The sequence below is a fragment of the Brachybacterium paraconglomeratum genome (assembly GCF_039541415.1).
GTDB lineage: Bacteria > Actinomycetota > Actinomycetes > Actinomycetales > Dermabacteraceae > Brachybacterium > Brachybacterium paraconglomeratum_A.
In genome coordinates this window covers 682,093-797,435 of the sequence record NZ_BAABGE010000007.1, presented here as the reverse complement: position 1 = coordinate 797,435, position 115,343 = coordinate 682,093, and the positions used below count along the sequence as shown (strand labels likewise).

General features: G+C 68.3%; 95 protein-coding genes, 6 tRNA genes and 1 pseudogene (2 of these 102 only partly in view). 71 read left to right on the top strand and 31 right to left on the bottom strand.

Annotated elements, in window-relative coordinates:
- The 3 genes in view from ABD893_RS12865 to ABD893_RS12855 are tightly spaced (at most 44 nt apart) and all read left to right on the top strand, a layout consistent with a single transcriptional unit that may run on beyond the window.
- Nucleotides 1-423, top strand: the 3' end of a protein-coding gene (locus ABD893_RS12865; protein WP_345080741.1) for an extracellular solute-binding protein. It extends 1,227 nt beyond the left edge of the window; only the last 423 of its 1,650 coding nucleotides appear in the window; its start codon lies off the left edge, out of view; its stop codon occupies nt 421-423.
- A gap of 44 nt (nt 424-467) precedes the next feature.
- Nucleotides 468-1,466 carry an ABC transporter permease gene (locus ABD893_RS12860; protein ID WP_345080739.1) on the top strand — a complete coding sequence of 333 codons (999 nt, stop codon included), beginning with the start codon at nt 468-470 and terminating at the stop codon, nt 1,464-1,466.
- Nucleotides 1,463-2,455: a carbohydrate ABC transporter permease gene (locus ABD893_RS12855; RefSeq protein WP_345080736.1), complete on the top strand. Its 993-nt coding sequence runs from the start codon at nt 1,463-1,465 to the stop codon at nt 2,453-2,455. Before ABD893_RS12860 ends, ABD893_RS12855 begins: the two co-directional genes overlap by 4 nt.
- A gap of 113 nt (nt 2,456-2,568) precedes the next feature.
- Here ABD893_RS12855 and ABD893_RS12850 read toward each other — a convergent pair whose 3' ends face one another.
- On the bottom strand, nt 2,569-3,570 hold the full coding sequence (locus ABD893_RS12850) for a LacI family DNA-binding transcriptional regulator (protein WP_345080733.1): 1,002 nt from the start codon (nt 3,568-3,570) through the stop codon (nt 2,569-2,571).
- A 48-nt stretch (nt 3,571-3,618) separates the two neighbouring features.
- On the opposite strand from ABD893_RS12850, the gene ABD893_RS12845 reads away from it, so the two are divergent.
- From ABD893_RS12845 to ABD893_RS12785, 13 genes are all read left to right on the top strand, one after another.
- Nucleotides 3,619-5,649, top strand: coding sequence for a beta-galactosidase (locus ABD893_RS12845; protein WP_345080730.1), 2,031 nt, complete (start codon nt 3,619-3,621; stop codon nt 5,647-5,649).
- 908 nt (nt 5,650-6,557) lie between these two features.
- A complete protein-coding gene (locus tag ABD893_RS12840) occupies nt 6,558-7,850 on the top strand; it encodes a tetratricopeptide repeat protein (protein WP_345080727.1) in 1,293 nt (430 codons plus the stop codon).
- Nucleotides 7,847-8,863, top strand: coding sequence for an HAD-IIA family hydrolase (locus tag ABD893_RS12835; RefSeq protein ID WP_345080724.1), 1,017 nt, complete (start codon nt 7,847-7,849; stop codon nt 8,861-8,863). Before ABD893_RS12840 ends, ABD893_RS12835 begins: the two co-directional genes overlap by 4 nt.
- Complete coding sequence (locus ABD893_RS12830) at nt 8,860-9,705, top strand: TlyA family RNA methyltransferase (protein ID WP_345080721.1); 846 nt, start codon at nt 8,860-8,862, stop codon at nt 9,703-9,705. The genes ABD893_RS12835 and ABD893_RS12830 overlap by 4 nt, the downstream gene beginning before the upstream one ends.
- Before the next feature lie 5 nt (nt 9,706-9,710).
- A complete protein-coding gene (locus ABD893_RS12825; protein ID WP_345080718.1) occupies nt 9,711-10,655 on the top strand; it encodes an NAD kinase in 945 nt (314 codons plus the stop codon).
- A gap of 17 nt (nt 10,656-10,672) precedes the next feature.
- Nucleotides 10,673-12,421, top strand: a complete 1,749-nt coding sequence (recN, locus tag ABD893_RS12820) for a DNA repair protein RecN (RefSeq protein ID WP_345080715.1) — start codon at nt 10,673-10,675, stop codon at nt 12,419-12,421.
- Entirely contained in the window at nt 12,418-13,593 is a 1,176-nt protein-coding gene (gene steA, locus ABD893_RS12815; RefSeq protein WP_345080712.1) for a putative cytokinetic ring protein SteA, read from the top strand. The genes recN and steA overlap by 4 nt, the downstream gene beginning before the upstream one ends.
- A 15-nt stretch (nt 13,594-13,608) precedes the next feature.
- Nucleotides 13,609-14,682, top strand: coding sequence for a copper transporter (locus ABD893_RS12810; protein ID WP_345080709.1), 1,074 nt, complete (start codon nt 13,609-13,611; stop codon nt 14,680-14,682).
- Nucleotides 14,679-15,521 carry a hypothetical protein gene (locus ABD893_RS12805; RefSeq protein ID WP_345080706.1) on the top strand — a complete coding sequence of 281 codons (843 nt, stop codon included), beginning with the start codon at nt 14,679-14,681 and terminating at the stop codon, nt 15,519-15,521. The genes ABD893_RS12810 and ABD893_RS12805 overlap by 4 nt, the downstream gene beginning before the upstream one ends.
- On the top strand, nt 15,518-17,317 hold the full coding sequence (gene murJ, locus ABD893_RS12800; RefSeq protein WP_345080703.1) for a murein biosynthesis integral membrane protein MurJ: 1,800 nt from the start codon (nt 15,518-15,520) through the stop codon (nt 17,315-17,317). The genes ABD893_RS12805 and murJ overlap by 4 nt, the downstream gene beginning before the upstream one ends.
- Entirely contained in the window at nt 17,314-18,408 is a 1,095-nt protein-coding gene (locus ABD893_RS12795) for a glycosyltransferase (protein WP_345080700.1), read from the top strand. Before murJ ends, ABD893_RS12795 begins: the two co-directional genes overlap by 4 nt.
- An 11-nt stretch (nt 18,409-18,419) precedes the next feature.
- A complete protein-coding gene (gene pyrG / locus ABD893_RS12790) occupies nt 18,420-20,219 on the top strand; it encodes a CTP synthase (RefSeq protein ID WP_345080697.1) in 1,800 nt (599 codons plus the stop codon).
- Nucleotides 20,220-20,223: 4 nt separating this feature from the next.
- The gene (locus ABD893_RS12785) at nt 20,224-20,928 is read left to right on the top strand and encodes an NUDIX domain-containing protein (protein WP_345080694.1); all 705 of its coding nucleotides are present in this window, start codon (nt 20,224-20,226) and stop codon (nt 20,926-20,928) included.
- 18 nt (nt 20,929-20,946) lie between these two features.
- On the opposite strand, the gene ABD893_RS12780 is transcribed toward ABD893_RS12785, so the two are convergent.
- The 3 genes from ABD893_RS12780 to msrB all read right to left on the bottom strand — a co-directional run bounded on the left by ABD893_RS12780 (nt 20,947) and on the right by msrB (nt 23,353).
- The gene (locus tag ABD893_RS12780; RefSeq protein ID WP_345080691.1) at nt 20,947-22,164 is read right to left on the bottom strand and encodes a ribonuclease D; all 1,218 of its coding nucleotides are present in this window, start codon (nt 22,162-22,164) and stop codon (nt 20,947-20,949) included.
- Nucleotides 22,161-22,832, bottom strand: coding sequence for a DUF3000 domain-containing protein (locus ABD893_RS12775; RefSeq protein ID WP_345080688.1), 672 nt, complete (start codon nt 22,830-22,832; stop codon nt 22,161-22,163). Before ABD893_RS12775 ends, ABD893_RS12780 begins: the two co-directional genes overlap by 4 nt.
- Before the next feature lie 68 nt (nt 22,833-22,900).
- The gene (gene msrB / locus ABD893_RS12770) at nt 22,901-23,353 is read right to left on the bottom strand and encodes a peptide-methionine (R)-S-oxide reductase MsrB (RefSeq protein ID WP_345080685.1); all 453 of its coding nucleotides are present in this window, start codon (nt 23,351-23,353) and stop codon (nt 22,901-22,903) included.
- A 122-nt stretch (nt 23,354-23,475) separates the two neighbouring features.
- Between msrB and ABD893_RS12765 the strand changes: the two genes are divergently transcribed.
- Nucleotides 23,476-24,831 carry an alpha/beta hydrolase family protein gene (locus ABD893_RS12765; RefSeq protein ID WP_345080682.1) on the top strand — a complete coding sequence of 452 codons (1,356 nt, stop codon included), beginning with the start codon at nt 23,476-23,478 and terminating at the stop codon, nt 24,829-24,831.
- Nucleotides 24,832-24,861: 30 nt separating this feature from the next.
- Entirely contained in the window at nt 24,862-25,941 is a 1,080-nt protein-coding gene (gene zapE, locus ABD893_RS12760; RefSeq protein ID WP_345080679.1) for a cell division protein ZapE, read from the top strand.
- Nucleotides 25,942-26,018: 77 nt separating this feature from the next.
- On the opposite strand, the gene treZ is transcribed toward zapE, so the two are convergent.
- From treZ to ABD893_RS12735, 5 genes are all read right to left on the bottom strand, one after another.
- Entirely contained in the window at nt 26,019-27,812 is a 1,794-nt protein-coding gene (gene treZ, locus ABD893_RS12755) for a malto-oligosyltrehalose trehalohydrolase (protein ID WP_345080676.1), read from the bottom strand.
- Entirely contained in the window at nt 27,809-30,391 is a 2,583-nt protein-coding gene (treY, locus tag ABD893_RS12750; RefSeq protein ID WP_345080673.1) for a malto-oligosyltrehalose synthase, read from the bottom strand. The genes treZ and treY overlap by 4 nt, the downstream gene beginning before the upstream one ends.
- Before the next feature lie 67 nt (nt 30,392-30,458).
- Nucleotides 30,459-32,648, bottom strand: a complete 2,190-nt coding sequence (gene glgX / locus ABD893_RS12745) for a glycogen debranching protein GlgX (RefSeq protein ID WP_345080670.1) — start codon at nt 32,646-32,648, stop codon at nt 30,459-30,461.
- Nucleotides 32,649-32,853: 205 nt separating this feature from the next.
- A tRNA-Val gene (locus ABD893_RS12740) sits at nt 32,854-32,928 on the bottom strand.
- Nucleotides 32,929-32,955: 27 nt separating this feature from the next.
- Nucleotides 32,956-33,031, bottom strand: a tRNA-Gly gene (locus ABD893_RS12735).
- A gap of 315 nt (nt 33,032-33,346) precedes the next feature.
- On the opposite strand from ABD893_RS12735, the gene ABD893_RS12730 reads away from it, so the two are divergent.
- The 16 genes from ABD893_RS12730 to ABD893_RS12655 all read left to right on the top strand — a co-directional run bounded on the left by ABD893_RS12730 (nt 33,347) and on the right by ABD893_RS12655 (nt 47,863).
- Nucleotides 33,347-33,418 (top strand) — tRNA-Val (locus ABD893_RS12730).
- Nucleotides 33,419-33,444: 26 nt separating this feature from the next.
- Nucleotides 33,445-33,517, top strand: a tRNA-Gly gene (locus tag ABD893_RS12725).
- A gap of 59 nt (nt 33,518-33,576) precedes the next feature.
- Nucleotides 33,577-33,647, top strand: a tRNA-Cys gene (locus ABD893_RS12720).
- A 27-nt stretch (nt 33,648-33,674) separates the two neighbouring features.
- A tRNA-Val gene (locus tag ABD893_RS12715) sits at nt 33,675-33,749 on the top strand.
- Nucleotides 33,750-33,912: 163 nt separating this feature from the next.
- A complete protein-coding gene (gene thrS / locus ABD893_RS12710) occupies nt 33,913-35,913 on the top strand; it encodes a threonine--tRNA ligase (RefSeq protein WP_345080667.1) in 2,001 nt (666 codons plus the stop codon).
- Nucleotides 35,910-36,479, top strand: coding sequence for an HIT family protein (locus ABD893_RS12705; protein WP_345080664.1), 570 nt, complete (start codon nt 35,910-35,912; stop codon nt 36,477-36,479). Before thrS ends, ABD893_RS12705 begins: the two co-directional genes overlap by 4 nt.
- A gap of 104 nt (nt 36,480-36,583) precedes the next feature.
- Nucleotides 36,584-37,861 carry a PrsW family intramembrane metalloprotease gene (locus tag ABD893_RS12700; protein ID WP_345080661.1) on the top strand — a complete coding sequence of 426 codons (1,278 nt, stop codon included), beginning with the start codon at nt 36,584-36,586 and terminating at the stop codon, nt 37,859-37,861.
- A gap of 131 nt (nt 37,862-37,992) precedes the next feature.
- Nucleotides 37,993-38,751 (top strand): YebC/PmpR family DNA-binding transcriptional regulator, encoded by a 759-nt coding sequence (locus ABD893_RS12695; RefSeq protein WP_345080658.1) that lies wholly within the window; start codon nt 37,993-37,995, stop codon nt 38,749-38,751.
- A 61-nt stretch (nt 38,752-38,812) separates the two neighbouring features.
- Nucleotides 38,813-39,406: a crossover junction endodeoxyribonuclease RuvC gene (ruvC, locus tag ABD893_RS12690; protein ID WP_345080655.1), complete on the top strand. Its 594-nt coding sequence runs from the start codon at nt 38,813-38,815 to the stop codon at nt 39,404-39,406.
- A gap of 26 nt (nt 39,407-39,432) precedes the next feature.
- Entirely contained in the window at nt 39,433-40,038 is a 606-nt protein-coding gene (gene ruvA, locus ABD893_RS12685) for a Holliday junction branch migration protein RuvA (protein ID WP_345080651.1), read from the top strand.
- Nucleotides 40,035-41,081 carry a Holliday junction branch migration DNA helicase RuvB gene (gene ruvB / locus ABD893_RS12680; RefSeq protein WP_345080648.1) on the top strand — a complete coding sequence of 349 codons (1,047 nt, stop codon included), beginning with the start codon at nt 40,035-40,037 and terminating at the stop codon, nt 41,079-41,081. Before ruvA ends, ruvB begins: the two co-directional genes overlap by 4 nt.
- 133 nt (nt 41,082-41,214) lie before the next feature.
- On the top strand, nt 41,215-41,598 hold the full coding sequence (gene yajC, locus ABD893_RS12675) for a preprotein translocase subunit YajC (protein ID WP_345080645.1): 384 nt from the start codon (nt 41,215-41,217) through the stop codon (nt 41,596-41,598).
- Nucleotides 41,599-41,684: 86 nt separating this feature from the next.
- Nucleotides 41,685-43,592 carry a protein translocase subunit SecD gene (gene secD, locus ABD893_RS12670; protein ID WP_345080642.1) on the top strand — a complete coding sequence of 636 codons (1,908 nt, stop codon included), beginning with the start codon at nt 41,685-41,687 and terminating at the stop codon, nt 43,590-43,592.
- Nucleotides 43,589-44,776: a protein translocase subunit SecF gene (gene secF / locus ABD893_RS12665; protein ID WP_345080639.1), complete on the top strand. Its 1,188-nt coding sequence runs from the start codon at nt 43,589-43,591 to the stop codon at nt 44,774-44,776. The genes secD and secF overlap by 4 nt, the downstream gene beginning before the upstream one ends.
- The gene (locus tag ABD893_RS12660) at nt 44,773-45,324 is read left to right on the top strand and encodes an adenine phosphoribosyltransferase (protein WP_345080636.1); all 552 of its coding nucleotides are present in this window, start codon (nt 44,773-44,775) and stop codon (nt 45,322-45,324) included. Before secF ends, ABD893_RS12660 begins: the two co-directional genes overlap by 4 nt.
- A gap of 124 nt (nt 45,325-45,448) precedes the next feature.
- Nucleotides 45,449-47,863, top strand: a complete 2,415-nt coding sequence (locus ABD893_RS12655; protein ID WP_345080633.1) for a RelA/SpoT family protein — start codon at nt 45,449-45,451, stop codon at nt 47,861-47,863.
- Here the strand turns inward: ABD893_RS12655 and ABD893_RS12650 are convergent.
- Nucleotides 47,794-48,555, bottom strand: a complete 762-nt coding sequence (locus ABD893_RS12650; RefSeq protein ID WP_345080630.1) for a hypothetical protein — start codon at nt 48,553-48,555, stop codon at nt 47,794-47,796. The genes ABD893_RS12655 and ABD893_RS12650 overlap by 70 nt on opposite strands.
- A 136-nt stretch (nt 48,556-48,691) precedes the next feature.
- A complete protein-coding gene (locus tag ABD893_RS12645) occupies nt 48,692-50,341 on the bottom strand; it encodes a DUF349 domain-containing protein (RefSeq protein ID WP_345080627.1) in 1,650 nt (549 codons plus the stop codon).
- Between the two features lie 245 nt (nt 50,342-50,586).
- On the opposite strand from ABD893_RS12645, the gene hisS reads away from it, so the two are divergent.
- Complete coding sequence (gene hisS / locus ABD893_RS12640; protein ID WP_345080624.1) at nt 50,587-51,954, top strand: histidine--tRNA ligase; 1,368 nt, start codon at nt 50,587-50,589, stop codon at nt 51,952-51,954.
- Between the two features lie 71 nt (nt 51,955-52,025).
- A complete protein-coding gene (trxA, locus tag ABD893_RS12635) occupies nt 52,026-52,394 on the top strand; it encodes a thioredoxin (RefSeq protein ID WP_345080621.1) in 369 nt (122 codons plus the stop codon).
- Nucleotides 52,395-52,523: 129 nt separating this feature from the next.
- On the opposite strand, the gene ABD893_RS12630 is transcribed toward trxA, so the two are convergent.
- On the bottom strand, nt 52,524-54,521 hold the full coding sequence (locus tag ABD893_RS12630) for a DEAD/DEAH box helicase (RefSeq protein WP_345080618.1): 1,998 nt from the start codon (nt 54,519-54,521) through the stop codon (nt 52,524-52,526).
- A gap of 335 nt (nt 54,522-54,856) precedes the next feature.
- Here ABD893_RS12630 and aspS point away from each other — a divergent pair, with 335 nt between their 5' ends.
- Nucleotides 54,857-56,662, top strand: coding sequence for an aspartate--tRNA ligase (gene aspS / locus ABD893_RS12625; RefSeq protein ID WP_345080615.1), 1,806 nt, complete (start codon nt 54,857-54,859; stop codon nt 56,660-56,662).
- Between the two features lie 148 nt (nt 56,663-56,810).
- Here aspS and ABD893_RS12620 read toward each other — a convergent pair whose 3' ends face one another.
- Nucleotides 56,811-57,404, bottom strand: coding sequence for a DUF3043 domain-containing protein (locus ABD893_RS12620; protein WP_345080612.1), 594 nt, complete (start codon nt 57,402-57,404; stop codon nt 56,811-56,813).
- A 114-nt stretch (nt 57,405-57,518) separates the two neighbouring features.
- Between ABD893_RS12620 and ABD893_RS12615 the strand changes: the two genes are divergently transcribed.
- From ABD893_RS12615 to ABD893_RS12575, 9 genes and pseudogenes are all read left to right on the top strand, one after another.
- Nucleotides 57,519-58,934, top strand: a complete 1,416-nt coding sequence (locus ABD893_RS12615; RefSeq protein ID WP_345080609.1) for a dipeptidase — start codon at nt 57,519-57,521, stop codon at nt 58,932-58,934.
- Entirely contained in the window at nt 58,931-59,200 is a 270-nt protein-coding gene (locus tag ABD893_RS12610) for a hypothetical protein (protein WP_345080606.1), read from the top strand. The genes ABD893_RS12615 and ABD893_RS12610 overlap by 4 nt, the downstream gene beginning before the upstream one ends.
- A gap of 133 nt (nt 59,201-59,333) precedes the next feature.
- Nucleotides 59,334-59,693, top strand: a complete 360-nt coding sequence (erpA, locus tag ABD893_RS12605; protein ID WP_345080603.1) for an iron-sulfur cluster insertion protein ErpA — start codon at nt 59,334-59,336, stop codon at nt 59,691-59,693.
- A gap of 380 nt (nt 59,694-60,073) precedes the next feature.
- Nucleotides 60,074-61,030: an aa3-type cytochrome oxidase subunit II gene (gene ctaC / locus ABD893_RS12600; RefSeq protein WP_345080600.1), complete on the top strand. Its 957-nt coding sequence runs from the start codon at nt 60,074-60,076 to the stop codon at nt 61,028-61,030.
- Nucleotides 61,027-62,739, top strand: coding sequence for an aa3-type cytochrome oxidase subunit I (gene ctaD, locus ABD893_RS12595; protein WP_425548374.1), 1,713 nt, complete (start codon nt 61,027-61,029; stop codon nt 62,737-62,739). Before ctaC ends, ctaD begins: the two co-directional genes overlap by 4 nt.
- 1 nt (nt 62,740) lies before the next feature.
- Nucleotides 62,741-63,157 carry an aa3-type cytochrome oxidase subunit IV gene (gene ctaF, locus ABD893_RS12590; RefSeq protein ID WP_345080597.1) on the top strand — a complete coding sequence of 139 codons (417 nt, stop codon included), beginning with the start codon at nt 62,741-62,743 and terminating at the stop codon, nt 63,155-63,157.
- A gap of 124 nt (nt 63,158-63,281) precedes the next feature.
- Nucleotides 63,282-63,671, top strand: a pseudogene (locus ABD893_RS12585) (transposase); the annotation flags it as partial.
- Between the two features lie 114 nt (nt 63,672-63,785).
- The gene (locus tag ABD893_RS12580) at nt 63,786-64,325 is read left to right on the top strand and encodes a lactococcin 972 family bacteriocin (protein ID WP_345080594.1); all 540 of its coding nucleotides are present in this window, start codon (nt 63,786-63,788) and stop codon (nt 64,323-64,325) included.
- A 65-nt stretch (nt 64,326-64,390) separates the two neighbouring features.
- Nucleotides 64,391-64,984, top strand: a complete 594-nt coding sequence (locus tag ABD893_RS12575; protein ID WP_345080591.1) for a hypothetical protein — start codon at nt 64,391-64,393, stop codon at nt 64,982-64,984.
- Between the two features lie 1,229 nt (nt 64,985-66,213).
- On the opposite strand, the gene qcrB is transcribed toward ABD893_RS12575, so the two are convergent.
- The 4 genes from qcrB to ctaE form a co-directional block, all read right to left on the bottom strand.
- Nucleotides 66,214-67,893, bottom strand: a complete 1,680-nt coding sequence (gene qcrB, locus ABD893_RS12570) for a cytochrome bc1 complex cytochrome b subunit (RefSeq protein ID WP_345080588.1) — start codon at nt 67,891-67,893, stop codon at nt 66,214-66,216.
- 4 nt (nt 67,894-67,897) lie between these two features.
- Complete coding sequence (gene qcrA, locus ABD893_RS12565) at nt 67,898-68,962, bottom strand: cytochrome bc1 complex Rieske iron-sulfur subunit (protein WP_345080585.1); 1,065 nt, start codon at nt 68,960-68,962, stop codon at nt 67,898-67,900.
- Nucleotides 68,963-68,970: 8 nt separating this feature from the next.
- On the bottom strand, nt 68,971-69,771 hold the full coding sequence (gene qcrC / locus ABD893_RS12560) for a cytochrome bc1 complex diheme cytochrome c subunit (protein WP_345080582.1): 801 nt from the start codon (nt 69,769-69,771) through the stop codon (nt 68,971-68,973).
- A 94-nt stretch (nt 69,772-69,865) separates the two neighbouring features.
- Complete coding sequence (gene ctaE, locus ABD893_RS12555) at nt 69,866-70,600, bottom strand: aa3-type cytochrome oxidase subunit III (protein ID WP_345080579.1); 735 nt, start codon at nt 70,598-70,600, stop codon at nt 69,866-69,868.
- 236 nt (nt 70,601-70,836) lie between these two features.
- Between ctaE and trpD the strand changes: the two genes are divergently transcribed.
- Nucleotides 70,837-71,919 (top strand): anthranilate phosphoribosyltransferase, encoded by a 1,083-nt coding sequence (trpD, locus tag ABD893_RS12550; protein WP_345080576.1) that lies wholly within the window; start codon nt 70,837-70,839, stop codon nt 71,917-71,919.
- A 97-nt stretch (nt 71,920-72,016) separates the two neighbouring features.
- Here trpD and ABD893_RS12545 read toward each other — a convergent pair whose 3' ends face one another.
- The 3 genes from ABD893_RS12545 to ABD893_RS12535 form a co-directional block, all read right to left on the bottom strand.
- Complete coding sequence (locus ABD893_RS12545) at nt 72,017-72,298, bottom strand: Lrp/AsnC family transcriptional regulator (protein WP_345080573.1); 282 nt, start codon at nt 72,296-72,298, stop codon at nt 72,017-72,019.
- A gap of 50 nt (nt 72,299-72,348) precedes the next feature.
- A complete protein-coding gene (locus ABD893_RS12540; RefSeq protein WP_345080570.1) occupies nt 72,349-74,007 on the bottom strand; it encodes a DEDD exonuclease domain-containing protein in 1,659 nt (552 codons plus the stop codon).
- 100 nt (nt 74,008-74,107) lie between these two features.
- Complete coding sequence (locus ABD893_RS12535; protein WP_345080567.1) at nt 74,108-75,916, bottom strand: AMP-dependent synthetase/ligase; 1,809 nt, start codon at nt 75,914-75,916, stop codon at nt 74,108-74,110.
- A gap of 191 nt (nt 75,917-76,107) precedes the next feature.
- Between ABD893_RS12535 and ABD893_RS12530 the strand changes: the two genes are divergently transcribed.
- Nucleotides 76,108-77,046: an ROK family glucokinase gene (locus ABD893_RS12530; RefSeq protein ID WP_345080564.1), complete on the top strand. Its 939-nt coding sequence runs from the start codon at nt 76,108-76,110 to the stop codon at nt 77,044-77,046.
- A 14-nt stretch (nt 77,047-77,060) separates the two neighbouring features.
- Here ABD893_RS12530 and ABD893_RS12525 read toward each other — a convergent pair whose 3' ends face one another.
- A complete protein-coding gene (locus ABD893_RS12525) occupies nt 77,061-77,630 on the bottom strand; it encodes a hypothetical protein (RefSeq protein ID WP_345080561.1) in 570 nt (189 codons plus the stop codon).
- The gene (locus ABD893_RS12520) at nt 77,627-78,400 is read right to left on the bottom strand and encodes an alpha/beta hydrolase (RefSeq protein ID WP_345080558.1); all 774 of its coding nucleotides are present in this window, start codon (nt 78,398-78,400) and stop codon (nt 77,627-77,629) included. Before ABD893_RS12520 ends, ABD893_RS12525 begins: the two co-directional genes overlap by 4 nt.
- Before the next feature lie 77 nt (nt 78,401-78,477).
- On the opposite strand from ABD893_RS12520, the gene ABD893_RS12515 reads away from it, so the two are divergent.
- Together ABD893_RS12515 and ABD893_RS12510 are read left to right on the top strand one after the other, a co-directional pair.
- Complete coding sequence (locus tag ABD893_RS12515; protein ID WP_345080555.1) at nt 78,478-79,212, top strand: lysophospholipid acyltransferase family protein; 735 nt, start codon at nt 78,478-78,480, stop codon at nt 79,210-79,212.
- A gap of 57 nt (nt 79,213-79,269) precedes the next feature.
- Nucleotides 79,270-80,664 (top strand): class II 3-deoxy-7-phosphoheptulonate synthase, encoded by a 1,395-nt coding sequence (locus ABD893_RS12510; protein ID WP_345080552.1) that lies wholly within the window; start codon nt 79,270-79,272, stop codon nt 80,662-80,664.
- A 153-nt stretch (nt 80,665-80,817) separates the two neighbouring features.
- Here the strand turns inward: ABD893_RS12510 and pknB are convergent, their stop codons facing one another.
- Complete coding sequence (pknB, locus tag ABD893_RS12505; RefSeq protein ID WP_345080549.1) at nt 80,818-82,911, bottom strand: Stk1 family PASTA domain-containing Ser/Thr kinase; 2,094 nt, start codon at nt 82,909-82,911, stop codon at nt 80,818-80,820.
- A 136-nt stretch (nt 82,912-83,047) separates the two neighbouring features.
- Here pknB and ABD893_RS12500 point away from each other — a divergent pair, with 136 nt between their 5' ends.
- Nucleotides 83,048-83,401: an Rv2175c family DNA-binding protein gene (locus ABD893_RS12500; RefSeq protein ID WP_345080804.1), complete on the top strand. Its 354-nt coding sequence runs from the start codon at nt 83,048-83,050 to the stop codon at nt 83,399-83,401.
- Nucleotides 83,402-83,497: 96 nt separating this feature from the next.
- Here ABD893_RS12500 and ABD893_RS12495 read toward each other — a convergent pair whose 3' ends face one another.
- Entirely contained in the window at nt 83,498-84,631 is a 1,134-nt protein-coding gene (locus tag ABD893_RS12495) for a polyprenyl synthetase family protein (protein ID WP_345080546.1), read from the bottom strand.
- 147 nt (nt 84,632-84,778) lie between these two features.
- On the opposite strand from ABD893_RS12495, the gene ABD893_RS12490 reads away from it, so the two are divergent.
- The 5 genes from ABD893_RS12490 (at nt 84,779) to ABD893_RS12470 (ending at nt 89,862) form a co-directional block, all read left to right on the top strand.
- On the top strand, nt 84,779-85,954 hold the full coding sequence (locus tag ABD893_RS12490; protein ID WP_345080543.1) for a hypothetical protein: 1,176 nt from the start codon (nt 84,779-84,781) through the stop codon (nt 85,952-85,954).
- 53 nt (nt 85,955-86,007) lie between these two features.
- Nucleotides 86,008-87,210, top strand: coding sequence for a homoserine O-acetyltransferase MetX (metX, locus tag ABD893_RS12485; protein ID WP_345080540.1), 1,203 nt, complete (start codon nt 86,008-86,010; stop codon nt 87,208-87,210).
- 55 nt (nt 87,211-87,265) lie between these two features.
- Nucleotides 87,266-87,691 (top strand): universal stress protein, encoded by a 426-nt coding sequence (locus ABD893_RS12480; RefSeq protein ID WP_345080537.1) that lies wholly within the window; start codon nt 87,266-87,268, stop codon nt 87,689-87,691.
- Between the two features lie 75 nt (nt 87,692-87,766).
- Nucleotides 87,767-89,161: an RNA polymerase sigma factor gene (locus ABD893_RS12475; protein ID WP_345080802.1), complete on the top strand. Its 1,395-nt coding sequence runs from the start codon at nt 87,767-87,769 to the stop codon at nt 89,159-89,161.
- Nucleotides 89,162-89,313: 152 nt separating this feature from the next.
- Nucleotides 89,314-89,862, top strand: a complete 549-nt coding sequence (locus ABD893_RS12470) for a GNAT family N-acetyltransferase (protein WP_345080534.1) — start codon at nt 89,314-89,316, stop codon at nt 89,860-89,862.
- A 164-nt stretch (nt 89,863-90,026) separates the two neighbouring features.
- Here ABD893_RS12470 and ABD893_RS12465 read toward each other — a convergent pair whose 3' ends face one another.
- Nucleotides 90,027-90,245, bottom strand: a complete 219-nt coding sequence (locus tag ABD893_RS12465; RefSeq protein WP_345080531.1) for a DUF7455 domain-containing protein — start codon at nt 90,243-90,245, stop codon at nt 90,027-90,029.
- 178 nt (nt 90,246-90,423) lie between these two features.
- Between ABD893_RS12465 and ABD893_RS12460 the strand changes: the two genes are divergently transcribed.
- The 6 genes from ABD893_RS12460 to ABD893_RS12435 are packed head-to-tail and all read left to right on the top strand — an operon-like array spanning nt 90,424 to nt 97,474.
- A complete protein-coding gene (locus ABD893_RS12460) occupies nt 90,424-92,541 on the top strand; it encodes a DNA gyrase/topoisomerase IV subunit B (protein ID WP_345080527.1) in 2,118 nt (705 codons plus the stop codon).
- Nucleotides 92,538-93,323: an imidazole glycerol phosphate synthase subunit HisF gene (gene hisF / locus ABD893_RS12455; protein WP_345080524.1), complete on the top strand. Its 786-nt coding sequence runs from the start codon at nt 92,538-92,540 to the stop codon at nt 93,321-93,323. Before ABD893_RS12460 ends, hisF begins: the two co-directional genes overlap by 4 nt.
- On the top strand, nt 93,320-94,219 hold the full coding sequence (locus ABD893_RS12450) for a metallophosphoesterase (RefSeq protein WP_345080521.1): 900 nt from the start codon (nt 93,320-93,322) through the stop codon (nt 94,217-94,219). Before hisF ends, ABD893_RS12450 begins: the two co-directional genes overlap by 4 nt.
- Before the next feature lie 54 nt (nt 94,220-94,273).
- Nucleotides 94,274-94,837, top strand: coding sequence for a PadR family transcriptional regulator (locus ABD893_RS12445; protein ID WP_345080518.1), 564 nt, complete (start codon nt 94,274-94,276; stop codon nt 94,835-94,837).
- Nucleotides 94,834-95,544, top strand: coding sequence for an ABC transporter ATP-binding protein (locus ABD893_RS12440; RefSeq protein ID WP_345080515.1), 711 nt, complete (start codon nt 94,834-94,836; stop codon nt 95,542-95,544). The genes ABD893_RS12445 and ABD893_RS12440 overlap by 4 nt, the downstream gene beginning before the upstream one ends.
- Nucleotide 95,545: 1 nt before the next feature.
- On the top strand, nt 95,546-97,474 hold the full coding sequence (locus ABD893_RS12435) for an ABC transporter permease family protein (RefSeq protein WP_345080512.1): 1,929 nt from the start codon (nt 95,546-95,548) through the stop codon (nt 97,472-97,474).
- A gap of 111 nt (nt 97,475-97,585) precedes the next feature.
- On the opposite strand, the gene ABD893_RS12430 is transcribed toward ABD893_RS12435, so the two are convergent.
- The 4 genes from ABD893_RS12430 to ABD893_RS12415 form a co-directional block, all read right to left on the bottom strand.
- Nucleotides 97,586-97,894 carry a hypothetical protein gene (locus ABD893_RS12430; RefSeq protein WP_345080509.1) on the bottom strand — a complete coding sequence of 103 codons (309 nt, stop codon included), beginning with the start codon at nt 97,892-97,894 and terminating at the stop codon, nt 97,586-97,588.
- A gap of 458 nt (nt 97,895-98,352) precedes the next feature.
- Nucleotides 98,353-99,231, bottom strand: coding sequence for a D-hexose-6-phosphate mutarotase (locus ABD893_RS12425; protein WP_345080507.1), 879 nt, complete (start codon nt 99,229-99,231; stop codon nt 98,353-98,355).
- Nucleotides 99,232-99,235: 4 nt separating this feature from the next.
- Entirely contained in the window at nt 99,236-100,381 is a 1,146-nt protein-coding gene (locus tag ABD893_RS12420; RefSeq protein ID WP_345080504.1) for a hypothetical protein, read from the bottom strand.
- The gene (locus ABD893_RS12415; protein ID WP_345080501.1) at nt 100,381-102,837 is read right to left on the bottom strand and encodes a DNA gyrase/topoisomerase IV subunit A; all 2,457 of its coding nucleotides are present in this window, start codon (nt 102,835-102,837) and stop codon (nt 100,381-100,383) included. Before ABD893_RS12415 ends, ABD893_RS12420 begins: the two co-directional genes overlap by 1 nt.
- A 102-nt stretch (nt 102,838-102,939) precedes the next feature.
- Here ABD893_RS12415 and ABD893_RS12410 point away from each other — a divergent pair, with 102 nt between their 5' ends.
- From ABD893_RS12410 to ABD893_RS12400, 3 genes are read left to right on the top strand one after another with little or no spacing between them, the layout of a single operon-like run.
- Nucleotides 102,940-105,654 carry a bifunctional acetate--CoA ligase family protein/GNAT family N-acetyltransferase gene (locus ABD893_RS12410; RefSeq protein ID WP_345080498.1) on the top strand — a complete coding sequence of 905 codons (2,715 nt, stop codon included), beginning with the start codon at nt 102,940-102,942 and terminating at the stop codon, nt 105,652-105,654.
- A gap of 41 nt (nt 105,655-105,695) precedes the next feature.
- Nucleotides 105,696-106,280: a DUF5998 family protein gene (locus tag ABD893_RS12405; RefSeq protein WP_345080496.1), complete on the top strand. Its 585-nt coding sequence runs from the start codon at nt 105,696-105,698 to the stop codon at nt 106,278-106,280.
- Between the two features lie 6 nt (nt 106,281-106,286).
- On the top strand, nt 106,287-107,453 hold the full coding sequence (locus ABD893_RS12400; protein ID WP_345080493.1) for an alkaline phosphatase family protein: 1,167 nt from the start codon (nt 106,287-106,289) through the stop codon (nt 107,451-107,453).
- Nucleotides 107,454-107,479: 26 nt separating this feature from the next.
- On the opposite strand, the gene sepH is transcribed toward ABD893_RS12400, so the two are convergent.
- Nucleotides 107,480-108,775, bottom strand: a complete 1,296-nt coding sequence (gene sepH, locus ABD893_RS12395; RefSeq protein ID WP_345080490.1) for a septation protein SepH — start codon at nt 108,773-108,775, stop codon at nt 107,480-107,482.
- 287 nt (nt 108,776-109,062) lie between these two features.
- On the opposite strand from sepH, the gene ABD893_RS12390 reads away from it, so the two are divergent.
- Nucleotides 109,063-109,365, top strand: a complete 303-nt coding sequence (locus tag ABD893_RS12390; RefSeq protein ID WP_345080488.1) for a DUF4193 domain-containing protein — start codon at nt 109,063-109,065, stop codon at nt 109,363-109,365.
- 86 nt (nt 109,366-109,451) lie between these two features.
- On the opposite strand, the gene ABD893_RS12385 is transcribed toward ABD893_RS12390, so the two are convergent.
- Complete coding sequence (locus tag ABD893_RS12385; RefSeq protein ID WP_345080485.1) at nt 109,452-109,994, bottom strand: DUF3093 domain-containing protein; 543 nt, start codon at nt 109,992-109,994, stop codon at nt 109,452-109,454.
- Between the two features lie 99 nt (nt 109,995-110,093).
- On the opposite strand from ABD893_RS12385, the gene dut reads away from it, so the two are divergent.
- The 5 genes from dut to acnA form a co-directional block, all read left to right on the top strand.
- Nucleotides 110,094-110,666: a dUTP diphosphatase gene (gene dut / locus ABD893_RS12380; RefSeq protein WP_345080482.1), complete on the top strand. Its 573-nt coding sequence runs from the start codon at nt 110,094-110,096 to the stop codon at nt 110,664-110,666.
- Nucleotides 110,663-111,481 (top strand): DUF3710 domain-containing protein, encoded by an 819-nt coding sequence (locus ABD893_RS12375; protein ID WP_345080479.1) that lies wholly within the window; start codon nt 110,663-110,665, stop codon nt 111,479-111,481. Before dut ends, ABD893_RS12375 begins: the two co-directional genes overlap by 4 nt.
- Nucleotides 111,478-112,245 carry a DUF3159 domain-containing protein gene (locus ABD893_RS12370; RefSeq protein WP_345080476.1) on the top strand — a complete coding sequence of 256 codons (768 nt, stop codon included), beginning with the start codon at nt 111,478-111,480 and terminating at the stop codon, nt 112,243-112,245. Before ABD893_RS12375 ends, ABD893_RS12370 begins: the two co-directional genes overlap by 4 nt.
- Before the next feature lie 185 nt (nt 112,246-112,430).
- Nucleotides 112,431-113,753 carry a class I SAM-dependent RNA methyltransferase gene (locus ABD893_RS12365; protein ID WP_345080473.1) on the top strand — a complete coding sequence of 441 codons (1,323 nt, stop codon included), beginning with the start codon at nt 112,431-112,433 and terminating at the stop codon, nt 113,751-113,753.
- 246 nt (nt 113,754-113,999) lie between these two features.
- A protein-coding gene (gene acnA / locus ABD893_RS12360; RefSeq protein ID WP_345080470.1) for an aconitate hydratase AcnA crosses the window boundary here: on the top strand, nt 114,000-115,343 show its 5' end (the start). The gene runs 1,434 nt beyond the window's last position; only the first 1,344 of its 2,778 coding nucleotides appear in the window; it begins with the start codon at nt 114,000-114,002; its stop codon lies off the right edge, out of view.

The following is a 115,343-nucleotide window of genomic DNA, read 5'->3' as shown; positions in this document are numbered from 1 at the left end:
GCCTCCCAGTTCGGAACCCAGGAGTTCGATCTGCTGACCTACGGAGTGGAGGGCACCCACTTCGAGCGGGATGAGCACGGCGTCCCCGAGATGAGCGACCAGGGCCGGCGCGAGGTGACCTCCACGTACCAGTTCCTCGCCCAGCCCGGGATCGTCAACGCCAAAGTGCAGTTCCCGGAGTACGTCGAGGCCTCGACTCAGTGGATGGCCCGCCAGTCCGAGCACGTGGTCGATCCGCTGTTCTACGGCATCCAGATCCAGGAACCCTCGGAGTTCGGCTCCCTCGGCCAGCCCTTCGACGATCTGGTCGTCGATATCAGCCGTGGGCGCAAGGACCTCAGCGAGCTCGATGGGGCGGTGGAGCACTGGCGCACCTCCGGGGGAGACAAGCTGCGCGACTTCTATGCGGAGTTCATGTCCTGAAATCGCTGCCCTCCACCCGTCGCGTCTCCAGAACCGAGGTGTCCATGTCCATAGATGCTGCAACGCCGTTACGGCCCCGCAGGTCCTTCCGCCCGTCGTCGGCCGGTAGAGCTGCAAAGCCGGACCGCCGCTCCGTCAGCGTCGCGAACCGGTTCCGCCGTGACCGTTCGCTGATTCTCATGACCATGCCGATGGTCGTGCTGCTGCTGGTGTTCGCGTACATCCCGATCTTCGGGAACGTGATCGCCTTCCAGGACTATTCACCGTTCATCGGCATCAGGAACAGCGCCTGGGTGGGGGTGCACCAGTTCGAGCGGGTGCTGCTGGATCCCCTGTTCTGGAACGCGGTGAAGAACACGCTCGTGATCACCGCGTTCCAGCTGGTGTTCTACTTCCCGATCCCGATCATCCTGGCGATCCTGCTGAACTCGATCCTCAATGAAAGAGTCCGCACGGTCATCCAATCGATCGTGTATCTGCCGCACTTCTTCTCCTGGGTGGTGGTGGTGTCGATCTTCCACCAGATCCTGGGTGGTGCGGGTCTGCTCAACCAGTTCACCCGCGAATTCGGTCTCGGCACGGTGAATGTCATGACCGATCCGGACACGTTCCTGTTCCTCATCACCTCCCAGGTGGTGTGGAAGGACGCCGGCTGGGGGATCATCGTCTTCCTCGCGGCACTGAACGCCATCGATCCAGCCCTGTACGAGTCGGCCGCCATGGACGGTGCGGGGAAGTGGCGCCGTATCTGGCACATCACCCTTCCCGGAATGCGTGCGGTGATCGTGCTGCTGCTGATCCTCAACCTCGGCAACGCCCTGACCGTCGGCTTCGAACAGCTGATCCTGCAACGGGATGCCGTAGGCGCCGGTCGTGCCGAGGTCCTGGACACCTTCGTCTACTACACGGGCGTGCAGAACGGCGACTGGAGCTACGCCGCTGCCGCCGGACTCCTGAAGGGAGTGGTCAGCATGATCCTCGTGCTGGGAGCCAACAAGATCGCGCATCTGTTCGGTGAGGCGGGGGTGTATCAGAAGGCATGAGCACCTCCATCGGCCCCGGGCCCAGTCATGTCAACGACCCTGTCCGCCAAGGAGTGGCCACCGGCGTGCTCGCCGACGCCGCCCGCCCTGCTCGCAGACGCCGCACCTCCTCTCGACCGGTCTGGGACGAGGAGCCCTCGCTCCCCGCCCAGGGCGCGAAGGGCATCGTGCTGGTGCTGATCTGTCTGGCGGTGCTGGTGCCGCTCTACACGATCATCCTCACCAGCCTCTCCCCGCAGGGCGCGATCACCCGGGCGGGCGGCCTGGTGCTCCTGCCCGACGGCATCACCCTGGATGCCTATCGCCAGGTGCTCTCAGGCGGCATCGTCACCCGCGCCGTGATCGTCAGCCTCGGCGTCACTGCCGTGGGCACGGCACTGTCGCTGACGGTGTCGGTGCTGGCCGCCTATGGCCTCTCTCGGCCGGGGAGCTTCCTGCACACCCCGATCCTGTTCCTGATGCTGGGGACGATGTTCTTCGGTGCCGGCATGATTCCGATGTACCTGCTGGTCTCCGGTCTGGGACTGATCGACAGCTACTGGGCGCTGATCCTGCCCAGCGCCATCTCCGCATTCAACATCGTGATCATGCGCGGCTTCTTCCAGGGCATCGACCAGGGGATCCTCGAGTCGGCACGGATCGATGGCGCCTCGGATTGGCGGATCCTGTTCCAGATGGTGCTCCCGATGTCGAAGGCCGTGGTCGCCGTCGTCGCGCTGTTCTATGCCGTCGGCTACTGGAACGCCTTCTTCAACGCGATCCTCTACATCAACGACTCTGCCAAGCAGCCCTTGCAGGTGGTGCTGCGCAGCTTCGTGCTGCAGGGGGTGTCGGTCCCGGGCCAGGTCGATGTGGGCTCGGGCGAGGTGGCCACGCTCGCCGTGCAGATGGCGGTGATGGTGATCGCGCTGGTGCCGGTGGTGATCGTGTATCCGTTCATCCAGCGGCACTTCAAAACCGGCGTCATGATCGGCGCGGTCAAGGGCTGACCGACGTGCTGCGAGGGACGAGCGGTAGGAGGGCGGCGGGAGTGCGGCGCCTGACCGACGTGCTGCGAGGGACGAGCGGTAGGAGGGCGGCGGGAGTGCGGTGCCTGACCCGGTCAGACCTGCGGCGGATGGGTGGTGTCACCTTCGATGAGGGTGGGCTCGATCAGCTGGTCACCCGGACTCACACGCCCTTCGATCAGATCGGTCGCCGTGGTCACCGCTATCCGGCCGATCTCCTCGACGGGGATCTCGACTGCCGTGTACTCCACGGCACCGAGCAGGGTCGTCTCCCGGGGCGCGATGACGATGACCTGCAGGTCGGATGGCATCGAGACCCCTTCGGCGGAGAGCGCTCGATGGATCGCGGGCAGTGCGCTCTCATTGTGGATGACCAGCGCATCCGGACGGTCCTCCGCGAGGATCGTGCGGATCAGCTGCCCTGTCGAGTCCACCTCGTGGTCGTGGACGAGGTGACGAGCTGGCAGCTGGAGGCGGGCGCAGGTGTCCGTGAATCCGCGGGTGGCGCGATCGGCATAGGTGGCGTGACGCGTCTGGGTCGCAGCGGGGGAGCCGATCATCACCAGCCGCCGGGCGCCGCGACGCTGCAGTTCCGCCACGGCCAGCGTCGAGGCCTGTTCAAAGTCGAAATCGACCCGGGGGATGCCCAGCGACTGACTCGGGTAGCCCAGCAGCACGACGGGCCGAGCGGCATCGGCCAGGACCGGGATCCGTGGATCGTCTTCGACCACATCCATCACCACCAGCGCGTCGACCTTGCCCTCGGCGAGCACTCGCACTGTCGCCTCATGGTCTTCCGCTGCGATCAGGAGGATCTCGCTGGAGGCGGCATGGGCCGCACGCATCAGGGAGCGGACGAACATCATCACCACGTGGGCATCGACATCCGCGCCCAGCGGGACTGCGAGCCCGATCGTTCCGGCGCGCTGCGAGGCGAGAGCGCGAGCACCCGCATGGGGGTGGTAGCTCAATCGCGTGATCGCTGCGTTGATCCGTTCTCGAGTTGCTGCGGAGATCGCTCGTTTGCCGCTGAGCGCGTAGGAGACGGTGCTCAGGGAGACGCCGGCCTCGCGCGCAATATCCGACATGGTGGCCATGGCGCCGCCTCTCTGCCAGGAAGAATGTGAATGACGATGAGAAGAGCGATGTCCCGATCGTGTGACGTAGTGTCCCACCTCCGCGACCAGCACGGAGTCCGAGGAGCGCTCTTCGGCGCAGATTACAACCCCGAGCAATGGCCCCGTGAAGTGCATGCGGAGGATCTGGAGCTGATGGCTCGCGCTCGGGTCGATTTCGTGACTGTCGGGGTGTTCTCCTGGGCGCGGCTGGAGCCTGAGCCGGGATGCTTCGATGTGGCGTGGCTGGACCAGGTGCTCGATGATCTCCATGCGCGAGGCATCGCCGTGGACCTTGCGATCCCGGTCGCGTCGCCACCTCCGTGGCTCGGCGTGCTGGACCCTGAATCCCTGCCGCAGACGCGCTCGGGAAATACCCTCTGGTGGGGTTCACGCAACCAGTTCAATCCGTCCTCTCCCGCCTACCGCGAGGCCGCCAGACGCATCACAGGCATGCTCGTGGAACGGTACGCGGAGCACCCGGCGGTGGTGATGTGGCACGTCGGCAACGAGTACGGCCAGCTGTCCCACGATGAGAGCACGGCTCGCGCCTTCCGCACCTGGCTGCGGGAGCGCTATGGCGACATCGATGCTCTGAACCAGGCGTGGGGGACCACGGTGTGGTCCATGGGGCTGCGCGAATTCGACGACGTGATTCCGCCTCGGGAGACTCCCTATCTCCTGAATCCTGCGCTCGCGCTGGATTTCGCCCGCTTCGCCTCGGATCAGCTGCTGGACTGCTATCTCGATCTGGCAGGGATCATCCGGGAGACGGTGCCGGATGCCTGCGTGACGACCAACTTCATGGGTTTCTTCCCGTTGGTCGACTACGGGCGCTGGAGCGAGCATGTCGACGTGCTCGCGGATGACCATTACACCGATCCCGCGGATCCGGGTTCCGGGCTGACGGCCTCGCTGACCCATTCCTATCTGCGCACCCTGGGACGAGGTCGGCCGTGGGTGCTGATGGAGCAGGCCGCGGGAGCAGTGAACTGGCGTGCGCACAACGTCCCGAAGACCTCCGCACAGAACCGTCTGGAGACGTGGCGTGCTCATGCCCACGGCGCCGATGTCATTTCCTATTTCCAGTTCCGGCAGGCGGCAAGCGGGCCTGAGACCTTCCATTCGGCGCTGGTCCCTCATGCAGGGGCGGAGACTACCCGGTTCGAAGCGGTCGCCGAACTGGGACGCGAACTCGACGACAGCCCATTGGCGGACATCGACCCGGGGATCTCTCGGGTGTTCTTCGTCCACGACTGGGAGTCCTGGCGTGCCACCGACGGCGGAGGCCACGTCACGTCGGCCCTCGACCCGATCGCACAGAACGAGGCGTACTACAGACCGTTCTTCCGGGCCGGCGAACGGGTAGACATCGGACCATCGACGCTGCTCGACGCCGGGGAGGAAGCTGGAGCAGCTGAGGCCGACGGGGAAGAACGCGCAACGGGCACCCTGTGCAGTCGCTATGATCTGGTCGTGCTGCCCTCGCAGTTCCTGACCAGGGCCGAGCTGACCCCGGCGCTGGAGCAGTTCGTGCACGATGGCGGGCAGCTGCTCATCGGCCCGCACAGCGGGGTCGTGGATCAGGACGTCCGGGCCCATCTCGGCGGTTCAGGGGGTGGACTGCTCGAGCTCGCCGGAGTCTTCCGCGAGGAGCCGTGGCCGCTCGCAGCACCGATCATCGTTCGTGACGAGACAGGGGAAGAAGCCGAGGTCTCACGCTTCGTCGAAGTGCTGCGTACGACGACCGCACGCCCCCTCTGGTCCGTCGCAGAGGGATCGCTACGGGGACGCCCGGTGATCACCCATCGCAAGCTCGGAGCGGGCGCGGTCTGGTATGTGGGCTGTCTGCTGGAGCCGGAGACGCTCCAGTCGGTGATCGGACGGGCCGCGGCTGCGGCAGGCCTGGAGCTGATCAACCTTCCGGAGCAGGTAGAGGTGATCCGCCGCGGAGAGGCGGTGGTGGTGCTCAACCATGGGTATTCGCCCGCACGGCTCACCATGGCGGGTGAGGACCTCGACGTTCCGGGGGAGGACATGATGATCTGGCGATCAGCATGAGGACGCACCGTGGAGCGGAGCGCCAGGAGCCGGATCCCGGCCGAGGCACAACCCGCTCCCAGCCCCTGGTGAAAGCTGTCACGGATCGGGGCGTTACCCGAGCGTCAATTGCAGGGGGTCGCATAGGCTCCTGGGAGAAAACGACATAGGGCGAGACGAAGAGACGGACGGTCGAAGTGGCTGAGGACAGCAACAACAGGGGCGACCGCGGCCACGGCGACAAGAGTCGGTATGGCCAGCGGCGTGACGGACAATCCACAACCTCGAACTCTCGCCCGTCGAACGGCGACGGGCGCGGGCGTCCCAGGACTCAGGGGTCCTGGGAGAAGGATGGGCCTCGCAGCGCCCGCCAGGACCGTCCGCGCTCCGTCGGCGATGCGCCCGGGACCGCACGACAGCGGCCCTACCGTCCCAATGATGAGGCAGGCCGCGCCGGTGCCGGTCCGCGTCGTGATGACCGGAGCTCGTCTTGGTCGCAGCGCCCGCAACGCTCCGAAGACTCCAGCGGCTCCCGAGGCGGCCGAGACTCTCGCGGCAACCGGGACGACAAGCCGTGGGAGAAGCGGGATCGTCAGGATTTCCGACCGCGCGATGAGCGCAGCGGAGGCCGTCCCGAACACCAGCGGAGCGACTCGAACGGACGCCGCGAGGACAAGCCGTGGGAGAACCGGGATCGCAAGGATTTCCGGCCGCGTGAGGATCGTGGTGGCCGTCCTGCGGGTGCTCGTCCGGATTCTCGTGGTGGCCGCGAGGACAAGCCGTGGGAGAACCGGGACCGTAAGGATTTCCGGCCGCGTGAGGATCGTGGTGGCCGTCCTGCGGGTGCTCGTCCGGATTCTCGTGGTGGCCGCGAGGACAAGCCGTGGGAGAACCGGGATCGTAAGGATTTCCGGCCCCGTGAGGATCGCGTGCAGCGTGAGGACCGCCCGAGGCGTGATGAACGCCCACGTCGGGATGATCGCGACTCCCGCCCCTCCCGTGGGCGCAGCGACCACGGAAGCGCACGCACCCATAGCGGGGCACGGGACCACGGCAGGGACCGACCTGCACAGGAACCCCGTGACGACTCGCGCAACACCCGTCCGGGACAGGAAGCTCGCGCCGACCGGCCGATCGAACCTCGTCTCCCGGAGAGCATCACGGGCAAGGAGCTGGGCAAGGACATCCAGGCGGAGCTGCGCGGGCTGAGCAAGGAGACCGCAGAGCGGGTCTCCCGCCACATGGTCGCGGCTTACCTCCTCGAGGAGTCCGACACGGAGACCGCCCAGGCGCATGCCCGCTTCGCCGCCCGCCTCGGCGGCCGCGTCGGTGCAGTGCGCGAGGCACATGGCATCATCGCCTACCGCGCCGGCGATTTCCGGACGGCGTCCCGCGAGCTGCGCACGTCGCTGCGCATCACTGGACGCACCGATGTGCTGCCGATGATCGCGGACTCGGAGCGTGGACTGGGCAGGCCCGAGCGCGCCCTGGACATCGCCTCCTCGGAGGACGCCTCCGACCTCGGCGTCAATGCATCGATCGAGCTGATCATCGTGGTCGCGGGTGCCTATGCGGATACGGGTGATATCGAGACCGCTCTGCGCACGCTCGAGATCCCCGCACTGCGTCACAAGGTCGAGGGACGCTGGCAGGTGCGCCTGTGGGTCGCCTACGCCGATCTCCTCGAGCGCGCAGGCCGTCCCGACGAGGCGAAGCGCTGGCTCACGTTGGCCGCTGACGCCGACTCCGAAGGCGTGACCGACGCCGCCGAGCGCCTCGGCCGTCCTGCTCCGCAGCCAGCGGAGGAGCCCACCTGGGCTGACGACGAGCAGATCTCGGTCCTTGACGCCTACGACCCTGATGCTGATGCTGATGATTCCGTCGAGGCGGGGGAGTCCGCTGATGAGGATGATTCCGTCGAGGCGGGGGAGTCCGCTGATGAGGATGATTCCGTCGAGGCGGGGGAGTCCGCTGATGAGGATGATTCCGTCGAGGCGGGGGAGTCCGCTGACGAGGATGATTCCGTCGAGGCGGCTGAGCCCGCTGCCGAGGATGACTCCCTCGAGCCTGAGGAGCCCGCTGTCGAGGTTGACTCCGTCGACAGCGACGACACCACAGTCGAGGGTGCGGCCGAGCCCGCGCTGCCCGATGAGCTGCCCGAGGCGCCTCACGCCGCCGAGGACGAGATCGAGGAGAGCGAGCGATCGGAGGAGTCGGCATGATTCGTCGGCCCGATCCTTCGCTGCTCGATCTGTACGACGCGCTGCTGCTGGACCTGGACGGGACGCTGATGCACGGCTCCCAGCCGATCCCGCATGCCGCTGAGGCGGTGGAGATCGCACGCGCCGCAGGCAATACCGTCGTCTTCGCGACGAACAACGCCTCCCGCACTCCGCAGCAGGCCGCGGATCACCTCGCAGTAGTCGGTGTCGTTGCCCAGCCGGAGGAGTTCGTGACCTCCCCGCAGGTGGCGTCACGCCTGCTCGCTGACCGCCTCGAGGCAGGGTCCAAGGTGCTGATCGTCGGCGGTCCCAGTCTCGCCGCCCAGATCCGAGAGGTCGGCCTCGAACCGGTGGAGACGGACAGCGAGGACGTCGTCGCCGTGGTGCAGGGATGGTCCCCGGATCTGGACTGGCCGCTGCTGGCCGAGGGTGCCTACGCGATCCGGCACGGCGCCTTCTGGATGGCCACCAACATCGACGCGACTCTGCCCACCGAGCGCGGGCTCGCGCCCGGCAACGGTTCCATGGTGGCGGCGCTGCAGCACGCCACCGGGGTCGAGCCCGCGGTCGCCGGTAAGCCTGAACCCGGAATGTTCGAGGTCGCTGCCCGGGATCACGGCGCGCGACGCCCTCTGATCATCGGCGACCGGCTGGACACCGACATCGAGGGTGCCGTGCGGGCAGGGATGGACTCCCTGTTGGTGCTCACCGGGGTGGACGGGATCGACTCCGCGCTGCGCGCTGAACCGGTGCGCCGCCCCACCTTCATCCTGCCCGACCTCGAGGAGCTCTCCGCTCCTTTCCCGCTGCCCGTCGTCGACGGTGAGACCGCCCGCTGCGGCGCCGTCCGCACGATCTGGCGCGACGGCGACATCGAGGTGCACGGAGAGATCGAGGACCCGCGGGTCCTGCGGTCAGTGCTGGCACTGCTGGCGACCCACAGCGCCGCACAGGCATGGAGCGGCGAGCTCCGCGACCACCACGGCGCCGCAGTGCAGCACACGGACCGGTGAGCGGCGAGCGCCTCGACGTCGCGCTGCTCACTGCGGGCCTCGCGCGGTCCCGCACCCATGCCCGGCGCATCATCGAGGAGGGACGTGCGAGGCTCGACGGCCGCATCGTGCTCCGTCCCGCCACCGCGGTTCCGGCCGGCGCCGAGCTGAGCGTCGTCGATGTCCCAGACGGCGTCGAGTACGCCTCGCGAGCAGCGCACAAGCTCGCCGGCGCCCTCGATGCCCTCGGCCTGGACCCCGCAGGACTGAGCTGTCTGGACGCGGGGGCCTCCACTGGCGGGTTCACCGATGTGCTGCTGCGTCGTGGCGCAGCGTCGGTGATCGCCGTCGACATCGGTCACGATCAACTCGCCGGGCATGTTCGTGAGGACTCTCGCGTCACCGTCCTCGATGGCACCAGCGTGCGTGATCTCGATCCCGCGCTGCTGGGCACCAGCGTCGACCTCGTCGTCGCAGATCTCTCCTTCATCTCGCTGCGCACAGTCCTCGCGGCCCTCGGCTCCGTGGTCCGGCCGGGAGGGCAGCTGCTGCTAATGGTGAAGCCGCAGTTCGAGGTGGGACGGGCGTCCCTGCCGAAGTCCGGAGTCGTCAGCGATCAGGCGGAGCGGATGCGGGCCGTGCGCGAAGTGGCAGAATCGGCCGCCGGATCCGGGCTCGCCCTAGCAGCCGTCGGCCCCAGCACGCTGCCGGGACAGGACGGCAACCGGGAGTACTTCCTGCATCTGCTTCCTCACGGCACGGCGTTCACGCTGGACGCCGAGGCCTGTGACATGATCGAGTCTGCCGTGCGCGGGAACCGTCCGCGGCAACGCCACGACCAGCACCCCAGCAAGGAGGACTGACCCTGATGCGACGGTTCCTCCTCTACGTCCACACGGGCCGCCGAGCTGCGTTGCGCGCGATGCTCTCCGTGCTCGAGGAGCTTCGGGTGCGCGGCGTGCGCGCGATCGTGGTCGAGCAGCAGGTTGAAGAGATCCTTGCGCTGCCGGACGACATGGCACCTCCGCGGCTGCTGACCTTCCTCACCAACGGTGCGGTCGACGTGCTCGATGCCGTCTCGGCCGAGGACCTCGTCGAGCTCGGGATCGTGCTCGGCGGCGACGGGACCATCCTGCGCGCGCTCGAGACCGTGCGCGAAGCGGACATCCCAGTCCATGGCGTGAACCTCGGCCATGTCGGCTTCCTCGCCGAGAGCGAGGTCGAGGACCTCTCGATCACGGTCGCCCGGCTGCTGGACGGTGACTACGACATCGAGAAGCGTTCGACGCTCGACATCTCCGTGCTGGATGCCGAGGACGAGCCGCTCGCCCACCACTGGGCACTGAACGAAGCCTCCCTGGAGAAGGCCGACCGGCAGAAGATGATCAACGTCGCCATCGAGATCGACGGGCGCCCGGTCTCCTCCTTCGGCGCCGACGGTGTGCTGCTGTCCACCTCCACCGGCTCGACCGCCTATGCCTTCAGCGCCGGCGGGCCCGTGATCTGGCCGGAAGTCGACGCGATGATGCTGATTCCGCTGGCCGCGCACGCGCTGTTCGCCCGTCCGCTGGTGCTGGGACGCTCCTCCGAGGCGGCGATCGAGATGACCCTCGACAACCGCGAGGACGGCATCCTCACCCTCGACGGCCGGCGCACCGAGGACATCAACGCCGGGATGCGCATCGAGGCCAGGCTGTCGGACCGGTATGTGCGACTGGCTCGACTTGCCCCGACACCGTTCGCGGACCGGCTCGTCGAGAAGTTCCAGCTGCCGGTGGTGGGCTGGCGGGGCCGCAGCCCCCGCACCCGCTGAGAACGGAAGGCGCCCCCATGCTGTCGACTCTGCGTATCCGCCATATCGGCGTGATCGATGACGCCATGCTCGATTTCGGTCCCGGGTTCACCGCCCTGACGGGTGAGACCGGCGCGGGCAAGACGATGATCGTCACCGGTCTGACGATGCTACTCGGAGAGCGTCTGGACCGTGGTCGCACCCGCGGTTCCAGCACCGTCGACGGCACCCTCTCGCTGACCGGCCACACCGAGCTCGCCGCCGCGCTCGATGAGCTGGGCGCGGAGGAGGAGGATGGCGAGGTGCTGGTGGTGCGCCGCGTCACCCGCGACGGCCGTTCCCGCGCTCAGATCGGAGGAGTCCCGGTGCCGATCGGCACCCTCGCCCGTCTCGTCGGCACCGCGGTCACGGTCCATGGCCAGTCTGATCAGCAGCGTCTGCGCGATCCCGAGGCCCAGCGTGATGCGCTGGACCGTTTCGCCCACGCCGAGGTCGGACCGCTGCTCACCCGCCACCGTGAGATCTGGCGCGAGCGCTCCGCCCTCACCGATCGCCTGGCCGAACTCGACGAGCTGCTCTCTGAACGGGATCGGCGCGGCACGGAGCTGCGGCAGGCCCTCGAACGACTCGAGCAGTCAGATCCTCTTGACGGGGAGGACGACGCGCTGCGCGCCGAGATCGAACGGCTCGGCAATGCCGAGGAGCTGCGTGATGCGGCAGGGCAGGCAGCATTGGCACTGGTCGGTGATGACGACGGTCCTGCCGCCGCGCCGCTGCTGGCCCTCGCCGCCGAGGGCCTGGGGCGCGCCGCGCGCACTGACCGCACTCTGGAACCGCTGGTCGAGCGCCTGGATGCCGTCCGCATCGAACTCTCGGATGTCGCGGCGGAGATCTCTCGCTATGCGGACAGCATCGATGGTTCGCCGAGCAGGATCGAGGAGGCCAATGAGCGTCTCCACGAGCTGACCCTGCTGGTCCGGGATCTGGGAGCGATGCTGGCGGGCCCTGACGGGCCCGCCGAGGACATCACGACTCTGCTGGCGACCTCCCGCACCGCTGCGATCGCTCTGGATCGCTACGAGGGTGCCGAGGAGGAACGGACAGGTGTCGTCGGCCGGCTCGAGGGCCTCGAGGCAGAGCTTGCGGAGGCCGCTGCGGCGCTCACTGCGACCCGCGTCACCGCAGCCTCTGCACTGTCCACGGCTGTCCAGGAGGAGCTGCGGCATCTCGAGATGCCGGATGCGGACATCCGGGTGGAGGTGACCTCGCAGAGCCACCGTTCCCACGGCTGCGATGCCGTCGCGATCCTGCTGGCTCCGCACCCCGGCGCCGAGCATCTGCCGGTCGCCCAAGCCGCCTCCGGCGGTGAGCTCTCCCGGGTGATGCTCGCGCTCGAAGTGGCGCTGTCCTCCTCCCGGAATGACCGCAGCGCGGCACCGGTCTTCGTCTTCGACGAGATCGACGCGGGGATCGGCGGCCGCGCCGCTCTCGCCGTCGGGCAACGGCTCGCCCGCCTCGCCCGCCACGCCCAGGTCATCGTGGTCACCCATCTCCCGCAGGTCGCCGCCCATGCCGGCACCCACCTGCAGATCGTGAAGTCCTCCACCGACGGCACCACCAGCTCCACGGTCGAGCATCTGGACAAGCCCGCACGGATCCGGGAGCTGGCACGGATGCTCGCCGGCGATGACGCCTCCGATCTCGCCCTCGCCCACGCTGAGGAGCTCCTCGACGAGGCCGGTGCGGTGGCGACCGCTGTCGATGCGCCTTCGGGAGCACGACGATGAAGGCTGTCCGCTCGGTGACCGGGATCGCTCGCCTCGGCAAACGCACCAAGGACCTCACCAAACGGCTGCAGCCCGGCGACATCGCGATCATCGACCATGAGGACATCGACCGCGTCGCCGCCGAAGCCCTGGTCGAACGGCAACCGGTCGCAGTGCTCAACGTCGCGGCGTCGACCTCCGGGCGGTACCCGAACGCCGGCCCCAGAATCCTGATCGACGCAGGAATCGCTCTGGTTGACAGCTTCGGCGAGTCCGTGTTCGAAGGGATCCGCGACGGCCAGACCATCACCCTCCTCGGCGGCGAGGTCCAGCTCGAGGGAACCCCGATCTCCACCGGCACCTGGCAGGACGATGAGAGCGTCACCGCCTCCCTCCAGATCGCGCGGGAGGGATTGTCCGAGCAGCTCGAACTGTTCGCCCAGAACACCATGGAATACATGCTGCGCGAGCGGGACCTGCTGCTGGACGGCATCGGCGCGCCCGAGGTGCGCACTCGCATGGACGGTCGACCCGTGCTCATCGTGGTGCGCGGCTACCACTACAAAGAGGATCTGGCGACGCTCAAGCCCTTCCTCCGCGAGAACCGGCCGATCATCATCGGCGTGGACGGCGGCGCGGATGCGGTGATCGACGCCGGCTTCCACCCGGACATGATCATCGGTGATATGGATTCAGTCTCCGACAAAGCGCTGCGCAGCGGCTCTGAGCTCGTGGTCCACGCCTACCGTGACGGTCGCGCTCCGGGGATGGAGCGGCTCGCCGAGCTGGGCCTGGACCGGGAGGCGATCTCATTCCCAGCCTCCGGTACCAGCGAGGACATCGCCATGCTGCTTGCCGACGAGAAGGGCGCCTCGGTGATCGTGGCCGTCGGCACCCATGGCACCCTGGAGGAGTTCCTGGACAAGGGACGCGCCGGGATGAGCTCGACCTTCCTGACCCGGCTGCGGATCGGGTCCAAGCTGGTGGACGCCAAGGGCGTCTCCCGCCTGTACCGTCAGAGGATCTCCACCTTCCAGCTGGTGCTGCTCGCACTGGCTGGGCTCGCCGCACTCGCGGTCGCACTCTGGGCGACCCCGGGCGGGCAAGCACTGGTCCAGATCCTCGGCGCCCGCCTGGATGGGATCCTGTCCTGGTTCACCTTGCTGTTCTCACCCCGGGCCACCGGGTCGTAGGAGGGTCTCGACCCCGTGATTGATTTCCGTTACCACCTCGTCTCCCTGATCTCCGTGTTCCTGGCGCTCGCGGTCGGCATCGTGCTCGGTGCCGGCCCGCTGCGAGAGAACCTCGGCGACCAGCTCGCCGGCCAGGTCGAGCAGCTGCGCACCGAGCAGGAACAGCTGCGCGGCGACACCGAGGAGCTCTCCGCGAAGCACGACCAGCTGGCGACGTTCATCGCAGAGCTGGGCCCGGAGCTGGTCGCCGGCACCCTCGACGGGAAGCAGGTGGCCGTGCTGACCGACGACAGCTCCACGCGATCTGGCACCGAACGCATCGTGGCCCTGCTGGAAGAGGCTGGAGTCGGATCCGCCGTGCAGATCAACCTGCTCCCCGCACTCTGGGCACCCGATGCGGAGCCGACCCGTGCGGAAGCGCTGCAGGCGATCCGCTCGATCGCCCCGGCGGTGCTGGCAGAGGATTCTGACGCGGCGCTGACCGACAGCGCTCTGCTCTCCGCCATGATCCCCATGCTGCTGCATGGAGAGGGCGATGGAGGGCTCACCCCTGAGCTGCGCACCCAGCTGTGGCAGGTGCTGATCGACCACGACCTGGTCACCGTCAACGGCGAGATGCCGGTGGCAGTCGACGGCGTGATCTATGCCAGCGCCGCTCCCGAAGAGCTCGCCGACGAGAAAGAGGACGAGCAGGTCGCGACCGAACGTGCGCAGGGCCTGCTCACCTCCCAGACCGCTCTGCTCGGGGAGCTCGCCGGAATCGGTATTCCTGCCGTGGTCTCTGCAGCCACTCCCGGCAATGACGCCTCCACCGGGATCCTGCGCACGGTGCGCGGGGACGCCGGCTTCGATGCTGTCTCGACCACTGACCGTCTCCAGGAGGCTGACGGTCCGCTGCTGTCGGTGCTCGCCCTGATCGAGCAGACCCGCGGTGGCAGCGGGGCTTACGGCACCACGGGCGATGCCGAGGATCGACTGCCTGCGCTGCCGGAGACTCAGGGACTTGAGGACCAGGCGGCTGAGCAGAACGGGGAGGGCGGCGCCGCAGAGCCTGGGACGCAGCCCTCCGATGGCGGAGGAGCAGAATGATCGACGCGCTGCGCGAGGAGCTGCGCCGCACGAACTTCGCCGGTCGCGAGGTGAGCCTCGCCGAGGGCGCGCTCGTGATCGGTGGGGTGGTCGCATTGTCCTTGCGCACAGGTCGTGCCGCGGATCCCTGTGTCCTGGCTGGCATCGGCGCTCTGGGGATGATCGATGACCTGCTCGAGCCTCACCAGCGCCGCGCGGGGAGGCCTGTCTCCAAAGGCCTGCGCGGCCACCTCGGCTCGCTGCTGGAGGGCCACCTGACCACCGGCGCCGCCAAGGCGCTCGGAATCCCTCTGCTCTCCCTCACTGGAGCGGCGGCAGCGCCCTCCCCGCGCGGAGGCGCGATGGTCCTGGCCGACGCGGCGCTGGTCGCCGGGTGCGCCAACCTCGTGAATCTCCTGGATCTGCGCCCCGGACGAGCGCTGAAGGGTGTGCTCCCTCCCGCGGCTCTGCTGCTGCTCGTCTCGGCAGAGACAGACCGTGCCCGCACCGGCAGCCGGCTCGCGCTGGCAGCCCTGCTGCCCGGAATGCTGGCACTGCCCGCCGACCTCCGCGAGCACGGAATGCTGGGAGACGCTGGCGCGAACGTGCTCGGTGCCGCCGTCGGCAGCGCCGCGACCAGGCTCCTGCCGGCCCCCGCCAGGCTTTCGCTGCTGGCAGCGGTGGTCGCGCTGACGCTCGCCAGTGAGAAGGTCAGCTTCAGCGCGGTCATCGACTCCACCGCACCGCTGCGCTGGCTGGACAGGGTGGGCCGCCGGCCTGCTCCGGCCCGGCGCTCGGCCCGGGGAGAGGCAGAGGGGCCGCCTGAGGGTCCGGCGGCGGCCGCAGAGGAGGAGCGATGAACTCGACTCCCGGACATCCCGCACCTGCGGATCCCACCCCAGCGAGTCCCTCCCCGGCGGTGAGCAGCCGCCGCAGCGGCATCACCCGCTCCGTCCTGCGCGGTGCTGGCGTGATCCTGCTGGTCACCGTCTTCGCGCGCATCGCTGGCTTCGTGCGCTATCTGGTGTTCGGGGCGAGCGTCGGCGCGGGGGACGTGGGCACCGCCTACACCACGGCGAACATGCTTCCCAACGTCCTCTTCGAGGTCGTCGCCGGTGGCGTGCTCGCCGCAGTGGTGGTGCCGTTGATCGCGGGACTGGTCCCGGAGGGGGATCCGAAGGACCATGTCGGCGCCGAGGTGAGCATGGGCCCGAAGCAGATCGGTGAGCCGGGCGTCGAAGGACACGGCCGCACCATCGACGAAGGCGTCGCACTCGTCCACCGCATCGTCTCCAGCTTGCTGACCTGGACCTTGCTGGGAACCACGTTGATGGCGGCGCTCGTGATCGCTTTCGCCGGCCCGCTCGCCCAGCTGCTGCTGGCGGCTGAGACGCCCGGCGCCGCAGGGGTGCCGCTCGGGGCGACCCTGCTGCGGATCTTCGCGCTGCAGCTGCCGCTGTACGGGCTGTCCGTGGTGCTCGCCGCGTATCTGCAGGCCCGCAAGCAGTTCCTCTGGCCCGCGATGATGCCGCTGCTGTCCTCGATCACGGTGATGATCTCCTACCGGGTCTACGCGCACCTGGTGCCTCCGGTGGCGACGGCCACGACCATTGAGCATTCCGCCGTGTGGTGGCTCGGCTGGGGCACGACTGCAGGGGTGGCCATGATGGCGCTGCCCGTGGTGGTCGTCGCGCTCCGGTCGGGGCTGCGGCTTCGCCCGACTCTGCGGATGCCGAGCGGCTTCGGCCGGCGAGCGCTGGCATTGGGTGGTGCCGGTCTCGGTGCCGTCGGCGCGCAGCAGCTGGTGCTCGCACTGGTGATGGTGCTCGCGATGCGCGCCGGGGGAGTGGGGACGCTGCCGGTCTTCCAGTACGCCCAGGCCCTTTACCTCCTTCCCTACGCCATTCTCGTGGTGCCCTTGGTCACCTCGGTGTTCCCGCATCTGTCGGAGCTGCGGCTGGTGGGTGATCGTTCCGGCTTCGCCAAGGTCGCTGCCGGGTCCGTGCGCACGGTGATGGTGGTCTCCGTGATCGGCGCCGCGATGCTGCTCGCCGCCGGGCCCGCGCTCGAGCAGTTCTTCCGCCAGATCGACAGGGCCGGGGCCACCGGGGTCGGCTCGACCACCGCGGGGCTCTCGCTGGGTCTGGTGGGCTTCGCCGTCTCCATCCAGTGCACACGCATCCTCTCTGCCGCGCTGCGGGCTCGGGACGCGCTGCTGGTCGGCTCGGTCGGCTGGCTGATCGCTGGCGTGGTGATCCTGATCATCGTGCTGCCCAGTCCGGAGCGTTCCGCGGCGGAGGCTTCGACCGCTTTCGGCATCTCGATGGCTGTGGGCATGGCGCTGGCTGGGCTGGTGGGCCTGTCGCGGATCGCGGATGTGCTCGAGCATGGGGGGCATCTGATCCCCGTGCGGCGCACTGCCTTGATGGTTCCCGTCGCGCTGCTGGGCGGCGGGATCCCCGGCCTGCTGCTCGGACGGCAGCTCGTGACCATGGACGTCGGGATGGTGGGAGCCGTGCTGATCGGCATCCTCTGCGGTCTGATCGCCGCCGTGATCGCGGCCGCGGCGATGGCTGCTGCCGATCCGGAGCTGACGCGCAGGGCGCTGCGCCGTCTGCGCGGCGGACGCTTCGGTGCGGCGAGGTCGGCCTCGTGAGGATCCTGCTGGTGCGTCCGACGGCGAGCGGCGGCCTAGCCGCGCACGTCGATCAGGAGCTGGCGCTGCTGAAGGCTGCCGGCCATGAGGTCCGTGAGGCACCGGTGCGGATCCGAGAGCGACCGGATCTGATCGAGGACCTCCGCACCGTGCGAACGCTGCGTCGACTGCTCGCGAGCTCAGAGGCCACCGCCACGCTCCACGCTCACGGACTGCGGGCCGGCGCCCTGGCCGCCGTGGCGATGTGGGGCCTGCGACGTCATCGCCTGGTCGTCACGTTGCATAACCGCACCGTCGGCTCCCGCCCCACCCGCGCCGTCGGTGCGCTTCTGCTGCGCCTGCTCGTCCGACGGGCGAATGCCGTGCTCGCGGTGTCGCCCGACCTCATCGAGACCGCTCGCAAGGCCGGGGCCGGCGACGTGCGGCACGCGATCATCCCCGCCCCGGTGCCAGATCCTGTCGAGCCGGCCGAGGCGGACAGAGCTGCCGACCCCGCCCACTCCGCGGACGGCACCACCGCCGCCGCTCCCGCAGTGCCAGGAGCGAGCGACGGCGAGAGAAGGCGCCGCCTCGAGGTCCTGGTGATCGCGCGCCTTGCCCCGCAGAAGGGATTGCACGATCTGCTGGACGCCGCCGCCCTGCTGCGCGATGGCGCTCCGGTGCTGATCCGGGTCGCAGGGGACGGTCCGCTGGCGACGGAGCTGAGCGCACGAATCGATGCTGAACAGCTCCCCGTCGAGCTGCTCGGGCGGCGGGACGACGTCCCGGCGCTGCTGTCGGCATGCGACCTGCTGGTCTCCGCGGCGCACTGGGAGGGGCAGCCGGTCTCGCTCCAGGAGGCGCTGAGGGCGGGCCGGGCGATCGTAGCCACGGATGCCGGTGGTACCCGCTGGGTCACCGCCGACGCCGCCCACCTGGTCCCAGTCAGCGACCCCGCGGCCCTCGCCGCCGCGATCACCCGGATGCAGGACCCCGCGCTGCGCAGCGCCGCCGAGCAGTCCGCACACCGCCGTGCGCTGGAGCTCCCCACGGCCGAGGATCTGCTCGCCCAGCTCGACGAGGTGCTCGCGCCAGGACCTCACCACTGGTAGATTGGGGGTCCGTGGTAGATACCAGCGCAAGCGCCCCCCAGTCCGGCCCCAGCCCCCTTCAACGACATGGGGCGGCCACAGCGGCCAAGCCCTTCAGGAACTACGGCACCACCAAGCACATCTTCGTCACCGGCGGAGTGGTCTCGAGCCTCGGCAAGGGGCTGACGGCGTCGTCGCTCGGAATGCTGCTCCGCAGCCGCGGACTGCGGGTGACGATGCAGAAGCTCGACCCGTATCTGAACGTGGACCCGGGCACGATGAACCCCTTCCAGCACGGTGAGGTGTTCGTCACCGAGGACGGCGCCGAGACCGATCTGGATATCGGACACTATGAGCGGTTCCTCGACGAGAACCTCACCGCGAACTCCAACATCACCACCGGCCAGGTCTACTCCACCGTGATCGCGAAGGAACGTCGAGGGGAGTACCTCGGCGACACCGTCCAGGTGATCCCGCACATCACTGACGCGATCAAGGCGTCGATGCGCTCCCAGGCGGGGGACGACATCGATGTGATCATCACCGAGATCGGCGGGACGGTCGGCGACATCGAATCCCAGCCGTTCCTCGAGGCGGCACGCCAGGTGCGCCAGGACGTGGGCCGGGACAGCGTGTTCTTCGTGCACGTCTCGCTGGTGCCGTTCATCGGTCCGTCCAAAGAGCTGAAGACGAAGCCCACCCAGCATTCCGTGGCGGCGCTGCGTGCGATCGGCATCCAGCCCGATGCGATCGTGCTGCGCAGCGACCGGGAGCTGCCGGCCTCGGTGAAATCGAAGATCTCCTCGATGTGCGATGTGGACCTCGACGCGGTGGTCACCTGCGCGGATGCCTCGTCGATCTACGAGATCCCGCGAGTGCTGCACGCGGAGGGACTGGACGCCTACGCCATCCGCCGTCTGGACCTGCTCAGCCACGACGTGGACTGGACGCAGTGGGAGGAGCTGCTGCAGCGGGTCCATCACCCCGACTACGAGGTCAGCGTCGCCCTGGTCGGAAAGTACGTCGACCTGCCGGACGCCTATCTCTCGGTCACCGAGGCGCTGCGGTCCGGTGGCTTCCATCACCGCACGAAGGTGAACCTGCGCTGGGTCGAATCCGACCTCTGCACCAGCCCCGACGGCGCTGCGGAGCAGCTCAAGGGAGTCGACGCGATCGTCGTGCCCGGAGGGTTCGGAGTACGGGGAGTCGACGGCAAGATCGGCGCTCTCCATCACGCACGCACCCACGGCATCCCTGCACTGGGGCTGTGCTTGGGAATGCAGTCGATGGTCATCGAATACGCCCGTCACGAGCTCGCCCTGGCGGATGCTCACTCCACCGAATTCGATCCGGGCACCGCCCACCCCGTGATCGCCACCATGGCCGAACAGGCCGAGATCGTCTCCGGACACGGCGATCTGGGCGGCACGATGCGCCTGGGCTCCTACGAGCACTCGCTGGTCGAGGGTTCGCTCGCCGCCCGCACCTACGGCTCCACCACGGTCTCTGAACGCCACCGCCACCGCTTCGAGGTCGCCAACGCCTATCGCGCATCGCTCGAACAGGCAGGGCTGCGGATCTCGGGCACCACGCTGACCGAGGACGGGCACAGCCTCGTCGAGTTCGTCGAGCTCGACCCCGAGGTGCACCCCTTCTATATCGGCACCCAGGCACACCCGGAGCTCAAGTCCCGTCCGACCCGCGCCCACCCGTTGTTCGCCGGGCTGATCGGTGCTGCAGTCGAGCTGCAGAAGGCGACTCGGCTGCTGGAGGTCACTCCGGAACTGGCCGATGCCGGTCAGAACGTCGATGACACGACCACGGAGGAATGAACAGATGACTGACCAGACTCCCGGCTCTGCCGAGAACAGCAGCAGCGTGCACGCCACCGGCGAGCACGTCACCGAGCCGCCCTTGCGAGACCTGCCCGACAGGCGCCCGGTCGCGGTGCATCGGCGGCTGCACGACGGCATGGTGTGGGATCTGGTGCGGGACACCGTCGATTTCGCGGAGGGGGTGCGCTTCGACCGCGAATACCTCTGGCATACCGGGGCCGTGGCCGTGCTCGCCGTCGATGACCAGGATCGGGTGCTGATGATCCGGCAGTACCGGCATCCGGTAGGTCACTCCCTCTGGGAGATTCCTGCCGGTCTGCTCGACCTGGAGGGGGAGGCGCCGCACATCGCCGCGGCGCGGGAGCTCGCCGAGGAGACCGGCTACGAGCCCGGGCAGATGCAGACACTGGTGGATCTGCGGCCCAGCCCCGGAGGCAGCGATGAGGTGATCCGCGTGTATCTCGCCTCGGGCGTGCGGCCCAGCTCTGAGGACTTCGAACGCACCCATGAGGAAGCAGAGCTGATCAGCCGTTGGGTGCCGCTGTCCGAGGCTGTGTCCGCGGTGCTCGAGGGGCGGATCACCAACGGCACCACGGTCTCCGCGCTGCTGGCTCTGCAGGTCCTGCGCAGTGCCGCCGCCGGCGGGGGAGAAACATCGCTGCGCGCCGCTGATGCTCCGTTCATGGAGCGTCCCGGGCGGGACTGAGCCCGGACTGCCTCGGCGTCAGTCCTGCTCGGCGAGCGATTCCTGCTCGGTGAGTGCCCGGTGCACCACCGGCGCGGCCTGCTCGACCTGCCACGGCCGGGCGCCGAGCGCCGCGAGCTGTTCGGCGACCTCGGACTCCGCCGGTGCCTGCTCGTGCTCCCACACCCACTGGCGCAGCAACGCGGGCTGGAGCAGGTTCTCCGGCGGCATCTCCAGGTCCTCGGCGCGCTCACCGACCGCCGTGCGCACCAGCAGGTAGCGTTCCGCGACCTCGGGGTGCTTCTTGGACCACAGCTTGTGGGGCGGAGGATAGGAGCGCTCGCTGCGCTCTGGCAGGTGGGCGGGCGGCAGCTCGATCCCGGTACGTGCCGCCTGCCACCAGGTGTCCTTGCGGCGCAGTTTCGCGGGCAGGGCGCGGTCGAAGGCCTCGCGACCCCGGGGCGCCTCTTTCGCGGCGGCGACGATGTCCCGATCCCTGATCACCCGGTGAGGGGAGAGGTCCTCGACGCTCGCGAGCTGATCGCGACGGCTCCACATCTCTCGAGCCGCCGCGAGCTGCCGGGTGGTGCGAAGTGCGCCCAGGCCGTGCAGGCCCCGCCAGCTGGAAGAACGGGTGGGACCATGCTCGCGGGTGCGCTCGTGCTCGAACTCCTGGCGCGCCCAGTCCTCCTTGCCCGCCGCGCGCAGACGCTCGATCAGGACGTCACGGACCTCCACGAGCACCTCCACATCGAGGGCCGCATAGCTCAGCCACCCTTCCGGAAGCGGGCGCCTGGACCAGTCCGCCGCGGAGTGCTCCTTGGCAAGATGCAGTCCCAGGGTTTCCTCGACGACCGCACCGAGTCCCACCCGCTCCATCCCCAGCAATCGGGCGGCGAGCTCGGTGTCGAAGAGCGAGGCCGGGTGCAGGCCCAGCTCCGCGAGGCTCGGCAGGTCCTGGCCTGCCGCATGCAGCACCCATTCCCTGCTCCCCAGCAGGGTGATCAGGGTGCCCGGCATCGGGAATGCGAGCGGATCGATCAGCGCAGTACCCGCCGCTTCGGTGCGCAGCTGGATCAGATAGGCCCGAGAGCTGTAGCGGTAGCTCGAGGCACGCTCGGCGTCCACCGAGATCGGTTCGTCGGGCGCGGCGGCGGCAGCTTCGCACCAGGCCAGGAGCGGCTGGATGCGGTCGATCACGGGCACGAGACCGTCGCGCGGAGCTTTCAGGTCCTGGAGCACAGGGGAGTCCGTCACCGGGCGCCACCGGCTTCCTCGGGACGCGGGGCTCTCGCACGGTGGGTGGGAGCGATCGGGGCGATGTGCGGCGGCGCCGGGGGGAGCCCTCCGGCTGCGGCGAGCATCGCGGTCCAGGCGGCGAAGTGGGGTTCCAGATCGATCGCCGGCTGATCGTCCTGCCCGGAGTCCTGCGGCGCACCGGAAGCGGCAGATGCCACCATCGGTTCGGGAGTCCAGGACACCCGCATCTCGACGTCCACGGTGGAGGCGCGTGAGGCGAGTGCCCCGTAGGACTGGGAGACCACCCGCGTGGCGGTGCAGCCCAGCTCCCGGGCCTCGGCGTCGTGGAGCTCGAGGGACTCGGTGACCCAGGACCAGGCGACGTCTCCGAGCATCGCCTCGACCGCGAACTCGGGTTCGAGCTGAGCTTGGACCAGGGCGACCATCCGATAGGTGCCGTCCCAGGATTCCTGCCCGGCGGGGTCATGCAGGACCACCAGGCGACCGGAGGCGAGCTCGTCGTCGTGCACCAGGATCTCTCCGGTGCAGGCCCACGTCGACGGGGCCATCCGCGACGGTGCGGGGATGGTGCGCCAACTGAACTCGGAGCGCTGAGGAGCATCGGTCATGGCGTCGATGGTGGCACGGAAGGTGTCATCGCTGGAGCGGATTCGATGGACGGACACGAGGGGAGGCTATCCGCGGGGTGACCTCGCACTCGGCAGGCGCGCCGAGATCACCCCGCCCTGCGGGGTCACGCGGGGTCGACGTCGCCCGGGGTCGCGTCATCGCTGTGGACCAGGCTGATCGAGTTGATGCAGTACCGCTGGTCCGTCGGGGTCGCGAAACCCTCACCCTCGAAGACGTGGCCGAGGTGCGAGCCGCAGCCGGCACAGCGCACCTCGATGCGACGCATCCCCAGGGAGACGTCCTCGATCAGCTCCACGGCGTCGGAGTCCGTGGGCGCGTAGAAGGCGGGCCAGCCGCAGTGGGCGTCGAACTGAGTGGTCGCGGTGAACAGCTCCGCGCCGCAGCCCTTGCAGGCGTAGGTGCCAGCCGAGCGGACCTCTTCATACTCGCCCGTGCCGGGGCGCTCGGTGCCGCCCTCGCGGAGGACCTGATATTCACCAGGGGAGAGGCGCTCGCGCCACTCGAGATCGCTGACGGAGATCGGGTACGGACGGGTGCCGATAGGTTCGGTGGACATCTGGAAGCCTCCGATTCTGCGATGCCCGAGGGCATCGCTCGCACGAGCTGGCGATCGCTCGTGAAGGATGGTGAACGAGGTGTTCACAGTGTCGATCCTAGCCCGCGGATAGGATGCGCGGTATGACGCGCGACCTACCCCGGACCCGCCCGACCACTGGCTCGATCGGCCGCTACCTGCCCCGCCCTCATCGTCCCGACCAGGCGCGATGGCCGGAGGTAGCGGTATATGGGGCCATCGGTGCGGCGTCGATGTTCGCGCTCAGCGCAGGCCTGCTCACCGCGGGCGCGCGAGTGATGGCCAGGCTGCCCCTGGTGCCCCGCGAGACCCTGCGCGGCCGCCGTGATGTGGCCGTGCGCGCGGTGTATCCGGATCGGGTACATCTGGACGACACCAAGGTCACCCGCCGCGGTGGCGTGCTCGCCCTCCGCCAGGGCGGCGGCGCCGTGCACGTGCGGCTGGGACCGGTGAACGGACAGCCGACGCCGACCACCGTCTCTCGCCCGCGATGGGCCGCCGACACGGCCGAGCCGCTCGAGGCCGACGGCGCCGCGAGCAACGGCTTCTTCTGGGCCGGAACGCCGCAGACCGCGCACGGCTTGGCCACGGAGGAAGTCCAGATCGACTCGCCGGTGGGACACATGCCCGCCTGGCTGGTCCGGCCCGAGACGGCCCACGGCTCCGCCGGCGGCCAGGAGGACACCTGGGCGATCCTCATCCACGGACACGGCTCAGCGCGCGGCGAGGCGCTCCGGGTGATCCCGCTGCTGCACAGACTGGGGCTGACCAGCCTGACGATCACCTATCGCAATGATGTCGGCGCGCCGCCGTCCGCTGACCGCATGCACCATCTGGGAGCTGCTGAGTGGGAGGACACCGAAGCGGCGATCGACTATGCGCTGGCGCAGGGAGCACGTCGGATCGTGCTGGTGGGATGGTCGATGGGTGGTGGCATCGCGCTGCGCACGTCCGTGCGCTCCGTGCATCGCGACCGCATCGCCGCGCTGGTGCTCGACTCCCCGGCGGTGGACTGGCAGGACATCCTGATCCATCATGCGACGTCGCTCAAAGCCCCCGCGCCCATGCGGCAGCTCGGCCTGTGGATGATGACCTCCCAGTTCGGCGCCTGGATGGTGCGCCTGCACGAGCCGCTCGCACTGGATGAGATGACACCCCCGTACTACGCCGAGCGCCTCACGCATCCCACCCTCCTCTTCCATGCCCTGGATGACGAGACGGTGCCGCCGGAGCCCAGTCGGGAACTCGCCGCGCTGCGTCCCGACCTCATCGACTTCGTCCCCTTCGAGGGCGCCTCGCACACCCGGGAGTGGAATCGCGACCCGGCTCGCTATGAACGGCGGCTCGCGGACTACCTGGTGCAGGTGCTGGGACTGGAGGAGTCCGTAGGCACGATCGAGGTACCGGTGCGCGATCCCGCAGCGCCCGCTCTCGAAGGATCGATCGGGCTCCGGCTCTGAACGACCGGGACGGCACCTAGACTGACCGGCGTGACCGATGCATTGAGCGACCGCCGGCCAGCGCCCACCCTCGAGCGCCTGCTCGCAGATCTGGTGCCGCCGCCGAGGTTCGCCCGGGCGCGGCTGGAGAACTACGTTCCGGATCCAGCGTTCCCCTCCCAGGAGGAAGCCAAGCAGCGCATCACCGCCTTCGCCGCTGAGCTCGGACGGCCGCGCGGCGGTTTCCTGGCCCGCCTGCGCCGGAAGCCGGCACCCGCGCTCGGCATATACCTCGACGGCGGCTTCGGCGTCGGCAAGACCCACCTGCTCACCTCCCTGTTCCATGCGGTCGACGGGGCGCGCGTCTATGGCACCTTCGTGGAGTACACCGATCTGGTGGGAGCGCTCGGATTCCAGAAGGCGGTCGACCTGCTGAGCGAATCGCAGCTGGTGTGCATCGACGAGTTCGAGCTCGATGATCCCGGGGACACCCTGCTGATGACCCGCCTGATCCGCGAGCTCTCCGATCGCGGTGTCGCGATCGTCGCCACCTCGAACACCCTCCCGGACGCGCTCGGTGAGGGTCGCTTCGCCGCTCAGGACTTCCTGCGGGAGATCCAGGCCATGGCCGAGCGGTTCCAGGTGCTGCGGATCGACGGCGAGGACTACCGACGACGTGATGGGGTCACCGAGATCCACGTTCTCGCTGAAAAGGAGGTGGCTGAGCACGCCCAGACCACACCGGGGGCGACGCTCGACGACTTCGACCCGTTGCTGGAGCACCTCAGCACGGTGCATCCCTCCCGTTATGGCGCCATGATCGATGAGGTCTCCAGCGCCCACCTCACCGGCATGCACGGGCTCACCCGCCATCACGACGCCCTGAGGTTCGTGGTCCTGGTGGACCGGCTGTACGACCGTGAGGTGCCGGCCCTGGTCGCTCTCGAGCCGGGTGGCGCCGGTGCACGGGTCAGCGACGACGCACCCTCCGTGCTCAGCGATCTGTTCTCCGCCGAGCTGCTGCGCAGCGGCTATCGCAAGAAGTACCTGCGCTCGCTCTCCCGGCTCGCCTCACTCGCGAATGACGGCGCAGGACTGCTGCGGACGAGCGAGGGCGACGCCGCCTCCTGATCTGCGCAGGCGGCGGCGAGACGTCGTACGGCGACAGCTCAGCCGGCGGTCACAGGCGCGGGCCTCAGCCCCGGGTCTCAGCCGTCTGCGAGGGGTCTCAGCACCACTGCCCCGGGTCCGGACATCGTCAGGGTGCCGTCCGTCGTGCGGTCCACCTCGCCGAAGCTGGCAAGGATCTCGGTCGCGCGAGGGCCTGCAGCCAGCGGGCCCGGACCCCGATGCGCGAGCACGGCGAGCTCCCCTCGGTGCACCAGCACGGTCTCCTCGGCAAGCACCTCGACCCGGGTGCGGCGAAGATCCGGGTCGTGGAGGTCCGCATGCTCCCGGCGCAGGGAGATCAGTGCGCGGTACCACTGGAGCATCCGGGCGTGGCCGTCCTGTTCCCGTTCCTCCCAGCGCAGCATCGAGGACTCGAAGGTCGCTCGTGACTGCGGGTCCGGGACCTGCTCGGCCCAGCCCATGGCGGCGAACTCCGCGACCCGCCCAGCGCTCACCAGGGCTCCCAGCTCGTCATCATGGTCGGTGAAGTAGGCGAAGGAGGTCGAAGCCGCCCACTCCTCGCCCTGGAACAGCATCGGCGTACCCGGGCCCAGCAGGATCAGAGCGATCGCTGCGGCCTGCTGCGAGGGGTCGAGGCCATGGTGGATGCGGTCCCCGCTCGCGCGGTTGCCCACCTGGTCATGGTTCTGCAGGAAGGTCACGAAGGAGTGAGCGTCGTAGTCCGCGGACGCCGGATCCACGGCAGCTCCCCACACCGCATCGCGGAACGTGGAGAAAGTGCCCGCATGCAGGAAGACTCGCTGCAGCACGTCGGCGAGCGCCTCCGCGCTCCCGAAGTCTCCGTAATAGCCCGCCCGCTCACCGGTGATCCAGGCGTGCACGCCGTGGTGGACGTCATCGGCCCATTGCATGTCCATGCCGAGGCCCCCGGTGATGGTGGGGGTGACCGTGGCCGGGTCGTTGCGGTCCGATTCTGCGATCAGAGTCAGCTCACGGCCGGTCTCCGCCTCCCAGGCGGCGACTGCCTCGGCGAGCTCTGCCAGGAAGTGCTGCGGGGAGTCATCCTGCAGCTCGTGGACGGCATCCAGGCGCAGCCCGTCCAGGCCCACCTCCACCAGCCACTGCCGGACGCTGCCCAGCAGGAAGTCGCGCACCTGGCGGGAGCCCGGCTGGTCGAGGTTGACGGCCTCGCCCCACGGGGTCTCGTGCTGGTCGGTGAAGTAGGGGCCGAACATGCCCAGGTAGTTCCCGGAGGGCCCGAGATGGTTGTGGACCACATCGAGCAGCACCGCCAGTCCGCGGGAGTGCGCGGCCTCGACGAAGCGCGCCAGTCCGGCATGCCCGCCATAGGCGGCATGGACCGCATACAGGCCCACGCCGTCATAGCCCCAGCCGCGATCACCCGGGAAGGTCGCCACCGGCAGCAGCTCGATCGCATCGACGCCCAGCTCCACCAGCGCGTCGAGCCGCTCGATGGCGGAATCGAAGGTGCCTCCGCTCCCGTCCGGCCCGGACGTGAAGGTGCCGACGTGAAGTTCGTAGAGCACCCGGCCGCGCAGGCTCCGACCTTCCCAGGACGTTGCGGAGCGCAGCTGCCGAGGATCGAGCACCTCGCTGTCGCCATGGACGCCGTCCGGTTGGGACAGGGACCGCGGATCGGGCAGCCACAGCTGCCCCTGATCGAGTCGGAAGGCATAGCGGGCTCCGGGCGCTGCAGTCACGCCGGGCAGCTGGAACCAGCCCTCGGCGCTGGCGCTCATCGGGTGCACCACCCCGTCGATCCGCACCTCCACGGAGTGGGCGGCCGGGGCCCACAGCTCGAAGCGGTCGTAGCGGCGGGTGTCTTGACTCTTCGCCGAAGCGGTGGTCATCGCGACTCCTCGGTTCCTGTGGTGCGGACCAGCAGTGCGACGGGCCAGGCGTCGAGCAGTTCGCCGAGGGCCACCTGACCGCCGTCGAACTCGGCTCCGCTGAGCGCGTCCCGCCAGTGTCCGAGCGGCAGCGCGATCCAGCTGTCTCCCCAGCCGCCGCGCTGTGCGAGCCCATGAGCGAGTCGGGTGACGACGGTGACGACCTCGACGTTCCCGTCCGCGGCCGCTCGACCGAAGGCGACCGCATGCCCCGTGGTGGTGGGCAGCGGGTGATAGGTCGCGTCCCGTCCTTGGAAGAGTTCGGGACGCGCCCTGCGCAGCACCAGTGCACGGTGAGTGAGCCAGAGCTTCTCGTCGGCGATCCCGTCGGGTCCGGCGCCATCGATCATCCGTGCCAGCCGCTCCTCATGGAGGGCGTGGTCCACGGGGCGCCGGTTGTCGGGGTCCACGAGGGAGAGGTCGATTGATTCGTTGCCCTGGTACACATCCGGTACCCCGGGCATCGTCAGCTGCACCAGCTTCTGCCCGAGGATCGCGCTGCGCTGAGCCGCGGCGGTGCGGCGGGTCCAGTCGGTGAGGATGCGCTGCACCTCGGTGGATTCCAGCGCCGTCCGACCCAGAGCCAGCACCTGCTGCTCATAGTCCGCATCCTGTTCGGTCCAGGTGGTGAAGCTCTTCGCCTCCCGCATGGACTTGAGCAGATATCCCTCGAGCCGCTCCGCGCTCAGCGGCGCGGCAGAGGAGCCGGGAAGCTCCCAGCAGCCGGCGAGGGTCTGCCAGAGGAGCAGCTCGATCGCCCCATCGACCCGGTCGCCGCGCTGGTCGGCGGTGGCCCGGTCAAGATCCTGGACCACCAGTGCCCATTCCAGCGGCTGTTCGGTGAGCACTGCGAGCCGTGCCCGGACATCCTCGCTGCGCTTGGTGTCATGCGTGGACAAGGTGGTCATCGCATCGGGACGGTTGAGCACCATCGACAGCGCATGGTCATGCAGCTGGTCCGGCTCGACTCCGATCCGGTCCGGATCTGCGCCGACCTCGTTGACGGGGAGGAAGCGGGTGTAGCGATAGAAGGCGGTGTCCTCGAGCCCCTTGGCGTGGACCGGACCGCAGGTCTGTGCGAAGCGCACCACCACCTCGTCCCGCTCCGCGCTGCGAGTGCGGCCCGCGCTGCCCACCTCGTCTCCGCAGACCAGGGCGAGGACGGTCTCCAGGGTGGTCACCACGTCCTCGTCCTCACCGAGCCGTTGCCGCGCACGTGCCGCGGCCTGCTCGAGGACGGCGCGCTCGGAGCCGGGGGCCGGCTCGCCGGGGACGATGTAGGCGCGGTAGCGGTCCATCGAGCCCAGCAGCGCGACGATCACCTTCTGCAGGTTCCGACGGGTGGTGTCGCGCAGGCGGATGTCCTCCTGGCAGATGCGGTGGATCAGGCTGGTCAGCCGTTCGACCTCCGCCCATAGGCTGGTGGAGATGATCAGGTCCGTCGACTCCTCGGCGACTTCCTCGAAGGGCTGCTGGTCCCCGGTGCGTCGCTGCCACAGATGCGTCAGCCCGATCGCGCCGTGCGGGTCATGGAAGAGTCCTCCGACCCGCCAGAGGGCGTCGTATCCGGTGGTCCCCGCGCACGGGAAGTCGCCGGGCAGCTGTTCCTCCCCTTCGAGGATCTTCTCCACCACGGTCCAGGCCCCGCCGGTGGCGCTCTCGAGGTCACGCAGATAGCCGCGGGGATCGGCCAGACCATCGGGGTGATCGATGCGGTAGCCGTCGATCACCCCTTCACCCTGCAGGCGCAGCAGCGTCGCGTGGGTCGCCTCGAACACGTGCGGAAGCTCGACCTGGAGTCCGGCGAGGGTGTCGACGTCGAAGAAGCGCCGGTAGTTCAGCTCCTCGTCGGAGACCTTCCAGTAGGCCAGGCGATACCACTGCCGCTCGAGCAGATCCGTCAGGCCCAGATGCTCGGTGCCCGCAGCGACCGGGAGCACATGGTCGAAGTAGCGCACCACGGTCTCCACCGCGGTGGTGCCATCGGCCTGGGGAATCTCCTCCGGGCCCACGGAGATCTCCCCGTCGGCCAGAACCGCACCGATGGTCCGGCCGAGAACGGGCACCAGGATGGACAGCTCGGCCGAGGGGTCCAGGTCGAACCAGTCGGCGAAGGGGGAGCGAGGCCCATCGCGCAGCACCGACCACAGCGCCCGGTTGTGCCAGATCGGGGTGGGGATCGCCATGTGGTTGGGCACCACGTCGACGATCAGTCCCATCCCATGGGCATGGGCTGTATCAGCCAGTCGGCGCAGCGCCTCCTCTCCGCCGATCTCCTCGCTGATCCGGGAATGGTCCACCACGTCATAGCCATGGGTGGACCCGGGCGCCGCCTGGAGCACGGGAGAGCAGAACAGGTGCCCCACCCCGAGCCGGGCGAGGTACGGGACCACTGCGGCGGCGTCGTCGGCGGTGAAGCCCTCGTGCAGCTGCAACCGGTAGGTGGAGGTCGGGATGGGCCGGATGGCGCGCAGGGCACCGGTCGTGGTCGCGGACTCGCGCCCCCGGGCGGCGGGACGGTGGACGGTATCGGTGCTCACGGGTCGATGCTCTCCTTCATCACGGCCCCGGAGCCTCGTCGCTGCCCCGGGGCAGGGCGAAACGGTCTCAGGCGCGGTTGGGGCGGATCTCTCCCTGCTCGTCGCGGTTCTCCCGCGGGGCGGCAGCTTCCTCACCCTGATCCTCCTCCAACGGCGGGCGCAGCAGGATGAGCAGAGAATGGGCCGGCCGGCTGATCGTCTGGCCGGCCTCGAGCTGATCCCCGATGTCGATCGTGCCGCCGGTGCCCAGCTCGACCTTCCACTCCGAGCCGTGCTCGGCCGAGGGCAGGGTGAAGTCCACAGGATTGCCGGAGGCGTTGAACATCACCAGCGCAGAGTCATCGATGATGCGTTCGCCGCGAAGGTTCGGTTCGGGGATCGCGGAGCCGTTGAGGAACATGGTCAGGCACTTGTTCTGGGGATCGTTCCAGTCCTCGTCGGTCATCAGCGCCCCGTCGGTGCCGATCCAGACCACGTCTGCGAGCGGGGAGTCAGCCTCGTCGCGCACCACTCCCTTCAGAAAGCGGCGGCGCCGGAAGATCGGATGCTCCTTCCGCAGGGTGATCATCTGCTGGGTGAACCAGAGCATCTCCATCTCGAACTGGTTCAGCTCCCAGTCCATCCACGACAGCTCGTTGTCCTGGCAGTAGGTGTTGTTGTTGCCGTTCTGGGTGCGGCCCATCTCATCGCCGTGCAGGATCATCGGCACACCCTGGCTCAGCAGCAGCGTGGCCATCAGGTTCTTGGCACGGCGCAGGCGCAGCTCGCGCACCTCCAGGTCCTCGGTCGGCCCCTCGACACCGGAGTTCCAGGAGCGGTTGTGGCTCTCGCCGTCCTTCCCGTCCTCCCCGTTGGCGTCGTTGTGGCGATCGTTGTACGAGACCAGGTCCCGCATCGTGAAGCCGTCGTGGGCGGTCACGAAGTTGATCGAGGCGATCGGGGTGCGGCCGGTGTGCTGGTAGAGGTCGGAGCTGCCCGCCAGGCGCGAGGTGAAGTCCCCGATCGTGCCCGGCTCGGACCGGTGGAAGTCCCGCACCGTGTCGCGGTACTTGCCGTTCCACTCCGACCACAGGGGTGGGAAGCCGCCCACCTGATAGCCGCCCTCGCCCAGATCCCAGGGCTCGGCGATGAGCTTCACCTGGGAGATCACCGGGTCCTGCTGGATGATGTCGAAGAATGCCGAGAGGCGATCCACCTCGTGCAGCTCTCGGGCCAGAGTGGAGGCCAGATCGAAGCGGAAGCCGTCCACATGCATCTCGGTGACCCAGTAGCGCAGCGAGTCCATGATCAGCTGGAGCACATGCGGGGTCCGCATGAGCAACGAGTTCCCGGTGCCGGTGGTGTCGTAGTAGTGGGCCTTGTCCTCTTCGACCAGGCGGTAGTAGGCGGCGTTGTCAATGCCGCGGAAACACAGGGTGGGACCCATCTGGTTGCCCTCAGCGGTGTGGTTGTAGACCACGTCGAGGATCACCTCGATGTCTGCCTCGTGGAGGTTCTTGACCATCTGCTTGAACTCCTGGACCTGCTGGCCCAGCTCCCCGGCGTGCGCGTACTCGTTGTGCGGGGCGAAGAAGCCGATGGTGTTGTAGCCCCAGTAGTTGCGCATGCCCTTCTCGACCAGGTGGCCGTCCTGCACGAACTGATGGACCGGCATCAGCTCGACCGCGGTGACTCCCAGCTCCTTGAGGTGATCGATGATCGCCGGGTGGCCCATCGCGACATAGCTGCCCCGGATGTCCTCGTCGATGTCCGGATGGAGCATCGTCAGGCCCTTGATGTGCGCCTCGTAGATCACGGTGTCGTGGTACTCATGCGCCGGCGGGTGATCGTTTCCCCAGTCGAAGAAGGGGGAGACGACCACCGAATGCATGGTGTGCTCGGCGGAGTCGTCGGTGTTGCGGGCCTCGTGGTCCTCGAAGTCGTAGCTGTAGAGCGAGGGGTGATTGCTCGCCATCCCGGCGATGGCCTTCGCGTACGGGTCCAGCAGGAGCTTCGAGGGATCGCAGCGATGACCAGCGGCGAGGTCGTAGGGGCCGTGCACCCGGAAGCCGTAGCGCTGGCCCGGCTGCACCGATGGCAGGTAGATGTGCCAGACGTAGGCGTCGACTTCGGTGATGTCGACCCGGCGCTCGGAGCCGTCCTCGGCGATCAGGCATAGCTCGACGCGTTCCGCCACCTCCGAGAAGAGGGCGAAGTTGGTGCCCGAGCCGTCGAAGGTGGCACCCAGGGGGTAGGACTGTCCGGTCCAGATCTGCATGCCCTCAGAGTAGACGGCTTCTGCGCAGACGGGACCCGGATGCGAGGCTCGCGCTCGGGATATCGCATCGCTGATCTGACGGGTCCATCGCGCGACCCAGGGCTGCACTCTCCGAACAGCGGTGGGCAGGGTGCGGTGCACGGGGAGAAAGGGTCGAGCCGTGGAATGACGAAAGGCCCCCTCGGAGCTCCGAGGGGGCCTTTCGTGGTGGGCGATACTGGGATCGAACCAGTGACCTCTTCCGTGTCAGGGAAGCGCGCTACCGCTGCGCCAATCGCCCGGTGCGTCCGAAGACGCGGGGGAGGGATGGAGCGGACGACCGGATTCGAACCGGCGACCCTCACCTTGGCAAGGTGATGCTCTACCAACTGAGCTACGTCCGCACATCGGCTGGGCCGACGAAGGAAAACACTATTCCGCTCCGGTCTGCTTCGCAAATGCTGAGACCCCACAGTGTCCGAGGTCACCGCGATATCCACTCCTGCAGCGCGCGCGGTGGAGGGCGGATGCTGCGACGGGATGGGTGTGGCGGTGAGGCGGAGGTCGACTCCTGTGCGGCCTGTCGAGAAGGAGGAGGGCTCTCGTGCGACGCCGCCCTGAAGTCTGCCAGGATGTAGGTCACACCCGGTTCGGTCCGGGGTGCTCCGGAAACCATGTAAGATTCTTCTGGTCCACTCGAGAGGGTGGCCAGCACCTTCGGGCGATTGGCGCAGGGGTAGCGCGCTTCCTTCACACGGAAGAGGTCACTGGTTCGATCCCAGTATCGCCCACGGCAGGATCTTCGGATCCGTGTCATGCGGACGTAGCTCAGTTGGTAGAGCATCACCTTGCCAAGGTGAGGGTCGCCGGTTCGAATCCGGTCGTCCGCTCTGGAAGCGGCGCATTCGACGATCGTCGGGAGCGCCTTTTCCTTTGGTGTGGCATACCCGGTGGGTTGGCCGAGTGGTTAGGCAACGGCCTGCAAAGCCGTGTACACGGGTTCGAATCCCGTACCCACCTCCGCCGGTATCTTCATGGTGCCGACTTGGGCGATTGGCGCAGCGGTAGCGCGCTTCCCTGACACGGAAGAGGTCACTGGTTCGATCCCAGTATCGCCCACCACATGAGAAGAGCCCTGGTCCCTCGGACCAGGGCTCTTCTGCTTCTCACTGTCTGCCCTTCCCTCGCCGGGGAGGTTGCGCGCCTGCGCCGGCCGTGGGCCGCTAACATCATCCGTGGAGCCGGCATCGTCGGCCGGCTCGACCCGAACACAAGGAGCACTCCCGTGGCCCAGATCGCCATCACCCTCGACGGATCGTCCCAGCACATCGATGAGGGGACCACGGGTGCCGAGCTGTTCGCAGACGCCGCATCGATCGTCGCCCTGCGCATCGACGGCGAACTGCGAGACCTGGATACCGCCCTCACCGCAGAGCAGGTCGTCGAAGCCGTCGACATCTCCAGCCCGGATGGGCTGTCGATCCTCCGTCACAGCGCTGCCCACGTGCTCGCCCAGGCGGTGCAGAAGACGAACCCCGAGGCGAAGCTCGGCATCGGTCCGCCGATCACCGACGGCTTCTACTACGACTTCGATGTCGTCGAGCCGTTCACCCCCGAGTCGCTCAAGACGCTCGAGAAGGAGATGAACCGGATCATCAAGTCCGGTCAGCGCTTCGTGCGCCGCGAGATCACCGACGACGCCGCCCGCGTCGAGGAGTCTGCTGAGCCCTACAAGCTCGAGCTGATCGGGCTGAAGTCGAACGCCGGCGATGCTGCCGAGGGCGCCAGCGTCGAGGTCGGTGAGGGCGGGCTGACCATGTATGACAACGTCGACAAGAAGGGCCAGACGGTCTGGACCGATCTGTGCCGCGGCCCGCACCTGCCCACCACCAAGCTGATCGGCAACGGCTTCGCGCTCACCCGTTCCGCCGCCGCCTACTGGCGCGGCAGCGAGAAGAACCCGATGCTGCAGCGGGTCTACGGCACCGCCTGGCCGTCCAAGGATGAGCTGCGTGCGCACCAGGAGCGGATCGCCGAGGCCGAGCGCCGCGACCACCGCCGGCTCGGCAATGAGCTGGACCTCTTCTCCTTCCCCGACGAGATCGGCTCCGGGCTGCCGGTGTTCCATCCCAAGGGCGCGATGATCAAGATGGAGATGGAGGACTACTCCCGCCGCCGCCATGTCGAGGCCGGCTACTCCTTCGTCTCCACCCCGCACATCACCAAGAAGAACCTCTTCGAGACCTCCAAGCACCTCGAGTGGTATGCCGACGGCATGTACCCCCCGATGCACGTGGACGAAGAGGTCGATGCGGACGGCAACATCACCAAGCAGGGCCAGGACTATTACCTCAAGCCCATGAACTGCCCGATGCACAACCTCATCTACAGCTCGCGCGGCCGCTCCTACCGCGAGCTGCCGATGCGGCTCTTCGAGTTCGGCAGCGTGTACCGCTACGAGAAGTCCGGCGTGGTGCATGGCCTGACCCGCGCCCGAGGCTTCACTCAGGACGACGCGCACATCTACACCACCCGTGAGCAGATGCGCGAGGAGATCGCCTCGACCCTCGACTTCGTCCTGGGGCTGCTGAAGGACTACGGCCTGGACGACTTCTACCTGGAGCTGTCCACCCGTGACCCCGAGAAGTCCGTCGGTGATGACAGCACCTGGGAGGAGGCGACCCGCACTCTCGAAGAGGTCGCCACCGCCTCCGGCCTGGACCTGGTCCCGGACCCGGGCGGCGCCGCCTTCTACGGCCCGAAGATCTCTGTGCAGGCGAAGGACGCGATCGGCCGTACCTGGCAGCTGTCCACCATCCAGCTCGACTTCTTCGAGCCGGAGCTGTTCGAGCTCGAATACACCGCCTCCGACGGCTCGCGCCAGCGTCCGGTGATGATCCACCGCGCGCTGTTCGGCTCGATCGAGCGGTTCTTCGGCGTGCTCCTGGAGCATTACGCCGGGGCGTTCCCGGTGTGGCTGGCGCCGGTGCAGGTCGTCGGGATCCCGGTCGCCGCGGAGTACGTGCCCTACCTCGAGGAGGTGGCCGCGAAGCTTCGCGCTCACGGCATCCGGGTCGAGGTCGATTCCTCGGACGACCGCATGCAGAAGAAGATCCGCACCCACACCAAGGAGAAGGTGCCCTACCTGCTCATCGCCGGCGGTGAGGACCAGGAGAAGGGCGCGGTCTCCTTCCGCATGCGCGACGGAAGCCAGGACAACGGCATCGACGTCGACACCGCGGTCCAGCGGATCATCGAGGCCGTGGCGACGAAGGCCCAGGTGTGAGCTCGGATCCCGAGCTGAGCGACGAGCCCGTCGTCGAGGACGCCCGCGATTTCGCGGGCGTCCCCGACGACACCCAGCGGCTGTGGACTCCGCACCGGATGGCCTACATCGGCGGGGAGAACAAGCCCGAGGATCCCCACGACGACCAGCAGTGCCCGTTCTGCGCCGCTCCGCAGCGTTCCGACGAGGAGGCGCTGATCGTCCATCGGGGCGAGCGCGCCTATGTGATCCTGAACCTCTATCCGTACAACGCCGGCCACCTGCTGGTGTGCCCGTTCCGGCACGTCTCGGACTACACCGACCTGGATGAGGCCGAGGTGCTCGAGGTCGCCGAACTCACCCGGACAGCGATGCGCGTGATCCGTGCGGTGTCGAGGCCGGCGGGGTTCAATCTCGGCATGAATCAGGGCGAGGTGGCGGGGGCCGGGATCGCCGCCCACCTCCATCAGCACGTGGTGCCGCGCTGGCCGGGCGATGCCAACTTCCTGCCCATTGTCGCGCGCACGAAGGCAGTTCCGATACTGCTTGCGGACACCCGCCGGCTGTACGCCGACGCGTGGCCCTGAGCTACCATGACCGAGGCCGTGCCGATGCTGAACCGTGATGCCTCCGGACAGCGGACGCAGCGGCCGCACCGACCGGGGGAGAGGCGGGACCGACCGTGACGAGCATGACCGGCGCTCCACCCCACGCGGCCCCGCCGTCCCGCTCGGGCGACCCCTACGGCTATGACGTCGAGCGGGTGGATCCTCGAGCTCCCGGGCAGATGGGGGAGGGGAAGTCACTGCGCACGAAGCGGCGACGCCCCTGGGTGCGCTGGGTCCTGTTCGCGCTGTCCTTCCTCGGGCTCGCGGTCTCGGCGCTGGCGCTGTACTTCTTCGTCATCCTCCCGCTGGGGTTCGGCACCTCGCTGGTCGCCTTCACCGCAGCCCTGGTTCCGGTGGCTCTGGTCCTCGGAGCGGTCTGGTGGATCGATCGTTATACCCCACAACCTCGGATGTCGCTCGTCTACGCCTTCGCCTGGGGAGCCATCGGTTCGGTCCTGCTGACCCTCTGGTTCGGCGGGTACTTCACGTCCTGGATCACCCCGACGGAGACCAACCAGCTGATCGATTCGTTCCTGGGCGCTGTGATCCAGGCGCCGGTGATCGAAGAGGGCATGAAGAGCGCCGGGATGATCGGCCTGCTGATCTGGGGGCGCCGCTATATCGCCGGCCCGATCGACGGCGTGGTCTACGCGGCGCTGATCGCCGGAGGTTTCGCCTTCACCGAGAACATCCTCTACTTCGGCAATTCGTTCCACCAGGCGCAGGCCGCTGGTGAGATCGCGGTCTTCTGGCAGACGTTCTTCCTGCGCGGTGTCCTCTCACCCTTCGCCCACGTCTCCTTCACCGCCCTCTGCGGCTTGGGCCTGGGGATCGCCGCTGAACGACGATCGCTGATGCTCTACTTCGGACTCGGTGCAGGCGGCCTGTCGCTGGGCATGGTGCTGCATGCGCTCTGGAACGGTTCGACCTTCTTCATCCCGGTCGACCCCGCGGAGCCCATGGCGGGCTTCCTGCGCTACTACGTGACGGTGCAGGTGCCCATCTTCGTGCTGCTGGTGGCGATCGTGCTCTTCCTGCGGTTGCGGGAGAAGCGCATCCTGCGTCGCCAGCTCGCGGAATACGGAAGGGCCGGCTGGTTCTCCCCCGACGAGGTGGAGCTGCTGGTCTCGATGCGGGCTCGCCGACGCGCCGAGCGCTGGGCAGCGCGTCACGGGGCCGTTTCCCGCATGGCGATGCGTGATCTGATCCGCAGCTCGATCGCGCTCGGCATCGAACGGCACAGCGTGCTGTTCGGGAAGCCGGGCACGAAGACACGGGCGCGCGAGCGCGAGCTCCTCGAGACGATCACTGCCGACCGCCGTCTGATCGGCTCGCTCACCGCGCCCGTCGTGCGGGGCTGAACAGGTCCCGTCGGCCGCCGTGCGGGGCCCCGGGGCCGCGTCCCCTGGGCCCGTTCTGGGAGCATTCCCGCCCTGGCCTAGAATGGGATGGCAATTCGCCGCCGTTCGGCGGCAGAGTCGGGAGGAGAAAGATGGCAGGGCATTCCAAGTGGGCGACCACCAAGCATAAGAAGGCCATCACCGATGGCAGGCGGAGCAAGCTCTTCGCCAAGCTGGTGAAGAACATCGAAGTCGCAGCGCGCATGGGTGGTCCCGACCCAGCTGGCAACCCCACCCTCGTCGACGCCATCCAGAAGGCGAAGAAGACCTCTGTCCCCAACGACAACATCGACCGTGCCGTCAAGCGCGGTGGTGGTCTCGATGGAGACAGCGTCGACTACGAGACGCTGATGTACGAGGGCTATGCCCCGGGCGGCGTCGCGATCCTGGTCGAGTGCCTCACGGACAACAAGAATCGCGCCGTCTCCGAGGTCCGGCTCGCCTTCAACCGCAATGGCGGCAACATGGCGGAATCCGGCTCGGTGTCCTATCTGTTCGAGCGCAAGGGCGTCGTCGCCATCACCAAGGGCGAGCACAGCGAGGACGAGCTCCTCGAGGTGGTCCTCGACTCCGGCGCCGAGGAGATCAACGACGAGGGCGAGACCTTCGAGATCCTCTCCGAAGCCACCGACGTGGTGGCCGTGCGCACCGCGCTGCAGGAGGCAGGCATCGACTACGACAGCGCAGAGGCGCAGTTCGTGCCCACCATGCGCACCCCGGTGGATCTTGAGGGTGCACAGAAGGCACTGCGCCTCATCGAGGCGCTCGAGGACAATGACGACGTCCAGAACGTCTTCTCGAATCTCGAGATCCCCGAAGACGTCGCAGCCCAGCTCGCGGACGCCGAGTGACTCCCGTGGACGGCGCGGCCCTCAGCAGCGGGGACGCGCCGTCCGCCGCACGGAGCGCCCTATGACCACCCTGCGCGTGCTCGGAGTCGATCCCGGGCTGACCCGCTGCGGAATCGGAGTCGTCGACGCTCTCGGCGGCCGGCGCGCGAAGCTCGTCCATGCCGGAGTGATCGTCTCCTCGGCGGATTCCCCGCTCGACCAGCGCCTGCTGACGATCGCGCGGGGACTCCGGGCCGCGCTGGAGGAGTTCGGGCCCGACACCGTCGCCGTCGAGCGGGTCTTCAGCCAGAACAACATCTCCACTGTCATGGGCACCGCACAGGTCTCGGGCATCGCCCTGCTGGAAGCCGCCGAGCGCGGCATCTCCGTCGCGATGCACACCCCCTCCGAGGTGAAGGCGGCCGTGACCGGCAGCGGGCGGGCGGACAAGAAGCAGATCCAGACGATGCTGATCAAGCTGCTGGGGCTCGACGCCGCACCGCAGCCGGCCGACGCCTCCGATGCGGTGGCGATCGCGCTGACCCAGCTCTGGCGCGGCCCCGGCCCGGTGGCGCTGGATTCCGGTGGGGGAGCACGCACCAGTGCGCAGGCGGTGTGGGCACGAGCGGAGCGTGAGGCGCGACGCGCCCGGGAACGCTCCTCCTCCCGTCACTGATCGAACAGGTGTTCTAGGCTGAGCGCGTGATCGCATCCCTGACCGGGCGAGTCGCCCGCATCGACCTGGACTCCCTCGTGCTGGAGGTGGCCGGGATCGGGTATCTCGTCCGCACCACCCCTGAGGCGCTCAGCGCCACCCGGCACGGCGCCGAACTCACCCTGCACACCGAACTGGTGGTGCGGGAGGATTCGATGACGCTCTACGGATTCCCCCACGCGGAAGAAGCTGAGACCTTCCGCATCGTGCAATCCGTCTCCGGGATCGGGCCCCGCACCGCGCTCGCAGTGCTGGCGGTGCTCGCGCCCGAGGCGCTGCGACGCGCCGTCGCCGAGCAGGACGCCAAAGCGCTCACCCGGACCCCCGGCATCGGACCCAAGGTCGCCAGTCGCATGCTGCTCGAGCTCGGTGGCAAGCTGCCCGCGCCCACCACCTCGTCCACCGATGCCTCCGCGGCCTCGCACACCCCTCAGGGCGCCGACGCTGACGTCATCGACGCACTGGTGGGCCTCGGCTGGGCGGAGAAGGCGGCGATCGCCGCCGTCGAGTCCGCCCGCACGGTGGGCGGGGCGCAGCTCGGCTCCGCGGAACTTCTCCGCCAGGCGCTGCGGGACCTCGGAGGCCACCGATGAACGAACCGGACGCTCCATCGGTGACCAGCGCCGAGTCGGTGCCGCCGGAACGCGCCGCGGAGGCTGCGCTGCGGCCACGCAGGCTCGACGAGTTCGTGGGCCAGCAGGTCGTCCGCGATCAGCTGTCCCTGGTCCTCGATGCCGCCGCCGCCCGAGGCAGGCCCCCGGAGCACGTGCTGCTCTCCGGCCCGCCGGGACTCGGCAAGACCACGCTGGCGATGATCATCGCCGCCGAGCTGTCCGCCCCGCTGCGGATCACCTCGGGCCCGACAGTCCAGCATGCCGGCGACCTGGCCGCGATCCTCTCCTCACTCGATGAGGGCGAGGTCCTGTTCATCGATGAGATCCACCGCCTCGCGCGCCCCGCTGAGGAGATGCTCTACATCGCGATGGAGGACTTCCGGGTCGACGTGATCGTCGGCAAGGGGGTGGGTGCGACGTCGATCCCCCTGGACCTGCCTCCGTTCACGGTGGTCGGTGCCACGACCCGGGCCGGTCTGCTCCCGGCGCCGCTGCGCGATCGTTTCGGCTTCATGGGTCATCTCGACTTCTACGGCGTCGAGGAGCTGCGAGAGGTGGTGCGCCGCTCTGCGCTGCGGCTCGAGATCGAGCTCGAGGACGCAGCAGGGATCGAGATCGCCTCTCGCGCCAGGGGCACGCCGCGCATCGCCAACCGGCTGCTGCGCCGGGTGCGGGACTGGGCTCAGGTGCGCGGCACCGGGCGTCTCGACCTCGACGCTGCGAAGGAGGCTCTTCGTGTCTATGAGGTGGACGAGCGGGGGCTGGATCGCCTGGACCGCGCAGTGCTCTCCGCGCTGTGCGGCCGGTTCGCAGGCGGGCCGGTGGGACTGTCCACCCTCGCAGTCGCCGTGGGGGAGGAGACCGAGACGGTCGAGACCATGGTCGAGCCCTATCTGGTGCGAGAGGGCTTCCTGCTGCGCACCCCGCGAGGTCGTGCCGCAGCACCGGCAGCGTGGGCCCACCTGGGTCTCGAAGCGCCGGAAGGCCCGGGAGGCGTGGCGCCCATGCTCGGCCGCTTCTGACCCTCGATGATCCTCCCCTCACCCCTGAGAGGTGAGCCGCGCCCCGGCGGGTACAGTGGGGCGGTCAATCGTCCGCGGCAGGTCCCGATCCGTGCAACAGCATCGTGAGGGGTCGTCCGCCGAAAGGAACCTCGTGGAACTTCTTCCTCTCCTGCTCATCTTCGCTGTCATGATGCTGCCGCTGCTGTTCATGTCGAACCGCCAGAAGAAGATGCAGCAGAAGCAGAGGGACCTCGTCAAGGAGCTCGGCGTCGGTGATGAGGTGCGCACCCATTCGGGCTTCTACGGCCTGATCATCGACTCCTACGATGACATCGTCATCCTCGAGTCCGAGAACGGCGCCCAGACGAAGTGGGCCCGTCAGGCGATCGCCCAGAGCGTCGATCCCGTCGAAGAGCTCCCTGCCGACTCCGAGGACGAGCAGAGCCTCGAGGCCGACGATGCTCGCGTCATCCCCGGCGTGACCGTCGCTGATGAGGACCTCAGCAGCGACGACCCGCGCCGCGACGACCGCTGAGCCACCGCAGCATCACTTCTGCGCAGCCCGTTCACGGTCTGCGCTTCTGATCTCCGCCCGTCCGCCGTCCTGAGGAACTTCGCACCATGCCCGCACGTCGCATAGCCCTCGCGGCCCTCGCGGTGCTGATTCTGCTGCTCGGCGGCGGGATCGGTGCCGGGGTCTGGAAGGGCGACTGGCAGCCAGCCCCCAAACTCGCCCTCGACCTCGAGGGCGGGACCCAGATCATCCTCCAGGCGCAGTCCCGTGATGGCTCGGCCATCGACGCCACCGCCATGGAGCAGGCGCGCCAGATCATGAGCCAGCGGGTCAACGCCATGGGGGTCGCGGAGACGGAGATCACCGTGCAGGGCGGCACCAACATCATCATCGATGTCCCGGGCCAGCTCGATCAGGCGACCTCTGAGGCTGTCCGGCAGACCGCCTCGATGTCGTTCCGACCTGTGCTCGGCGTGGTGGCGCCGGAGGGCAACGGAGAGCCGATGCCCTCCGACGGCGGGGGAGACGCCTCTGATGGCGGCGGAGCGGCCTCTGATGCTGGCGGGGAGACCTCGACTGCTCCCGCTGATCCGTCTCAGCACCTGTTCGATGGACTGCTCAGCGAGGACTCCGCGCTCGCTCCACCACCTGCGCCCGCCGCGGGCGATCTTCCCTACCCGGCCTGGAGCATGGACTGGCTCACCCCGGAGCTCCAGACCGAGCTGATGAGCGCCGACTGCGTGGACCCTGCCGCACAGCAGGAACGGGCCGCTGCGGCAGAGCCCGACGAGCCGGTCGTGGCGTGCGATCCGAACGGCACCGCGAAGTATCTGCTCGGCCCCGAGGTCGTCGCCGGTTCCGCAATCGAGAATTCCGGGGTGGCCTCGGACGTCACTCCCACCGGGCAGGCCACCGGCTACTACGTCGTGAACATGAGCTTCAACGAGAGCGCCGCGACTGGGTTCTCCGAGATGACCAAGGCTCTCTACGGCGGGGAGGGCGCGACCGCGGCCTTCGGCATCGTGCTGGATGGTCTGGTCATCTCCGCGCCCGAGGTGCAGGAGCCTTCACCCGGTGGTGAAGCCTCGATCTCCGGCAACTTCTCGCAGGAAGAGGCGAGCCAGCTCTCCGACCAGCTCCGGTTCGGTGCTCTTCCGCTCGAATTCGAGGTCGCCTCCGAGCAGCAGATCTCCGCCACACTCGGCGCGGACCAGCTGCAGATGGGCTTGATCGCCGGTCTCATCGGCCTGGCGCTGGTGGTGCTGTACGCCTTCGCCCAGTACCGCCTGCTCTCGATCGTCACCACGTCGAGCCTGCTGATCATGGGCCTGCTGACGTACGGCACGCTCACGGTGCTGTCGAACATCCCCGATATCGGGTACCGGCTCTCACTGGCCGGTGTGGTGGGACTGATCGTCGCGATCGCCTTCACCGCAGACTCGTTCATCGTCTACTTCGAGCGCGTGCGTGACGAGATTCGGGAAGGTCGCGGGATCGTTGCGGCGGTGGACCATGGCTGGGATCGCGCTAAGCGCACGATCCTCGCCTCCGACACGGTGAACCTGATCGCCGCCGTGGTGCTCTATCTGCTGTCCACCGGCGGTGTGCGCGGCTTCGCCTTCGTGCTGGGGCTGACCACTGTGCTCGACCTGCTGGTCGTCTTCCTGTTCACCCACCCCATGCTGCAAGCGCTGGCGCGCACTCGGTTCTTCGGCAAGGGGCATCCCTGGAGCGGACTGGACCCGGCACGACTGGACCGTGACGTACCGGCCTACGCCGGACGTGGCCGGGTGCGGCTGGCCGGTGCGCGCACCGGTCGTGGCCGTGGCACCCCTGAGGACGAGGTGCGGGAGCCGATCGCGGTGCGCCGTGCACGCCTCGAGCGGGAAGCCGCAGAGCAGGCAGCTCTCCCAGGGAGCGGGCAGAACGCCCACGACGAGCCCGGGCTGGCGACACCCGACCCCGTGGACCGGCCGGTGGCCGGCGACGACGACACCGAGGAGCAGAGCCGATGACCGCGAGCTTCGCCCGATTCGGCAACGACCTCCATGCGGGGCGGCGAATCATCCCGCTGGTGCGCCGACGGAAGACCTGGTACCTGATCAGCGCGATCAGCATCATCGTGCTCGCCGCCCTGGCCGGCCTGCGCGGACCGAACCTCGGCATCGAGTTCACCGGCGGCTCCGAGTTCCAGATCGCCGGGGTCTCGGACACCGAGCAGAGCTCCGCCCGCGATGTGGTCCGCGATCACCTTCCTGACCGCGAGCCGAAGATCACCGTGCTCGGCCAGGACACCGTGCGGGTGCAGACCGAGCAGCTGGATTCGACAGAGACCGCCGCCCTCGCACAGGACCTCGCCACCGCCTACGAGGTCTCCCCGGAGGCGATCTCCACCTCTTACATCGGTCCGGTGTGGAGCGGTGACGTCACCCAGAAGATGCTCCAGGGCGTCGTCGTGTTCCTGGTGCTGGTCGCCGGGATGATGGCCCTGTACTTCCGCAACCTCAAAGCCTCCCTGGCCGCGATGAGTGCGCTGGTGCACGACATGCTGATCACCGCAGGCGTGTATCTGGTGGTGGGCTTCGAGATCACGCCGGGCACAGTGATCGGCTTCCTCACCGTCATGGGCTACTCGCTCTACGACACGATCGTCGTCTTCGACAAGGTCCGGGAGAACACCGACGGCCTCACCCGCCAACGACGGAACACCTTTGCCGACCAGGTGGAGCTGGCCGCGAACCAGACCCTGGTGCGCTCTATCAACACCTCGGTGGTGGCGCTGCTGCCGATCGGGTCGATCCTTGTCATCGGTGCCTTCCTGCTCGGCGCCGGCACGCTCAAGGACATCTCCCTGGCGCTGTTCATCGGCATCATCGCCGGTACCTATTCCTCGATCTTCCTCGCGCCGGGGTTCCTGGTGGAGCTGCGCAGCCGCGAGCCGGAGATCGCCGCCCACAACGCTGAGGTGCTGCGGGAGCGTCGGGGCGAAAGCGCCGAGGCGCCCGCGGGGAGCCGTCGCACGCGCGCTCTCGCGGACTCAGCGGATCCGGAGCTCGGGAGTCTCGAGACGGACGACTCGTCCACAGAGGACACCGTGGGGTCCAGCAGGGACTCCGACCCGGCGGTCACCCACGAGCGTCATCAGCCTCGCCGCTCGAACCGTCGTCAGCGCAGCACCACCAGGGGAGGACACCGATGAGCGACGCCGTACCCAGCGCAGCACAGATCGACGCGCTGCTGCATACCCACATCGCCGAATACCCGGACTTCCCGAGCCCCGGGGTGCTGTTCCGGGACATCACGCCCCTGCTGCGTGATGCCGAAGCCCTGCGTGCAGTGATCCGCTACTGGACCACTCTGATCCCCGAGGATGTCGAATACATCGTGGGGACCGAGGCGCGGGGCTTTGTCCTCGGCGCGCCGCTGGCCTATGAGATCGGTGCCGGCTTCATCCCGGCACGCAAGGCGGGGAAGCTCCCGGGAAGCCCCGCAGGGCTCACCTATGACCTCGAGTACGGGACCGCGGAGATCCAGCTTCCCGAGAACTCTCTGCGCGCCGGAGCCCGCACTCTCATCGTCGATGACCTGCTGGCCACCGGAGGCACGGCGGCGGCGACCGTCGAGCTGGCCCGGCGCTTCGATGTCGAGATCCTCGGCGCATCGTTCCTCATCGAGCTCGACGGGCTGGGCGGTCGCGGGAAGCTGCCGGGAGTGCCGCTGTCGACGGTGTGGACCCTCGACAACTGATCCCGCCGACTGCTCCGCCACTGCGCGCGCACCACGGTCGCACGGTGGCGGGACTCCGGAGCGGAGAGCGTCCGCACCTCGGTGACCCGCGCGTAGACTGAAGCTTCCCAGCCAGGAGGTGTGCATGTCGCAGCAGCCAGCATCCCAGCCGGCCAAGGCAGACGGTGCCGGGCCGGGCGATCAGGGCAGTTCGTCACCGGCGAAGCCCGTCCCTTCGTCGCGTACCCCCTCACCGGCGCCGCGCCGTGCCCGCTCGCGACTGTCGTTCTTCACCCCCCGGGCAGGCGCCGGAGTGGACCCGCTGCTGGCTCCGCTGCTCGAGACGATGACAGCGGTGAGCCCGAAGGAGAGCCTCGAGGTCATCCGGCGGGCGTACACCGTCGCTGAACGCGCTCACCGAGGGCAGACCCGCAAGAGCGGCGATCCCTACATCACTCATCCGATCTCGGTCGCGACGATCCTGGGGGAGCTCGGATCTCCCGCTGAGGTGGTCGCGGCGGCGCTGCTCCACGACACCGTCGAGGACACCGACTACTCGCTGGAACAGCTCCGTGCCGAATTCGGTGAGGTCATCGCCGTGATGGTCGATGGGGTCACCAAGCTCGACAAGGTCACCTACGGGGAGGCCGCACAGGCCGAAACCGTGCGGAAGATGATCGTGGCGATGAGCCGCGATGTGCGGGTGCTGCTGATCAAGCTCGCCGATCGTCTCCACAACGCCCGCACCTGGAAGTATGTCCCCGCAGCCTCCGCTGAGCGGAAGGCGAAGGAGACCCTGGAGATCTATGCCCCGCTGGCGCACCGGCTGGGCCTGAACACCATGAAATGGGAGCTCGAGGACCGCTCCTTCCAGGTGCTCTACCCCAAGGTGTACGAGGAGATCGTCGCCCTGGTCACCCAGCACGCGCCAGCTCGCGAGCAGTATCTCTCCAGCGTCTCCTCCCAGATCAACGAGGACCTTCGCAAGGCGAAGATCAAGGCTGAGGTCACTGGCCGGCCCAAGCACTACTACTCGATCTATCAGAAGATGATCGTCCGGGGCCGCGACTTCTCCGACATCTACGACCTTGTCGGGATACGGGTGCTGGTGGACTCGGTCAGGGACTGCTACGGAGTGCTCGGAACCCTGCATGCCCGGTGGTCACCGGTCCAGGGCCGGTTCAAGGACTACATCGCCCTGCCGAAGTTCAATCTGTACCAGTCCCTGCACACCACGGTGATCGGTCCCACCGGCAAACCGGTCGAGATCCAGATCCGCACCCGGGAGATGCACCGACGCGCCGAATACGGGGTGGCCGCTCACTGGAAGTACAAGGCGATGGCCGCTCAGCAGGGTGGTGCGGAGGACACCCCGATCACCAACGATGCGGCCTGGCTGCGCCAGCTCATGGACTGGCAGAAGGAGACCACCGACTCGGGGGAGTTCCTGGACTCGCTCCGTTTCGAGATCAATACTCAGGAGGTCTACGTCTTCACCCCCAAGGGTGATGTGCTGGCGCTGCCTCAGGGCGCGACTCCCGTCGACTTCGCCTACACAGTCCACACCGAGGTGGGCCACCGCACCATCGGCGCGCGGGTGAACGGTCGGCTCGTGTCGTTGGAGTCCTCCCTCTCGACCGGCGATGTCGTCGAAGTCTTCACCTCGAAGTCCGACGATGCCGGCCCGAGCCAGGACTGGCTCGGCTTCGTGAAGTCGCCGCGGGCGCGCAGCAAGATCCGTCATTGGTTCTCGAAGGAGCGACGGGAGGAGGCTCTCGAGAAGGGCAAGGAAGAGCTGGCGAAGGCACTGCGGAGGCAGGATCTGCCGATGCGCCGGCTGCTGACCCACGAGACCCTCGCCACCGTCGCAGACGACCTCAACCTCGCCTCCGTCGATGCGCTGTACACCTCGATCGGTGAGGGGCACACGGGCGCACAGCATGTGGTGGAGAAACTGCGAGCATCGTTCGGGGGCTCCGACGGCGCGGCAGAGGATCTCGCGGAGATCACGTTGCCCTCACGGGTTCGACCTCGCGGCAGCCGGGCGGAGCGGCATACCTCCGAGTCCGATCAGGGCGTCATCGTCGATGGGCACGCCGATCTGTGGGTCAAGCTCGCGAAGTGCTGCGCCCCGGTTCCGGGGGATCCGATCGTCGGGTTCATCACCCGGGGGTCCGGGATCTCGGTCCACCACGACAGCTGCGTCAACGCGATCCAGCTCCAGGAGCAGCAGCCGGACAGGATCGTGCAGGTCGCATGGTCGGGGCGGCACAGCACGGCCTATCTGGTGCATATCAAGGTCGAGGCCCTTGATCGGCCCCGCCTGCTCACCGATCTCGCGCTGGTGATCTCGGAGCAGCAGGTGAACCTGCAGTCGGCCTCCGCTCACTCGAACACCGATCGCCTGGCCACCACCTTCTTCTCCTTCGAGCTCGCTGATCCCTCCCATCTGCAGTCGGTCCTCGCGCAGGTGCGGCGCATCGAGGGCGTCTACGACGTGTACCGGGTCACGGCCGACGGCAAACCGGTGGGTTCCGGCACCCCGCTGGTCTCCCGCTGATCTCCGAGCATCTGCTCGAGCCGCTCCCTGGCCGCGTGCACACCGGGGTGTCGGTACATGCGGTGCAGCCGCTGACGAATCTGCGGAACCTGCACATGGCCCGCTGCGACCAGCCGCCGCAACGTCGGCTCGGCGACCCATGAGGGAGCGAACCTCAGCAGGTCCATCGCCGTGCGCACCGGGATCGTGACCGGCGCCCCTCCGATCGTCTCGACTTCGTCCGGCTGCAGCCTGGCGTGCCGCAGCACCACACCTGCCTGATCGCCGCGATGGGCGGGGGAGAGCAGCTCCGCAGAGGGCGGAGGCGGTCCACCTAGTACCACCCAGGCCGCCGAAGGCCCAGCGATGACGTGATGGGCCTGCAGCTGAGCACCCAACGCACAGCCGAGGGCGAGCGCTCTGCGCACGGCGCTGCGCAGCAGATCCGGCGGGAGAAAGATGCCGGGCAGGATCCGGGCGAGATAGCCATCGGCCACGAGAGTGTGGGTCGAGGGGGTCTCCTCCCAACGCTGCAGGGCTGCCCCCAGGGGGACCGCAAGCTCGGCGGCGTGCCGTGACCACGCGGCGCACAACCCGATCGAAGTCAGAGCTGGCTGTTCATGGTCGAGACCATGCCCCGGCGGTGGGAAGTCAGCGGGTGGACCGGTGGCGCTGGGAGGGACGGTGCGGCGAGAGGGCAGGAGCAGTTCCATGAGCCGACTCTGGCAAGGTCGGAGGCTGATGGCAATCGCCCCGCCTGTCCTTGTGGACAGACGGGGCGGTGGAGGAACAGTCGTTCCTCATGGTGCCGGTGGCCTGATGCCCGGCGTCGGCTGACGACCGGAGGGGTCAGCCGAGATCGCGGGCCGAACGCTCGATCACTGCGAGCCACTCCTTGCGAGCTTCGAGCGCCGACTCCGCCTCGGCGATCTTCGACGGGTCACCGCCGGCGACTGCCTTGTCGAGCGCATCCTGATAGGAGGCGATCGCAGAGTGCAGCTGCGAGGAGGCGCCCTCCACCCGAGCCTTGGTCCGTGGATCGGTGCGGCGCCATTCGTCCTGCTCGGCGTTCTTCACCGCCCGCTCGACGGTGCGCAGTCGGTCATCGATGCGGCGCATGTCTCCCCGCGGCACCTTGCCGGCGTCCTCCCACCGGTCCTGCACGGAGTGCAGCGCCTTCTTGGCTCCCTCGAGATCCTTGGCGGGGTCGATCGCCTCGGCCTCGGTCAGCAGCGACTCCTTCACCTGGAGGTTCTTGCCCTGCTCCTCCTCGGTCTCATGCAGATCGGCATTGCGTGCCGAGAAGAAGGTGTCCTGGGCGGCCTTGAACCGCTTCCACTGGGCGTCGTCCTTCTTCCGACCGCCGCGCGGCGCATTGCGCCACTCGCCCATCAGATCCTTGTAGGCACGGACGGTCGTGCCCCAGTCGGTGGACTCCTGCATCGCCTCGGCGCGCGTGATGAGATCCTCCTTGACCTTGGCGGCCTCGGAGTGCTTCTCATCCAGCTGCGAGAAGAACTGCTTGCGCATCCGGTCGAAGGTGGCGCGCGCGGCGGAGAGCCGCTTCCACAGAGCCTCCTCCGTGGGACGGTCCAGGGCGACTCCCTCGGATTGCATCTGCTTCCAGGTGGGCACCATCTGACGCATGGTGTCGCCAGCGTTCTTCCAGGAGAGCTGCTCAGGGTCGGTGGCGACCAACGCCTCGATGGACTCGACGAATTCGGTGCGCTGATGGGCGGCAGCCTCACGGCCTTCCGTACGCACTGCCTCGAGGGCCTTGATCTTCTCCTTCGCCTGTTCCCGCAGTTCGGCGGCGCGGGCCCGCAGCGCCGGGATGTCCCCGACGACCTGCGGCTCCTTGAGGTTCTTGCGCAGATTCTCCAGGAGCCGGTTGAGCTCGTTCTGGGTATGCTCGGGAGCATTCAGCGTGGACTGCGTGAGGTCGAGGAAGGCCACCAGATCGAGGTAGCCCCGAGCGAAGGGCTCGAGGGCGGCCTGAGCATCCGACGGCTCCGCAGCTGAACCGACGGTGCGTACCTGGGTGCCGTCCTGCACCGTGATGGTGCCGTCTTCGCCGACCGACCCGAAGGCCGCGGCCTCAGCGATCTGCTCGGCGTCATACTCGGTGACCGGCGGAGCGACCGGCAGCAGCGCGGCGCTGGGCTTCTTCGCCGCGATCGCGGCGGGGGAGGGGATCCTGGGCTTCGGCCGCGCCCCCCGTGCCCCCGGCACCGGCGGCTTCGGAGCAGACGCAGCGGGAGCGGGCGCTTCAGCGGGCTCCGCAGGGGCTGCCTCGGGGGCGACTGCTGGCTCACCGCTCTCGGCAGACGCCTCTGTTGCGGGGGTGGCCGCCTCGGGAGAGCTGGCCGGCGCATCGGCGTCGGTGGCCGTCACCGCCGGATCTGGGGCGGTCGGGAAGGTCGAGGGCTGATCAGCGGCCGATTCGGCGGGCTGAGCGGCGGGGTTCGACGCGGGGACGGGAGTCTCGGACTCGCTCACGATTGAGCTCCTTCGAAGGGATCCGCTGCAGGGCGGGACACTGCCGCCATGGTGACGGCCGGGCTGGCACATGGAATGCCCCGGAATCGGGGAGAACCATGTCACGGAACTCTACCGTGGCCGGTGGATCGGGATGGACCGGTTCTGCTCCCCGATACGACGATCGCTGACAAGGGGATAATGGGTCAGATACCCCGCCCCTCAGCCCCACCCCAGAAGCCCCACCCCAGAAGGATGTGCACCGCATGGCGAAGATCGCCGCCCTGTCAGGATTCCCAGAGTGGCTCCCCGCGGAGCGCCTCGTCGAGCAGCACGTGATCGATGTATTCCGTGAAGTGGCGGAGCTGCACGGCTTCTCCGGCATCGAGACTCGGGCCGTCGAGCCGCTTGATCAGCTGCTGCGCAAGGGAGAGATCGACAAGGAGGTGTACGTCCTGCGCCGTCTGCATGCCGAGGAGGACGGAGCTGCAGCCGGCCGAGAGGACCGCTCCCGCACCCTGGGTCTCCACTTCGATCTCACGGTTCCGCTGGCCCGGTACGTGCTCGAACACCAGAACGACCTCGCTTTCCCGCTGCGCCGCTTCCAGATCCAGAAGGTGTGGCGGGGGGAGCGCCCCCAGGACGGCCGGTTCCGCGAGTTCTATCAGGCCGACCTCGACGTCATCGGGCAGGACTCCCTGCCCGGGCACATCGAGGCCGAGGTCGCCACGGTGATGGCCGAGATCCTCGACCGGCTCCCGCTGCCGCAGTTCACGATCCACGCCAACACCCGGCGGCTCTCCGAGGGCTTCTTCCGCTCGATCGGTCTCGAAGACCAGTCCGCGGTGCTGCGCAGCCTCGACAAGCTCCCGAAGATCGGCGCCGATGCGGTGCGCGATCTGCTCCTCTCCGAGACCGGCGCGACGGCGGAGCAGGCGCAGGCCTGCCTCGACTTCGCGGCGATCCGCACCCGCGACGGATCCTTCGCACAGCAGGTGCGAGAGCTCGGAGGCAGCGGCGAGATGCTCGAGCAGGGCATCGCCGAGCTCACCGCGGTCCTCGAGCGGGTCGAGGCAGCAGTGCCTGGGGTGATCATGGCGGACCTCTCCATCGCCCGCGGTCTGGACTACTACACGGGTACCGTCTTCGAGACCTTCGTGGCCGGGCATGAGTCGCTCGGCTCGATCTGCTCCGGTGGCCGCTATGACTCGCTGGCCGCCGACAACCGCCACACCTATCCCGGTGTCGGTCTGTCGATCGGGCTGTCCCGGCTGGTCTCCCGGTTGCTGTCGGCGCACCTCGCCACGCCCTCTCGCGCAGTGCCGACCTGCGTCCTGGTCTCCGTCGCCAACGAGGAGCATCGCGGACTCAGCGACACCGTCGCTCGTTCTCTGCGCGGACGAGGGATCGCCTGCGAGGTGGCCCCCGCCGCGGCGAAGTTCGGCAAGCAGATCCGCTACGCCGATCGCCGGGGCATCCCGTTCATCTGGTTCCCGGGCACCGACGGGGGCGCGGATGAGGTCAAGGACATCCGCAACGGGGAGCAGTCGGTGGCCGATGCGGCGGCGTGGGAGCCTCCGGCGGAGGACCGCACCGTACGCATCCTGCCCGGCCCGGGGATGCCCAGCTCCTGAACCGTTCGGTGAGCTGAGTCACGCCGTGGCGCTGAGGGAATGATCTTCGGTGCCACGGCGTTCCATTCGGTATGGCTACGCTCACTCTGACCACCGAGAACCACGACAACACCGTTGAGGACGGCATCGTCCTGATCGACTTCTGGGCGGGCTGGTGCGTGCCGTGCCAGCGTTTCGCCCCGATCTTCGAGGACTCCTCCGAGACCCACGAAGACGTCACCTTCGCGAAAGTTGACACCGAGGACCAGCAGGAGCTGGCGATGCGCTACGGCGTGACCTCGATCCCGACCCTGGTCGCCTACCGCGAAGGCATCCCGGTGTTCTCCCAGGCCGGTGCCCTGCCGCAGTCCGCCCTCGAGGATCTCATCGGCCAGGTCAAGAACCTGGACATGGACGAGGTGCGCAAGGCGTACTCCGAGGCGCAGGAGAAGCAGGACTGAGAATCCCGCTCGACGTCTGATCACCACAGTGTCGGATGACCACCGCGTCGGATGACCACAGAGAAGGACCCCGCCACCGAGAATCGGTGGCGGGGTCCTTCTCTGTCAGCAGCTCCGTCGAGCGGAAGCTCAGCCCTCGGAACGGCGGAACGGGCGGCGCTTGTTCTCGAAGCGACCCCCGCGATCCCCGCGGTCGTCACGGCGCGGACGATCATCGCGACGGAACGGACGGTCGCCCTCCCGGCGCGGGCCGCTGCTGCCGCGAGGACCGTTGTCCGGCCCGATCCGCAGCTCGCGGCCACCGACCTTGGCGCGGGAGATCCGCTCCATCTGCTCCGAGGAGAGCGAGCCGCGGATCTGGACCAGGGCGAAGCTCGGGAAGATCTGGATCTTGCCGATGTCCTTGCCGGTCAGGCCACCCTCTCCGGTGATCGCACCGACGATGCCGGGCGGCCGTGCGCCGTGGGTGTGGCCCACTCCGACCTTGTAGGAGGTGTAGCCGTGCTCCGTCTTCTGGGGCTCGCGGGAGCCGCGGTCACCGCGGTCGCCCTGACGATCATCGCCCGAGAGCTTCGAGGGGGTGAACTCCTCTTCCTCGGACGCAGAACCGGGACCCTCGTCACCGACGGTCATCGCTCCGAGCACAGCGGCCAGTTCCAGCGGGTCCAGGCCCTGCTCGGTGACGAACTCACCGATCAGCTCGCGGTAGAGCTCCAGCCGACCGCGCTCGATGCGCTCGGGCACCTGCGTCAGCAGGGAGGCCAGACGATGCTTGGAGACGTCGCGGGGAGAGGGGATGACCGCTTCCGCGAGAGTCTGCTTGGTGGCTCGCTCGATGTTCTTCAGCTGGCGCCGCTCATGGGGGCCGATGAAGGTCAGCGCCTCACCGGTGCGACCGGCTCGGCCGGTGCGACCGATGCGGTGCACATAGGACTCGGCTTCCTTGGGCACATCGAAGTTGACGACCAGACCGATCCGCTCGACATCCAGGCCGCGAGCGGCGACATCGGTCGCGACCAGCACCTGCAGCGAACCCTCGCGCAGCCGCTCGACGATCTTCTCGCGCTCCTTCTGGGGAACGTCACCGCTGATCGAGGCGGCGATCAGGCCACGCCCCACCAGGGCCGAGCCGACCTCTTCCGCCGCGGCACGGGTCCGCACGAAAACGATCGCCGCCTCCGCCTTGGACGTGGCGAGCACCCGGGCCAGCGCACCGGTGCGGTGCCGGAAGGGCACCACGGCGTAGGACTGGGTGACGCTCTTGACGGTGGAGGACTGCGGCGACACGCTCACGCGCACCGGGTCCTTCATGTGGGTCTGGGCCACACGCTGGATGGCGGAAGGCATGGTCGCCGAGAACAGTGCGACCTGACGGCTGGCGGGGGAGTGGGAGAGGATCTCCTCGACGTCCTCCGCGAAGCCCATCCGCAGCATCTCGTCGGCCTCATCCAGCACGGCGAAGCGGATGGTGTCCAGGCGCAGGTTGGTGCGACGCATGTGGTCCATCACGCGGCCGGGGGTGCCGACGACGACCTGAGCACCGCGGGCGAGTGCTCGCTCCTGCGGCCCATAAGGGGAACCGCCGTAGAGCGCCACCACGTCGAGACCGCCGATTGAGGTGGCAAAGGACGCGATGGCGTCGGCCACCTGCATCGCCAGCTCGCGGGTCGGGGCGAGCACGAGGGCCTGCACCTGACGGAGCTTCGGGTCGATCGCAGCCAGCAGGGGCAGGCCGAAGGCTGCGGTCTTGCCGGTGCCGGTCTGGGCGACGCCGATCACGTCGCGGCCCTCGAGCAGCGGCGGGATCGCCTGCGACTGGATGGCCGACGGGGTGGTGAAGCCGAGCTCATCGACGGCCCGGCGCAGCGCGGCCGGCAGGGCGATGTCGTCGAAGCTGGGGCCCGCCGGGGCCTCGGGCTCTGCCGGGGTCTCGGGCTCTGCCGGAGCCTCGGAGGTGGGCTCGGCGGGAGCGTCCGCAGGAGCCTCGGCGGCGGCCTGGGGCTCAGCCTCGGTCTCAGCTGCGGTCGCGGCGTCCGGCGCAGTCTCTGCGGCCGGTGCGGCGTGCTCGGCCTCTTCGACGTTCACGTCGATGTTCTCGGGCGCAGCAGCAGGGGAGGAATCAGTCATGGTGTCCTTTGACAGTCAGGGGGTGAACAAGCCCTAACGTGTCGCAGGGCGTGATTGCCCATTCATTGGGCGTGGGCGCCCTGCATCTCGCGCAACGAGGAACATGCGGTGGCATGATGCGGCTCAGGCGAACTTGGGCGAAACAGACCTGCGATCTCGCAGGTAGTACCGCCGTCGAGTCTACGGGCGTGATGGCCAGCGCAACAGTGCTGCGGTGGCGAGATCCCTCACGCTGCGCGGTAAGGTGAGGAGTCCACGCGATCTGCGTGATGGCTGCTGCCTGCTTCCGAGCATCGCGGCGCCGTGACCTGTTCACCCCATCAGAAGGACACCTCGTGCTGCGCACCCATACCGCCGGTGAGCTCCGCCAGGAGCACATCGGACAGACCGTCACCCTCTCTGGCTGGATCGGCCGTCGCCGTGACCACGGCGGCGTGACGTTCCTCGATCTGCGCGACGCCGGGGGCGTCACCCAGGTGGTGGTGCGCGAGGACGAAGCGATGCACCTGCGCAACGAGTACGTCCTGAAGGTCGTGGGCACGGTCGGCAAGCGGCCCGAGGGCAATGAGAACCCGCAGCTGCCCACCGGCGAGATCGAGGTCACTGCCGAGAGCGTCGAGGTGCTCAGCGCCTCCGCCCCGCTGCCCTTCCAGCTCGACGAGCACAGCGAGGTGGGCGAGGAGGCGCGACTGCGCTATCGCTACCTCGACCTGCGCCGCCAGGGCCCGGCCAAGGCGCTGCGCCTGCGCTCCGAGGTCAACCGTGCCGCCCGCGACACCCTCCTGGACCAGGGCTTCCTCGAGGTCGAGACCCCGACCCTGACCCGCTCCACGCCGGAGGGCGCCCGCGACTTCCTGGTGCCCGCGCGGCTCGCGCCCGGCTCCTGGTACGCGCTGCCGCAGTCGCCGCAGCTGTTCAAGCAGCTGCTCATGGTCGGCGGTGTCGAGAAGTACTTCCAGCTCGCCCGCTGCTACCGCGACGAGGACTTCCGTGCCGACCGCCAGCCCGAGTTCACCCAGCTCGACGTCGAGATGAGCTTCGTGGACCAGGAGGACGTGCTCGCGCTGGCCGAGGAGATCCTCACCGCGGTCTGGGCCAAGGGCGGCCATCAGGTCACCACGCCGTTCCCGCGGATCACCTACGCCGAGTCGATGCGGCGCTATGGCTCGGACAAGCCTGACCTGCGCTTCGATCTCGAACTGGTCGAGATGACCGAGTACTTCCAGGACACGCCGTTCCGGGTGTTCCAGTCGCCGTACGTCGGCGCGGTCGTCATGGCGGGCGGGGCATCCCAGCCGCGCCGCCAGCTCGATGCCTGGCAGGAATGGGCCAAGCAGCGCGGTGCCAAGGGGCTCGCCTACGTGCTGGTCCAGGAGGACGGCTCCCTCACCGGCCCGGTCTCCAAGAACATCTCCGAGGCGGAGAAGGCAGGGCTGCTCGAGGCCACCGGCGCCACCACCGGTGACTGCATCTTCTTCGCGGCCGGCGAGGCGAAGGCCTCGCGCGGTCTGCTCGGGGCCGCCCGCGCCGAGATCGCCGAGCGCCTGGGTCTGATCGACCACGACGCCTTCGCGTTCGTCTGGGTCGTCGACGCCCCGATGTTCGAGCCTGCGGCCGACGCCCGCGCCGCCGGCGACGTCGCAGTGGGAGAGGGGTCGTGGACCGCGGTCCACCACGCCTTCACCTCCCCGAAGCCGGAGTTCATGGACTCCTTCGACACCGACCCGGGGTCGGCGCTGGCCTACGCCTACGACATCGTGTGCAACGGCAACGAGATCGGCGGCGGCTCGATCCGTATCCACGACCAGTCCGTGCAGCAGCGCGTGTTCAAGGTCATGGGCATCGCCGAGGACGACGCGCAGGAGAAGTTCGGCTTCCTGCTGGACGCCTTCCAGTTCGGAGCCCCGCCCCATGGCGGCATCGCCTTCGGCTGGGACCGGATCGTTGCCCTGCTGGCGAAGGAGGACTCGATCCGCGAGGTCATCGCCTTCCCCAAGACCGGGAATGGCTACGATCCGCTGACCGCGGCTCCCGCAGCGATCACCCCGCAGCAGCGCAAGGAGGCCGGCGTGGATGCCAAGCCAGCCGTGCGCGAGGAGAAGTCGAAGACGCAGACCGCCCCTGAGGGGTCGGGCGCCTGAGCACCCAGCCACCATGACAGAACGGCCGACGCGAGAGATCGCGTCGGCCGTTCTTGTCATGCGGCGGTTCTACGAACGAGTCGGCCTGAACCGGGGCGGGGGAGCACCGCACTGCCTGCGGGGAGACGCAGACCGGAGTGCTGAAGGATCAGCGCGGCGACTCGCCGTGCTTGATCTGCGGCCGGGGGAGACGGAAGCGACGGATCTGGATCGCGCGCATGATCCCGTAGCCGACGAGTCCCTGCTGCACATCACCGAAGCGCGCGGTGAGATCTCTGCGCAGCCGCTTGCGCAGGAAGAGGCTGTCGACCACGCAGAGGGCGATACCGCCCCAGAGCACCACGATCATGCCGGTGCTCAGCAGCGTGGTGAGATCGGGACGGATCAGCGGCAGGACGAGCGCGACGAGCATGAAGACCAGGGCGATCGGGAAGAACAGCTCAGCAACGTTGCGCCGGGAGTCGACCACATCGCGCGTGAAGCTGCGCTGCGGCCCTCGATGCTGCAGCGGCATCTTCTTCTCGTCGCCGGTCATCAGCGCCTGCTGCGACTCCATGCGTTCCTGGCTCGCCTTCTCCCGGTCGCGACGGCGGGCCTCCTTGCGGTCGTCGACCACCAGCGGCCTGCGGCGAGCGGCCTCGGCCTCCTTGCGGCTGCGGGTGGGTCGCCCTTTGGAGCCGGGACGCAGGGGCTGCGGTGCGGGCTCAGGATTCTGGGAAGTCTCAGACTTGCGGAAGATCACCAGGGCAGTCTAAGCGACGACTCCTGGGACCCGCCTCGGCATGAGCAGTGACATCGTTCCCTGACACCGCGCCCTCGCAGCGGCGCGGACAGAGCCAGCGGTACGGTGACTTCCATGAGCACTCCTGATCATTCCCTTCGGCACTCTGCCGCCACCGGAGCCCCCGACGAGGTGGCGGCGCTGCGAGCACGGCTCGCACCGCTGCTCCCCGCCGCGATCGATGACCTGAAGGACCTCGTCCGCATCCCCTCGATCGCCTTCGACGGCTACGACCAGGAACCGGTCCAGCGAAGCGCCGCGGCCGTCGCCGAGCTGCTGCGCGGAGCCGGCATGGCCGAGGTGAGCATCGAGTCCGTCGAGGGCGGCAGCCCCGCGGTGATCGGCCGCACACCTGCCGCCGCAGGCCGGCCCACTGTGCTGCTCTACGCGCACCACGACGTCCAGCCCACGGGCGACCTCGCGGACTGGACCAGCCCGCCCTTCGAGCCTGTGGAGCGCGAGGGCCGCCTGTACGGTCGCGGCGCCGCCGATGACAAGGCGGGAGTGATGGCTCACGTCACCGCTCTCCGCCTGGTCGGCGACGAGCTCGCGGCCGACGGTGTCGGGGTCACCGTGTTCATCGAAGGCGAGGAGGAGGCCGGCTCGCCGACGTTCCGTCCCTTCATCGAGACCTACCGTGACCGGCTCGCCGCAGACCTGATCATCGTGGCGGACTCCGCCAACTGGGCCGTGGGCACTCCTGCTCTGACCACCAGCCTGCGAGGCGTCGTCGATCTCGTGGTCGAGGTCCGTGCCTTGGATCATGCCGTCCATTCGGGACTGTTCGGGGGACCGGTGCTCGATGCGCTCACTCAGCTCTCCCGATTGCTGGCCACCCTTCACGACTCGAACGGCGAGGTCGCCGTCGAGGGACTGATCCGGGCGGCCGACCCCACCGTCGAGATGGATGAGGGTGACTTCCGCCGCGACGCGGGCGTGGTCGAGGGACTCGAGCTCTCGGGAAGCGGCTCGCTCACCTCGCGCCTGTGGACGAAGCCTGCGCTGTCCGTGATCGGGATCGATGCGCCCAGCGTGCGCGATGCCTCGAACACCCTCGTGCCCGTGTCGCGAGCGAAGGTCTCACTGCGCATCCCGCCGGGTGAGGATCCTGACTCCGCGATGGAAGCGCTGGTCGCACACCTGGAACATCATGCTCCCGCCACTGCGCAGGTCACCGTGCGTCGCGGCGAGCGGGGCAAGCCCTACCGTGCCCGGCAGCAGTCTGCCGCGATGGACCTTGCCCGCGACTCCTTCGCCCGTGCCTGGGACACCCCAGCAGTGGACACCGGCCTGGGAGGCTCGATCCCGTTCATCGCTGACCTGCTCGAGGTCTTCCCGCTCGCTGAAGTGCTGGTCACCGGCGTCGAAGATCCAGAGTCCAGAGCGCATGGAGTCGATGAGTCCCTCCACCTCGGCGAGTTCGCACGGGTATGCCTCGCCGAAGCACTGCTGCTGCTCGGTGCAGGCTCTCTCGAGCGGAGGAGCAAGTGAACGGATCGAACCAGCCCTCAGGCGGCGACAGCCCCACGGTGTCCCCTCTGATGATCCCGCTGCTCTTCGTCGGTCTCATCGTCGGCTTCATCGCCGGCTACTTCTTCGTGTGGTGGGGGCTTATCGCAGTCATCGCCGTGCTCGTGGCCGCATTCATGATGGTGCTGTCGGGACGCAGCCGAGATGGTGCCACCGGTGCGGTGGTGGGAGTGCTGCTGGGCTACGCGGGAGTGATGCTGGTCGCCCTCTTCCGAGGGGTGCTGTGAGACTCCATCGAGGCACGCTCGCGCCCGTTTCCGGTCCAGGAATCCAGGGCGTGTCGGGGCAGCGGGACTCCTGCTCCCCTTTACGGAGCGCCGAGGCGTATCCTGGCTGGACACGAGCTTCGAGGAGGAACGCATGACCACGCCCACCACTGAGCGCCCCGCTGCGGCGCACGACGTCACCCTCACCTCCGGCGCTGCCCAGAAGGTGAACACGTTGCTGGAGCAGGAGGGTCGCGACGACCTCCGCCTCCGGATCGCGGTCCAGCCCGGCGGCTGCTCCGGACTGATCTACCAGCTCTACTTCGATGAGCGCCTCATGGACAACGACCAGGTCGTCGACTTCGACGGCGTCGAGGTCATCATCGACAAGATGAGCAGCCCGTACCTCACCGGTGCGGTGATCGATTTCGCCGACACCATCGAGAAGCAGGGCTTCACGATCGACAACCCCAATGCGGGCAGCTCCTGCGCGTGCGGAGACTCCTTCAGCTGAGCCGACTGCGGAGTGGTTGCGCCACGATGCGGCGGCAGCTTCAGGAGACGGGCCCGGCCCGGTGACGATCAGGTCACCGGACCGGGCCCGTTTTGGTGTGACCCCAGCGACGCGCAGATCACGGACCGGTCACAGAGGCCTGAGCAGGACGCCCTGCGGCGAGTCGAGGTGGCTTCACCAGCTCAGGAAAGCCGTATGATGACAGCGTGCCGTCAAGTGGCGGGCCCTCAGGGCCGGTCACGGCCTTCTCCTCGGGGGAGGGCGCGGCACTGTGGGTGTGTCCCGCCCATATAAGTACCAGCTCCACGTCATGGAGCCGAGGAGAGCCCACGCTCGCTTCGGAGCCGTGGGTGGAGACGACGAGCGGAAGGTCATCCTCTGTGATCCCCCAGGTCCCTCAGCGCGCACGGCGTGGACGCCGTGCAGCAGCAGCAGGCCTCGCCCTGGCCACCCTGATCCTCGCGGGCTGCACCCAGGCGCAGCAGCGCGGGTTCATGCCCGGTCGGGCTGATGGCCAGGAGGTCACCAACCAGACCGAGCGCATCACCAATCTCTGGGTCGGCTCCTGGACCGTGCTGGTCATCGTGGGCCTCATGATCTGGGGACTGACGATCTGGTGCGCGGTCGCCTACCGCCGTCGCAAGAACGACACCGGCTTCCCGGTGCAGATGCGCTACCACGTGCCGCTCGAGCTGATGTTCACGCTCGTCCCCGTGGTGATGGTGCTGACCTTCTTCTACTTCACCCAGCGTGATGCTCGCGAGATCGAGATGCACGTCGCGGAGCCGGACTACACCGTCAACGTGGTGGCCAAGCAGTGGAGCTGGGACATCAACTATGTCGACCAGGACGTCCACGAGCCGGCAGGCATCCAGTCCTTCGCCACCGGCGAGGTCGACGCCGAGGGGAACGACGCAGCCGCCGATGCGCTGCCCACCCTGTACCTGCCCGTCGGGCAGTCCGTCGAGTTCCGTCTCGACTCGCGCGACGTCGTACATTCGTTCTGGGTCGTGGACTTCTTGTACAAGAAGGACATGATGCCCGGGCACACCACGAGCTTCCAGGTCACCCCGACCACCGAGGGGACCTACGCCGGCAAGTGCGCTGAGCTCTGCGGCGAGTACCACTCGGACATGCTGTTCAACGTGGTCGTCGTCTCCCAGGAGGAGTTCGATGCGCACATGCAGGAGCTGCGCGAGCAGGGCAACGAGGGTCAGCTGGGTGTCGACCTGAACCGCAACCAGGAGGAGTGGAGCATGCGCGAGAAGCATGATGACGCCGGTCCTCGCTACACCGAGGAGACCGCCTCCACCGGGACCGAGGGAGAGAACGAGTGAGCACCGAGACCACCGCCGCACCGAGCACATCGGTGGACGGCCGGTTCCAGGAGGAGCGGCCGACCAAGCTGGGCACGCAGATCTTCCAGCTCCTGACCACGACCGATCACAAGCTGATCGGCAAGATGTACATGGGCATGGCCTTCGCGTTCTTCGGCTTCGCCGGGTTGCTCGCGCTGGGCATCCGCACCGAGCTGTGGGAGCCGGGCCTGCAGGTCGTCGTCTCCAAGGATCAGTACAACCAGCTGTTCACCATGCATGGCACGATCATGCTGCTCATGTTCGGCACGCCGCTCTTCAACGGCTTCGCCAACTACCTGGTGCCGTTGCAGATCGGCGCCGTGGACATGGCCTTCCCGCGCCTGAACATGTTCGCCTTCTGGCTGACCCTGTTCGGCTCGGTGATCGTGGTCTCCGGCTTCCTGACTCCGCAAGGTGCGGCGTCCTTCGGCTGGTTCGCCTACGCGCCGCTGTCGGACACGACATTCTCCCCGGGCCTGGGCGGTGATCTCTGGGTCTTCGGCTTGGCCTTACAGGGCTTCGGCACGATCTTGGGCTCGGTCAACTTCATCACCACGATCCTGTGCATGCGCATGCCCGGCATGACCATGTTCCGGATGCCGATCTTCACCTGGAACACCCTCATCACCGCCGTGCTGGTGCTGATGGCGTTCCCGCCGCTGGCCTCTGCGCTGCTGGCACTGGGAGCGGATCGACGCTTCGATGCGAACATCTTCGACCCGGCCAACGGCGGACCGGTGCTCTGGCAGCACCTGTTCTGGTTCTTCGGCCACCCCGAGGTGTACGTGCTCGCGCTGCCGTTCTTCGGCATCGCCTCCGAGATCATTCCTGTCTTCTCACGCAAGCCGATCTTCGGATACAAGACGCTGGTGGGTGCGACGATCTCGATCGCAGCGCTGTCTGTGACTGTGTGGGCGCACCACATGTACACCACCGGTGCCGTGATGCTCGACTTCTTCGCGTTCATGACAATGCTGATCGCCGTGCCGACGGGCGTGAAATTCTTCAACTGGGTCGGCACGATGTGGCGAGGGTCGTTGACCTTCGAGACGCCGATGCTGTTCACCCTGGGCTTCCTGACCACCTTCATCTTCGGCGGTCTGACGGGTGTCATCCTCTCCTCGCCGGTGCTGGACTTCCACATCTCCGATACGTACTTCGTCGTCGCGCACTTCCACTACGTGATGGCCGGCACCGTGGTCTTCGAGATGTTCGCAGGCTTCTACTTCTGGTGGCCGAAGATGTTCGGCTACAAGCTCAGCGAGGGTATCGGCAAGCTGCACTTCTGGCTGCTGACCATCGGCTTCCACATGACCTTCCTCATCCAGCACTGGCTGGGTGTCGATGGGGCACCCCGTCGTTATGTGAACTACCTCCATGAAGATGGCTTCGATTGGATGAACCAGATCTCTACGGTCGGCGCATTCATCATGGGCGTCTCCACCCTGCCCTTCCTGCTCAACGTCGTGCTGACCCACGTCAAGGGCAAGAAGGTCGAGGTCGACGACCCGTGGGGCTACGGTGCTTCGCTCGAGTGGGCGACCTCCTGCCCGCCGCCGCGTCATAACTTCCATTCCCTGCCCCGGATCCGCTCTGAGCGTCCCGCCTTCGATCTCCACTACCCGGAGGTCGCACTGCAGGACCACATGCTCGCTGAGGAGCCCGCCGCGAACCCAAGGACCAACTGACATGAGAGCAACGGCAAAGATCTTCTGGATTCTGGCGGTCTTCTTCCTGATCGTCTCGATCGCGTATGCCTTCGTCACCGGGCGCTATGAGCCCATGGGAATCGAGACCGTCGGCTTCCCGGCGATGCTCGGCCTGACGGGTCTCTCGGTCATGATCGCGATGGCTGCGTCGCTGACGGCCAAGAAGAACTACCTCGGCGGTTCTGATGAGCTGGATGGCGAGGTCTCTGACGACGCAGGCGTTCAGGGAAGCTTCGCCCCGTACAGCTGGGCGCCGCTGTGGGCCTCGCTCGGCGCTGCGCTCTGCTTCCTGGGCGTGGCCGCAGGCTGGTGGATCTTCGCCTTCGGCGTCATGTTCGCCATCTACGGGATCCTGAACTGGGTCCTGGAGTTCTCGGTGGGCCAGCACGCACACTGACCACATCGCTTGTATCTCCCTGCCGGGAGATCGAGCACTCGAGGGCCCCGCATCGTTTCTCGATGCGGGGCCCTCGTCCTGTCGTCGAGGTACTGACCCGCTCACGAGGTGGCCTCCGTGCTGGCGTCTCAGCGCCCTGTTCGCGAGTGAAAAGCATGCGGCGGTCGAGGTGACCTGGGAGGTCTACCAGGCGATGTTCGCCGCCTATCGAGAACGCGACCGGACCAGAGCCAGAGCCTTGATGGAGAAGGTCACCGCGGCCCTCCGAGCGGAGGCCCCGGACGCCCTCGTGGAGTTGGGAAAGCTCGGCCGGACGCTGACCAAGCGCGCGGACGACATTCTGGCGTTCTTCGATCGCCCCGGTGCCAGCAACGGCCCCACCGAGGCGATCAACGGCCGACTCGAACACCTCCGCGGTTCAGCCCTCGGCTTCCGGAATCTCGCGATCTGCATCGCTCGCAGTCTCCTCGAATCAGGAGGCTTCAGATACCAGCGACACCCTCGCATGCGATGAGTCTGATTCAAACCTGTGCTTGAATGCGGCCTAGATCATTCCGTTGCTCCGCAACAGATGGTCATCATTGGTGGGTGCTGAGGTCATCCACCACAGGCTGAGTGCGCAGAAGGCGTGCTCAAGAAGCGAGATGCGAACATGCGTATGACGAAGAGGGCAACGCGGGGGCGTGCTCTCTCGATGCTCGTGGTTGCAGGCCTCGTGATGCTCGGGGGTGCTAGCGCGGCAGGCGCCGACAGCGCGGTACCGGAGTCTGCGAGGTACGGCGGTTCCGTGGTGTCGATGGAAGGCGACGTCCAGGCCATCGATGCTGGTACGACGCCCACTGGTGGCTGGGTCGAATTCACAGGTGACGGCACCGTGACGGTCATGCCGGAGCACATCACGTCGATTCCCACTTCGGAGCCGGGCACTGTGTCGCCATACGCGACGGAATACGTTGGCGGCGGCAAGTGGACGTACGGGACGAGCATCAAAGTCGGTGGGCAGAAGACCTGTACGTCGCAGTACGACCACGGCAGCCGGCGGCATTCGGCCACGGTCGCAAGGAACGGGAAGACAGACGTCGATGTGCAGTCGGCGGGCGAGCTCGCGTTCACACATGTGGGTTCTTGGACGTTTGCGACCTGCTACGCGTACTGGAGCAACCTCTGAGCCACGCTGATACTTCTCTCGGAGACACCGAAGGGCACGGCGGGCGATCGAACAGATCATGCGCTGTGCCCCCCGGGCTGCGCCTTCTGCTGGTCCTCGTCGCAGGGATCGGCTACGGGCTCATCGTCTGCGTGGTCAACGCGACTGCGTTCACCGGTCAGTTCTTTCTCTCCAAGCTCTTGGGAGGGATCTGGGCCTGGATCTGCGTGCCCTATGTCGTCGCATGGGCTGGAAGCGGCACGTGGCCTCATTTCTGGCGACCGCTCCTGTTCATCGAGTCGGCTGTCATCACGTACTACATCTACGACTTCCTTGAGCAGGCCCTACGCCCGACGACTATCGCGGTAGGGCCACCGGACTTTCTGTTCGGTGCGGTCTATACGGTGGCAGCGCTCCTGATGTGCGCGACGTTCCGGGTTGTGATCCCGGTCGCCAAGGGGACGTCGCGGTGGCGAATTCCAGCCTTTGCATCCATTCCAGCCCTGGTAGCGTATTTCGCCTTTGCGCAGTACCCGGAACCCGGCCTCCCGCCCACGAGCGTGTTCTACGACCCTGTTCAGCAGGCGGTGTCACTCGTCGTGATCGGGGTCGCGGTCCTCGCTGTCATCATCTTCGCCTCCCGGACGAACACGGTGCGAAGAACCTCGCATGCGGGGTGAGTCTGGAGAAGACAGAATCCCTGAGAAGTGCTGCTCCCGGGGATTCTGCTGTCGGAGGTGATGATCAATCCCCTGACCTGCACAGTTTTAGTGGCTCATCACGTTCAGAAACCAGCTACATCCTCGGATGCGATGAGCCGTGCTGCCGTTCACCATGCTGCCCCCCGTTGCTCGGCGAAGGTGCTTGAGACGCGGGGGAGGGCAGGCGGAGGCGCGTGCACCAGACCTCGGGCCAGACACCGCCGCCGTTGGTGGACTGGTGGCCCTTCAGACGCCGGCCGGTCACGCTGGCACACGACCTCCGCCGTCGGGCTCCGGTGCTCGAGTGCCAACGCAACGACCACACCAGAAGGTGGCGGGTGCAGCGGACGTGAGCAGGCACCATGAGGCTGGGCACGGCGTATTACATACGTGACCCCGTAGACAGTCTATAAATGGCGTTAGTGACGATGGGGCCCGTCCGTCGTTGTGCATAGGACCAGCACCACCCTCACGCTCACGCACTTGCCCGTCCGTGCTCAGTGCTGTGTCCGGGGCGGGTTCAGGCCTAGGCCCAGTCCCAAGCCCAGGCTCTACAGCTCAGTGGACTCTGCGGAATCAGTGGGCCCAGAAGAATCATCGGTGTAGCGTGTGAGCGCACCAGGGTGTTCCGGTAGAGAGATACCTCCTGCCGCTGGCAGCGTTGATGGAGTTGATGGACCAGGGGAGCGAGCATGATCGGCGGAGTGTCAGATCCGGTGGGCCGGGCGCAGGATCAGCTACGACAGCTGTTCCCGGGCCAGAACGGTCTAGACAACGCGGTGGCGTGGGCAACAGACGTGCTCGCACAGGAACTCCTGGACCCGGCCATCACTCCGTTGCGAGCAGCCAGGGCGCTCAGACGCACTGATCGTCGTCTAGCCCTGGTCACCGCCCGCTATCTCACTGAAGCAGCAGCGGGGTCGAAGCAGAAGCGAAGCCGCACACCGCTGAATCCCCATCTGGAGTGACGTTCCGCCTCCACCTGAGGCTGGGCGCCTCGGAGCCGCTTAGGGGGGGCTGATGCACCGGATCCACTGTGCGTGGTCGCTGCCCGAGGTGGGGAGCAGGATGCGGCAGCGGGTGCGAGCTCGGGGGGAGCGGGCGCCGGAGCATGTGCGCTGCCCGGAGCGCTCAGCACACAGCGAAGGGCCCCGAGGAGATGATCCTCGGGGCCCTTCGCTATCGGACTCGCTGCAGCCTGACGGGGCTCAGTGCTGAGTCTTCTCGGCCGGGGTGCGGTAATCCCCGCCGGTGACCTCATCGATGATGTGCTTCTCATGGCCCGCGTGCTCGAGCGCCTCACGGAGCTCCGAGGGCGTGACCGGGGAGATCCGGTCCTTGAAGAAGAAGCTGGTGGCCTTCGCGCGGAGCGAGGAGACACCCTTGCCAGCCGTGAGCGGGCGGTAGTCGTCGTGCTGGACCAGCACCCAGCGATCGAACTCGTTGAGCGGCGTATGAATTTCGATCATGTCGCCGGTCTCGGTGCGTACGATCCGCGAGGACTCCTCGCCATGCAGCGCCTGCTCCCGCTTCTGGCGCTGGATCGACAGGCACAGTCGCTTCGTGATGTAGAAGGACAGGACTGGTACGACGAAGAACGAGATTCTCAGCAGCCAGGTCAGGTCGTTGATCGAGAGCTGGAGCGCGACCGCAATGATGTCGTTGGTCGCGGCCAGGGCGAGGATCAGGTAGGTCATGATCCAGGCAACGCCGATCCCGCTGCGCACCGGGGTGTTGTACGGCAGATCGTTGAGGTGGTGCTCACGATCGTCACCGGTCACCCAGGCTTCGATGAACGGGTACAGGGCGAGCACGCCCAGCAGTGCCCCGTAGATGACCATCGGGATCAGGATGTTCCACGAGAGCACATAGCCGAAGATCGTCGACTCCCAGCCCGGAATGAGCCGCAGCCCGCCATCAGTCCAGAGCATGTACCAGTCCGGCTGTGTACCCGCTGAGACCGGTGAAGGGTCGTAGGGCCCGTAGTTCCACACGCCGTTGATGGAGGTGGTCGCCGAGATGAAGGTGATGACGCCGAAGACCAGGAAGAAGAACCCGCCTGCCTTCGCCGCGTACACCGGGAACACCGGGAAGCCGACGACGTTGCGTTCGGTGCGACCGGGGCCGGGGTACTGGGTGTGCTTGTGCAGCACCAGCAGCACCAGGTGGATTCCGATCAGTCCGAGGATGGCGGCGGGCACCAGCAGGATATGAACGGTGAACAGCCGCGGAATGATGTCAGTGCCCGGGAACTCGCCGCCGAAGAGCAGCATCGACAGATAGGTGCCGACGACCGGGATGGCCTTCATCAGTCCGTCGATGACTCGCAGGCCGTTACCGGAGAGCACGTCGTCGGGAAGGGAGTAGCCGGAGAAGCCGGCGACCATGCCCAGCACCATCAGCGAGAAGCCGACGAGCCAGTTGAGCTCACGCGGCTTGCGGAAGGCGCCGGTGAAGAACACCCGGAACATGTGCACGAAGATCGCGACCATGAACACGAGCGCGGACCAGTGGTGCATCTGACGGAACAGAAGACCGCCGGTGACCTCGAAGGAGATGTCGAGCGTGGATTCGAAGGCCCGGGACATCGCGAGGCCCTGCAGCGGTTCATAGGCACCGCTGTAGATGACCTCCTCCATGGAGGGGTCGAAGAACATCGTCAGGAAGACACCCGAGATCAGCAGGATGACGAAGCTGTAGAGCGCCACCTCGCCGAACATGAATGACCAATGGTCGGGGAAGATCTTGCGGGCCATGAACTTGACGAGGCCACCGCCGGAGACGCGCTGGTCGAGCCAGTCGCCGCCCACTGCGCCGAGCTTGTACACACGCGAGGAGTTCTCGGCGTCGGAAGTCTGCTTCCGGGTACTGGGAGTCGTGGTCGTCACGAGATCACTTTTCCTTGTGGATATTCCAGAAGCTGGGCCCGATCGGTTCGGTGAAGTCACCGGGAGCGATGAGGTAGCCCTCGTCGTCCACCTCGATCGGCAGCTGGGGAAGCGGACGGTGTGCCGGGCCGAAGAGCACCTTCGCGCCGTCGGTGACGTCGAAGGTGGACTGGTGGCAGGGGCACAGCATGTGGTGGGTCTGCTGCTCGTAGAGCGCGACGGGGCAACCCACGTGCGTGCAGATCTTGGAGAACGCGAGCACGCCCTCGACGCCCATCGCCATGCTCTCGGGGTTCTTGCCGAGCGCAGGGTCGATGCGGACGAGCACGGTGGCGGCCTTCGCGCGCTCCTCCAGGAAGTGCTCGGTCTCGTGCGTCAGGCCCTCGGGCATGACATGGAAGACCGAGTTCATCACGACGTCCGAGAGCTTGATCGGCGTGCCGTCATGGTCACGGGCAAGGCGCTGGTTCTTGTTCTGACCCCAGAAGGTGTGGTGAAGCCTGCCACCGGGCAGCGGGCCCAGGGTGGACAGCGGCGCGAGCACCGCGATCGGCAGCGCGGCCAGCGCGGCCACCATGGCGGTGACGATCACCGGACGGCGTGCGATGCCGGATTCGGCGAGACCGTCGGTGATGATACCGGCAGCGATCTCACGGGTCTCGTCGGAGCCGCGGATGTCGTGCCGCTCCTCGACCATCTCCTCGTCGGGCATGAGGGTCTTCGCCCAATGCACCGCGGCGGCACCGATGAAGAACACCGCGATCGCGAGTCCCAGGCCGGTGGTCAGGTTCGACCACCACAGGGCCTTCGGCGAGCCGCCCTCAGCAAAGAGGTTGATCCCGGTCGGGGACACCAGGAAGTAGGCCGCGATGAAGATGACGGTGCCGACGATGCTGAGCACGAACATGCCGGCGACGAGTCGCTCAGCTCGCTTCTCTGCAGCCTTCGAGAGATCCGCCTGGCGGTGGACGTGAGGGGGCAGGCCCGGGTTCGGGAATCCGCCACCCTCCTTGGGGGCGATGGCGCTGACGCCACGGGCAGGGGAGCTGCCATCGAGATTGTTGTTCATGCTCGCATTCACTTGGCCTTCGCCCCCAGCCACACAGCGCAGCCCAGGAGCAGGGACAGGACGATCGTCCAGACGTACAGACCCTCGGTCACCGGACCGATCGAGCCCAGGGAGATGCCGCCGGGGCTGCCGTTCTCCTCGAGCTTCTCGAGGTAGGTGATGACGTCACGCTTGTCCGAGGAGGAGAGGTTGTTGTCGTTGAAGACCGGCATGTTCTGCGGGCCGGTCTCCATGGCTTCGTAGACGTGCTTGGGCTCGAGTCCGAGCACCGGCGGGGCGTACTTGCCACGCGTCAGAGCGCCACCGACACCGGCGACGTTGTGGCACATGGCGCAGTTGATGCGGAAGATCTCGCCACCCTTGGTGGCGTCGCCCTGGCTGGTGTCCAGCCATTCGTCGGCGGGGACCGCAGGGCCGGGGCCGAGGGACGCGACATAGGCGGCCAGCTGGCTGGTCTGCTCTTCGTTCATCTGCGGAGGCTTGCGGGAGGCCTGCGCACCGGAGTGCTGCATCGGCATGCGGCCGGTGCCCACCTGGAAGTCGACCGCGGCGGCGCCGACACCGATCAGCGAGGGGCCGATCGTGCTGCCCTCAGAATCGATCAGGCCTTCTGCGTTGCGGCCGTGGCACGTCGCGCAGTTGGCGAGGAAGAGCGCCTCGCCGGCGTTGATGTCGTCCTGCGTGTAGGCCTCGGCCTGGGCCGTCTGCGGCTGGAGGGCGGCGTAGAGCCCTCCGGTCGCGACGAGCGCGAGCAGCAGGATCACGAGTAGCGCCATCGGATGATGACGACGTGCGGCGAGAGCCTTCACGGTTCAGACCTCGATTCGTGGAGGGGACGGGCTGAGCGGGGATTACCAGGCGAGGAGGACGCCGCGAGCATCTGAGCTCGGGCGTCGCCGGGGATCAGAAGACCCTCCAGTTGAAGGTGACCGGGATGATGTGACCGGAGTTTCCGAGCGACAGGATCGGATCGAGCATGTAGACGATGAAGAACAGCACGATCCACACGACGTCGACGAAGTGCCAGTAGTACGAGATGCAGATGGCTGAGACCTGCTCGTGTGCGGTGAAGTTCTCCGAGGCGTAGGCCCGCATGAGAACCATCAGGAAGGCGATGAGCCCGCCGATCACGTGGATGCCGTGGAACCCGGTGGAGAGGTAGAACACGGAGCTGAACGGCGAGGACGACATGGTCACGCCGTGGTGGACGAGCTCGGTGTACTCGTAGGCCTGGCCGGAGACGAAGACCGCGCCGAGGATGAAGGTGAGCGTGTACCACTCGATCATTCCCCAGCCGGCGATGTTGAAGAGGGAGCCCTCTCGGCGCTTGCGCGGGGTGAAGGTGGTGCCGTTCGGCCACCGACCTTCTGCGATGTAGACACCGATCTGGCAGGTCACCGAGCTGAAGACCAGGATCGAGGTGTTCAGCAGCGCGAAGCCATGCGTGAAGTTCGACTGGCCGTCGGTGAAGGTATCCGGCGCCATGGATCGCAGTGTGAAGAACATGGCGAACAGGCCGCCGAAGAACATCAGCTCGCTGGCGAGCCAGACGAGGGTGCCGATCTGCGTCGGGTTCGGGCGGCCGACCGCTGGGGCGGCAGCGGGGGCGGAGCGCACAGGCAGGGTCGCAGTAGTCACGTCACCATTATGTCGTGTGGTCAGAATCGGTGTGCCAGCACACAACAAGTTGGCACATCGCGGGGCTTGCGCCCCGGGCGGACCGTGCCAGCATATCCCTCCTGACGCTCTGTCACGAACCGGGACACGCGACCGATCTCCGCAGGTGACCCGGCATGTGCGGGGATGTGACCGTTCTGTGATCCGCACCGTGATCAGGTCAACGATCACTCGCCGACGGATGACATCATCAGTGCATGAGCGAGAACACCCCCACCTGGTCCCGGATCACCGCACGTCTGGTGCGCGGTGAGGAGCTCGACAGCGCAGCAGCTGCCTGGGCGATGGATGAGGTGATGTCCGGCAACTCGAGCCCGGTGCAGCTGGCTGGCTTCCTGGTCGCTCTGCAGTCCAAAGGGGTGACCAGCGGAGAGCTCGAGGCGCTGGCCGATTCGATGATCGCGCATGCGCGCCCCGTGGATGCTCCGGCGCTGTCCATCGACATCGTCGGCACCGGGGGTGATCTGGCGCAGACCGTGAACATCTCCACGATGGCATCGGTCGTGATCGCCGCATCCGGACGCACGGTGGTCAAGCACGGCAACCGGGCCTCGACCTCCAAGTCGGGCTCCGCAGACGTGCTCGAGGCGCTGGGCGTACGTCTGGATCTGCCGGTGCCGGTGGTGGAGGGCCTGGTGGATCGGATCGGCATGACCTTCCTGTTCGCCCAGGTCTTCCACCCGTCGATGAAGTACGCGGCCGAGGCTCGTCGAGGACTGGGCATCCCCACCGTGATGAACATACTGGGACCGATCACCAACCCCGCCCGACCGCGCGCGAGCGCGGTGGGCGTCGCCGACGCGTGGATCGCTCCCACCGTCGCCGGGGTCTTCGCCGCCCGGGGCACGAGCGCGCTGGTCTTCCGCGGGCAGGACGGGCTGGATGAGCTGACGGTCACCGCGCCGTCGGACGTCTGGGAGGTCCGTGGAGGCGAGGTGCGCGAGCACGTGCTGGATCCTGCCGAGCTGCTGTCGGTGCCGCGGAGCAGCCACGACGCCCTGCGGGGCGGGACGGCCGAGGAGAACGCTCAGGTGGCGCGTGACCTCTACGCCGGCGAGCGCAGCGGACGGATGGGGCCGATCCGGGATGCTGTCCTGCTCAACGCGGCCGCGGGTGTGCTCGCCTTCGACGGCATCGATCAGCCCGCCGCGGACGGCTTCGAGGCCCGCTTCACCGCCGCCTTCGACGAAGTGGGGCGGACGCTCGACTCGGGTCGGCCGGCGGACCTCATCGGCCGCTGGGCTGCAGCCTCGCAGGAAGCCGCTGAGAGCCAGGGCTGAGCCCCGACCCGGCGTCCGCGCGGGCTAGCTGCCAGCACCGCGTCCGTGCGGGCGAGCTGCCTGCGCGAGACGAGCAGCGGGCCCCGAACCGGAGCGGTCAGCCGCTGATGCCGAGGTCGAAGGCGGCGTCCAGATCGCGCTTGGAGTAGGTCTTGAACGCGATATTGGTCGTGGTGTCGAGCACGCCGTCCACCTTGCTCAGGGAGTCGGCGATCACGGTCGCGAGGTCCTCATGGGCACGGACTCGCGCCACGGCGATCAGATCGACGTCACCCGTGACCGAATAGACCTGTTCGATTCCCGGGATGTCGACGACCGCTTCGGCGACCTCGGGGATACGGCTGGGCTCGACGACGATCGAGACGATGGCAGTGATCATTGCTTCTCCTTCGATGGGGCGCGGCCTGCGCCAGGATGCTCTGCCTGAGCCTATGCCGCAGAACCCTCGCCGGTCAGGGAGAAGCGCCGCGCGAGATGCTCCTGGTCGAAGCGGGCACGGGCAGGGACCTGCCATGCGCCGTCGGTCAGCACAGTGCGCACGCCGTCGCCCTCCAGCCAGCCCAACAGGATCTCTGTCTCCTGGTGGTAGCCCTGGCACAGCGGTGCGGCCAGCTCCGCCTCGCCGATCCCGGTGAGCGCGAGAGAGCGCGCAAAGGGCAGCGGATCTTTGTGCGCAGGGACCAGCGTGGTTCCCGAGAAGCGTCCATGCCGCACGGCGAGCAGCTCCCAGCCACGCCCGCCGATCACGGCTTCCGTGCTCGGACGTGCGGAGATCAGCAGCTCCACATCAGACAGTGCACGCAGACGGGACGCGCGATGGGCCGCCGCGAGATAGGTGAGAGCGAGTCTGCGGAGCTTCTCCGCGTCCTCGTAGCGTGCAGAACTGACGTGGGAGCGCAGACGCGCTGCGACGTGATCGAGCACCTCGCGGGGATCGTCCCGCATGGCACGCCGGAGCCTCTCATGGTGACCAACCTCAGTGGCCGGCACACCCCGTGCGCCTGTCTCGAGAGCGGCGCCCCGCCCTTGGATCGCGTCGGAGAGCAGTCCGCGCAGCGGCTCGATGTCATGGCGTGAGGTGAGTGGCCCGATCTGGGCGGAGCCGTCCTCCTCGGACCGCGCCAGTCGTGCCCCGCGCAGCCCCTCCGCGCCAGCTCCGAGACGCAGCCAATGCGCCTTCTCCGGAGTGAGGCCGTGACGATTCGACGGCGGCTTCTCCTGGGCGATGATCCGCAGCTCTCGGATCCTGGCCTCAGTGGGGGTGGCGCATTCGATCACCCCGATCGATTCTGCGCGGGGAAGCATGTCGAGCACCTTGCGACGGGTCTCCGCGGCGGTGAAGTAGGTGCGCACCCGCGAACGCAGGTTGCGCGATGTCCCCACGTAGAGCACAGCGCCCTGAGCGTCGAAGAAGCGGTAGACCCCGGGGACGCTGGGGATGCTCGAGGCGAGATGCTTCTTGCGCAGCTGAGCCGGGCTCACCCGGCGATGGGCGGAGCTGAGGTCCTCCAGAGTGGTCGCGGCAGGGCCGAGTCGCGCGATGATCGCGTGGAGCACATCGACGGTGGCACGGGCATCGGAGAGGGCCCGATGGTCCGGTGTGATGCTTGCTCCGACATGGGCGGCAAGGGTCGAGAGCTTATGGTCGCGCACCTCGTCCCGACGGAACACGGTGCGTGCGAGGGCCAGGGTGTCGAGCACCTGGGGCCGTGTCCAACTGATCTCGCAGACCGCTGCCTGGGCGCTGAGGAACCCGATGTCGAAGCGGGCGTTGTGCGCCACCAGCGCGGCGCCGCCAACGAAGTCCAGGAACATCGGCAACGCGGTGCGGATCGACGGCGCGCCCGAGACGGAGGCATCGGTGATCCCGGTGAGGGAGGCGATGAAGGCGGGGATCGGACGCTCGGGGTCCACGAAGGTGCGGAACTCTCCGATCACCTCGCCGCCTCGGACCTTCACGGCTCCGATCTCGGTGATCGCGTCGCTGGAGGCATCGGTTCCCGTGGTCTCGAGGTCGACCACCACGAGGGTGGCCTCCGCCAAGGGGGTTCCGAGATCATCGAAGCTCAACTGGCCGCGTGCAGACATGGTCGAAGGGTATGACGCGGCCCCGACAGTCGGGCATCCGCTGCGGAGGTGCAGCGGCGCCGGACCATCGGGGCCGGTAGCGGTGAACGCCCGTTCCGCGTCAGCTGGTCGGCTTCGTGCCGGAGTAGATCTTGTCGATGACCTGCGCCAGATCCTTCACCACGACATTGCGCTTGAGCTTCAGCGAGGGGGTGAGATATCCGTTCTCCTCGGTGAAGTCCGAGTCGATCACCTCGAAGGCACGGATCGACTCAGCCCGCGAGACGGAGGTGTTCGCACGGTCCACGACGGTCTGGAGCTCGGCCCTGACTCGTTCGTCCTGTGCCGCCTGAGCGACGCTCATGTCGGGGAGCCCGTTGTTCTTCAACCAGGTGCTGAGCATCTCGGCATCCAGCGTGAGGATCGCGGCGATGAACGGCTTCTGGTCGCCGATCACCACACACTGGCTGACCAGGGGGTGCGAACGCAGCTGGTCTTCGAGCTGGGCGGGGGAGATGTTCTTGCCGCCTGCGGTGACGATGACTTCCTTGGAGCGACCCGTGATGGTGAGGTTGCCCTGCTCGTCGAGCGCTCCGAGGTCGCCGGTGCGGAACCAGCCGTCCTGGAGGGACTCGGCAGTCGCCTCAGGGTTGTTGTGGTAGCCCTTGAAAACCATCACGCCCTTGACCAGGATCTCGCCGCTGTCGTCGATCGAGACGGTCGAGCCGGGAAGCGGCGGGCCGACGGTGCCGGGGCGCACATCCCAGGGCAGGTTCACGCTGATCGGTGCGGTGGTCTCGGTGAGACCGTAGCCCTCGAGGATCGTCACCCCGATGCCGCGGAAGAAGTGGGACAGCCTCGCACCCAGCGGGGCGCCGCCGGAGACGGCCCACGAGACCTGGCCGCCCATCGCCTCGCGCAGCTTCCCGTACACCAGCTTGTCGAACAGGGCGTGCTTGGCCTTCAGCGTGAAGGGCACCTTGCCGGCCGAGAGCGCCGTGGAATAGGCGATGGCCGTCTCGGAGGCGGCGGTGAAGATCTTGCCCTTGCCGCCGGCGATCGCCTTGGCCTCGGCGCCGTTGTAGACCTTCTCGAAGACGCGAGGCACGGCCAGCAGGAAGGTCGGCTTGAAAGCCGCCAGGTCCGGCAGCAGGTTCTTCGTATCGGCGGTGAAGGCGGTGGTGATCGGCTGGGCAACGGCGAGCACCGTGATCAGACGCGCGAAGACGTGCGCTATGGGCAGGAACATCAGCAGCCTGGATCCGGGAGGGAGCACCTCCTTGCCCAGCAGGTTCAGGGCACTGCGGGTGGTGTCCACGAAGTTCGCATGGGTGAGCTCCGCGCCCTTGGGGCGTCCGGTGGTCCCGGAGGTGTAGATGATGGTCGCGATGTCGTTCATCCTGCGGGACGTGCGGCGGGCTTCGAGGTCCTCGTCGCTGACGTCCGCGCCCCGGGCCTTCAGCTCCTCCAGGAAGCCGTCGTCGAGCACCCCGATGTTCTTGAGCGCGGGGAGGTCTCCCCGCACCGACTCCACGTCCTCCTTGTGCCGGGTGGATTCGACGACGGCGAGCGTGGCCGCGGAGTCCGAGGCGATCCATTGGATCTGGCTGGGGGAGGAGGTCTCATAGATCGGGATGCTGACGCCGCCGGTCCACCAGACCGCCCAGTCCAGCAGCGCCCATTCGTACCGGGTGCGCGAGAGGATCGCGACCGCGTCGCCCGGAGCGACATCGGAGGCGATCAGCCCCTTGGCGATCTGCTTCACCTCGGTGATGAAATCTGCGGTGCTCACCGGCGAGTACGTGCCGTCGCCCTGGGCGAGCTCGTAGATCGGCACTGAGGGATTCTTCCGGAACCTGCCGAGCAGGAGATCCGTCGTGTTCTCTTCGGGGCGGCTCTCATGCTGCGGCGGGTTGGTGAACTGCTTCATCGAATCTCCTTCGATCCGGCCAGTGGCGTGCAGCCGGCGTACCGGACGCTTGTCCGGAAGCGCTGGTGGGGTCGATCCGATTCTACGGCAGGTGCCGCTTACGATGGGGCACGACAGGCAGGTGGTACCCGGGTCCTCGTGGACCAGCAGGGGCCACCGCCATCGACTCAGCACAAGCGGAAAGGAACGGCATGCTCTCCATCGGAGTGGATATCGGCGGGACCAAGATCGCGGCGGGGGTGGTCGACGAGGCGGGAGAGATCGTCGCCGCCACCACACGCAGCACTCCGGCCACCGATGCCGCGCTGATCGAGGCGGCCGTGGCAGACGCGGTGGCCGAGCTTCGCGCCCAGCACGACGTCGTCGGAGTGGGTGTCGGCGCCGCCGGATTCGTGGGTGCGGACCGACGCACGGTGAACTTCGCCGCGAACCTCGCCTGGCGCCAGCATCCGCTGGCCGACGAGCTCGAGCGGCTCACCGGCCTGCCGGTGGTCGTCGAGAACGACGCGAATGCGGCCGGCTGGGCCGAATACCGCTTCGGCGCCGCGACCACGGCGAAGCACATGCTGATGGTCACCGTGGGCACCGGACTGGGCGGTGCGATCGTGATGGACGGTCACCTCGTGCGCGGCACCGCCGGGTTCGCCGGGGAGGTCGCGCACATGACCGCCGTGCCGGACGGGCAGTGGTGCGGATGCGGTCGACGTGGCTGCCTCGAGCAATACACCGCGGGCACCGCCATGGTGCGCACCGCGAAGCGTCGTGCCTCGGCCGGGGATCCGCTGCTGGGACCGCTGGTGCAGGCCGCAGGCGGGGTGCGCAAGGACATCGACGGCCCGATGATCACCCGGCTCGCCCAGCAGGGTGATCCGGGCGCTCAGGAGCTGATCGCCGAGATCGGCACCTGGCTGGGCACGGGGGTGGCCTCGATCGCTGCCCTGCTCGATCCCGAGGTGATCGTCGTCGGCGGCGGCGTGGTGGCCGCAGGGGATCTGCTCCTCGAGCCTGCACGTGTGGCCTACGCCAAGCATCTCACCGCGCGGGTGCACCGGCCCTTGGCGCCGTTCGTGGCGGCGAGCATGGGCAACCGGGCGGGCATCGTGGGTGCCGCGGACCTCGCCCGCAGCTAGAGCCTCGCCCGCCGCTAGAGCTCGGCCCCGTCGTGCGAGTCGTCGTCGTGGTTCCGTGGGGCGCGCAGCAGCAGGGAGACCAGCCCTCCCAGCGCGGCGAGCCCGCCGATCCAGCCCAGGAAGCTGGGCAGTGAGGGCGTCACGGTGGCCACCAGCATCAGCACGAAGCCGCCCAGCAGCGCGGTCCAGGACCACAGCGTGGCTTCCGACGGCGTCGGCAGATCAGGGTCCGGCGGCTCGAAATCTCCGTAGATGACCTCATCGTCGTCCAGCTCCCGCGGTCCGACTGCGCCGCGGAGCCCGGCGGTGGGGTCGCTGAGGCCGGCCGCGGGATGCTGCGCTCGGGACCGTGCGATCGATTCCGGGCTGGGCGGCTCCGCAGGAGAGTCCGCGCTGAAGGACCACAGAGAGTCGTCCTCTCGCGAGTCGGCCGACGAATCCTCCTCGCGGGCGGGGTGGTCGGCGGCGGCCGGTTCGCGCGGAGCATCGCCGGGCCGCAGCGCCAGACCTTCCCCCTCGAGCATCCGGGCGAATTCTGCGTCGACGTCCCTGGGATCGCGTGCCTTCCCCGGATCCGAGGTCATCCTCCACCTCCCAAGCCTGTGACCTGCTGATCCAGGAACCGAGCGGAGTTCTCGAACAGCAGCTCCGCGTCGTGGTCCAGCGTTGCCAGGTGATAGCTGCGGGGGAGGGCGAGACGCTGCACGGGCCCGCGCACCCCTGCGGCGACGATGTCGCTGTCCGAGGGAGGGACCGTGTGATCGACGCGCGAGGTAGCCAGCAGCAGCGGCGCCTCCACCGCGCCCAGCTGCTGCCGGGTCCGATGGAAAAGTCGCCGCAGCTGAGCCACGGCGCGCACGGGGAGCCTCTCGTACGCCTCTTCCACCGCGCCGGGAAGAGCGACGTCGGAGCCGATCCCCGGCAGCGTCCGCACCACTGGTGCGATCAGTTCGGCCGCGTTTGCCACCAGGGGCAGAGTGATTCCCGGATTCACCGCCACCACGGCGGCGATGCGTCCACGCAGCTGGGGGTCGGCGGCGAGCGAGAGGGCGAGGGCGCCACCCATCGACAGACCGCCGACTGCGATCGGGCCCAGCTCTTCAGAGAGATCCCACGCCGCATCGCGAACGCATCCGTACCAGTCCTGCCAGCGGGTCGCGGCGAGCTCCTGCTCGGTGCGAGCATGTCCGGGCAGCAGCGGCAGCTCGACTGCCCAGCCCCGTGCAGCGTGATCCTCCGCCCAGGGCCGCATCGACTGAGGGGAACCGGTGAATCCGTGACAGAGGAGCAGGCCGCCACGCGAGCTAGAGTGAGCCCGCGTGCTCCAAGGGCGGGACAATTCGCTGAACGCCATGAGTACATCGTCGCATCCAGATCCACCAGGCCCGTCCGTTCGTCGCTCGCCGGCGCACTGATCCCAGGAGTACGTCCGTGCTGTATGAGATTGCCAAGCCTTTCGTGATGGGTGTGGTGAGGGTGCTGTGGAACCCCACAATCAGCGGAACCGAGAACATCCCGGAGAAGGGGCCAGTGATCCTGGCGTCGAATAACCAGGCGTATTCGGACACGGTGTTCCTCCCCGGCCAAGTGCGGCGCAGCGTGCACTTCTTGGGCAAGTCAGACATCTTCTCGGGAGGGTCCCCGCTGAATCGCGTGGTGGCGGCGGTGATGCGGGGGCTGCGAGTGATGCCTGTGGACCGCAGCGGTGGCAGCGCCTCGAAGTCCGCGATCGGGGCCGGCCTGGCGGTGCTCGAGCGAGGAGGGGTGCTCGGGATCTATCCCGAGGGGACCCGGAGCCCGGACGGACGGCTCTATCGGGGCAAGACCGGGGTGGCCCGTTTCGCGCTGGCCACCGGAGCGCCCATCATCCCGGTCGCGATGAAGGGCGCCTTCGAGGCGCAGCGTGGACGAACGTTCTTCCCCCACCGTCACCCCCGAATCCATGCCGTCCTCGGCGAGCCCGTGGACGTGGAGGCGATCACGGCCGCGATGCAGGGGGCCGAGGAGGCGAAGGTCCTGCGGGCCGTGACCGATGCGGTGATGGATCGCATCCATGCCCTCTCCGATCAGGAGCGCTCCGAGGAGTACGCGAACGTCGTGAAGCAGCGGATGCGCGCGGCGGCGGGCCGTTCTCCGGGATCAGCGGAGTCCGACGCCGCGATCTGAGGACCGGCTGGTGGGATCGACTCACCACCGGAGCGGGGGACTGGATACCCTGTGCAGGTGACTCAATTCAGCCCCGATGCCCCCGCCCGCGCTCATGCCTTCACCCTGTCCTCGGCGGACGACGGCCTGGCAGCTCTCGGTGCGTGGCGCGAGTATCCGCGGGTTCAGCAGCCGGTGTGGCCCGACGAGAAGGTGCGGGCGTCCGTCTTCGAGGATCTCCGCTCCGCCCCGCCCCTGGTCTTCGCCGGCGAAGTCGATGTGCTGCGTGATCGCATCGCCGCCGCGGCGAAGGGTGAGGCATTCCTGCTCGCCGGGGGCGACTGCGCGGAGACTTTCGCGGATTCCACGGCGGATCGCATCCGCAACAAGATCCGCACCATCCTGCAGATGGCCGCAGTGCTCACCTACGGCGCCTCGGTGCCGGTGGTGAAGATGGGCCGGATGGCGGGGCAGTTCGCCAAGCCGCGGTCCGCTGATGAGGAGACGGTCGATGGCGTGACCCTGCCGACCTACCGCGGGGACGCTGTCAACGAGTTCGCCTTTACCCCCGAGGCGCGGATCCCGGATCCGAAGCGGCTGTGGAAGACCTACACCACCAGCGCGGCGACCCTGAATCTGCTGCGAGCGTTCACCGGAGGCGGCTTCGCCGACCTGCGAGAGGTGCACTCCTGGAACCGGGGCTTCACCTCCGGTGCCGGCTACGACCGCTATGAGGAGCTGGCTGGTCAGATCGACAAGGCAGTGCGCTTCATGGATGCCATCGGAGCGGACTTCGACGCGCTCAAGGTGGTCGAGTTCTACGCCTCCCACGAGGCACTGCTGCTGGATTACGAAGAGGCCCTGTCGCGGATCGACTCCCGCACCGGGGAGATCTACGGCTGCTCCGGTCACTTCCTCTGGGTCGGTGAGCGGACCCGTCAGCTCGACGGTGCGCACGTGGACTTCATGGCCCGGCTCCGCAACCCGATCGGCGTGAAGCTCGGCCCCGACGCCTCGGTCGACGATGCGCTGCGGCTGATCGACAAGCTCGATCCCGAGCGCGAGCCCGGTCGGCTGACCTTCATCACCCGCATGGGTGCGGGGAAGATCCGCGATCGCCTCCCGGCCCTGGTCGAAGGGGTGCGGGATTCCGGTGCCCAGGTGGCCTGGGTGACCGACCCGATGCACGGCAACACCATCACCTCGTCCAACGGCTACAAGACGCGGCGCTTCGAGGACATCCTGGACGAGGTGGTCGGGTTCTTCGAGGTCCATCAGGGGCTGGGCACCATCCCTGCCGGCCTGCATATGGAGCTCACCGGCGATGACGTCACCGAGGTGCTCGGCGGCGCCGGTTCGATCGATGAGGAAGGACTGACCCGTCGCTACGAGACCCTGGTGGACCCGCGGCTGAACCATCAGCAGTCCCTCGAGCTCGCCTTCCTGGTCTCGGAGATGCTGTCCCGCCGCTGAGTCAGCAGCTGATCGCGCAACGCCGGTGCCCCCTTCCTTGCCGTGGGAAGCACCGGCGTTGCTCTGTCTCGGCGATGCCATGGGGCCAGCAGTTCGGCGCGAAGGTCAGAGAACCCGGGTCAGAAGATCCGGGTCAGAGAATCCAGGACAGGATCAGAAGACCTTCAGCGTGATGGCGGAGCCCTTCTCCTGCGAGCCGCCCGCGGCTGCGGACTGCTCGTAGACGAGGCCGAAGACCGGGTCGCCCTTGTCATGGACCACGGTCACCGCGAAGCCAGCGGCCTCGAGCGTCGCTTTTGCGTCTGCCTCCGGCTGGCGGAAGACATCGGGGACCGTCACCATCTCCGGGCCGAGCGAGGTGACGAGGTGGACGGTGTCGCCGCCGAACAGGGACCCGGAGGCGGGTGTCTGGGAGATGACGGCGCCCTGGGGAACGCTTCCGGAGTGCGCCTGCGCCGAGGTCACCCTGAAGCCGGCCGCCTCGAGCGAGGTGCGGGCGGCTCCGGCACTGTTGCCGGTCTGGTTCGGGACCGTGATCGGTTGGCGTCCCAGGGAGACGACGACGTGCACCTCGCCGCCGACGGGCAGGGCGTCTGCGGTGGCCGACTGGGAGATGATCTCGCCCTCGGCGACCGTCTCGGAGTATGCCGGGTCATCCTCCACCAGCTCCAGGCCGTGCTCCTCGACCTGGGGGCGGGCGCTCTCGAGGTCGCTGCCGACGACCTGGGGGACGGGGAAGGTCTGCTCGCCCTTGGAGACCACCACCTCGACGTTCGTCCCCCTCTTCACAGAAGTCCCGGTCGAGGGCGAGGAGGAGATGACGTGACCGGCCGGAACCGTGTCGTCGAATCGCTCTTCTGTCTGGACCGCAAGATCCGCAGCGGTCAGCGCGGCCTCGGCATCTCCGAGGGTGGCACCGGTGATCAAGGGGATGGTGCGGTCCGCACCGGGACCGGTGGTGAGATACCAGTCGGCACCGCCCCATGCCCCCGTGGCCAGGGCTGCGAGCAGGCTCAGAACAGCGAGCGACCGCATCAGCCGCGAGCGTCGACGGGCTCCCCGGGGGAGATGCCGACCCCGAGGGGTGCGTGGTGCCCGCACCGTCACCACGCGAGGGGTCTCATCATCCTCGTCGGCCTCCGTGGCCTGCGGACCCTCGTCATCCGTCCCGGCACCTTCGGTGGAGGGCGACGTCGATGCGGCGGGGGATGCCGGCGGCGCGGACGCTGCATCGTCGGCAGCGGCGGTCTCTTCGTCAGGGGCCAGCAGTGCGGCGGGGAACGCGCGCGGCCCGTGTCCCAGCTCCGAGGCGACCTCGTCGAGAGATGTCGTCATCCGCGGAACATCGGAGGTGTCGGTATCGCCGAGCTGTTCCGGTCGGGTCTCCAGCACTGCGGAGGGGAGGATCTCTGAGAGCTCCTTCACCGCCCGCAGCAGGTCCGAGGCAGATGCCGGTCGCTGCGCCACCGGGCGCGCCGCAGCCCAGGTCACCAGTGAATCCAGCTCGCGGGGGATGCCGGAGACGAGCGTGGAGGGTGCCGGGATGTCCTCGTGCACGTGCTGGAAGGCGATGTGCACGGGCTGCTCGCCGACGAAAGGCTGCCGGCCGGTCAGCATCTCGAAAAGCACCACACCGAGGGAATAGAGATCGCTGCGCTCATCCGCGTGCCCCTGGGTGACCACTTCCGGGCTGATGTACGCCACGGTCCCGAGCAGGGTGGCGCTCGCCGAGGAGTTGTTCGAGCCGATCGCGCGAGCGAGGCCGAAATCGGCGACCTTCACCAGCTCGGTGTGGTCGATGAGGATGTTCTCGGGCTTGATGTCGCGGTGGACGATGCCGGCTTCGTGCGCGGCGACCAGGGCTTCAAGCACCTGAGCGGTGATGGCGAGGCTCTCGCGGATCGTCAGCCGTTCCTGGGCGACGATGCGGGCTCGGAGCGTCTCGCCCTCCACCAGCTCCATCGCCAGGTAGATGCGGTCCGCATCTTCACCCTGATCGAAGACGCCCACCACGTTGCGATGGGCGAGACGGGCTGCAGCCCGCGCTTCACGGCCGAAGCGGCGCCGGAAATCCTCGTCCATCGCGAGGTGGGGGTGCATGATCTTCAGGGCGACGACGCGGTCCAGCCGCTGATCGTGGCCGCGATGCACCGTCGCCATTCCGCCGCGCGCGATCGGCTCCTCGACCCGGTAGCGGTCGTCGAGGAGCAAGCTGATGCCGGGGGAAGTCGACGTTGCCGAGCTCACGGAGCCAATCTAGGTCGCGAGCGCGCACGGAATCGGGACCGACACACGCAGGAAGGCGGCGGTGGTGTGATGCATGACTGGCAGCGGAGGTGACCGCGAGGATGCGCAGGCGGTCGGCGCGTGGCACCCTGGGGGAGTGGACGAACTAGATTCCCTCATCACCGACTGGCTTCCCCTCCCCGACATCGCCGAGCGACTGGACGTGGAGGTCTCGCGCGTACGGCGCCTGATCGAGGAAGGCCAGCTGATCGCGGTGCGCCGCGGGACGCCCGTGGTGCGCATGGTGCCGGCGCTGCTGATCGGCGATGGTGAGCTCATCCCGCACCTCGCAGGGACCATCACCGTGCTCCGCGACGGTGGTTTCGAGGACGTAGAAGTGCTGAGCTGGCTGTTCACCGACGATGAGACGCTGCCCGGCAGGCCCATCGATCAGCTGCGCAAGGGCCAGCGCGGAGAGGTCCGTCGGCGAGCACTCGCCCTCGCACTCTGACTCTGCACCAGCCCGATGCCCGGCTGTGCCTGACCGGGCCCCCACGCATCGGGGACCTTGCGTCTCGAAGGTCCTGAATCTCGAAGATCCTGCGGTTCAGGCGGGCAGCGAGTCCACATCGGTGGCGAGCTCAGCGAGAGCCTCGAGGCCCGCTCGGCCCAGCTCTCCCAGCTCTGCGGTGCCCTCGAGCAGTGCACGGCCTCGCGCCGCCCGTCGACGCACCTCCTGCGTCACCGAGCTGACAGCACCGGTGGACACCATCAGCGCGTGGACGGCGCCGATCTGCGACTCGTCCGATCCTGCGTCGCCGACGACCTCGTCCAGCAGTGCCCGGCCGCGAGCATCAGCGGCCTCCCACGTGCGCGCCAGCAGTACCGTGCGCTTGCCCTCGACGATGTCCCCGCCGATCGGCTTGCCGGTCTCATCCTGGTCTCCGACCACGCTGAGCAGGTCGTCGCGCAGCTGGAAAGCTGTGCCCACCTCGATCGCCCAGGCGGAGAGGGCATCCAGCGACTGATCCGGAGCCCCGGCCAGAGCAGCGCCGATCCGTACCGGCCGCAGCACCGTGTACGGCACCGTCTTCCACCGGATCACGGAGAGCGCGGCCAACTCTGCATCCGGAGCCGAGGCGAACCCGCCCGCTTGATGGAGGATGTCGAGATATTGGCCGGACATCACCTCGGTACGCAGGGCATCGAACTCGCGACGGGCACGGTCCACCAGTGAAGGGTCTCCGTGGACCCCGTTCGCCATCTGCTCGGACCAGCTCAGTGCGAGATCGCCGAGCACGATCGCGATCGCGATCCCGTACTCCTCCGGATCACCGGCGAGACCGGCGCGTCGATGCTCCTGCTCGGCCTGCATATGCAGGGCAGGACGGCCACGCCTCATCGGTGAGTGGTCGATGACGTCGTCATGCATCAGCGCCGCTGCCTGGAGCAGCTCGATCGCGGCGCCGAGGCGAGCCAGAGCTTCCACCTCGGCGGGCTGAGGCTCCCGGCCCAGCGCCGCCACGCCTCCCCAGAAGCAGAAGCGAGGGCGCAGCAGCTTCCCGCCCTCAAGATAGCTGGCGAGGGAATCGATCAGCCCGGCCGCTTCCGGTGAGATCTCCTCGAGGTGCCGCCGATGCCCCGTCAGCGCGGTGCGGGTGAGGTCGGCGACCTGCTCCACCAGCAGCTCGTCGAGCGTGTGCAGGCGATCTTCGAGCGGCGGTGTGGGGGAGGAGGGCATCGGAAGCTTCCTTTCTGGCGGGCGTGCCGATCTTCCCACGCCCAGCTGTGCGACTGGTCCGACGGACGGTTCCTCCACAGGTGCTGACCATCCCCAGAAGGCGAGGTGAGGGCCCGCAGGGTCGCCAGATCGGTGAGGGTCTGAGGCATGACGACACACATCACTCCCGCCGATCACGGCCGCCACCTCATCGATGTCCATGACCCCGCCGAGCTGCTCGCGGAGGCCAGGTTGTGCCTGCGCGAGCCGCCTACGGATTCCCTGATCCTCGCCGGGTCCGGAGGGGCCAGCTCCCCGCCGATGATCACGCGGTCCGCGCTGGCAGACCTGCTGGGACCAGGAGGTGGCGAGAACCTCGGGCGCCACTTGTCGCTGATGAGAGATCGGGGCAGCTCCTTCGTCCATGCTCTGATCGTCCTCGGAGACGGCTACCAGGAGCTGTGGGAGCCAGTGATCCACGAGGTCATGCACCGCGCAGGGCAGCTCCTGCACGCTGCCGCCCTCGCCGTGGAGTCCCAGTCCTCCGCGGAGTCCACGTTCCAGCTCCTGTTCATCCACGGCGCAGCGAGTTCGACGAGCTGGGAGCTGGGCAGAGATCCACAGGGCGGAGCAGCACGGGACGTCGCCCTGACTGCCACCGGGCCGCTGCGCCAGTTCTCCGACACCCGAGCCGCGGCATCAGCCGTCCTCACCGGCCGCCCCATCCCCCGCCACGAGTCCGCGGACCCGCTGCTGGAGCAGATCGGTCAAGGCCTCCGACTACCTGCGCTCGACGTCACCTCTGCGGAGGACCCCGGCAGACTCTTCACCGTGGCGCTCTCGGCGTTGGAGAAACTCGGTGGCAGTGCCTCAAGTCTCTCCCCGGCAGAGCAGATGACGGAATATGAACACATCGCGTCGCTGCTGTCCGCAGTCGCCGTCGACCGGCTCCACTGGGAGCTGCTGGCCCAGCTCGTCGAGCACGGTGGAACGCGCACCATCGAGCGCGAAACGCTTCTGCAGACGCTGGTCAACGATCGGCAGTGGCAGCCCCATGAGGACATCTGCGCAGGTGGCAGATCGTATGGAGGGCTCGAGAAGCTGCGGCGTGTAGCGGCGGTGACCATGGCGACCGCCCTGCCGGCGGAACGCCGCATCGCACGTTCCGCATGGCGAGCCCTGACGGCACTGCTGGTGCTGCTGGCATGGTGGAACCACCGCTTCGCCACCGCGGGTGGTCTCGTCGACGAGCTCCGGGAGCAGGAGCCGGAGTCGACTCTGGCACCCTTGCTCTCACGGATGACCGATACACCGATCTTCCCTGCCTGGTGGCCCAGCACCTGAACCAAGCCACCACCACACCGTGGGCGGGGGAGGCCACCGAAGGAGCAGCACCGATGACCGTCCTCGGAGAGCACAGACATGTCGATGCGGGCATCCCTTCGCACGACACTGCCCCGCTCGCGCCGTCTGCTGCCACCGCATCCACCCCGTCTGGTGCCTGGCGCCCTGAGAGCGGAGCTGGCGATCGGCAGTTCGCCGAGATCGGTCCGCTCCTCCTGGAGAGTGGAGAGGTGCTCGACGCCGTCACCATCGCCTTCGAGACCTGGGGTGAGCTGAACCAGGACCGCAGCAACGCCGTGCTGGTGCTTCATGCTCTGACGGGTGATTCCCACGTGCGGGGCCCCGCTGGTGGGGGACATCCCAGCCCCGGCTGGTGGGAGGAGATGGTGGGCCCCGGCCGACCGATCGACACCGACCGCTTCCATGTCATCGCACCGAACGTGCTCGGAGGGTGCCAGGGCACCACCGGACCCAGCTCACCGGGCGGGGACGGTCGTCCCTACGGCTCGCGCTTCCCCGCCATCACCACCCGTGACCAGGTCGCTGCGGAACGGCGACTGCGGGACCTGCTCGGCATCGAGCGCTGGGTGCTCGTGATCGGAGGCTCGATGGGAGGCATGCGCGCGATCGAATGGGGTGTCGCCCATCCCGAGGAGGTGGAGCGGCTCTGCATCATCGCCTCCTCTGCCAGGGCGACTGCGGATCAGATCGCCTGGAACGACGCTCAGATCGCCTCCATCCAGCTGGACCCGGAGTATCAGGGAGGGGACTACTACGACGACGGCAGCGGGCAAGGGCCGAAGAGCGGCCTGGGCATCGCCCGGCGGATCGCGCACACCACCTACCGCACCGCTGCAGAGCTCGAGAGCCGTTTCGGCAACCAGGCCCAGGGCAGGGAGAACCCCTTTGATGGGCAGGGCAGGCATCAGGTGACCAGCTATCTCGATCACCATGCTGACAAGCTCACGCGCAGGTTCGACGCGAACTCCTACATCACGCTCGCCCGGACGATGAGCACCCATGACGTGGGCCGAGGTCGCGGAGGCGTGGTCCAGGCCCTGGGCCGGGTCAGTGCCCGCACCCTGGTGGTCGCGATCGATTCCGACCGCCTCTTCCCGCCGTCCCTGGTGGAGGAGATCGCTGAGCACGTTCCTTGGGCGCAGTGGCAGGTGGCGGCATCACCAGTCGGGCATGATGCTTTCCTGCTCACCCATCCGGGACTTGAAGAGTGGATCGGTACCCTGATCGGCGACTAAGCTGGGTCAGCCGGTGCGACAGCACCGTTGCACCGTCGCAGGGAGGAGCCGTCGCATGAGCATCGTCGTGGGGTACTCCCCGTCGGGTCAGGGGCGGGCCGCTCTGAGAGCCGCCCTTCGCTACGGAAAGCGCACGGGGGAGGGGCTGGTCATCGCCTCGCACCTCTATCACGACGCTGAGCGCGGGATGACCGCCGCCACCGAGGATGAGGTGCGTGACGAGTTGCGCGCAGTTGGAGCCGAACAGGCAGACGTCACCGTGCGCAGCAGCCTCGAGAGCGACATCGGGGAGTTCCTCCTCTCGGTCGTGGACGAGGTGACGGCGAGCCTCGTGGTGATCGGGCTGCGTCGGAAGCCGCCCATCGGGAAGCTGAATCTGGGCGCCTCTGCGCGCCGGGTCGTGCTCGGCGCGGCCTGCCCGGTGCTCGCCGTCAAGGACGGCCACCACGCGAGTGGGGTCGGCGGCGTCACAGGCTCCTGAGCGGGTGGGAATAAACCACAGCGGGCGGCGTTATACTCAACAGGCTTGACGGCACCGTGCCTTCGTGCGCCGTGAATCCGGTATCTACCGGGGACATGGCACGGAGCGGAGACCGCGAGCCGCGCCGAGAAGACCGATCGCCCGAGTGTGGCGGACCGCCCATGCCGGGCCGCCGCCGGAAGAAGGAACTCTGTGACCTCCTCCAGTACTGCTGAGACCGCCTCCAAGGCGAAGCGCTCGACGAGCGCCGCGGCCACGAAGGCTGCGGAGAGCTCCGAGGCCGTCGAGACCGACGCCGTCGAGACCGCTGCCACCGCCGCACCGAAGACCCCTGTCAAGAAGGCTCCTGTTCGCAAGACAGCCGCCCGCAAGCCCGCTGCCAAGAAGGCTGCAGCGCCCAAGTCCGCCGAGGTCGACTCCGAACCCGAAGAGGAGTCGGAGGAGAGCGAGGCGAAGAAGGCCAAGTCCGCGAGCGATTCGAAGGTTGAGGAGTCGGGCGGCTTCATCTTCAACGCCTCTGAGGACGATGCTCCTGCCCAGCAGGTCGTCACCGCTGGCGCCACCGCCGATCCGGTCAAGGATTACCTCAAGCAGATCGGCAAGGTCGCGCTGCTGAATGCCGCGCAGGAGGTCGAGCTGGCCGAGCGCATCGAGGCCGGCCTCTACGCCGAGCAGAAGATCAAGGGCGATGAGTCGGTCACGAAGACCAAGGCCGGTCGCGAGCTGGCGATCATCTCCCAGGACGGTCGCGCCGCCAAGGATCACCTGCTCGAGGCCAACCTGCGCCTCGTGGTCTCCCTGGCCAAGCGCTACACCGGTCGCGGGATGCTGTTCCTGGACCTGATCCAGGAGGGCAACCTCGGCCTGATCCGTGCTGTCGAGAAGTTCGACTACGCCAAGGGCTACAAGTTCTCCACCTACGCCACCTGGTGGATCCGTCAGGCCATCACCCGCGCCATGGCGGACCAGGCCCGCACCATCCGCATTCCTGTGCACATGGTCGAGGTCATCAACAAGCTCGCCCGCGTCCAGCGGCAGATGCTGCAGGATCTCGGCCGCGAGCCCACTCCTGAAGAGCTCGCCAAGGAGCTCGACATGACCCCGGAGAAGGTTGTCGAGGTCCAGAAGTACGGCCGCGAGCCGATCTCCCTGCACACCCCGCTCGGCGAGGACGGCGACAGCGAGTTCGGCGACCTGATCGAGGATTCCGAAGCGGTGGTCCCGGCCGATGCGGTGAGCTTCACCCTCCTCCAGGAGCAGCTCCACTCAGTGCTGGACACCCTCTCCGAGCGGGAGGCCGGCGTGGTCTCGATGCGCTTCGGGCTCGAGGACGGTCAGCCCAAGACTCTCGATGAGATCGGCAAGGTCTATGGCGTGACCCGTGAACGGATCCGTCAGATCGAGTCCAAGACCATGTCGAAGCTGCGTCACCCCTCGCGCTCGCAGGTGCTGCGGGACTACCTCGACTGATCACGTGCAGTGAGGTCGGGCCCGGATCCACTGGATCCGGGCCCGTTCTCCGTCCGTCGGCAGGCGGACGGTGAAGGACAGCAGGCGCGGAGGCTCCGACGCCCGCGAGCAATGATGACCACGAAGAAGAATCCGGGAGGCGGCGCACCGGCATGAGGACCACCACGGGGACAGTCCCTACTGTCGTGTCGCGGGTCCATCAGGTCTCCGGCGAGGACTGGGTCAGCCACCGGGAGCTGCGACTCGACATGCTCGCTGCAGACCCTGACGCGTTCTGGGCGGACCCGGCCGAGGCTCGACGCCGCGACGAGCAGCAATGGCGCGCCGAGATCGCTGGACCTCGCATCCATCTCCAGGCCCGGAGCGCAAGCGAGGTGCTCGGAGGGATCGCATTGCTTCCTGCCGGCTATACCCCCGAGCATCCGATCCCTGCAGACCGTGCCCACATCGTCTCGCTCTGGATCCGTCCCGCTGCCCGGGGCACGGGGGTCTCCCGTGTCCTCCTCGCGGCGCTCGCCCGCCTCTCCCTGGAGCTCGGGCGGCCGGACCTGCGATTGGATGTCGACGACACCAATGTGCCTGCGCAGCGTCTCTATGAGCGTCTCGGCTTCACCGCCACCGGGAACCGGGAGCCCCGGGAAGGCCGTGGCACCAGCTGGGTCGAGTACGCGCTCCGCGCAGAACAGCTGCTGGCCGACTGACCGAGCGCACCGCTGCCCCCCCCAGATGACATGCGGCGGAAGCAGGGCCCGCAGGGGATGCGCACCCGGAGCACGGCGCCAGAGACGAGAAGGGCGCCCACCGCAGCGGTGGGCGCCCTTCTCGTCGGACGAGTGCGATCAGGCTCGGAAGTGAGCCTCGGTGATCAGTCCTCGACCGGTTCGGGCTTGAGGTGGAGACGCTCGGTCTCGTCGATGATCTCAGCGGCGACGCTCGTGAAAGCATCCTGATGGGCGCGAGCATGATGCGCGCAGAACATCAGTTCGCCGCCGGCCTCGAGGAGTACCTTGACGTACGCCTGAGCACCGCAGCGGTCGCAGCGGTCGTGTGCCGTGAGCCGGGGGGCTTCGAGAGTGAGGTTCATGAGGTCATTTCTAGCATCCGGCGGCGGTGCGAGGGGAGTATCCACAGCCTCGGTTCGCTGGGGGCGCAACACCCTGTGAGCCCAGCCGCTCGCAGCGAGCGGTCGCACCCCGCGCTGTGAGCCGTGCGGCAGGAGGCAATACCCGGATCTGGTCGCGCGGACCCGTAGGATCTGGGGGGTGTCCACCCCCAGTGCAGCAAAGAAGTCCGCATATGACGCCCGCAACCTCCAGGTCCTCGAAGGGCTTGAGGCCGTGCGCAAGCGTCCCGGCATGTACATCGGCTCCACCGACTCCCGGGGCCTCATGCATTGCCTCTGGGAGATCCTCGACAACTCCGTCGACGAGGCGCTCGGCGGGCACGGTGACGCGATCGAGGTGATCCTCCACGCCGATCACTCCGTCGAGGTGCGCGACACCGGCCGCGGCGTCCCGGTGGATGTCGAGCCCCGTACCGGCCTGACCGGCGTCGAGGTGGTCTACACCAAGCTCCACGCCGGAGGAAAGTTCGGCGGCGGCTCCTACGCCGCCTCGGGCGGCCTGCACGGCGTCGGCGCGAGCGTCGTGAACGCCCTGTCCGGACGCCTCGACGTCGAGGTCGACCGCGGAAGCAAGACCTATGCGATGAGCTTCCAGCGCGGCCAGCCCGGCATCTTCGACGATGCCGACGGTCCGGACCCGGACTCGACGTTCACCCCGGCAACAGGGCCTGACGCACTGCGGATGATCGGGAAGGCCAAGCGCGGCGTGACCGGCACCCGCGTGCGCTACTGGGCCGATCCGCAGATCTTCGTCAAGGGGTCCCACTTCTCGCTGGATGACCTCACCCGCCGCTCCCGGCAGACTGCCTTCCTGGTCCCGGGCCTGAAGATCTCGGTCAGCGACCTCCGTCCCGAGGCCTCGCCCGATCAGCCGACCACCCGCGTGTACAAGTACGACGGCGGGATCAGCGAATTCGTCGAGTACCTCGCCCAGGATCAGCGGATCACCGACGTGATCCGGCTGCAGGGCACGGGGGAGTACACCGAGACAGTTCCGGTGCTCGATGCGAACGGCCATATGGTCTCCACCGATGTCGAGCGCAGCTGTGAGGTTGATATCGCGCTGCGATGGGGATCCGATTTCGACTCCACCCTGCGCTCCTTCGTGAACATCGTCGCCACCCCCAAGGGCGGCACCCACGTCACCGGCTTCGAGCAGGCGATGGTCAAGACCGTGCGCAAGCAGGTCGAGAACCAGGCGCGCCGGGTCAAGTTCAACTCCAAGAACGAGAAGATCGAGAAGGACGACACCCTCGCCGGGCTCACCGCAGTGGTCAGCGTGAGGATCGACGAGCCGCAGTTCGAGGGCCAGACCAAGGAGGTGCTCGGCACCCCGGCGATCCGCGCGATCGTTGCGAAGGTCGTCGAGGACCGGCTGACCGAGTTCCTCAGCTCCAACAAGAAGGGGGAGAAGGAACAGGCCGCCCTGGTCATCGACAAGGTGGTCTCGGAGATGCGCGCCCGCATCGCTGCGCGCATGCACAAGGAGGTCTCACGCCGCAAGAATGCGCTGGAGTCCTCCACGATGCCCACCAAGCTCGCGGACTGCCGCACTCATGACGTGGAGCGCTCCGAGCTGTTCATCGTCGAGGGGGACAGCGCGCTCGGCACCGCGAAGAACGCCCGCTCCTCGGAGTTCCAGGCCCTGCTGCCGATCCGTGGCAAGATCCTGAACGTCCAGAAGGCGTCCATCACGGACATGCTGAAGAACACCGAGTGCGCCGCAATCATCCAGGTGATAGGTGCCGGCTCGGGCCGCACCTTCGATCTGGATGCCGCCCGCTACGGCAAGATCATCATGATGACCGACGCCGACGTCGACGGCGCGCATATCCGCACCCTGCTGCTGACGCTCTTCCACCGCTATATGCGGCCGCTGGTCGATGCTGGGCGGGTCTATGCCGCGGTGCCGCCGCTGCATCGGGTGGAGATCATCCACGGGGGCAAGAAGAAGAACGAGATGGTCTACACCTACTCCGAGGCAGAGCTGCAGAAGCTGCTGAAGAACCTCGAGCGTCGCGGTAAGAAGTACAAGGAGCCGATCCAGCGCTACAAGGGCCTGGGGGAGATGGACGCCGACCAGCTGGCGGACACCACCATGGATCCCGGCCACCGCACCCTGCGCCGGGTGCGGATCGAGGACGTCGAGGCCGCCAGCGCCGTGTTCGAGCTGCTGATGGGCTCCGACGTCGCTCCGCGCAAGCAGTTCATCATCGAGGGAGCCGAAGAGCTCGACATGGAGAGGATCGACGCATGAGTGTCGCCGTGAGAGTCATTCCCTGCCTGGACGTCGATGCGGGCCGCGTCGTCAAGGGCGTCAACTTCAAGGACCTGCGCGACGCGGGGGACCCGGTCGAGCTGGCCGCACGCTACGGCGCCGAGGGCGCCGATGAGCTGACCTTCCTCGACGTCACCGCGTCCTCGGGCGGCCGGGACACCATGATCGATGTGGTGCGCCGCACCGCCGAGCAGATCTTCATCCCGCTGACCGTCGGCGGTGGGGTCCGCTCGGTCGACGATGTGGACCAGCTGCTGCGGGCCGGGGCCGACAAGTGCGGCGTCAACACCGCAGCGATCGCCCGCCCCGAGGTGATCTCCGAGATCTCCCGGCGCTTCGGCAACCAGGTGCTGGTGCTCTCGATCGACGCCCGCCGGGTCACCGAGGAGACCCCCGAGGGCACTGCACGCTCCGGCTCCGGCTTCGAGGTCACCACCCACGGTGGTCGCCGCGGCACCGGCATCGATGCGATCGCCTGGATCCGCGAGGTGACCGAACGGGGGGCCGGGGAGATCCTGCTGAACTCGATGGATGCCGACGGCACCAAGCAGGGCTTCGACCTCGAGCTGATCACGCTCGCCCGGGAGGCGACCACGCTGCCGCTGATCGCCTCCGGCGGTGCCGGGACGCCCGAGGACTTCGCGCCGGCCGTTCACGCGGGCGCCGACGCGGTGCTGGCCGCGAGCGTCTTCCATTTCCAGCAGATGACGATCTCGGAGGCGAAGGCCGCGATGGCGGCCGACGGGATCATCGTGCGGTGAGCGCACCGCTCTCGGTCGCGGACCGAGCAGCCAGCACCACCCACCCTCCACGGCAGCGCCTCGCCGTCATCGCTCTGGTGCTTCTCCTGCTGCTTCTCGCCACCGGCGGCTGGCTGCTGTGGGACAACCGCCGGCTCGATGTCACCACCTATGACGTGGTCCTCGACGAACTGCCAGCAGCGGCGGACGGGCTTCGCATCGCTCAGATCTCCGATCTGCATGCCGCACAGTTCGGCACCTTCCAGGATCGGGTGGTCACCGCGACCACGGCCGCAGAGCCGGATCTGATCGCGCTCACCGGCGACCTCATCGACTACCGCACCACGCAGCTGGACGGCGTGCTCGCGATGACCGAGCGACTGCAGGCGATCGCACCCACGTACTTCGTGCTCGGCAACCATGAGGCGGACTCACCCCTCATGGACGAGCTGATCAGGGGACTCGAGGCTCGCGGCATCACGGTGCTGCGGAATGAGGCTGTCGAGGCGCAGATCGCCGGGGTCGAGCTGAGCGTGGTCGGTCTTGATGACCCGCGGGTGCGGGCCGCGGCAGGGGAGAGCCCGCAGGAGGCGACGGCGGTGCTCGCCGGACTCGGCCTGCCGGAGGATGGCACCACTGTGCTGCTCGCGCATCGTCCGGAGCAGCTGGACAGCTATACCGGTACCGGGGCTGACCTGGTGCTCTCCGGGCACGCCCACGGCGGGCAGGTGCGCATTCCCGGAGTGGGTGGGCTCTACGCCCCGCATCAGGGCCTGTTCCCCGCGCTCACCGAGGGCGTGCATGAGCGGCAGGGCACCACCATGGTGATCAGCCGGGGGCTCGGGAACAGCATCGCCGGGGTGCGGGTCAACAACCCGCGTGAGCTCGTGATCGTGGAGATGCGCAGCGGGATGTGAGCCGCCTTCTACTGGCTATACGCAGTGTGTATACGCAGTGTGTATAGTCCTCGCATGAGCACCGCACACGCCCTGCTGGGACTGCTTGATCGGTCGCCAGCCTATGGGTACTCCCTCAAGCATGACTACGACCAGCTCCTCGCACCGGAGCGGCCGCTGGCCTTCGGGCAGGTCTATTCCTCGCTCGCCCGCTTCGAGCGCCAGGGATGGGCAGAGATCCTCACCGTCGAGACCGGCTCCGGGCCCGAGCGCAAGCTCTACGGCATCACGGCCGACGGGGTCGCCGAGCTGGATGCCTGGGTCTCCACGCCGCAGGTCACCGGCTCCTTCTCAGCCTCCACCCTGTTCGTGCGGATCTCGATCGCCCTGCTTTCCGGGCGGGACGCCCAGGAGGTCCTCACCGTCCAGCGAGCGAGCCACATGGTGCGCATGCGCGAGCTGACCGCACGCCGTCGCGGCGCCGAGCCCTCGCTGCTGCTCCAGCTGGACTACGAGCTCACCCACCTCGACGCCGATCTGCGCTGGATCCAGGAAGCCGGTCAGCGGCTCGATGCGCTGCGCGTGCAATGGCAGGAGACGACCGGAACGCGGCCCGACGAGACCGGGGCGCAGCGATGACCGCCCATTCCGAGAGTCGTGAACGCGCTGCGACCGCTGCCGGAGCTGCGACGGTCGTCGAGCTGAGCGGGGTACGGGTCTCCTACGGTCAGGATCCCGCGCTGCGTGGCATCGACCTGCAGATCGCCGCAGGGGAGCAGGTCGCCGTGATGGGGCCGTCCGGATGCGGGAAGTCCACTCTTCTGCATGTGCTCGCCGGCGTGCTGGATGCCCGGGAGGGCACCCTCCGGGTGCTCGGCGAGGACCTCGGAGCGATGCGGGAGAAAGATCGAGCCCAGCTCCGGCTGGCCCGGATGGGCATGGTGTTCCAGTTCGGTGACCTGATCGGCGAACTCACTCTGCGCGAGAATCTCGCCCTCCCGCTCCAGCTCCTCGGCGGCAGGCCGGCACGGATCCGGGCAGAAGTCGACGCGATGCTCGACCGTCTCGGGCTCGGCGAGGTCGCAGGCCGTCGCGCCGCCCAGGTCTCCGGTGGACAGGCGCAGCGCGCCGCCGTCGGCCGCGCACTGATACACCAGCCCGCCCTGCTGCTGGCCGACGAACCCACCGGCGCGCTGGACACAGTCGCCGCCGACACCGTGATGGACGCCCTGATGGACACCGTGACGGAGCAGGGCACGACCCTCGTGGTCGTCACCCACGACAACCGCGTCGCCGCACACCTGAACCGCCTGGTGAGCATGCGCGACGGGGAGCTCGTGGGCTGAGATGCGCTCCTCCCTCCGCCTCGGGCTCACCCTCGCACTGCGCGCCACCGACCAAGGCCGCTTCCGCACGCTCAGCGCACTGCTCGTGTCCCTGTTCGGCTGCGCGCTCCTGGTCGTGGTGCTGGCCCTGCTGGATGCTGCCAGGCCCCGCAGCCTCGCACCCGGGATCGCGATGTCGGAGGTGGTCGGGATGATCCTGCCCGGGATCGTGGCCCTCGCGATCGGTCTGCCCGTGCTGGCCGCCGCCGCCGCGACCGGCCGCATGTCCGAGCAGGACCGCTCCCGGCGCACGGCCCGATTGCACCTGCTCGGGATGCGCGGCCGCGATCGGGTACTGGTGGGCATCGGCGAAAGCCTCCCTCCCGCTCTCGTCGGTGCAGCTGTCGGTCTCACGGTGAGTTCTCTGCTGGTGCCGTGGGCCGGAGGGGCACTGCTGGGCATGACCCCGGCGCCGAGCGTTGTGCCGGGATCTCTCGTGGTGGCCCTCGCCGTGCCGCTGGGTCTGGCCGCCGGGGCCGCGATGCCCTCACGTCGCTCCCAGAACGAGACTCTGGAGCAGGCTCGCGGAGAGGTGGACCGACGTCCCGGTCTCTGGCGGGCAGCGATCCTGGTGCTGGGTCTGGTGATGCTGGTGCTCAGCTGGAGTGTGCAAGGGCTCTCGAACCCCGTGCTGGTCGTTCTGTTCCTCGGCGGTGCCGGCCTGGCCGCACTGGGCAGCATCCTGCTGCCGGCCCTGCTGGTGCGGCGCAGCGCCGACCTGCTCGTCCGGGTCGGATCCCCGGTGACCGTCGTGGCGGGACGGCGCCTGCAGTCTCAGCCCGCAGTGCTCGGCAGGGTGCTCGGCGCCCTGGTGATCGGCGTGGTGGTGACGACGGCAGGGCAGGGACTGATCAGCGTCTTGGCCGCTACCCCGGTGTATCAGGCCGGGCGCCACTACCGAGACGTCGAAGCTGCCGCCGAGGCATGGCTCCCGGATCGGGCGGCCGTCGCAGATCTGGAGCGTGCCCTCGAGCAGGTCGGTGGAGCTCGCGAGGTGGCATTCTCCACGCGCGGGTACGTCGTCGCCCCGGGGAGCACCCCGCAGGAGCACGCCCTGGGTGCGATGGTGACCACCTGCGAGGAGCTCCGCGTCCTCCGACCGGAGGTGGAGGGCTGCCGGAATGATCGTGCGGCCTGGATCCCAGCTGCGGCTGGGTTCGAGGAGAGGGTACCGCTCCAGGGAATCGTGGATCTGTTCAGCACCGACTTCGACGAGAGCAGCGGCGGGTTCGGAGATCCCGTGCTGCAGCTCGAGGTCTCCGAGGATGATCTCTCTCGAGTGCCAGTCCCTTCCTGGCAGGACACGGATCCGGCACCCACCCTGTTCATTCCGCGGGCACTGGTCACCGAAGAGCAGTTCTGGCAGTTCGGCGACGTGAGCGCGAGGGTGAATGCTGGCCCGCGCCCTGACTTTCCGGCGGAGCTGCAGGCGGCGGGAATCGACGCCCATATCGGCTGGACGGCGGAGGACTTCGCGCCCTATCAGGCGACCATCGACACCATCCGCCTGCTGAACCTCGTGGTGCTGGCCGTCGGGCTGGGCGCCTTCCTGCTCGGCATGGCTGATCTGGCGATGGGGCGCAGGCAGGAGCATGCCCGGCTGCGCCTGCTCGGCACCCCTGTGGGGGTGCTGCGCCGTGCGCACTGGCTCGAGGTGGCGCTGCCGCTGGTGGTCGGTGGGGGAGCGGCGCTCGGGATCGGGCATCTGGTCGCCGTCGCCTTCGTCGATACCGGTAACCGCGGTATGGAACCGGGCATGGTGACGCACCTCGGCGCGGAGAGCCTCACCGGACCGGTTCTCGCCGTGGCGGGCGGCGCGGTGGTGATCGCGCTGCTGACCTCGATCGGCATCGGTGCTCCCCTGCGACCGGACCACATCCGCCGGGCCTGACGTGCGCACCGCCGCGCGTCTGCTGTACTCCGGACGCGACACGGCCCGTCCGAACGGATTCGGACGGGCCGTGGGTGGGGGCGAGCGCTCGCATCAGAGACGCCGCCGTGCTCACCGCAGGTGCGAGAGGCCGGTGCCGAGCAGTGCGCGCTGCACGAGCAGCTCGTGCTCATGACGCGCCTGCTGGGCGGCCTGCTGCCGACGGGCCTCGCGCACCGCTCGTCGGCGGGCGAGGAAACCCTTCAGCAGGGTGTCGACGGCGTCCTCGTCGGCGACCTGCTCGAGCCGACGCAGGCTGGTGTCGGCGCGGGACGATTCGCGGCGGGTGAGGGTGTCGATGGGGCTGGTGGTGTTCTCCGATGTGTCGGTCGTGCGGATGGTGGTCGGGCTGCGGGTGTCGAGGGTGGTGTGAAGGGACATGGGGGCTCCTGACGGAGTGGCGTGTGATCGAGTCTCCTGCGCGCTGCGGACAGCTGCTGTCCTCGAAGCGCGCAGGAGAGTGCCCGCTGCTCGAGTGCGTCGGGCAGCGGGGATTCTCAGTAGTGCCGGCGGCAGGGCCGCACGGCATGGCGCGGAGCGGTGCGCTCCGTCAGCCGGCCACAGGCGCGGCGTGCCCGGCGGTGCTGCGGCCCCCACCGGCCGCTCGCTGAGCCACGGTGAGTCCGTGGGGCCGGGTGAGGGATGCGGCGAGGCCGAGCGACGACGCGGCCGGGCTGGCCGGGGTCGTGAACGGGGGCTGGTGCATCTCCATACGGAGAGTTGACCACCCTTCTCCGGTGGAGCACAACTGATTAAAAGTTCGCACGACGACGAAGACCCGGCCGCCCTCTGAGGGGCGACCGGGTCCTGGTCAGATGCTCCGCGGTGCGGAGCTGTGCTCAGCGCTCGATGCGGTAGGTGACGCCGATGGAGTGCGACTGGCCGGGCTCGAGGGCCACGTAGCCGTCCTTGGCGATGGCAGGCTCGATGCAGACGAACTCGGGCCAGGCTGTATCGGGAATATCGGCCATGCCGGTCACCAGGGTGTTCCAGGGATTCCAGACCACAGTCTTGGCGGTGCCGCGCGGTGCGGAGACGATGCGGCGGCCGGACTTCTCATCGTGGACAGTCACCACGGCGGTGGAGTCGACGACCCGGTCGGTGGCGGCGGTCAGCCGCAGCGGCCCGGCCGGGAGCACGTCGGGGGCCAGCCCGCGGGTGTTGTCGAGGAAGTCAGCGCCTTCGAGCCCGAGGATCTCGATCTCCCGCACATCGCCGACGGCGAGGTAGGTGTGCAGCGCTGCCTCGAGATCGAGCGGCCGGGGTCCGGCGGTGAGGGTGAGGTCCACCGACAGCTCGGCGCCGATGCGGAACTGGACGGACGCGGTCAGCGCCTTGACGTCCTCGGGGGTGCGGAGGGTGAGCACCACCTCGTCGCCCTCTCGCTCGGCCGAGGCGAGATCCCAGCGGAGGTTGCGCAGCCAGCCGTGCTTGACCTCCATCGCCAGGTCCCGGCCCGGTCCGAACCAGGGGCCGATCAGGGGGATGCCTCCGCGCACGGCCTCCCGCTCGCCGAAGGCGGAGTCCGGGCTCATCCAGAGCAGATCCGCCTCACCGGCGGGGACGTAGCTGGTCAGGTGCGCGCCGTCGAAGAGGAGCTCGGCCGTCGCAGCAGGGGTGTCGATCAGCAGGACGTCGACCCCGTGGGTCTGCCCGAGGCGCACACCTTCGGGAAGCGGGACGGAGGTGGTGGGGGCATCGGTGCCTGAAGAGTTCATGACGTCATGGTCGCACGTCACCGGGCCGCGGATCCGAGGACTCAGCCGGTTGCCGTCCCGGCGCAGCGGCCGCGGGGCTGGCCTCTCTGGCCTGGGTCGAGTCCCGTTCCTCCGTGCCCTCCGCAGCCGCCGAGACTGTGCGGATGAACAGCAGCAGCCAGCCGTACACGATCGCCGCCGCCCCCATCTCGAAGGCAGTCATGTTCAGGTAGTCCACGCCCAGGTAGAGCACTGTGACGGTCACCAGCAGGGCGAAGGCCCCGGCGGTGACGGCGATCAGGGCGCCCGGCAGCCGGCGCAGCAGCACCGGCACCACGAGCAGGGTGAGCGCGAAGACGACCACGAGCGACTGGGCGACCACGTCGTGCCAGAAGACGCTCACGGTCCGGGAGATCACCGCGACCAGGGCGACCAGCACCCCGACTGCGCTCAGCAGCGAGCGCACGGCGGTGATCAGCCAGGCCGGCTCGCCGGCGCTGCGGGCCCAGCGGTCCAGATCATGGGCGAGGAACTCGGCCACGGTCACCAGCGCCACCCCGGTCAGCAGCAGGGTGAGGTTGAAGGTGAAGCTCGAGAGGCCGTCACCTTCGCCGAGCTCGGAGAAGTACCTCTCCCACCAGTAGGGATCCGAGGCGTTCATGGCGCTGGCGAGCACACCGACCACGAGGAATGCCGCCAGCAGGGTGGCCAGGGACCGGCCGGTGAGCGAGGCCGCCGCCGCGGAGGTGATGTAGGCAGCGGCGCCGGCCGCAAGGGCGACCCAGAAGGTGCCGGCGAGGCGATCGAGCGCGACGCCCTGGAAGGCTTGCTGGAACACACCGAACAGGGCGCCGGTGAGGAACAGGCCGAGGATCCCGAAGACGAGGGAGAGCCCGAGGACATCGATCCCGCGGCGCCACCAGTGCCGGCCCCCGAACCAGGGCAGGGAGCGCCGGGTGAGGGTCGAGAGGGTGAGGGCGGCCGTCGCTGCGCCGCAGCCCAACACCGTCAGCGCGGCGACCTGGCCGATCGATCCCGATCCTGCCAACGGAACGGTCCCGCGCAGGGCGAGCAGTCCGACGACCAGACCCACCAGGGCGCCGGCCACGCCGACGGCGATATGCCGGGACTCCACACGCGAGGCCCGGGAGGAGCGGAATTCCCCGCGCATCAGCCGATCGCGGCGATCGGCACGGCCACCGGGGTCCCGGAGCCATCCCGGCGCCCGGTGGGCTCGGGCAGATCGATCGGCTGCCCCGCCTCGGACGAGGCGCGAGCGGGGTGAGGGACCACCCAGGCGCCGATCAGCGTGTCCTCGCCGCGCAGGAAGCGATGGCAGCGCATCCCAGCCGTCGCCCGACCCTTCGGCGGGTACTCGGTGAGGGCGGAGACCTTCAGCGAGCCGTTCTGGAGCAGCGGGAGGGTGCCGGAGCTGCCGGCGACGGTCACCACGTCGGCCGGGGCGGTCACATCGATCACCCCGAAGGACACCACCCGGTCACCGGCACCGAGCTTGATCCCGGCCACCCCGCCGGCGCTGCGACCCTGCGGCCGGACCCCGGAGGAGGGGAAGTGGAGCAGCTGCGCCTCGGCAGTGATGAAGACCAGGTCCAGGTCCTCGTCCTCCTCGAGGTCCACGACCCCGACCACGGTGTCACCGTCCTTCAGCGAGATGATCTCGAAGCCGTCGGCCTTCGGGAATTCGAGCTGCACCCGCTTGACCACGCCCTGCCGGGTCCCGAGCGCGATCGCCCCGCCCCGCGCGAGATCGTCCTCGCCGAGCCGGATCAGCCCCAGCGCGCGTTCCTCCCGCTCGAGGTCGATGAGATCCGCCAGCCGCGTCCCGCCGGCGAGCGAGGGCGCCCCGGCAGTCGGTGCGAGCGAGGGCAGATCCACGACCGACAGCCGCAGCACGCGGCCGCTGTCGGTGACCACGCCGACGCTCGAGCGGGTGGTGGTGCGCACCTGGGAGACGACCACATCATGGGAGCTGCGGGCGCCCTCGCGCAGCACCGGGCCCTCGCCGGTGACCCGCGCGACCAGCCCGGTCCCCGTGAGCAGCACATGGCAGGGCTCATCGGCGACCTCGAGGGAGCCGGCAGCGGAGACGACCGGCTTCTCCGCTGACTCGAGCAGGACCGTTCGGCGGGAGTCCCCGTGCTCGGCGGCCACCGCGGCGAGCTCGTCGGAGACCAGCGCACGCAGCACCGCATCCGAGCCCAGGATCTCTTCGAGTTGTTCGATCTCGCGGCGCAGGTCATCCCGCTCCGCTTCGAGATCGATCTGCGAGAACCTCGTCAGCCGTCGCAGCCGCAGCTCCAGGATGTATTCCGCCTGGACCTCGGAGAGGTCGAACACCGTCATCAAGCGGGTCCGGGCGATCTCGGCATCGTCGCTCTGGCGGACGATCTGGATCACCTCGTCGATGTCGAGGATCGCCAGCAGCAGGCCCTCGACCAGGTGCAGGCGGGCCTTGCGCCTGCTGAGGCGGTGCTCGGTGCGGCGGCGCACCACCTTCAGCCGGTGATCGACGAACACCTCGAGCAGCTGCTTCAGACCGAGCGTGCGCGGCTGGCCCTCGACGAGGGTCACGTTGTTGATGCCGAAGGATTCCTCGAGCGGCGTGTACCGGTAGAGCTGCTGCAGCACGGCCTCGGGGTCGAAGCCCGACTTCACCGTGAGCACCAGGCGCAGGCCGTGATGACGGTCGGTGAGGTCCTGGTAGTCGGAGATGCCCTGGACCCGCTTGGCCTGCACCGCATCACGCAGCTTCTCCGCGAGACGCTCCGGCCCCACCTGGTAGGGCAGTTCGGTAACGACGATGCCCTTGCGGCGCGAGGTGACGTTCTCGATGCGGGTCGTCGCCCGCATCTTGAAGGAGCCGCGGCCCGTGCGATACGCATCTCGAATGCCCTCGAGCCCCACGATCCGGCCCCCGGTGGGCAGGTCCGGTCCGGGCACGAAGCGCATCAGCTCCTCGAGCTCCGCCTCCGGGTGATCGATCAGATGGCGGGCTGCGGCGATGGTCTCCACCAGGTTGTGGGGCGCCATATTCGTGGCCATGCCCACGGCGATCCCGGAGGCCCCGTTCACCAGCAGGTTCGGATACTGGGCAGGCAGCACCTCAGGCTGGAGGAGCTGGTTGTCATAGTTCGGGATCATGTCCACGACGTCCTCGCCCAGCGATTCCGTCATCAGCAGCGCAGCTTTCGCCAGCCGCGCCTCGGTGTATCGCGGAGCGGCGGGGCCGTTGTCCAGCGAGCCGAAGTTGCCGTGACCATCCACCAGCGGCAGCCGCATGTTGAACGGCTGCGCCATCCGCACCAGCGCGTCGTAGATCGCGGTGTCGCCGTGGGGATGGAGCTTGCCCATCACCTCGCCCACCACCCGCTGGCTCTTCACATGGCCCTTCTCAGGGCGCAGCCCCATCTCGGCCATCATGTAGAGGATGCGGCGCTGGACGGGCTTGAGCCCGTCGCGCGCGTCGGGCAGCGCCCGGGAGTAGATGACCGAGTACGCGTACTCGAGGAACGACGACTCCATCTCGCTGGTGACATCGATGTCGACGATGTTCTCGTCGACGACGTCCTCACCGGCGGGCGTATTGGTGCTGCGTGATCGGGCCATGGGCAACATCATGGCGCATGACCGGCCGAGTTCTCGGGAACCGGCCGCCCCGACGGGACGTGAATCCCGTCAACCTCCGCTCCTCGACGGTAGGCTCCAGAAATGGCGGAACGACGCGACGGCCTGCGGTCACTGCGCCGCCGTGCCCGGCCCGATGATGAGCACGAGCCCACCTATCCCTCCCACTGGGAGGCGGATATCGCCCTGCGCGATGGTTCCGCCGCGCACCTGCGCCCGATCCTGCCGACGGACGCCGACGCGCTCCAGGACTTCCACCAGCGGCAGTCCGAGCACTCCCGCTACCTCCGCTTCTTCGCCGCCATGCCGAAGCTGTCCCGGCGTGACCTCGAACGCTTCACCCACGTCGACCACCAGGACCGGGTGGCGCTGGTGGCACTGGTCGGCGCGGAGATCATCGCCGTCGGCCGCTATGACCGTACGGAGCCGCGCTCCGCCGAGGTGGCGTTCAACGTCTCCGACTCCCGCCAGGGGACCGGGCTCGCCTCGGTGCTGCTGGAGCACCTCGCGGCCGCCGCCCGAGAGCGCGGCATCAACGAGTTCACCGCCGACGTGCTCCCGCAGAACACCAAGATGATCAAGGTCTTCACCGAGACCGGCTTCGACGTCGCCCGGGTGCTCGATGACGGCGTGGTGATGGTCTCCTTCCGGATCGACCCCACAGCCCGGTCCCTCGCCGTGATGGCGGAACGCGAGCACCGCGCTGAGGCACGAGCCATGGAACGGCTCCTGCACCCGCAGTCGGTGCTCCTGATCGGAGTCTCCTCCCGTGCGGATTCCGCCGGCGGTCGCTTCCTCACTGCCCTGGAGGACTCCGGATACAGCGGCACCGTGCACCTCATCTCCCGTGACGCCCTGGAGCTGCGGGGCCGCCCCGCCTTCGCCCGGGTGAGCGATGTGCCGGGCACCGTCGACCTCGCCGTGATCGCGCTGCGCCCCGAGGCCTGCCTCGAAGCGATCGAGGAGTGCGCCGAGATCGGGGTCCGCAGCGTCCTGATCCCCACCGAGGGATTCTCCGACAGCGACGAAGGCCGCCTGCTGCAGCGGGAGCTGGTCGCCCGCGCACGTCGCCATGGCATGCGCCTGCTGGGGCCCGGCTCCCTCGGCTTCCTGCGCACCGGGGAGGACGCCATCAGTCTCTCGCTGGCGCCGAGGATGCCGCAGCCCGGGACGGTCGCGCTCGCCGGGCAGTCCAGCGCCCTCTCCGCGATGCTGCTGGCGGGAACCGACGCCCGCGGCATCGGCCTGCACGAGTTCGTGGGAGTCGGGAACCGGGCCGACGTCTCCCTGAACGACACCCTCCAGCACTGGGAGGACGACGCACAGGTCGGGGTGATCGGGCTGGCCCTGGAATCCATGGGCAACCCCCGCAAATTCACCCGGATCGCGCGCCGGCTGACCCGCAGCACCCCGCTGGTCGTGCTGCGTCCCCCCGGCAGCGAGTCGCACCTGCCGCCCGGACACGACGTGCGCCACTCCGCCCTGCCGCGCCGAGCCATGGACCAGGTGCTCGACTCGGCGGGGGTGGTGCAGGCCGGGGGAGTGGATCACCTGCTCGACGTGGTCGATGCGATCGGGCGACAGGGCCTCCCGCTCGGCCATCGAGTAGGGCTGCTCTCCAACACCGCGGCACTCGGCTCCTCCCTGCGCGGCGCCGCCGGCCAGGCCGGCCTCGACGTGGTCGCGGAGAACCACAGCGTCCCGCTCTCCCCGGACCCGCGCCTCATCCAGCGCGCCTTCACCACGATGGCCGCGCTGGGCAAGGTCGATCTGGTGATCGCCGGCCTGGTCGACCCCCAGGCGGCCGACGCCATCGAGGTGCTCCGGCAGATGTCGATCGTCGCCCGCCATTCCGAAGTGGTGCTCATGGTCTGCCTGGTCACCACCGCCGAGCGTTTCGCCGAGGTGCAGCGCGCAGTACGCGCCGACCTCTCCCTGCCGCCGGTGCACACCACTCCCTTCACCGTGGTGCGGGCCGGTGCCGGTATGCTCGCGGCCGCGCTGCGCCCCGAGGCGGATGACGCCGAGCCCGCCCAGCGGGAGGACATCGATCGCGCGACGGCACGCGAGCTGGTGCAGTCGCTGACACCCCCACCCGCCGCGCCCGCCGTGGACCTCTCCACCGCGGAGATCACTGCACTGCTGTCCGCCTATGGCATAGATCTGCTGGCCACCAGGCAGATCGAGGATGTCGAGGACGCCCTCGCCCACGCCGCAGAGATCGGCTATCCGGTCGTGCTGAAGTCCACGGACCCGGTGCTGCGCCATCGGGCAGACCTCGGCGGGGTGCGGCTCGACATCCCCGACGCGGTCCAGCTGCGTCATGCCGTCGACTCCATGCGCCGTGACCTGTCCTACTCGAGCGCGCCGCTCGAGGTCCAGGCCATGGCGCCCGCCGGAGTGCCGATGGTGGTGCGCAGCGTCGAGGACCCCTCGCTCGGGCCGGTGGTGTCCCTCTCCGTGGCGGGGGACGCCACCGACCTGCTCGATGACATCGCCTATGCGATCCCTCCCTTCAGCGAACACGGCGCGGCACGGCTCGTGGACGCTCCCGCCACGGCCGTGAAGCTCCGCGGGATGCGCGGCCTGCCACCGGCGGACCGGACCGCGCTCGCCGATCTGGTGGTCCGCGTCGGCCTGCTCGCGGAGGACCTCCCTGAGGTCGCATCGCTCGAGCTGTACCCGGTGCTGGTCGCGCAGAACGGCCTGACCGTGGTCGGAGCCCGGGCACGGCTGGCACCCCCGCCGAACCGCACCGACGGGTCCCGCCGCACGCTCTCCGGTCCGCCGGGGTCCTGAGCCGCGCCGCTCTCCCGGTGGGAGCGTGGAACAATGACACGATGACCACCGCACTTCCCACCGACCTGCTCAAGGCTCTCGAGACCGCCGGGTACTTCCCCCAGGCGGCAGCCCAGAGCCTGCAGCGCTCGCTGCGAGGCCGCGCCCCGCTCGCCCATCTGGTGCGACCCGAGACCACCTTCGACGGGCCGGAGGTGCGCCGGCACCTCACCGTCCTGGTGCTCACCTCCACCCATCTGCTGATCACGCATCTCGATGATGATCCCGCCGATGCGCTCAATCCCAGCCAGGTGGTCTCCACCACCGAGCGGATCCGCCTGCAGCGGATCACCGCCACCGGCCTCTCGCAGGTCTTCGACACCGATGGCCAGCTCAACCCCGGCCGCGAGTCCGAGATCACCCTCGGCGTCACCTGGGACGGCAGCCGGCGCCTGGACCTCGAGCGGGCGGTGTGCGAGGACCCCGGCTGCCAGCTGGACCACGGATACACCGGCTCGATCGCCCCGTCAGACCTCGCCCTGCGCGTCAGCGCCCTGGCCGACGGCACCGGTGCCGTCGAGGAGGCGCTCGCCTTCCACGACGACCTGATCGACGCGATCGACGCGATCGATACGGTCGGGGCCTGAACCGGAGTGAACGCCGCCACCCCCGGATCGCACGCCCGCCATCAGCCCGGATTCGCGGAGACCTGGCCTTCCGATCTGCTGCCGCCGCCCTTCGCCGGCGGGGCCCGGCCCGGCCTGCTGGATGTCCTGCGACCGCTGGTCCAGAAGCCGAAGCCCGGCCGGGACCTGGTGGTGCTGATCGACGGGCTCGGTGCAGATCTGCTGCGAGACCACCGCTCGCTCACCCCGACGCTGCGCCGCCTGGAGGCGCAGACGCAGCGGGTGCGCACCGTCACTCCATCGACCACCTCGAGCGCCATGGTCTCGCTGCACACCGGAGCGGCCCCGCTCGAGCACGGGGTCCTCGGCTATCTCACCTACGACCCGCAGACCGGTCGCAGCCTCAACCAGATCAGCGGGGAGAAAGGCACCGACCCGCGCGCCTGGATGCCGCTGCCGACACTGGTCGGCTCCGGGACCCGGCGAGCGGTTCAGGTGGGACCCAGCAAGCATGCCGGCTCCCATCTGAGCGGTGCTGCCTACCGAGGCTGGGAGTTCCGCGGCCACGGGCGCGCTGATCGGGTCGACGTGGTCCGTGCCGCCCTGCGTCGCGCAGGCGGGGACGGCCTCGTCCATCTCCACGTCGATGATGTCGACCACGCCGGGCATCGCTACGGGGTGGACTCCGTGCAATGGCGTGATGCGCTGGCGGAGGTGGATTCCCTGCTCGGCACGCTGCTGCGACGGCTGCCGAAAGGCACCCGGATCCATCTCACCGCGGACCACGGCATGGTCGACACCTCTCCTGAGCACACCACCGACCTCGCGGATCACCCGCAGCTCCTGCGCCTCATCCACGAGGTCTCAGGGGAGGCTCGTGCGCTCGCGCTGCATGCGGTGCCCGGGGAGGGTGCGGCGGAGGAGCTCGCGGCGGAGCTCGCGGCGCTGCTGGGGGAGCGGGCCCTGGTGCTGCGGCGCGAGGACGTCCTCGCCAGCGCGCTGCTGGGTCCAGCTGATACCGAAGTGCCCGATCGAGTTGCAGGCCGCATCCCCGACGTGCTGGTGCTCTCCCGGGACCGGTGGAGCATCGACGACTTCTCCCGACGACCGGACTCCGCACGGAAGATGGTCGGCGTGCATGGCTCGCTCACCGCCGCCGAATCCTGGGTGCCGCTGCTGCACACGGAGGTCTGAGCCCCAGCAGCAGGCTGGCCCCGGGGTCAGTCCTGCTTCGATCCGAAGACGATCTCATCCCAGCTCGGCATCGAGGCGCGCTTGCTCTTCGGCCGCGGCTTCTTCGTGCTCTTCGCCGGGCTGTCGGCTGCGTTGCGCGCAGGCTTCCCCGTGTTCCCCGCGCGCTCCGCCGGCTCCTCGTTCGGGGCATCGGGCGTGGCCGTGCCGATGGCGTCGAATCCGGGCAGCGGGGTGAGGTCGACCGTGTCCTGGTACAGGATCTCGGCCTCGGGCTCGTCGACGTGCTCGGACGTCGAGGTGAGATCTTCCTCTTCCTGCCCCTGGCCGTCGGCGCTTTCGGGCCCAGCGGTGGTGGCGGGGTCGTCCTCGGAGCTATCGCCGAGATCGGCCTCGTGATCACGCTCGGTGGAATGCTCCTCGAGCGCCTCGAGGTCGGCCTCGTCGGCTGAGGCGACGCCAAGGTCCTGCGCGGGCGGCTCGGGCTGGGAATCCTCGTCGAGCCCGGACCAGACGGCCGGGGACTCGTCGGGGCGCGGCACCGAGCGCAGGCCGCGACGTGCGTTGAGGGCGTCGAGCTCGCCGTCGTCGATCACCGAGGGGTGCTCATCGAGCGAGGAAGGCTCGTCAGCGGCGGTGCGGCGGGGATTCCAGGTGCGTGCCCGGGAGGCGGCCGCCGGGCTGCCGTCGAGGGACCCATCGGCCTCGAGGTCGTAGACCGAGCTCTTGACCGCCTGGAGCCGCCCTCGGCCCCGCGTCGGCTCGGACGGAGCGTCCTCATCGCTGATCCAGCGCGCCTCATCGTCCACCGGTGAGACGCTGCGGTTGTCGATGTCCGCGACCCAGTGCGCCTGCCGCGTGCGACCACCGGCGGAGAAGCTCAGCTCGAGCGTCCAGGTGCCGTCCTGGCGGCGCCAGGCGTCCCAGGCGCTCGACCCCGTCGCTTCCCTGGCGGCGAGTCGCTCCGCGACCACGTCCTGCAGTGCGGGACCGCCGCGGCCGACGGGGAAGGTGCGCGCTCGAGAGGCGGTCCACTCACGTTCGGCGAGCACCGGTCCCTCGTAGCGGCGCACCCGCTCGAGCGGGATCTCTGAAGCGTCGGCGATGTCCTCGGCGCTGCGACCGGAGCGGAGCATCGCCTGGATCTCACGCGGTCGGACGGGCGCGGAGTCCGCAGCCTGGATCATGTTCAGGGCCGGTCGATCCGACCGGACGGCCGCTCTCAGGGCCCGGTCGATGCGCAGCGTGTACCGCTCGCCGTCGGAGTCGACCAGGAGCAGATGTTCCCCGTCGTCATGGATCCCGTCGAGTTCGAGCTCGCGCATCGTCGTCCTCTCCGTCGGAGCCTGGTCGCTTGCCAGCAGAAGTCTAGGCAGTGACCATATCGTGCACGGCACTGCAGTGCAGGTTTTCAGGGGTCCGACGGTCGGCGTGTTGCGGCCTCCGGTGGACCCCATGTTGTGAGTCGCAGGTCCCTCTGCAATAATGCCGCCGCATTCAGCGTTGAGACCCGGGCCGACTCGAAGTGGCCCGCGAGGACTCACCGGCGCGGAACTGCCCCTAGCCACCCAGGTCGGATCAACCCCCGATGACAACCAGGAACGGACCGTAGATGGCCACTGATTACGACGCCCCGCGCAAGAACGACGACGAATCGAATGACGACTCCATCGAGGAGCTGAAGGGACGCCGGAACGAAGCGGCGACCCCGACCGTCGATGAGGATGAGGCGGACGCCGCCGACTCCTACGAGCTCCCCGGCGCCGATCTCTCCGGAGAGGAGCTGTCTGTACGGGTGCTTCCCCGCCAGGCGGACGAGTTCACCTGTGCGAGCTGCTTCCTGGTGAAGCACCGCAGCCAGATCGATCACGTCGAGGGCACCCTCATCATCTGCAAGGAGTGCGCTGCGGCCTGACCCCGCTCGCCTCGCAGGACAACGGCGCCGTCCCCCGATCGGGGGACGGCGCCTTTGTCGTGGTGTGGACGGTGGTCGAACAGCGCTCAGAGGCTCTGACGCGCCTGCAGCTGCTTCGCGGTCCTCAGGGCGAGAGCCAGATCTTCGGGACGACGGGTCGAGGCGACCCAGGCGGTGATCGGATCCTCGGGATCGAGCACCTCGACCCGGAGCCCGGACCGTGTCCACCCACGGACGCAGTGATGGGCCAGCGGCTCGAAGCCCTGCCCGATGGTGTGCGCCCATTCCTCTCCCTCGAGCGGGGTGGGATCGCCGAGCAGCTCCACGTCGATCTGCGCGCGGCTGAGGCGGAACCGGCCGTGCGCCACCTCGAGCACAGGGGAGTATTGGTAGACCAGCACCAGCCCAGCGAGGATGCAGACTGCGGAGAACACGATCGCGACCGTGAGATTCAAGGGGACCAGGATCAGGCCGAGTGCGGCTCCGATGGCAACGGCGACCACCCAGACCGTAGGGCCGGGGAACAGACGCTCATGGAACAGGACTGTGCTCTCGGCATGAGCGCCGGCGGTGGTGCCTGCCGGGACGGGGGAGGTGTGATCAGCGGGGCGATCGGCGGCTGCGGACATGCCGCCATCGTCTCACGCAGCACCTGGATGTCCCGGGTCCGCGCTGTGAGGCTCCGAGCCTGCTGGGAGCTGGGTGGCGGAACGGCATACCCTGTGCCCATGTCTGTCGATCATGCTCACACCTCGCCGCACGTTGCGGCCGCCGCATCTGACGCCGGCGCACCCATCCTGCGCATCCGCCGCAGCGGCGCGACGGCGCTGCCGGAGCGGGCGCATGCCGACGATGCGGGTCTCGACCTCGCCAGCGCGGAGGACCTCGTGATCCCCGCGGGCGGCCGCGCGCTGGTGGACACGGGCCTGTCGCTCGCCCTCCCGCCCGGCACCGTCGGCATGGTCTGCCCTCGATCCGGCCTCGCAGCACGCCACGGGATCACCGTTCTGAACGGTCCCGGTATCGTGGACGCTGGCTATCGGGGTCCGGTCAAGGTGTCGCTGCACAACACCGATCCGACGGAACCCTTCACCCTCCACGTCGGCGATCGCATCGCGCAGCTCGTGGTGGTGCCCTTCCTCGCCCCGGTCCTGCAGGAGGTCGCAGACCTCGAGGAGACCGACCGGGCCCAGGGAGGGTTCGGCTCCAGCGGGGGATTCGGTGCGACCACGAAGGGCGACGCGGCGGCGGACACCGCGGCTCCGACGACTGCGACCACCGACGAGATCACGGAGGGATGACCATGGGACTGTTCTCCCGCAAGAAGCGGCAGCAAGTCGAGGAGATCGACGGCCTCGATGCACACGACTCGCTGGAATCGGGGTCGGCCCTGGAGCCGCCCGACCAGAGCGGCGGCACAGACATCGAGGACGACGGCAGCTCCGAGCGGGCAGACGATCGCGACGCCGAGGTCGCTGCCGACACCGGTGCCGCCCCGCTGCGCGGTGAGCACCTCGAGGACGGCCCGTACGACGAGTCCATGGCACCCGCGGAAGATCGGATCGATCTCGGAGCGCTGCTCGTCCCGACCATCGACGGCATGGAGCTGCGGATGGAGGTCGACCAGCGCAGCGGCGCGGTGACCGGGGCGAATCTGGTGATCGCGGGCTCCTCCCTGCAGGTCCAGGCCTTCGCCGCGCCCAAGACCCGCGGCCTGTGGGAAGACGTGCGCACCTCCCTGCGAGACTCCGTGGTCAAGCAGGGCGGGACCGCCGAGACCCGGCCGGGAGTCTTCGGCACCGAGCTGATCACCCGGCTGCCCGTGAAGCGGACCGACGGGCGCACGGGATACCGGCCCGCACGATTCATCGGCATCGACGGCCCGCGATGGTTCGTCCGAGCGATCCTCACCGGCAAGGCGTTGGGCGACAAGGAGCAGTCGGCTCGTTTCGAGACCCTCATCTCCCGACTGGTGGTGGTGCGCGGCTCCGAGGCGATGGCGCCGCAGGAGCTGATCCCGCTGCACCTGCCCGGTGAGCGCCCGGGACTGAGCCAGGTCGGCGCCGCCCCGCTGGACCCCCTGGCACGCGGCCCAGAGATCACGGAGGTCGGGTGAGGCCCGCGGTGCCCGGCAGCGGCACTGTGGGCGAGCCCACGCCTGAAGACCCGCCGGACCTCGCCTCCGAGGACCCCGCCAGCTCGCACGAGCAGGACACGGGCGAAGCAGCTGAGGACCAGGCGTCGACCTCCCGCAGCGGCCTGGGAGCCGTGCTGCAGGACGAAGAGTTCTCCGTCTCCGATGCCATCGGCGGCCCCCGCGGCATCGCTGAGTCGGTGCTGCCCACGCTGCTGTTCGTGGTGCTCTTCGTCGTCACCCGCTCGGTGATGGTCGCAGCCGTGGCCGCAGTCGTCGTCGTGCTGGTGCTGCTGGTCGCGCGGATCGTGCAGCGCCAGAGCCCGGCCACTGTGCTCGGCGGCCTCCTCGGGGTGGCGCTCGGAGCGGTGCTCGCGATCCGTTCCGGAGAAGGCTCCGATTTCTACTGGCCCGGCATCGTCACCAACGCCGTCTCTCTGCTGGTGCTGCTGACCACCCTGGTGCTGCGGCGGCCGCTGGTGGGGATCTTCGTGGGACTGCTCGATCCCCGCGTGAAGGACTGGGCCGAGGATCCTGACGCGCGCCGTGTCTACACCCGGGCCACGCTGCTCTTCGTCGGGCTCTACGTCATGAAGCTGGCCGTGCAGCTCCCGTTGCTGCTGACCGGTCAGGTCGCCGCCCTCGGCGCCGCCAAGATCGCTATGGGCCTGCCCGCCTTCGCGGTGATCGCCTACTTGGTCTGGCTTATGCATCGCGGGCTGCTGGCACGCCGTGAGCGACGTTGAGCACCCGCTCAGGCGATGTCCACCGTCCCGTCGCCCCGCCGGGCGCCAGGGCCGTCCACAGGATGAGACAATGGGCGGAAGGCTCCCCGTATCCGGCCGCAGGCCCGCGGGGAACCTGCCCCTCCTCATAGATCGAGAAGCCACGGTCCGCGTCGTTCCCGCGCGGACGGGAAGAGAGTGGTCCGATGACCTTCGATGCCGACACCGCGCCGAGCAGCTCCGCCCTCGGCGGGCGCCTGCTGACCCTCACCATCGGCCCGCCCGCAGCCGGCGGCACCTTCGTCGCGCGGCACGAGGGGAGGGTGGTGTTCGTCCGCGGGACGACGCCGGGTGAGACCGTGACCGCCCGCTTGCTCGAGGACCCCGACGAACGCGTGAACGCACGCTTCTGGCGCGCTGAGGCTCTCGATGTCCTCGAGGCAGGACCGGACCGGGCCCCGTCGGTCTGGGACGAGGCTGGCATCGACGGCGTGGGCGGTGCGGAGTGGGCGCATATCGCGCTGCCCGCCCAGCGCAGGATCGCCAGCGAAGTGATGCAGGAGCTGCTCCGCCGTGCGGGGGTGTCAAGCTTCCCGATCGAGCAGGTGCAGGTCGAGCCGGCACCGCACGATGCCGAAGGCCTGGCATGGCGCACCCGCGTGCGCTACGCGGTCGACGCCGATGGCCGGGTCGGCATGCGCGGCTGGCGTTCTCATGAGGTCCGCCCGGTGGGAGAGGATCCCCTCTCGGCCCAGCTGATCCGTGACCTGCGGCTGGGGGAGTGGACGGCGCCCGAGGGGACCGAGGCGATCGATGCCGTCGCGCCTTCGGCTGGTCCCGCCTCCGTGGTGCTGATCGGCCGCGAGCTGGACCCGGCCACGGTGGTCATCCCGGAGACCTGGGGGGATGCTGACGTCGCCGTGCGCACCGGGCGCGGCCTGGTCCCGCTGCGCGGGGACGGACTGGTGCACGAACGACTCGGAGAGCGCATGTTCGTCGTCAGCGCGACGGGATTCTGGCAGTCGCATCGGCGTGCGGCGGAGCTCCTGAGCGACGTGGTCGAGTCGACGCTGCGTGCGCCCCATGGCGGCAGCGCCTGGGACCTGTACGGCGGGGTGGGCGTCTTCGCCGCGGTCGCCGCGGAGCAGGTGGGGGCCGACGGCTCCGTCGTCTCCGTCGAAGGGAACCGGCGCGCTTCGCAGCTCGCGGGCGAGAACCTCGAGGACCTGCCCCAGGTCTCGATCGCGACCGCGGACGTGACGGACTGGGTGCGTGCCCGCCGCGGAGGCGTGGACACGGTGGTGCTGGATCCGCCGCGCAGCGGCGCCGGCATCGAGCTGATGGAGCTGCTGGCCACCACCGTTCGCCAGCGGATCGTCTACGTCTCCTGTGAACCCTCCACCCTCGCCCGCGATCTCGCGGTGATCGAGAAGAAGGGGTGGCAGATTGCGGACCTGCGAGCCTTCGACCTGTTCCCGCATACCCATCATGTCGAGTCGGTCGCGGTGCTGGAGCGCGTCTCCGCCTGACGGGGCGGCTGGTGTGCGATCTGGCGAGCTTCGACACACCCGCTGTTCAGCTGACGACGTGTCAGTTCGCGGGGAGTTGGCGTGGTACTATTTATCTTGACTTCAAGATATATGCCGGATCGAACCGGCGTCCCCTCGGTCGACCTGCATGAGCAGCGGTTCATCGCGAGGTGAGCGTTCTTCCGCCTGACGCGGAGTGCACGCCTACGATGGAGGGGTCAACCCCACACCAAAGGAGTTCGCCTGATGAGCACTGTCGACTCATTCGCCGCGAAACAGGATCTCAGCGTCGGCGGTACCGACTACGAGATCTTCGCGCTCGACGCCGTAAAGGGCGCCGACAAGCTGCCCTACAGCCTCAAGATCCTGCTCGAGAACCTGCTGCGCACCGAGGATGGTGCCAACATCACCGCCGATCACGTGCGCGCCCTGGCGGGCTGGGACCCCGAGGCCGATCCCTCGGTCGAGATCCAGTTCACCCCTGGCCGCGTGATCATGCAGGACTTCACCGGCGTGCCCTGCGTCGTCGACCTCGCCACCATGCGCGAGGCCATGCAGGAGCTCGGCGGCGATCCCGAGAAGATCAACCCGCTGGCCCCGGCCGAGATGGTCATCGACCACTCGGTGATGATCGACGTGGCCGGCCGCCTGGACGCGCTCGAGAAGAACATGGAGCTCGAGTACGAGCGCAACCGTGAGCGCTATCAGTTCCTGCGCTGGGGCCAGACCGCCTTCGACGACTTCAAGGTCGTCCCCCCGGGCACCGGCATCGTCCACCAGGTCAACATCGAGTACCTGGCCCGTACGGTCATGACCCGCGAGGTGGATGGCGCCCTCCGTGCCTACCCGGACTCCTGCGTCGGCACCGACTCACACACCACCATGGTCAACGGCCTGGGCGTGCTGGGCTGGGGCGTCGGCGGCATCGAGGCCGAGGCCGCGATGCTCGGCCAGCCCGTCTCCATGCTGATCCCGCGCGTGGTCGGCTTCAAGCTCACCGGCGAGATCCCGCCGGCCGCGACCGCCACCGACGTGGTGCTCACGATCACCGAGATGCTCCGCGCGCACGGCGTGGTGGGCAAGTTCGTCGAGTTCTACGGCGAGGGTGTCACCCAGGTGCCGCTCGCGAACCGCGCGACCATCGGCAACATGAGCCCCGAGTTCGGCTCTACCTGCGCGATCTTCCCGATCGACGAGGTGACCGTCGACTACATGCGCCTCACCGGCCGCTCCGAGGAGCAGCTCGCGCTGGTCGAGAGCTACGCCAAGCGCCAGGGTCTGTGGCATGACGCCTCGAAGGAGGTCGTCTACTCCGAGTACCTCGAGCTGGATCTGTCCACCGTGGTGCCCTCGATCGCCGGCCCGAAGCGTCCGCAGGACCGCATCGTGCTGACCGAGGCGAAGGAGTCCTTCCGCGAGGTCCTGCCTTCCTATGCCACCGATCATCCAGTGGTCGCCAACGGTGACGGCTCCTTCCCGGCCTCGGACCCGTCCACCCCTGACTCCGACAACGAGTCCGGTGGCGCGGAGCCGACGCATCAGCACGTCACCGGTCGCGCCTCGGACCCGGTGCAGGTCAGCGGTCGGGAC

What these genes read in the sequence shown, in the direction of transcription:
- ABD893_RS12860 (WP_345080739.1), top strand. Translation starts at nt 468, where the DNA reads ATGTCCATAGATGCTGCAACGCCGTTACGGCCCCGCAGGTCCTTCCGC.
- ABD893_RS12855 (WP_345080736.1), top strand. Translation starts at nt 1,463, where the DNA reads ATGAGCACCTCCATCGGCCCCGGGCCCAGTCATGTCAACGACCCTGTC.
- ABD893_RS12850 (WP_345080733.1), bottom strand. Translation starts at nt 3,570, where the DNA reads ATGGCCACCATGTCGGATATTGCGCGCGAGGCCGGCGTCTCCCTGAGC.
- ABD893_RS12845 (WP_345080730.1), top strand. Translation starts at nt 3,619, where the DNA reads ATGTCCCGATCGTGTGACGTAGTGTCCCACCTCCGCGACCAGCACGGA.
- ABD893_RS12835 (WP_345080724.1), top strand. Translation starts at nt 7,847, where the DNA reads ATGATTCGTCGGCCCGATCCTTCGCTGCTCGATCTGTACGACGCGCTG.
- ABD893_RS12825 (WP_345080718.1), top strand. Translation starts at nt 9,711, where the DNA reads ATGCGACGGTTCCTCCTCTACGTCCACACGGGCCGCCGAGCTGCGTTG.
- recN (WP_345080715.1), top strand. Translation starts at nt 10,673, where the DNA reads ATGCTGTCGACTCTGCGTATCCGCCATATCGGCGTGATCGATGACGCC.
- steA (WP_345080712.1), top strand. Translation starts at nt 12,418, where the DNA reads ATGAAGGCTGTCCGCTCGGTGACCGGGATCGCTCGCCTCGGCAAACGC.
- ABD893_RS12805 (WP_345080706.1), top strand. Translation starts at nt 14,679, where the DNA reads ATGATCGACGCGCTGCGCGAGGAGCTGCGCCGCACGAACTTCGCCGGT.
- murJ (WP_345080703.1), top strand. Translation starts at nt 15,518, where the DNA reads ATGAACTCGACTCCCGGACATCCCGCACCTGCGGATCCCACCCCAGCG.
- ABD893_RS12785 (WP_345080694.1), top strand. Translation starts at nt 20,224, where the DNA reads ATGACTGACCAGACTCCCGGCTCTGCCGAGAACAGCAGCAGCGTGCAC.
- msrB (WP_345080685.1), bottom strand. Translation starts at nt 23,353, where the DNA reads ATGTCCACCGAACCTATCGGCACCCGTCCGTACCCGATCTCCGTCAGC.
- ABD893_RS12765 (WP_345080682.1), top strand. Translation starts at nt 23,476, where the DNA reads ATGACGCGCGACCTACCCCGGACCCGCCCGACCACTGGCTCGATCGGC.
- treZ (WP_345080676.1), bottom strand. Translation starts at nt 27,812, where the DNA reads ATGACCACCGCTTCGGCGAAGAGTCAAGACACCCGCCGCTACGACCGC.
- glgX (WP_345080670.1), bottom strand. Translation starts at nt 32,648, where the DNA reads ATGCAGATCTGGACCGGACAGTCCTACCCCCTGGGTGCCACCTTCGAC.
- ABD893_RS12700 (WP_345080661.1), top strand. Translation starts at nt 36,584, where the DNA reads ATGACCGGCGCTCCACCCCACGCGGCCCCGCCGTCCCGCTCGGGCGAC.
- ABD893_RS12695 (WP_345080658.1), top strand. Translation starts at nt 37,993, where the DNA reads ATGGCAGGGCATTCCAAGTGGGCGACCACCAAGCATAAGAAGGCCATC.
- ruvC (WP_345080655.1), top strand. Translation starts at nt 38,813, where the DNA reads ATGACCACCCTGCGCGTGCTCGGAGTCGATCCCGGGCTGACCCGCTGC.
- ruvB (WP_345080648.1), top strand. Translation starts at nt 40,035, where the DNA reads ATGAACGAACCGGACGCTCCATCGGTGACCAGCGCCGAGTCGGTGCCG.
- secD (WP_345080642.1), top strand. Translation starts at nt 41,685, where the DNA reads ATGCCCGCACGTCGCATAGCCCTCGCGGCCCTCGCGGTGCTGATTCTG.
- secF (WP_345080639.1), top strand. Translation starts at nt 43,589, where the DNA reads ATGACCGCGAGCTTCGCCCGATTCGGCAACGACCTCCATGCGGGGCGG.
- ABD893_RS12660 (WP_345080636.1), top strand. Translation starts at nt 44,773, where the DNA reads ATGAGCGACGCCGTACCCAGCGCAGCACAGATCGACGCGCTGCTGCAT.
- ABD893_RS12655 (WP_345080633.1), top strand. Translation starts at nt 45,449, where the DNA reads ATGTCGCAGCAGCCAGCATCCCAGCCGGCCAAGGCAGACGGTGCCGGG.
- ABD893_RS12650 (WP_345080630.1), bottom strand. Translation starts at nt 48,555, where the DNA reads ATGGAACTGCTCCTGCCCTCTCGCCGCACCGTCCCTCCCAGCGCCACC.
- hisS (WP_345080624.1), top strand. Translation starts at nt 50,587, where the DNA reads ATGGCGAAGATCGCCGCCCTGTCAGGATTCCCAGAGTGGCTCCCCGCG.
- trxA (WP_345080621.1), top strand. Translation starts at nt 52,026, where the DNA reads ATGGCTACGCTCACTCTGACCACCGAGAACCACGACAACACCGTTGAG.
- ABD893_RS12630 (WP_345080618.1), bottom strand. Translation starts at nt 54,521, where the DNA reads ATGACTGATTCCTCCCCTGCTGCTGCGCCCGAGAACATCGACGTGAAC.
- ABD893_RS12615 (WP_345080609.1), top strand. Translation starts at nt 57,519, where the DNA reads ATGAGCACTCCTGATCATTCCCTTCGGCACTCTGCCGCCACCGGAGCC.
- erpA (WP_345080603.1), top strand. Translation starts at nt 59,334, where the DNA reads ATGACCACGCCCACCACTGAGCGCCCCGCTGCGGCGCACGACGTCACC.
- ctaF (WP_345080597.1), top strand. Translation starts at nt 62,741, where the DNA reads ATGAGAGCAACGGCAAAGATCTTCTGGATTCTGGCGGTCTTCTTCCTG.
- qcrA (WP_345080585.1), bottom strand. Translation starts at nt 68,962, where the DNA reads ATGAACAACAATCTCGATGGCAGCTCCCCTGCCCGTGGCGTCAGCGCC.
- trpD (WP_345080576.1), top strand. Translation starts at nt 70,837, where the DNA reads ATGAGCGAGAACACCCCCACCTGGTCCCGGATCACCGCACGTCTGGTG.
- ABD893_RS12545 (WP_345080573.1), bottom strand. Translation starts at nt 72,298, where the DNA reads ATGATCACTGCCATCGTCTCGATCGTCGTCGAGCCCAGCCGTATCCCC.
- ABD893_RS12540 (WP_345080570.1), bottom strand. Translation starts at nt 74,007, where the DNA reads ATGTCTGCACGCGGCCAGTTGAGCTTCGATGATCTCGGAACCCCCTTG.
- ABD893_RS12535 (WP_345080567.1), bottom strand. Translation starts at nt 75,916, where the DNA reads ATGAAGCAGTTCACCAACCCGCCGCAGCATGAGAGCCGCCCCGAAGAG.
- ABD893_RS12530 (WP_345080564.1), top strand. Translation starts at nt 76,108, where the DNA reads ATGCTCTCCATCGGAGTGGATATCGGCGGGACCAAGATCGCGGCGGGG.
- ABD893_RS12525 (WP_345080561.1), bottom strand. Translation starts at nt 77,630, where the DNA reads ATGACCTCGGATCCGGGGAAGGCACGCGATCCCAGGGACGTCGACGCA.
- ABD893_RS12520 (WP_345080558.1), bottom strand. Translation starts at nt 78,400, where the DNA reads ATGGCGTTCAGCGAATTGTCCCGCCCTTGGAGCACGCGGGCTCACTCT.
- ABD893_RS12495 (WP_345080546.1), bottom strand. Translation starts at nt 84,631, where the DNA reads ATGCCCTCCTCCCCCACACCGCCGCTCGAAGATCGCCTGCACACGCTC.
- ABD893_RS12490 (WP_345080543.1), top strand. Translation starts at nt 84,779, where the DNA reads ATGACGACACACATCACTCCCGCCGATCACGGCCGCCACCTCATCGAT.
- metX (WP_345080540.1), top strand. Translation starts at nt 86,008, where the DNA reads ATGACCGTCCTCGGAGAGCACAGACATGTCGATGCGGGCATCCCTTCG.
- ABD893_RS12480 (WP_345080537.1), top strand. Translation starts at nt 87,266, where the DNA reads ATGAGCATCGTCGTGGGGTACTCCCCGTCGGGTCAGGGGCGGGCCGCT.
- ABD893_RS12470 (WP_345080534.1), top strand. Translation starts at nt 89,314, where the DNA reads ATGAGGACCACCACGGGGACAGTCCCTACTGTCGTGTCGCGGGTCCAT.
- ABD893_RS12465 (WP_345080531.1), bottom strand. Translation starts at nt 90,245, where the DNA reads ATGAACCTCACTCTCGAAGCCCCCCGGCTCACGGCACACGACCGCTGC.
- hisF (WP_345080524.1), top strand. Translation starts at nt 92,538, where the DNA reads ATGAGTGTCGCCGTGAGAGTCATTCCCTGCCTGGACGTCGATGCGGGC.
- ABD893_RS12445 (WP_345080518.1), top strand. Translation starts at nt 94,274, where the DNA reads ATGAGCACCGCACACGCCCTGCTGGGACTGCTTGATCGGTCGCCAGCC.
- ABD893_RS12440 (WP_345080515.1), top strand. Translation starts at nt 94,834, where the DNA reads ATGACCGCCCATTCCGAGAGTCGTGAACGCGCTGCGACCGCTGCCGGA.
- ABD893_RS12435 (WP_345080512.1), top strand. Translation starts at nt 95,546, where the DNA reads ATGCGCTCCTCCCTCCGCCTCGGGCTCACCCTCGCACTGCGCGCCACC.
- ABD893_RS12430 (WP_345080509.1), bottom strand. Translation starts at nt 97,894, where the DNA reads ATGTCCCTTCACACCACCCTCGACACCCGCAGCCCGACCACCATCCGC.
- ABD893_RS12425 (WP_345080507.1), bottom strand. Translation starts at nt 99,231, where the DNA reads ATGAACTCTTCAGGCACCGATGCCCCCACCACCTCCGTCCCGCTTCCC.
- ABD893_RS12420 (WP_345080504.1), bottom strand. Translation starts at nt 100,381, where the DNA reads ATGCGCGGGGAATTCCGCTCCTCCCGGGCCTCGCGTGTGGAGTCCCGG.
- ABD893_RS12415 (WP_345080501.1), bottom strand. Translation starts at nt 102,837, where the DNA reads ATGGCCCGATCACGCAGCACCAATACGCCCGCCGGTGAGGACGTCGTC.
- ABD893_RS12410 (WP_345080498.1), top strand. Translation starts at nt 102,940, where the DNA reads ATGGCGGAACGACGCGACGGCCTGCGGTCACTGCGCCGCCGTGCCCGG.
- ABD893_RS12405 (WP_345080496.1), top strand. Translation starts at nt 105,696, where the DNA reads ATGACCACCGCACTTCCCACCGACCTGCTCAAGGCTCTCGAGACCGCC.
- sepH (WP_345080490.1), bottom strand. Translation starts at nt 108,775, where the DNA reads ATGCGCGAGCTCGAACTCGACGGGATCCATGACGACGGGGAACATCTG.
- ABD893_RS12390 (WP_345080488.1), top strand. Translation starts at nt 109,063, where the DNA reads ATGGCCACTGATTACGACGCCCCGCGCAAGAACGACGACGAATCGAAT.
- ABD893_RS12385 (WP_345080485.1), bottom strand. Translation starts at nt 109,994, where the DNA reads ATGTCCGCAGCCGCCGATCGCCCCGCTGATCACACCTCCCCCGTCCCG.
- dut (WP_345080482.1), top strand. Translation starts at nt 110,094, where the DNA reads ATGTCTGTCGATCATGCTCACACCTCGCCGCACGTTGCGGCCGCCGCA.
- ABD893_RS12375 (WP_345080479.1), top strand. Translation starts at nt 110,663, where the DNA reads ATGACCATGGGACTGTTCTCCCGCAAGAAGCGGCAGCAAGTCGAGGAG.
- ABD893_RS12365 (WP_345080473.1), top strand. Translation starts at nt 112,431, where the DNA reads ATGACCTTCGATGCCGACACCGCGCCGAGCAGCTCCGCCCTCGGCGGG.